This is a genomic window from Campylobacter coli (assembly GCF_009730395.1).
Taxonomy (GTDB): domain Bacteria; phylum Campylobacterota; class Campylobacteria; order Campylobacterales; family Campylobacteraceae; genus Campylobacter_D; species Campylobacter_D coli.
This window is the reverse complement of sequence record NZ_CP046317.1, coordinates 519,045-634,387: the sequence shown is the minus strand read 5'-3', so window position 1 is coordinate 634,387 and position 115,343 is coordinate 519,045. Positions and strand designations below refer to the sequence as shown.

At 30.6% G+C, this 115,343-nt stretch carries 114 protein-coding genes and 11 tRNA genes (2 of these 125 cut by a window edge); 54 read left to right on the top strand and 71 right to left on the bottom strand.

The genetic code is table 11. The features are described 5' to 3' along the window. From FOC43_RS03180 to FOC43_RS03145, 8 genes are all read left to right on the top strand, one after another. Nucleotides 1–315, top strand: the 3' portion of a protein-coding gene (locus FOC43_RS03180) for an amino acid ABC transporter permease (RefSeq protein WP_002811266.1). 471 nt of this gene lie to the left of the window's left edge; 315 of the gene's 786 nt are visible here — the last part of the coding sequence; the start codon falls outside the window, past its left edge; the stop codon is at nucleotides 313–315. A 61-nt stretch (nucleotides 316–376) separates the two neighbouring features. Further along, nucleotides 377–452: transfer RNA gene (locus FOC43_RS03175), tRNA-Lys, on the top strand. A 12-nt stretch (nucleotides 453–464) separates the two neighbouring features. Next, nucleotides 465–540, top strand: a tRNA-Val gene (locus tag FOC43_RS03170). 21 nt (nucleotides 541–561) lie between these two features. After that, nucleotides 562–638 (top strand) — tRNA-Asp (locus tag FOC43_RS03165). Nucleotides 639–641: 3 nt separating this feature from the next. Then, a tRNA-Lys gene (locus tag FOC43_RS03160) sits at nucleotides 642–717 on the top strand. Between the two features lie 13 nt (nucleotides 718–730). Then, a tRNA-Arg gene (locus FOC43_RS03155) sits at nucleotides 731–806 on the top strand. A gap of 8 nt (nucleotides 807–814) precedes the next feature. After that, a tRNA-Val gene (locus FOC43_RS03150) sits at nucleotides 815–890 on the top strand. A 21-nt stretch (nucleotides 891–911) separates the two neighbouring features. Then, nucleotides 912–988 (top strand) — tRNA-Asp (locus FOC43_RS03145). Between the two features lie 3 nt (nucleotides 989–991). On the opposite strand, the gene FOC43_RS03140 is transcribed toward FOC43_RS03145, so the two are convergent. After that, nucleotides 992–2,266, bottom strand: coding sequence for an aminotransferase class V-fold PLP-dependent enzyme (locus FOC43_RS03140; RefSeq protein ID WP_072213556.1), 1,275 nt, complete (start codon nucleotides 2,264–2,266; stop codon nucleotides 992–994). A gap of 34 nt (nucleotides 2,267–2,300) precedes the next feature. On the opposite strand from FOC43_RS03140, the gene FOC43_RS03135 reads away from it, so the two are divergent. After that, nucleotides 2,301–3,185 (top strand): DUF234 domain-containing protein, encoded by an 885-nt coding sequence (locus FOC43_RS03135; RefSeq protein ID WP_025431512.1) that lies wholly within the window; start codon nucleotides 2,301–2,303, stop codon nucleotides 3,183–3,185. Beyond that, entirely contained in the window at nucleotides 3,182–4,201 is a 1,020-nt protein-coding gene (locus tag FOC43_RS03130; protein ID WP_002784756.1) for a fla regulon two-component system sensor histidine kinase FlgS, read from the top strand. The genes FOC43_RS03135 and FOC43_RS03130 overlap by 4 nt, the downstream gene beginning before the upstream one ends. Nucleotides 4,202–4,337: 136 nt before the next feature. Here FOC43_RS03130 and FOC43_RS08970 read toward each other — a convergent pair whose 3' ends face one another. Together FOC43_RS08970 and FOC43_RS03120 are read right to left on the bottom strand one after the other, a co-directional pair. Continuing rightward, nucleotides 4,338–4,778, bottom strand: coding sequence for a hypothetical protein (locus tag FOC43_RS08970; RefSeq protein WP_002784755.1), 441 nt, complete (start codon nucleotides 4,776–4,778; stop codon nucleotides 4,338–4,340). 926 nt (nucleotides 4,779–5,704) lie between these two features. Further along, nucleotides 5,705–5,791, bottom strand: a tRNA-Leu gene (locus tag FOC43_RS03120). Nucleotides 5,792–6,041: 250 nt separating this feature from the next. Here FOC43_RS03120 and flgL point away from each other — a divergent pair. Together flgL and FOC43_RS03110 are read left to right on the top strand one after the other, a co-directional pair. After that, on the top strand, nucleotides 6,042–8,306 hold the full coding sequence (flgL, locus tag FOC43_RS03115) for a flagellar hook-associated protein FlgL (protein ID WP_004284102.1): 2,265 nt from the start codon (nucleotides 6,042–6,044) through the stop codon (nucleotides 8,304–8,306). 110 nt (nucleotides 8,307–8,416) lie between these two features. Beyond that, on the top strand, nucleotides 8,417–11,386 hold the full coding sequence (locus FOC43_RS03110; RefSeq protein WP_002784742.1) for a DNA translocase FtsK: 2,970 nt from the start codon (nucleotides 8,417–8,419) through the stop codon (nucleotides 11,384–11,386). Nucleotides 11,387–11,456: 70 nt separating this feature from the next. Here the strand turns inward: FOC43_RS03110 and rpsO are convergent, their stop codons facing one another. Then, nucleotides 11,457–11,729 carry a 30S ribosomal protein S15 gene (gene rpsO / locus FOC43_RS03105; protein WP_002781371.1) on the bottom strand — a complete coding sequence of 91 codons (273 nt, stop codon included), beginning with the start codon at nucleotides 11,727–11,729 and terminating at the stop codon, nucleotides 11,457–11,459. A gap of 165 nt (nucleotides 11,730–11,894) precedes the next feature. Between rpsO and FOC43_RS03100 the strand changes: the two genes are divergently transcribed. The 5 genes from FOC43_RS03100 to FOC43_RS03080 are packed head-to-tail and all read left to right on the top strand — an operon-like array spanning nucleotide 11,895 to nucleotide 16,382. After that, a complete protein-coding gene (locus tag FOC43_RS03100; protein WP_002776925.1) occupies nucleotides 11,895–12,305 on the top strand; it encodes an Rrf2 family transcriptional regulator in 411 nt (136 codons plus the stop codon). Beyond that, entirely contained in the window at nucleotides 12,292–14,469 is a 2,178-nt protein-coding gene (flhA, locus tag FOC43_RS03095) for a flagellar biosynthesis protein FlhA (protein ID WP_002776926.1), read from the top strand. The genes FOC43_RS03100 and flhA overlap by 14 nt, the downstream gene beginning before the upstream one ends. Nucleotides 14,470–14,477: 8 nt before the next feature. Next, nucleotides 14,478–15,530, top strand: a complete 1,053-nt coding sequence (locus FOC43_RS03090; protein ID WP_002776928.1) for a DHH family phosphoesterase — start codon at nucleotides 14,478–14,480, stop codon at nucleotides 15,528–15,530. Beyond that, nucleotides 15,511–15,753 (top strand): hypothetical protein, encoded by a 243-nt coding sequence (locus FOC43_RS03085; RefSeq protein ID WP_002776930.1) that lies wholly within the window; start codon nucleotides 15,511–15,513, stop codon nucleotides 15,751–15,753. The genes FOC43_RS03090 and FOC43_RS03085 overlap by 20 nt, the downstream gene beginning before the upstream one ends. Then, a complete protein-coding gene (locus FOC43_RS03080) occupies nucleotides 15,750–16,382 on the top strand; it encodes a hypothetical protein (RefSeq protein ID WP_002784739.1) in 633 nt (210 codons plus the stop codon). The genes FOC43_RS03085 and FOC43_RS03080 overlap by 4 nt, the downstream gene beginning before the upstream one ends. On the opposite strand, the gene FOC43_RS08850 is transcribed toward FOC43_RS03080, so the two are convergent. The 3 genes from FOC43_RS08850 to dsbI form a co-directional block, all read right to left on the bottom strand. Further along, nucleotides 16,370–16,510 carry a hypothetical protein gene (locus FOC43_RS08850; protein ID WP_002781373.1) on the bottom strand — a complete coding sequence of 47 codons (141 nt, stop codon included), beginning with the start codon at nucleotides 16,508–16,510 and terminating at the stop codon, nucleotides 16,370–16,372. The genes FOC43_RS03080 and FOC43_RS08850 overlap by 13 nt on opposite strands. A 124-nt stretch (nucleotides 16,511–16,634) precedes the next feature. Beyond that, nucleotides 16,635–17,273, bottom strand: coding sequence for a thiol:disulfide interchange protein DsbA/DsbL (locus FOC43_RS03075; protein WP_002781375.1), 639 nt, complete (start codon nucleotides 17,271–17,273; stop codon nucleotides 16,635–16,637). Between the two features lie 88 nt (nucleotides 17,274–17,361). After that, nucleotides 17,362–18,057 (bottom strand): protein-disulfide oxidoreductase DsbI, encoded by a 696-nt coding sequence (dsbI, locus tag FOC43_RS03070; protein WP_002785429.1) that lies wholly within the window; start codon nucleotides 18,055–18,057, stop codon nucleotides 17,362–17,364. A 625-nt stretch (nucleotides 18,058–18,682) separates the two neighbouring features. On the opposite strand from dsbI, the gene FOC43_RS03065 reads away from it, so the two are divergent. The 3 genes from FOC43_RS03065 to FOC43_RS03055 are packed head-to-tail and all read left to right on the top strand — an operon-like array spanning nucleotide 18,683 to nucleotide 22,090. Then, entirely contained in the window at nucleotides 18,683–19,747 is a 1,065-nt protein-coding gene (locus FOC43_RS03065) for a tyrosine-type recombinase/integrase (protein ID WP_002794337.1), read from the top strand. Then, the gene (locus tag FOC43_RS03060; RefSeq protein WP_002838648.1) at nucleotides 19,737–21,515 is read left to right on the top strand and encodes a bifunctional anthranilate synthase component I family protein/aminotransferase class IV; all 1,779 of its coding nucleotides are present in this window, start codon (nucleotides 19,737–19,739) and stop codon (nucleotides 21,513–21,515) included. The genes FOC43_RS03065 and FOC43_RS03060 overlap by 11 nt, the downstream gene beginning before the upstream one ends. Continuing rightward, the gene (locus FOC43_RS03055; protein WP_002776954.1) at nucleotides 21,512–22,090 is read left to right on the top strand and encodes an anthranilate synthase component II; all 579 of its coding nucleotides are present in this window, start codon (nucleotides 21,512–21,514) and stop codon (nucleotides 22,088–22,090) included. The genes FOC43_RS03060 and FOC43_RS03055 overlap by 4 nt, the downstream gene beginning before the upstream one ends. Here FOC43_RS03055 and FOC43_RS03050 read toward each other — a convergent pair. Continuing rightward, complete coding sequence (locus FOC43_RS03050; RefSeq protein ID WP_002794326.1) at nucleotides 22,087–22,947, bottom strand: DMT family transporter; 861 nt, start codon at nucleotides 22,945–22,947, stop codon at nucleotides 22,087–22,089. The genes FOC43_RS03055 and FOC43_RS03050 overlap by 4 nt on opposite strands. Before the next feature lie 194 nt (nucleotides 22,948–23,141). Here FOC43_RS03050 and murA point away from each other — a divergent pair, with 194 nt between their 5' ends. Both murA and FOC43_RS03040 read left to right on the top strand, forming a co-directional pair. Continuing rightward, nucleotides 23,142–24,398 (top strand): UDP-N-acetylglucosamine 1-carboxyvinyltransferase, encoded by a 1,257-nt coding sequence (gene murA, locus FOC43_RS03045; RefSeq protein WP_002776956.1) that lies wholly within the window; start codon nucleotides 23,142–23,144, stop codon nucleotides 24,396–24,398. Then, nucleotides 24,395–25,561: a molybdopterin molybdotransferase MoeA gene (locus tag FOC43_RS03040; protein WP_002803654.1), complete on the top strand. Its 1,167-nt coding sequence runs from the start codon at nucleotides 24,395–24,397 to the stop codon at nucleotides 25,559–25,561. Before murA ends, FOC43_RS03040 begins: the two co-directional genes overlap by 4 nt. A gap of 84 nt (nucleotides 25,562–25,645) precedes the next feature. On the opposite strand, the gene FOC43_RS03035 is transcribed toward FOC43_RS03040, so the two are convergent. From FOC43_RS03035 to pheS, 11 genes are all read right to left on the bottom strand, one after another. Continuing rightward, nucleotides 25,646–25,720, bottom strand: a tRNA-Gly gene (locus FOC43_RS03035). Nucleotides 25,721–25,790: 70 nt separating this feature from the next. Beyond that, entirely contained in the window at nucleotides 25,791–27,722 is a 1,932-nt protein-coding gene (gene abc-f, locus FOC43_RS03030) for a ribosomal protection-like ABC-F family protein (protein ID WP_002784331.1), read from the bottom strand. An 8-nt stretch (nucleotides 27,723–27,730) separates the two neighbouring features. Beyond that, on the bottom strand, nucleotides 27,731–29,014 hold the full coding sequence (locus tag FOC43_RS03025) for a sensor histidine kinase (protein WP_002792457.1): 1,284 nt from the start codon (nucleotides 29,012–29,014) through the stop codon (nucleotides 27,731–27,733). Further along, a complete protein-coding gene (locus FOC43_RS03020) occupies nucleotides 29,008–29,670 on the bottom strand; it encodes a response regulator transcription factor (RefSeq protein WP_002776972.1) in 663 nt (220 codons plus the stop codon). The genes FOC43_RS03025 and FOC43_RS03020 overlap by 7 nt, the downstream gene beginning before the upstream one ends. After that, nucleotides 29,657–31,240, bottom strand: a complete 1,584-nt coding sequence (gene serA / locus FOC43_RS03015; protein WP_002781748.1) for a phosphoglycerate dehydrogenase — start codon at nucleotides 31,238–31,240, stop codon at nucleotides 29,657–29,659. Before serA ends, FOC43_RS03020 begins: the two co-directional genes overlap by 14 nt. Then, a complete protein-coding gene (locus tag FOC43_RS03010; RefSeq protein ID WP_002776976.1) occupies nucleotides 31,237–31,725 on the bottom strand; it encodes a hypothetical protein in 489 nt (162 codons plus the stop codon). Before FOC43_RS03010 ends, serA begins: the two co-directional genes overlap by 4 nt. A 2-nt stretch (nucleotides 31,726–31,727) precedes the next feature. Beyond that, nucleotides 31,728–33,398, bottom strand: coding sequence for a 30S ribosomal protein S1 (locus FOC43_RS03005; RefSeq protein ID WP_002776978.1), 1,671 nt, complete (start codon nucleotides 33,396–33,398; stop codon nucleotides 31,728–31,730). Nucleotides 33,399–33,538: 140 nt separating this feature from the next. After that, nucleotides 33,539–34,369, bottom strand: coding sequence for a 4-hydroxy-3-methylbut-2-enyl diphosphate reductase (locus FOC43_RS03000; protein WP_002781744.1), 831 nt, complete (start codon nucleotides 34,367–34,369; stop codon nucleotides 33,539–33,541). Continuing rightward, a complete protein-coding gene (gene aroA / locus FOC43_RS02995) occupies nucleotides 34,359–35,639 on the bottom strand; it encodes a 3-phosphoshikimate 1-carboxyvinyltransferase (RefSeq protein WP_002776983.1) in 1,281 nt (426 codons plus the stop codon). Before aroA ends, FOC43_RS03000 begins: the two co-directional genes overlap by 11 nt. Then, complete coding sequence (gene pheT, locus FOC43_RS02990) at nucleotides 35,636–37,957, bottom strand: phenylalanine--tRNA ligase subunit beta (RefSeq protein ID WP_002790557.1); 2,322 nt, start codon at nucleotides 37,955–37,957, stop codon at nucleotides 35,636–35,638. Before pheT ends, aroA begins: the two co-directional genes overlap by 4 nt. Next, nucleotides 37,954–38,946 carry a phenylalanine--tRNA ligase subunit alpha gene (gene pheS, locus FOC43_RS02985; RefSeq protein ID WP_002776986.1) on the bottom strand — a complete coding sequence of 331 codons (993 nt, stop codon included), beginning with the start codon at nucleotides 38,944–38,946 and terminating at the stop codon, nucleotides 37,954–37,956. Before pheS ends, pheT begins: the two co-directional genes overlap by 4 nt. A gap of 120 nt (nucleotides 38,947–39,066) precedes the next feature. On the opposite strand from pheS, the gene FOC43_RS02980 reads away from it, so the two are divergent. Beyond that, nucleotides 39,067–39,432 carry a histidine triad nucleotide-binding protein gene (locus tag FOC43_RS02980; protein ID WP_002776987.1) on the top strand — a complete coding sequence of 122 codons (366 nt, stop codon included), beginning with the start codon at nucleotides 39,067–39,069 and terminating at the stop codon, nucleotides 39,430–39,432. Between the two features lie 38 nt (nucleotides 39,433–39,470). Here the strand turns inward: FOC43_RS02980 and FOC43_RS02975 are convergent, their stop codons facing one another. After that, entirely contained in the window at nucleotides 39,471–40,040 is a 570-nt protein-coding gene (locus FOC43_RS02975; RefSeq protein ID WP_002776988.1) for a DJ-1 family glyoxalase III, read from the bottom strand. Then, entirely contained in the window at nucleotides 40,037–40,174 is a 138-nt protein-coding gene (locus FOC43_RS08845; RefSeq protein WP_002776989.1) for a hypothetical protein, read from the bottom strand. Before FOC43_RS08845 ends, FOC43_RS02975 begins: the two co-directional genes overlap by 4 nt. Before the next feature lie 110 nt (nucleotides 40,175–40,284). Between FOC43_RS08845 and FOC43_RS02970 the strand changes: the two genes are divergently transcribed. Together FOC43_RS02970 and FOC43_RS02965 are read left to right on the top strand one after the other, a co-directional pair. Continuing rightward, on the top strand, nucleotides 40,285–41,028 hold the full coding sequence (locus FOC43_RS02970; protein ID WP_002776991.1) for an amino acid ABC transporter permease: 744 nt from the start codon (nucleotides 40,285–40,287) through the stop codon (nucleotides 41,026–41,028). Next, nucleotides 41,021–41,749: an amino acid ABC transporter ATP-binding protein gene (locus FOC43_RS02965; RefSeq protein ID WP_002776993.1), complete on the top strand. Its 729-nt coding sequence runs from the start codon at nucleotides 41,021–41,023 to the stop codon at nucleotides 41,747–41,749. Before FOC43_RS02970 ends, FOC43_RS02965 begins: the two co-directional genes overlap by 8 nt. 26 nt (nucleotides 41,750–41,775) lie before the next feature. On the opposite strand, the gene FOC43_RS02960 is transcribed toward FOC43_RS02965, so the two are convergent. From FOC43_RS02960 to pgp2, 4 genes are all read right to left on the bottom strand, one after another. Beyond that, nucleotides 41,776–43,164, bottom strand: a complete 1,389-nt coding sequence (locus FOC43_RS02960; RefSeq protein WP_079727732.1) for an alanine/glycine:cation symporter family protein — start codon at nucleotides 43,162–43,164, stop codon at nucleotides 41,776–41,778. Between the two features lie 201 nt (nucleotides 43,165–43,365). After that, nucleotides 43,366–43,833, bottom strand: coding sequence for a tRNA (cytidine(34)-2'-O)-methyltransferase (locus tag FOC43_RS02955; protein ID WP_002779589.1), 468 nt, complete (start codon nucleotides 43,831–43,833; stop codon nucleotides 43,366–43,368). A 2-nt stretch (nucleotides 43,834–43,835) separates the two neighbouring features. Beyond that, nucleotides 43,836–44,825 (bottom strand): alanine racemase, encoded by a 990-nt coding sequence (locus FOC43_RS02950; RefSeq protein ID WP_002779590.1) that lies wholly within the window; start codon nucleotides 44,823–44,825, stop codon nucleotides 43,836–43,838. Next, nucleotides 44,825–45,802: a cell shape-determining L,D-carboxypeptidase Pgp2 gene (gene pgp2 / locus FOC43_RS02945; RefSeq protein WP_002784342.1), complete on the bottom strand. Its 978-nt coding sequence runs from the start codon at nucleotides 45,800–45,802 to the stop codon at nucleotides 44,825–44,827. Before pgp2 ends, FOC43_RS02950 begins: the two co-directional genes overlap by 1 nt. A 332-nt stretch (nucleotides 45,803–46,134) precedes the next feature. Between pgp2 and FOC43_RS02940 the strand changes: the two genes are divergently transcribed. From FOC43_RS02940 to FOC43_RS02925, 4 genes are all read left to right on the top strand, one after another. Continuing rightward, nucleotides 46,135–46,440: a hypothetical protein gene (locus FOC43_RS02940; protein ID WP_002779592.1), complete on the top strand. Its 306-nt coding sequence runs from the start codon at nucleotides 46,135–46,137 to the stop codon at nucleotides 46,438–46,440. A 100-nt stretch (nucleotides 46,441–46,540) separates the two neighbouring features. Next, the gene (locus FOC43_RS02935; RefSeq protein ID WP_002779593.1) at nucleotides 46,541–46,957 is read left to right on the top strand and encodes a copper chaperone PCu(A)C; all 417 of its coding nucleotides are present in this window, start codon (nucleotides 46,541–46,543) and stop codon (nucleotides 46,955–46,957) included. Nucleotides 46,958–46,960: 3 nt separating this feature from the next. Continuing rightward, nucleotides 46,961–47,413, top strand: coding sequence for a hypothetical protein (locus FOC43_RS02930; protein WP_002779594.1), 453 nt, complete (start codon nucleotides 46,961–46,963; stop codon nucleotides 47,411–47,413). Beyond that, on the top strand, nucleotides 47,410–47,964 hold the full coding sequence (locus tag FOC43_RS02925; RefSeq protein WP_002779595.1) for an SCO family protein: 555 nt from the start codon (nucleotides 47,410–47,412) through the stop codon (nucleotides 47,962–47,964). Before FOC43_RS02930 ends, FOC43_RS02925 begins: the two co-directional genes overlap by 4 nt. A gap of 5 nt (nucleotides 47,965–47,969) precedes the next feature. On the opposite strand, the gene cysK is transcribed toward FOC43_RS02925, so the two are convergent. The 3 genes from cysK to ciaB form a co-directional block, all read right to left on the bottom strand. Then, nucleotides 47,970–48,869 (bottom strand): cysteine synthase A, encoded by a 900-nt coding sequence (gene cysK, locus FOC43_RS02920; RefSeq protein ID WP_002779596.1) that lies wholly within the window; start codon nucleotides 48,867–48,869, stop codon nucleotides 47,970–47,972. A gap of 127 nt (nucleotides 48,870–48,996) precedes the next feature. Continuing rightward, the gene (locus tag FOC43_RS02915; RefSeq protein WP_002779597.1) at nucleotides 48,997–49,287 is read right to left on the bottom strand and encodes an HU family DNA-binding protein; all 291 of its coding nucleotides are present in this window, start codon (nucleotides 49,285–49,287) and stop codon (nucleotides 48,997–48,999) included. Nucleotides 49,288–49,363: 76 nt separating this feature from the next. Continuing rightward, on the bottom strand, nucleotides 49,364–51,205 hold the full coding sequence (gene ciaB / locus FOC43_RS02910; RefSeq protein WP_002787848.1) for an invasion protein CiaB: 1,842 nt from the start codon (nucleotides 51,203–51,205) through the stop codon (nucleotides 49,364–49,366). A gap of 64 nt (nucleotides 51,206–51,269) precedes the next feature. Here ciaB and FOC43_RS02905 point away from each other — a divergent pair, with 64 nt between their 5' ends. Further along, a complete protein-coding gene (locus FOC43_RS02905) occupies nucleotides 51,270–51,683 on the top strand; it encodes an acyl-CoA thioesterase (protein WP_002781726.1) in 414 nt (137 codons plus the stop codon). Nucleotides 51,684–51,728: 45 nt separating this feature from the next. Here the strand turns inward: FOC43_RS02905 and kcuS are convergent, their stop codons facing one another. The 9 genes from kcuS to FOC43_RS02860 all read right to left on the bottom strand — a co-directional run bounded on the left by kcuS (nucleotide 51,729) and on the right by FOC43_RS02860 (nucleotide 59,909). Further along, on the bottom strand, nucleotides 51,729–51,926 hold the full coding sequence (gene kcuS, locus FOC43_RS02900; RefSeq protein WP_002779600.1) for a KCU-star family selenoprotein: 198 nt from the start codon (nucleotides 51,924–51,926) through the stop codon (nucleotides 51,729–51,731). Then, on the bottom strand, nucleotides 51,907–54,018 hold the full coding sequence (locus tag FOC43_RS02895) for a carbon starvation CstA family protein (protein ID WP_002787852.1): 2,112 nt from the start codon (nucleotides 54,016–54,018) through the stop codon (nucleotides 51,907–51,909). The genes kcuS and FOC43_RS02895 overlap by 20 nt, the downstream gene beginning before the upstream one ends. Nucleotides 54,019–54,404: 386 nt before the next feature. Next, complete coding sequence (locus tag FOC43_RS02890) at nucleotides 54,405–55,334, bottom strand: ribose-phosphate pyrophosphokinase (protein WP_002779602.1); 930 nt, start codon at nucleotides 55,332–55,334, stop codon at nucleotides 54,405–54,407. Nucleotides 55,335–55,434: 100 nt separating this feature from the next. Beyond that, complete coding sequence (locus tag FOC43_RS02885) at nucleotides 55,435–56,094, bottom strand: amino acid ABC transporter permease (RefSeq protein WP_002779603.1); 660 nt, start codon at nucleotides 56,092–56,094, stop codon at nucleotides 55,435–55,437. A 10-nt stretch (nucleotides 56,095–56,104) separates the two neighbouring features. Next, nucleotides 56,105–56,857 (bottom strand): amino acid ABC transporter permease, encoded by a 753-nt coding sequence (locus FOC43_RS02880; RefSeq protein WP_002779604.1) that lies wholly within the window; start codon nucleotides 56,855–56,857, stop codon nucleotides 56,105–56,107. Nucleotide 56,858: 1 nt separating this feature from the next. Beyond that, nucleotides 56,859–57,638: a bifunctional adhesin/ABC transporter aspartate/glutamate-binding protein PEB1a gene (gene peb1A, locus FOC43_RS02875; RefSeq protein ID WP_002781720.1), complete on the bottom strand. Its 780-nt coding sequence runs from the start codon at nucleotides 57,636–57,638 to the stop codon at nucleotides 56,859–56,861. Between the two features lie 24 nt (nucleotides 57,639–57,662). Beyond that, a complete protein-coding gene (locus FOC43_RS02870; RefSeq protein WP_004284066.1) occupies nucleotides 57,663–58,391 on the bottom strand; it encodes an amino acid ABC transporter ATP-binding protein in 729 nt (242 codons plus the stop codon). Nucleotides 58,392–58,553: 162 nt separating this feature from the next. Next, a complete protein-coding gene (locus FOC43_RS02865) occupies nucleotides 58,554–59,342 on the bottom strand; it encodes a CheR family methyltransferase (protein WP_002781712.1) in 789 nt (262 codons plus the stop codon). Between the two features lie 12 nt (nucleotides 59,343–59,354). After that, nucleotides 59,355–59,909 carry a CheB methylesterase domain-containing protein gene (locus FOC43_RS02860; protein WP_002779608.1) on the bottom strand — a complete coding sequence of 185 codons (555 nt, stop codon included), beginning with the start codon at nucleotides 59,907–59,909 and terminating at the stop codon, nucleotides 59,355–59,357. A 168-nt stretch (nucleotides 59,910–60,077) separates the two neighbouring features. Between FOC43_RS02860 and rpiB the strand changes: the two genes are divergently transcribed. The 6 genes from rpiB to ychF all read left to right on the top strand — a co-directional run bounded on the left by rpiB (nucleotide 60,078) and on the right by ychF (nucleotide 64,638). Next, nucleotides 60,078–60,515 carry a ribose 5-phosphate isomerase B gene (gene rpiB, locus FOC43_RS02855; RefSeq protein WP_002781710.1) on the top strand — a complete coding sequence of 146 codons (438 nt, stop codon included), beginning with the start codon at nucleotides 60,078–60,080 and terminating at the stop codon, nucleotides 60,513–60,515. Further along, nucleotides 60,515–60,847 carry a hypothetical protein gene (locus FOC43_RS02850; RefSeq protein ID WP_002779610.1) on the top strand — a complete coding sequence of 111 codons (333 nt, stop codon included), beginning with the start codon at nucleotides 60,515–60,517 and terminating at the stop codon, nucleotides 60,845–60,847. The genes rpiB and FOC43_RS02850 overlap by 1 nt, the downstream gene beginning before the upstream one ends. Next, a complete protein-coding gene (gene apt / locus FOC43_RS02845; protein WP_002779611.1) occupies nucleotides 60,844–61,392 on the top strand; it encodes an adenine phosphoribosyltransferase in 549 nt (182 codons plus the stop codon). Before FOC43_RS02850 ends, apt begins: the two co-directional genes overlap by 4 nt. A 99-nt stretch (nucleotides 61,393–61,491) precedes the next feature. Continuing rightward, the gene (locus tag FOC43_RS02840; protein ID WP_002781708.1) at nucleotides 61,492–62,097 is read left to right on the top strand and encodes a DedA family protein; all 606 of its coding nucleotides are present in this window, start codon (nucleotides 61,492–61,494) and stop codon (nucleotides 62,095–62,097) included. Beyond that, the gene (locus FOC43_RS02835) at nucleotides 62,087–63,538 is read left to right on the top strand and encodes a leucyl aminopeptidase (protein WP_002799702.1); all 1,452 of its coding nucleotides are present in this window, start codon (nucleotides 62,087–62,089) and stop codon (nucleotides 63,536–63,538) included. Before FOC43_RS02840 ends, FOC43_RS02835 begins: the two co-directional genes overlap by 11 nt. Continuing rightward, complete coding sequence (gene ychF / locus FOC43_RS02830) at nucleotides 63,535–64,638, top strand: redox-regulated ATPase YchF (protein WP_002779614.1); 1,104 nt, start codon at nucleotides 63,535–63,537, stop codon at nucleotides 64,636–64,638. Before FOC43_RS02835 ends, ychF begins: the two co-directional genes overlap by 4 nt. 6 nt (nucleotides 64,639–64,644) lie before the next feature. On the opposite strand, the gene argH is transcribed toward ychF, so the two are convergent. The 5 genes from argH to FOC43_RS02805 are packed head-to-tail and all read right to left on the bottom strand — an operon-like array spanning nucleotide 64,645 to nucleotide 72,136. Beyond that, the gene (gene argH, locus FOC43_RS02825) at nucleotides 64,645–66,030 is read right to left on the bottom strand and encodes an argininosuccinate lyase (RefSeq protein WP_002779615.1); all 1,386 of its coding nucleotides are present in this window, start codon (nucleotides 66,028–66,030) and stop codon (nucleotides 64,645–64,647) included. 9 nt (nucleotides 66,031–66,039) lie between these two features. Beyond that, nucleotides 66,040–67,614 (bottom strand): phosphoenolpyruvate carboxykinase (ATP), encoded by a 1,575-nt coding sequence (pckA, locus tag FOC43_RS02820; RefSeq protein ID WP_002779616.1) that lies wholly within the window; start codon nucleotides 67,612–67,614, stop codon nucleotides 66,040–66,042. An 8-nt stretch (nucleotides 67,615–67,622) separates the two neighbouring features. Then, nucleotides 67,623–69,416, bottom strand: coding sequence for a biotin/lipoyl-containing protein (locus FOC43_RS02815; protein ID WP_004284055.1), 1,794 nt, complete (start codon nucleotides 69,414–69,416; stop codon nucleotides 67,623–67,625). Nucleotides 69,417–69,438: 22 nt separating this feature from the next. Beyond that, complete coding sequence (locus tag FOC43_RS02810; RefSeq protein ID WP_004284053.1) at nucleotides 69,439–70,788, bottom strand: sodium-dependent transporter; 1,350 nt, start codon at nucleotides 70,786–70,788, stop codon at nucleotides 69,439–69,441. 13 nt (nucleotides 70,789–70,801) lie between these two features. Continuing rightward, on the bottom strand, nucleotides 70,802–72,136 hold the full coding sequence (locus FOC43_RS02805) for a sodium-dependent transporter (RefSeq protein WP_002785017.1): 1,335 nt from the start codon (nucleotides 72,134–72,136) through the stop codon (nucleotides 70,802–70,804). A 245-nt stretch (nucleotides 72,137–72,381) separates the two neighbouring features. Here FOC43_RS02805 and FOC43_RS02800 point away from each other — a divergent pair, with 245 nt between their 5' ends. From FOC43_RS02800 to FOC43_RS02775, 6 genes are all read left to right on the top strand, one after another. Beyond that, entirely contained in the window at nucleotides 72,382–72,720 is a 339-nt protein-coding gene (locus tag FOC43_RS02800) for a F0F1 ATP synthase subunit C (RefSeq protein ID WP_002785015.1), read from the top strand. 56 nt (nucleotides 72,721–72,776) lie between these two features. Further along, nucleotides 72,777–72,862 (top strand) — tRNA-Leu (locus FOC43_RS02795). 426 nt (nucleotides 72,863–73,288) lie between these two features. Then, nucleotides 73,289–73,705 carry a P-loop NTPase fold protein gene (locus FOC43_RS09060; RefSeq protein WP_002778951.1) on the top strand — a complete coding sequence of 139 codons (417 nt, stop codon included), beginning with the start codon at nucleotides 73,289–73,291 and terminating at the stop codon, nucleotides 73,703–73,705. 35 nt (nucleotides 73,706–73,740) lie between these two features. After that, entirely contained in the window at nucleotides 73,741–74,640 is a 900-nt protein-coding gene (locus FOC43_RS02785) for a P-loop NTPase fold protein (RefSeq protein WP_002805646.1), read from the top strand. 613 nt (nucleotides 74,641–75,253) lie between these two features. Further along, the gene (cmoB, locus tag FOC43_RS02780) at nucleotides 75,254–76,129 is read left to right on the top strand and encodes a tRNA 5-methoxyuridine(34)/uridine 5-oxyacetic acid(34) synthase CmoB (protein ID WP_002790667.1); all 876 of its coding nucleotides are present in this window, start codon (nucleotides 75,254–75,256) and stop codon (nucleotides 76,127–76,129) included. A 76-nt stretch (nucleotides 76,130–76,205) separates the two neighbouring features. Then, a complete protein-coding gene (locus tag FOC43_RS02775; RefSeq protein ID WP_002778957.1) occupies nucleotides 76,206–76,781 on the top strand; it encodes a PaaI family thioesterase in 576 nt (191 codons plus the stop codon). A gap of 4 nt (nucleotides 76,782–76,785) precedes the next feature. Here the strand turns inward: FOC43_RS02775 and FOC43_RS02770 are convergent, their stop codons facing one another. Further along, nucleotides 76,786–76,959, bottom strand: coding sequence for a hypothetical protein (locus FOC43_RS02770; RefSeq protein WP_002778960.1), 174 nt, complete (start codon nucleotides 76,957–76,959; stop codon nucleotides 76,786–76,788). A gap of 9 nt (nucleotides 76,960–76,968) precedes the next feature. Continuing rightward, the gene (locus FOC43_RS02765) at nucleotides 76,969–77,496 is read right to left on the bottom strand and encodes a thermonuclease family protein (RefSeq protein WP_004284047.1); all 528 of its coding nucleotides are present in this window, start codon (nucleotides 77,494–77,496) and stop codon (nucleotides 76,969–76,971) included. A 55-nt stretch (nucleotides 77,497–77,551) separates the two neighbouring features. Between FOC43_RS02765 and FOC43_RS02760 the strand changes: the two genes are divergently transcribed. Beyond that, nucleotides 77,552–78,820, top strand: a complete 1,269-nt coding sequence (locus tag FOC43_RS02760) for a M20/M25/M40 family metallo-hydrolase (RefSeq protein WP_002778964.1) — start codon at nucleotides 77,552–77,554, stop codon at nucleotides 78,818–78,820. Here the strand turns inward: FOC43_RS02760 and FOC43_RS02755 are convergent. Both FOC43_RS02755 and FOC43_RS02750 read right to left on the bottom strand, forming a co-directional pair. Continuing rightward, a complete protein-coding gene (locus FOC43_RS02755) occupies nucleotides 78,803–80,050 on the bottom strand; it encodes an MFS transporter (protein WP_002806349.1) in 1,248 nt (415 codons plus the stop codon). The two genes, FOC43_RS02760 and FOC43_RS02755, sit on opposite strands and share 18 nt — an antisense overlap. A 42-nt stretch (nucleotides 80,051–80,092) precedes the next feature. Beyond that, nucleotides 80,093–80,932 (bottom strand): cysteine ABC transporter substrate-binding protein, encoded by an 840-nt coding sequence (locus FOC43_RS02750; protein ID WP_004284044.1) that lies wholly within the window; start codon nucleotides 80,930–80,932, stop codon nucleotides 80,093–80,095. Nucleotides 80,933–81,129: 197 nt separating this feature from the next. Between FOC43_RS02750 and FOC43_RS02745 the strand changes: the two genes are divergently transcribed. From FOC43_RS02745 to FOC43_RS02735, 3 genes are all read left to right on the top strand, one after another. Then, on the top strand, nucleotides 81,130–82,233 hold the full coding sequence (locus FOC43_RS02745; RefSeq protein WP_002778967.1) for a JlpA family lipoprotein adhesin: 1,104 nt from the start codon (nucleotides 81,130–81,132) through the stop codon (nucleotides 82,231–82,233). Between the two features lie 109 nt (nucleotides 82,234–82,342). After that, on the top strand, nucleotides 82,343–83,083 hold the full coding sequence (locus FOC43_RS02740; protein WP_002778968.1) for a YaaA family protein: 741 nt from the start codon (nucleotides 82,343–82,345) through the stop codon (nucleotides 83,081–83,083). A gap of 198 nt (nucleotides 83,084–83,281) precedes the next feature. Next, nucleotides 83,282–83,485: a hypothetical protein gene (locus FOC43_RS02735; protein WP_002778970.1), complete on the top strand. Its 204-nt coding sequence runs from the start codon at nucleotides 83,282–83,284 to the stop codon at nucleotides 83,483–83,485. Between the two features lie 2 nt (nucleotides 83,486–83,487). On the opposite strand, the gene FOC43_RS02730 is transcribed toward FOC43_RS02735, so the two are convergent. The 6 genes from FOC43_RS02730 to hemB are packed head-to-tail and all read right to left on the bottom strand — an operon-like array spanning nucleotide 83,488 to nucleotide 89,279. After that, entirely contained in the window at nucleotides 83,488–84,228 is a 741-nt protein-coding gene (locus FOC43_RS02730; protein ID WP_002778973.1) for a DUF5416 family protein, read from the bottom strand. Then, on the bottom strand, nucleotides 84,229–85,494 hold the full coding sequence (locus FOC43_RS02725) for a (Fe-S)-binding protein (protein WP_002778975.1): 1,266 nt from the start codon (nucleotides 85,492–85,494) through the stop codon (nucleotides 84,229–84,231). A 10-nt stretch (nucleotides 85,495–85,504) separates the two neighbouring features. After that, entirely contained in the window at nucleotides 85,505–86,860 is a 1,356-nt protein-coding gene (gene hemN / locus FOC43_RS02720) for an oxygen-independent coproporphyrinogen III oxidase (protein ID WP_002778977.1), read from the bottom strand. Beyond that, nucleotides 86,847–87,338 (bottom strand): DUF2603 domain-containing protein, encoded by a 492-nt coding sequence (locus FOC43_RS02715; protein WP_002778979.1) that lies wholly within the window; start codon nucleotides 87,336–87,338, stop codon nucleotides 86,847–86,849. The genes hemN and FOC43_RS02715 overlap by 14 nt, the downstream gene beginning before the upstream one ends. Before the next feature lie 49 nt (nucleotides 87,339–87,387). After that, a complete protein-coding gene (argF, locus tag FOC43_RS02710) occupies nucleotides 87,388–88,299 on the bottom strand; it encodes an ornithine carbamoyltransferase (protein WP_002778981.1) in 912 nt (303 codons plus the stop codon). Next, nucleotides 88,296–89,279, bottom strand: a complete 984-nt coding sequence (hemB, locus tag FOC43_RS02705; RefSeq protein ID WP_002778983.1) for a porphobilinogen synthase — start codon at nucleotides 89,277–89,279, stop codon at nucleotides 88,296–88,298. The genes argF and hemB overlap by 4 nt, the downstream gene beginning before the upstream one ends. Before the next feature lie 56 nt (nucleotides 89,280–89,335). On the opposite strand from hemB, the gene ribA reads away from it, so the two are divergent. Together ribA and rsmG are read left to right on the top strand one after the other, a co-directional pair. Then, nucleotides 89,336–89,896: a GTP cyclohydrolase II gene (gene ribA, locus FOC43_RS02700; RefSeq protein ID WP_002778984.1), complete on the top strand. Its 561-nt coding sequence runs from the start codon at nucleotides 89,336–89,338 to the stop codon at nucleotides 89,894–89,896. Then, nucleotides 89,893–90,492, top strand: coding sequence for a 16S rRNA (guanine(527)-N(7))-methyltransferase RsmG (gene rsmG / locus FOC43_RS02695; RefSeq protein WP_002781929.1), 600 nt, complete (start codon nucleotides 89,893–89,895; stop codon nucleotides 90,490–90,492). Before ribA ends, rsmG begins: the two co-directional genes overlap by 4 nt. Here the strand turns inward: rsmG and FOC43_RS02690 are convergent, their stop codons facing one another. Together FOC43_RS02690 and FOC43_RS02685 are read right to left on the bottom strand one after the other, a co-directional pair. Continuing rightward, nucleotides 90,493–91,065, bottom strand: a complete 573-nt coding sequence (locus FOC43_RS02690) for a hypothetical protein (RefSeq protein WP_002784799.1) — start codon at nucleotides 91,063–91,065, stop codon at nucleotides 90,493–90,495. It abuts the gene before it with no gap. A gap of 91 nt (nucleotides 91,066–91,156) precedes the next feature. Then, nucleotides 91,157–92,251, bottom strand: coding sequence for a YeiH family protein (locus tag FOC43_RS02685; RefSeq protein WP_002781930.1), 1,095 nt, complete (start codon nucleotides 92,249–92,251; stop codon nucleotides 91,157–91,159). A gap of 143 nt (nucleotides 92,252–92,394) precedes the next feature. Between FOC43_RS02685 and FOC43_RS02680 the strand changes: the two genes are divergently transcribed. Continuing rightward, nucleotides 92,395–93,276: a LysR substrate-binding domain-containing protein gene (locus FOC43_RS02680; RefSeq protein WP_002778993.1), complete on the top strand. Its 882-nt coding sequence runs from the start codon at nucleotides 92,395–92,397 to the stop codon at nucleotides 93,274–93,276. 74 nt (nucleotides 93,277–93,350) lie between these two features. After that, nucleotides 93,351–95,216, top strand: a complete 1,866-nt coding sequence (gene rpoD, locus FOC43_RS02675) for an RNA polymerase sigma factor RpoD (RefSeq protein ID WP_002778994.1) — start codon at nucleotides 93,351–93,353, stop codon at nucleotides 95,214–95,216. On the opposite strand, the gene FOC43_RS02670 is transcribed toward rpoD, so the two are convergent. Together FOC43_RS02670 and FOC43_RS02665 are read right to left on the bottom strand one after the other, a co-directional pair. Further along, nucleotides 95,217–95,726 (bottom strand): SixA phosphatase family protein, encoded by a 510-nt coding sequence (locus tag FOC43_RS02670; RefSeq protein ID WP_002790467.1) that lies wholly within the window; start codon nucleotides 95,724–95,726, stop codon nucleotides 95,217–95,219. It lies immediately after the preceding gene. Continuing rightward, complete coding sequence (locus FOC43_RS02665) at nucleotides 95,723–96,241, bottom strand: rhomboid family intramembrane serine protease (protein WP_002778996.1); 519 nt, start codon at nucleotides 96,239–96,241, stop codon at nucleotides 95,723–95,725. The genes FOC43_RS02670 and FOC43_RS02665 overlap by 4 nt, the downstream gene beginning before the upstream one ends. Before the next feature lie 99 nt (nucleotides 96,242–96,340). Between FOC43_RS02665 and FOC43_RS02660 the strand changes: the two genes are divergently transcribed. Continuing rightward, nucleotides 96,341–96,757, top strand: a complete 417-nt coding sequence (locus FOC43_RS02660; protein WP_002778997.1) for a PepSY-like domain-containing protein — start codon at nucleotides 96,341–96,343, stop codon at nucleotides 96,755–96,757. A 54-nt stretch (nucleotides 96,758–96,811) separates the two neighbouring features. Here FOC43_RS02660 and FOC43_RS02655 read toward each other — a convergent pair whose 3' ends face one another. The 5 genes from FOC43_RS02655 to FOC43_RS02635 form a co-directional block, all read right to left on the bottom strand. Next, nucleotides 96,812–98,416 (bottom strand): AAA family ATPase, encoded by a 1,605-nt coding sequence (locus FOC43_RS02655; protein ID WP_002778998.1) that lies wholly within the window; start codon nucleotides 98,414–98,416, stop codon nucleotides 96,812–96,814. Beyond that, on the bottom strand, nucleotides 98,413–99,669 hold the full coding sequence (mtaB, locus tag FOC43_RS02650; protein ID WP_002779001.1) for a tRNA (N(6)-L-threonylcarbamoyladenosine(37)-C(2))-methylthiotransferase MtaB: 1,257 nt from the start codon (nucleotides 99,667–99,669) through the stop codon (nucleotides 98,413–98,415). Before mtaB ends, FOC43_RS02655 begins: the two co-directional genes overlap by 4 nt. After that, the gene (locus tag FOC43_RS02645) at nucleotides 99,666–101,237 is read right to left on the bottom strand and encodes a mechanosensitive ion channel family protein (RefSeq protein WP_002779003.1); all 1,572 of its coding nucleotides are present in this window, start codon (nucleotides 101,235–101,237) and stop codon (nucleotides 99,666–99,668) included. The genes mtaB and FOC43_RS02645 overlap by 4 nt, the downstream gene beginning before the upstream one ends. Continuing rightward, the gene (gene aroB / locus FOC43_RS02640) at nucleotides 101,234–102,289 is read right to left on the bottom strand and encodes a 3-dehydroquinate synthase (protein WP_004284034.1); all 1,056 of its coding nucleotides are present in this window, start codon (nucleotides 102,287–102,289) and stop codon (nucleotides 101,234–101,236) included. The genes FOC43_RS02645 and aroB overlap by 4 nt, the downstream gene beginning before the upstream one ends. A gap of 167 nt (nucleotides 102,290–102,456) precedes the next feature. Further along, nucleotides 102,457–103,857, bottom strand: a complete 1,401-nt coding sequence (locus FOC43_RS02635) for a COG3400 family protein (protein WP_002779007.1) — start codon at nucleotides 103,855–103,857, stop codon at nucleotides 102,457–102,459. A 29-nt stretch (nucleotides 103,858–103,886) separates the two neighbouring features. On the opposite strand from FOC43_RS02635, the gene tgt reads away from it, so the two are divergent. The 3 genes from tgt (at nucleotide 103,887) to FOC43_RS02620 (ending at nucleotide 105,908) form a co-directional block, all read left to right on the top strand. After that, complete coding sequence (gene tgt, locus FOC43_RS02630) at nucleotides 103,887–105,020, top strand: tRNA guanosine(34) transglycosylase Tgt (RefSeq protein ID WP_002784814.1); 1,134 nt, start codon at nucleotides 103,887–103,889, stop codon at nucleotides 105,018–105,020. Then, entirely contained in the window at nucleotides 105,007–105,777 is a 771-nt protein-coding gene (locus FOC43_RS02625; protein ID WP_002779011.1) for a CorA family divalent cation transporter, read from the top strand. The genes tgt and FOC43_RS02625 overlap by 14 nt, the downstream gene beginning before the upstream one ends. Before the next feature lie 54 nt (nucleotides 105,778–105,831). Continuing rightward, a tRNA-Arg gene (locus FOC43_RS02620) sits at nucleotides 105,832–105,908 on the top strand. 505 nt (nucleotides 105,909–106,413) lie between these two features. Here the strand turns inward: FOC43_RS02620 and FOC43_RS02615 are convergent. From FOC43_RS02615 to FOC43_RS02580, 10 genes are all read right to left on the bottom strand, one after another. After that, complete coding sequence (locus FOC43_RS02615) at nucleotides 106,414–107,094, bottom strand: autotransporter outer membrane beta-barrel domain-containing protein (protein WP_002790202.1); 681 nt, start codon at nucleotides 107,092–107,094, stop codon at nucleotides 106,414–106,416. An 11-nt stretch (nucleotides 107,095–107,105) separates the two neighbouring features. Next, complete coding sequence (locus FOC43_RS02610; RefSeq protein ID WP_002790200.1) at nucleotides 107,106–109,091, bottom strand: hypothetical protein; 1,986 nt, start codon at nucleotides 109,089–109,091, stop codon at nucleotides 107,106–107,108. Between the two features lie 94 nt (nucleotides 109,092–109,185). After that, complete coding sequence (locus FOC43_RS02605) at nucleotides 109,186–109,572, bottom strand: hypothetical protein (RefSeq protein WP_002790199.1); 387 nt, start codon at nucleotides 109,570–109,572, stop codon at nucleotides 109,186–109,188. Further along, nucleotides 109,532–109,675 carry a hypothetical protein gene (locus FOC43_RS08840; RefSeq protein WP_002779017.1) on the bottom strand — a complete coding sequence of 48 codons (144 nt, stop codon included), beginning with the start codon at nucleotides 109,673–109,675 and terminating at the stop codon, nucleotides 109,532–109,534. Before FOC43_RS08840 ends, FOC43_RS02605 begins: the two co-directional genes overlap by 41 nt. Before the next feature lie 69 nt (nucleotides 109,676–109,744). Continuing rightward, entirely contained in the window at nucleotides 109,745–109,885 is a 141-nt protein-coding gene (locus FOC43_RS08835) for a hypothetical protein (RefSeq protein WP_002779018.1), read from the bottom strand. A gap of 165 nt (nucleotides 109,886–110,050) precedes the next feature. Continuing rightward, the gene (locus tag FOC43_RS02600) at nucleotides 110,051–110,506 is read right to left on the bottom strand and encodes a hypothetical protein (RefSeq protein ID WP_002779020.1); all 456 of its coding nucleotides are present in this window, start codon (nucleotides 110,504–110,506) and stop codon (nucleotides 110,051–110,053) included. Further along, nucleotides 110,506–113,766, bottom strand: a complete 3,261-nt coding sequence (gene ccsB, locus FOC43_RS02595; protein WP_002779022.1) for a c-type cytochrome biogenesis protein CcsB — start codon at nucleotides 113,764–113,766, stop codon at nucleotides 110,506–110,508. The genes FOC43_RS02600 and ccsB overlap by 1 nt, the downstream gene beginning before the upstream one ends. A 15-nt stretch (nucleotides 113,767–113,781) precedes the next feature. Then, the gene (locus FOC43_RS02590) at nucleotides 113,782–114,477 is read right to left on the bottom strand and encodes an ABC transporter ATP-binding protein (protein WP_002782151.1); all 696 of its coding nucleotides are present in this window, start codon (nucleotides 114,475–114,477) and stop codon (nucleotides 113,782–113,784) included. Further along, nucleotides 114,464–115,234: an ABC transporter ATP-binding protein gene (locus FOC43_RS02585; protein WP_002790197.1), complete on the bottom strand. Its 771-nt coding sequence runs from the start codon at nucleotides 115,232–115,234 to the stop codon at nucleotides 114,464–114,466. The genes FOC43_RS02590 and FOC43_RS02585 overlap by 14 nt, the downstream gene beginning before the upstream one ends. Then, on the bottom strand, nucleotides 115,234–115,343 hold the 3' end of the coding sequence (locus tag FOC43_RS02580; protein ID WP_002782148.1) for a branched-chain amino acid ABC transporter permease. It continues 931 nt past the right edge of the window; only the last 110 of its 1,041 coding nucleotides appear in the window; its start codon lies beyond the right edge, outside the window; it ends in the stop codon at nucleotides 115,234–115,236. Before FOC43_RS02580 ends, FOC43_RS02585 begins: the two co-directional genes overlap by 1 nt.

Sequence of the window (115,343 nt, the reverse complement as noted above, 5' to 3'; positions counted from 1 at the left end):
AGTGTACCTATCATTCAAATAGAAAGCGCTAGGGCTTTAGGACTTAGCGAAAGGCAAATTTTTTTATACATCATTTTTCCTCAAGCTATTAAAAATATTTTAGCTCCTATTAGTGGGCAACTTGCTAACCTTATCAAAGACAGTTCTTTATTAAGCGTGATTGCACTTAATGAGCTTACCCAAAGTATACAAGAAGTGAATTCATATATCTTTGCAACCTTGGAAGGATATATCGTTTTAGCTTTTGCATATCTTATCTTAACCTTACCTATAGGTGTATTTTCACGCTATTTAGAAAGAAAATATCAAAAATAAGCTAAATTTCCTTGACAAATCGATATATATTTTGGCATAATCACATTTTCATTTAAAAAATGTCTCGTTAGCTCAGCCGGTAGAGCATCTCCCTTTTAAGGAGGGGGCCGTTGGTTCGAATCCAACACGGGACACCATTTATTTTTTAAGGTCGCTTAGCTCAGTTGGTAGAGCGCCACCCTTACAAGGTGGATGTCATAAGTTCGAGTCTTATAGTGACCACCATTAAATTATTACTTCTTAGGTGCAGCGGTAGTTCAGCTGGTTAGAATGCCGCCCTGTCACGGCGGAGGTCGCGGGTTCGAGCCCCGTCCGCTGCGCCATATGTCTCGTTAGCTCAGCCGGTAGAGCATCTCCCTTTTAAGGAGGGGGCCGTTGGTTCGAATCCAACACGGGACACCACTTATCGGGTTTAGACCCTTTCGTCTAGTGGCCCAGGACAACACTCTCTCTGTGTGGAAACAGAGGTTCAAATCCTCTAGGGGTCGCCAAAAATTAAGGTCGCTTAGCTCAGTTGGTAGAGCGCCACCCTTACAAGGTGGATGTCATAAGTTCGAGTCTTATAGCGACCACCATTAAATTATTACTTCTTAGGTGCAGCGGTAGTTCAGCTGGTTAGAATGCCGCCCTGTCACGGCGGAGGTCGCGGGTTCGAGCCCCGTCCGCTGCGCCATCTTTAAAATTTTAATTTAGCGATACTTTTTTGCAGTGCTTCAAAGAAATAATCAATATCTTCTTTTTCATGAGTATAATGCAAACTAATTCTTAGCCAACCCGGTTTAGTTTTTAATTCCTCATTGTCCTTTAAGCCCAATAAATCATGCCCATAAGGACCAGCGCAAGCACATCCCGCACGTGTTTCTATGTGGTATTTTTTACTCAGTTCATAGGCTAAGTCAAAAGGAGAAATATTTTTAATATTAAAAGCAAAGATAGGTAAGCGAGTTTTTATATTATTAGCATATAGGATTAAATGAGGTATTATTTTTAGTTTTTCAAAGAAGTATTCTTTTAAAATTTCTTCTTTTTTTTCTATTTCTTCTATGCCTATTTCATCCTTTATTTTAAAAGCTAAGCTCGCACGAATGAGTTGTAAAATTCCAGGAGTCCCTCCTTCTTCTAAAGCCTCTTCATTGCAAAGATAGCATTGAGAGGTACGCGAAACATAGCCTACAGTCCCTCCTGCGGCAAAACTAGGTTTACTTCCGCAAAGTTCTTTTTTAATTGCTAAAAGACCAGAACCTCCTATGCCGCCGATTAATTTATGAGAGCTTATAAATAAAGCATCATAATACTTGCAGGCTATATTTTTATAAGGGATAAAGCTTGACGCATCAAAAGCGACTATGCCTTTAAATTTACGCACTAACTTAGAAATGCGTTTATAATCACTTAATATACCTGTAACATTTGAAGCGAGGGAAAAACTAGCAATGATTTTTCTGTGTTGATTTTCTTTTAAAACTTTTTCTAAGATTTCAAAGTCTATATTTCCTTTTTTATCTAGGGGAATTCTTATGCATTCACACAAACCTTCGCGAAAAGAAAGCTCGTTAGAATGATGTTCGTAAGGCCCTACGATAACTAAGGGTAGGGTGTTTTTATCCACTTTATCAAAATACTTTTCTTTGATAAGTGGCGGGATGTAAATTCCAAGCAATTCTTGAAATTTTTTAATGGCGCTGCTAGAGCCTGATCCACAAGCAATAAGTGCAAATTCATCGCTTAAATCAAGGCTTGTTTTGATATCTTTGCGTGCTTGTTCATAAATTTGTTGAGTTTTAAAAGAGTTTAAAGAGCTATCAGAATGAGTATTGGCATAGCTTGGTAGTATTTTAGCAATTTCTTTTTCCACGCATTTTAGCGCTAAAGCACTAGCTGTAAAGTCAAAATGCAAGGTGCCTTTTTTTAAAATTATTTCTTTTTTTAAATCTGAAATTTGCAAGCACAATCCTTTAAAAATTTGCTAAAATTATACTATAAAAATACTTTTAAAAAGGAAAAATATAAATTTTAATCACTTTGCAAAATTTTGCAATACTTCAGCTTTAGCTAAAATTTTTGATTTTTATAGTGTTTTTGAGGGTTTTGAGAGTTTAGATAGTTTAAATTTTGAAGAAGATGTGTTTGAGAATATAGAATATCTTTTATTGAAAAATTACTTACATATTAAAGATTATTTTAAGCTTGATGAAACCGCTTCTTATGCTCTTAGCTTACTGGCTAAAAACAATCGTAAGCGTTTTTCTATCAATAGAAAAATTCAGCATTTTAAAGCTTTATCAACTTTAAAATATCTTTTAAGAGCGGGGATTATAAAACTTGAGCATAGCAAAGAAGCAAAAAGGATAAAAGATAAACGACAAAAACTTAAAAAAGAATTGAGATCTTATGTGATACAAGATAAAATTATCTTTGCCAATCACTTCACCCGTTTCTTTTTTTATTTTTTAAAGCCCAATGAAAAGTTGATTTTACAAAATCGTTATGAAGAAGTTTTGGGATTGATTAAAGAGAAATTTGAGCTTTATCAAAGTTTTTGTTTTGAACAGCTCTCTAGGGAATTACTTGAGAAAAAATTTCAAGTGAGTGGGGTGCAAAGTTATTGGGATAAAAATTTAGAACTTGATCTTTATTATAAGGATGATGAGATAAGTTTTATCGGTGAAGTTAAATTTAAAAATAAAAAAATTTGTAGAAATATTTTAAATCTTTTAGAATCAAAAGCAAAATCTTTAAAGTTAGAACCAAATAATTATATTATCATTTCAAAAAATGGTTTTAGTAAAGAATTTTATAAAATTTGCAAGCAAGATTTACTTTTGCTAGATTTAAATGATTTTAAAATTTTATTAGAGGAAGATAAATGAATGAAAATATTTTAAAAAGTCTTGATTCAAGTGAAAAAGAAACCTTACAAAAAGGCTTACAAAGCCTTATAGAGCAAACTTATATCGTAGAAAATGAATATAAAATTTTAAATGAAAATTACAATTCTTTGCGTGCTATGGTAGATGAGATTATCGAGGTTTTGCCTAGTGCGCTTTGGATTTTAGATAAAGAAAAAAATATTATTTTGCAAAATCAAGAAGCCTTGAAAAAACCTAAATTGCTTGATATTATCAGTCTTGAAAAAAATCGTGATGAGCTTGAATTTGAGAATAGATTTTATGCGGTTAAAATTATCGCTCATAATGAAAAAACCATAGTTTCAGCTACGGATATTAGCGATGAAAAGCGTAATGAAAGACTTGCTAGTATGGGAAGTGTGGCGGCGCATTTAGCACATGAGATAAGAAATCCTATAGGATCTATATCCTTGCTTGCTTCTACACTTTTTTCTCGTAGCGAACTTAAAAACAAACATATCGTACTTGAAATTCAAAAGGCTATTGCTAGGGTAGAGCGTATCGTAAATTCTACTTTACTTTTTACTAAAGGTGTGCACATCAATGCAAATGAGTTTAATCTTTTAGAATTAACAGAAGAGTGCGAAAGTGCCATAAATTCTTACAACTACTCATCTCAAATTGATTTTGAAATTAAGTTTTTAGATATGAAAATTTATGGAGATAAAGCACTTTTGTCTTTGGTTTTGCAAAATTTAATTTATAATGCCATAGATGCGATTGAAGAAAGCGAGTGTGAAAATCCTAAAATCAAAATTCAAGCAAGCTGTGATGAGCAAAATTTATACATTAGAGTTTATGATAATGGTTGTGAAATCAAAGATGAAAATGCAGTTTTTGAAGCTTTTAAGACAACTAAACTTAAAGGCAATGGATTAGGCTTATCACTTTCTAAAGAAATCATTAATACTCATAAAGGAGAATTAAAATTTGAAATTTGGCCTAAAAATTTTTATTTTGTTTTACCTTTGCATTGATAATAATTAAATCTTATAAAATTTTTAATTTTTTAATTGTTAAAATTTGAAATTAAATATCAAAGATAGCTTTAAGTATACAAAATAGCAAGTCAATAAGCCAAAACTGCATACTAAAGCTTAATTCATATCGCTTTTAGTTTGTATTTTTACTTTGTCTGACAATTCTTTCACATAATTCTTTATATCCTGGGATAACTTTTTCTTCTTTTTTGCTGATTAGGTTTGAGGTAGGATTTTTTGTTACTTTTTTGGGTTTTCCTATGGTTTGATATTCTAATTCTCTTATTTTTAGAGCTTCTTGTTTGACTCCTAAAGCATCTTGGTTTAATATAAGAAAATCTCTGATGATTGTTTTATATATATCCATCATTCCGCGTTTAAAGTGAGGGATTGCTCTTTCTAGATTGGTATATCGTGCATCATCTTTTAAAAATACTTCGCATAAATGCGACATGGCATGATGAAATTCATTTAAAACTGGTATGGGGGCACAAGAGATTTTTGCTTCTTTATATGTTATTCCTCCTCTATTTAATCCAAAAAAACCATAGTGCTCTGATGCGCGATTTAGCATTTCTATCGCTATTTTTTTCTATTTTCAAATCCTATATTTTTTCTGAAGGTATTGTATAGATCAATTGAATTATAAAATTCCACAACACACGAGCTTAATATTTGAGAAAGATCTCTATGGTGATTATCCATGCAAATTATTTTTTCTTTATAATGTATTTTCTCTGGTAATCTTTCTTGACAGCGTATAGCATTGATTATTTTTGCTACGATTTTTTGAGTATTGTTTTTATTTAATAAAGCTCTATAATAAAGTAAAAAGCAAAACACAAGTTCATAGTTTCTTCCAGAAATTAAGGATTCTCTATCTATTTTGTAAAAATTGAGAATATAAAATATAGTATTCGAAGTCTAATTTTATGCTACTTTTGCCGACTTCTCCTTTTAAAAACTGATCTTCCAATTCAGTAAAAAAAAGCATTTGTTTTTTTATTAAATGCAACATTTGCAGGAAATATCGCTATTCCTTTTGCTTCCATAACCCCCCCCCTTTTTTTTTTAGTTATTGGTAATAGATTTTTATTTGTATCATAATTTTTTTATGAAAAATAATACAAATATTTCAGTTTAAATAAATATGACTTTTTAATTTTTTATTTAAACTTTCTCTATTGCGCGAACTACATCAAATTTTAATTTAATTTAAGTTTAATCATACATTTTTAATCTTATTTAAGAATATAGGGCTATTTTTATCTTATTTTAAGAGAGTGAGCTTATTGTTTTTAAATAATTTATAATTAAATGTTTAACATAATTTAAAGCATATTTGCTTGCATAAAAATATTCTTCATATATTATAATAAATGCTTTAACTGGGAAAAACTAATATTAAATGAATTTTTCAAAACAAATGGAAACAATAAAAATACAAATGATAAATATTTTTATAATAAAATCTTTGAAGTTAGTTAAATTCAAGTGGAATGGTGCCTGAGGTCGGACTCGAACCGACACAAGGTTACCCTTACCAGATTTTGAGTCTGGCGCGTCTACCAGTTTCACCACTCAGGCTTTATAAAGGTGTAATTATATCTATTTTAGACTAAAAAAGACTTTAAAAATATATAAAATATTTTAAAATTTATTTTTTATTTGCTTAAATGGAGTTTTGTATGAAAAATATCAAAATTTTTTAAGGATAAAATATTATTAAATTTTTATTGATGCCGATATTGTAAAAATAAAATTGGAACAATTATTGCTTGTATTTACAAAGCAATGTTTGAAAAGATTTATTTAAATCAAAACTCCAAGGATGAATATGAGAATTACAAATAAACTCAACTTTACAAATTCTATAAGCACTTCTATGGGCGCTCAAAGCTCTTTGTATCAGATTTCGCAGCAACTTTCATCAGGGATTAAAATCCAAAATTCTTATGAAGATGCAAGTGTTTATATAGATAATACTCGCCTTGAATATGAACTCAAAACTTTAGAGCAAGTTAAACAAGCTACAAACTCAGCTAAAGAAATGACGCAAAATAGCATGAAAGCTTTACAAGATATGGTTAAACTTCTTGGAGATTTTAAAGTTAAAGTAACTCAAGCTGCAAGCGATAGCAATTCTCAAACCTCAAGAGAGGCTATAGCAAAAGAACTAGAACGCATAAAAGAAAGCATAGTTCAACTTGCAAATACTAGTGTTAATGGTCAGTATCTTTTTGCAGGTTCTCAAGTTGCAAACAAACCTTTTGATTCTAATGGAAATTATTATGGAGATAAAAATAATATTAATGTAGTAACTGGAGCTAGAACTGAAAGCCCATACAATATACCAGGCTGGGATTTATTTTTTAAAGCAGATGGAGACTATAAAAAACAAATAAGCACCAATGTTAGTTTTACAGATAATCGTTGGGATTTAAATAAAGACCCTGATAAAACTAAATATCTCACAGGAGATTCTAAATGGCAACAGCTTATCGGACAAGGTTATGTAAAAGATAATAGCTTAGATGCTGATAAAGACTTTGAATATGATGATAGCAAGCTAGATTTTCCTCCAACAACTCTTTATGTTCAAGGCACTAAACCTGATGGAACAAGCTTTAAAAGCGCTGTACTTGTAAAGCCTGATGATACTTTAGAAGATGTAATGGAAAATATCGGAGCTCTTTATGGTAATACTCCAAATAATAAAGTAGTCGAAGTAAGTATGAATGATAGTGGTCAAATTCAAATTACAGATCTAAAGCAAGGTAATAATAAACTCGATTTTCACGCAGTAGCTTACACTCCGCAGTTTGATAATAAAAAAGAATTTGAAGAAATTCAAGCAGAAATGAAAAAGCTTAATCCTCCTATGACTAAGGATCAATTGACAAATGAGATAATGACGGAAGCCTTAAAACGCAACCCTCCAGCCGCAGGAAATAATCCTATCACAAACCTACAATCTCCCGTTCAAGTAACGATAAATAACCAGCAGTTTAGAATCGACCTACATCAAACTGATTTTATCAAAAGTAAAATGACAGATACAGATGGAAATGCCACCAATGGAGCTGATTATGATAATGTATATTTTGAAAAAAATGGAAATACGGTTTATGGTAATGTTTCTCAAGTTATCAAAGGAAGCAATGCTTATGCAACTGATTCAACCAAACTTAGCGAGGTAATGGCAAGAGATAGCCTAAATGATACTACTTTAAATTTAAAAGTCAATTCCAAAGGTGGAAATTCTTACGATGTTGCTATAAATTTACAAACTTCAACTGTAAGCTATCTTGATAATCTAGGTCAAACCATAAGCTTTCCTATTATGCATACTAATCCTGCAACTGGAAATAGTGGGGTTGTTACAGGATCAAATGATATTACTTATGGTCAAATTAATGATATTATAGGTATGTTTGCTGCAGATAAAATTCCTACAACAACCATACAAGCCAATAATGGTCAAATTAATAATGCAGATTATACCCAAATACAACAACTCATGAAAGATTCACAAGCTACTGTTGATGTAAGTATGGATTATAAAGGTCGTATTAGTGTTACTGATAAACTTTCTTCAGGCACTAATATAGAAATTTCTCTTAGTGATTCTCAAAGTGGCCAATTTCCAGCACCTCCTTTTACCACAACTTCTACTGTACAAAATGGTCCAAATTTTAGTTTTAGCGCGAATAATTCTTTAACTATAGATGAGCCAAATGTGGATATTATTAAAGATTTAGATTCAATGATTGATGCTGTTTTAAAAGGCAATATGAGAGCAGACTCCGAAAGTGAAAACCCTAGAAATACAGGTATGCAAGGAGCTTTAGAAAGACTTGATCATTTAGCAGATCATGTTAGCAAGCTTAATACAACTATGGGAGCATATCATAATACTATCGAAGGTGTTAATACACGCACATCCTTTTTAAGCGTTAATGTCCAAAGTATAAAATCAAATGTGATTGATGTAGATTATGGTGAGGCGATGATGAATTTAATGCAAACACAGCTTGCTTATCAAGCTTCTCTTAAAGCTAGTACAACAATTTCTCAACTTAGCTTATTAAATTATATGTAAAAAAACTATGCTATAATGGCTTCTTAAAAAATTATTTTCAAGGAAAAATCATCAAAAAAGAAGCCATCTTTACAAGTTCTACTTTTGGTATCTTTTATCTGTGTCTTTGTATGCTAGCTCCAGATATGGGAGTTTGGCTTTATAAGGCAAATTTGTTTTTGTTTGGAGAATTTGCGTATTATTATCCTTTTTTCTTATTTATTTTAAATTATGTTTATTATAAAAGAAATTACAAATTAGCTAATTTTACAAGAAGAGAGCTTTTTGGTATAGGATTTGCCTTTTTCTCGAGTTTGCTTTTATTTGCAGTTTTTTATCCTAATTCAGGCTATATACTAGAGCTTGCTTATGCGATTTTTTCTGCTATTTTGGGACATACTGGGAGCGGAATTTTCGCTCTTTTACTTTTGTTTTTTTCTTTTATTTTATTGTTTCCAAAAACTACAAAAGAGCTTTTTAAAATTGAAATCAATTTTAATATTTTACTCAAAATAGAAAATGCTTTAAAAGTATTATTAATGAGAGTTTTTGGTGGAGAAAATGAAAAAGATGATTTAAGCAAGATAGAGCCTAAAGCACCTATTGTTACTTTAGAAAAGAATACAGCTTTCGTTCAAGAAAAAATTCAACATGAGAACGAAAATTTAAACTTAAATCCAACAGAAGAGCTTGTTAAATATAGCAATATAAACGCAAGCAAAAATTCCATAATCACCGCAAAAGAGAACTTTGAAAAACTCAAAAACCAAATTTTAGACGAAAAAGTAGAGATAGATAAAGAAAGCATAAAAGAAGCTAAAAGTTTCATTTATGAAAACTCGCAACAAGTAAGAAATTTTGCCCAAAAAGCGAGTAGAATGAGTATAAAACTTGATGAAGATTTTAATTTTATTTCAGAAGAAGAGGTAGATATGATCCCAGAACGATTTTTAAAACCTAAAAAGCTTGAGGATATTAAACAAATTGACACAAGCAATAAAAATTTAGATGAGCCAAGCTATAAAAGAAAAAATATTGAAATTTCTATACCTAAGCAAGAAATAAAACCAAAAATTTTTACCAAAGAATTAGAGCTTAGAGAAAATTTAATGAAAGAGGCAAAATTAGAACAAGAATACAAAGCTTATCAAAATGAAATTTTAGAAAATAAAGTTCAAGAAGAAATTAAAGAATTAGAAAAAAAGGATAGTTTAGAGCCCAATTTAAATCATATCATACAAGGAAGTAAATACAATTTTGGTACACCTTTGCAAGAAGTATCAAGCGCAAAAGAAGAAATAAAAACACAAAATGCACCAATTCCTTCTATCTTAGAAAAGACAAATGAGGTTGAAATTATAGACTTTGATGAAAGTGAAATTGAAATCAAAAAAATGGAAAGCATAAATAAAAGCATCCATGATTTTATACCCATAGTTGAAGAATTGGAACATCCTTATATAGAGCCTACTCCTATTGTAAAAATTGAAGAGCTAGAGCCTTTAAATAATCAAATAAATAAACAAATCCCAATTCAAGAGAAAGATGAAATCACAGAGCAAGACAATAGCTTTAGCAAGGAGCAAATTTCACAAGAACCAAGCCAAGAAATCACTAGGCAAAAAGCAATTTTAGCTAAAGAAATCGAGCTTAACAAAGCTTTACTTAGGGAAATAGAGCAGGGCGAAATGGAAAAACCTAAAGATTTTGAGCTTCCACCGCTTGAGTTTCTAACAAACCCTAGTCACAACAAGCAAGAGATTAATGAAAGTGAAATTGATAAAAAAATCTATAATCTACTTGAAAAATTGCGTCGTTTTAAAATAGGGGGTGATGTTATCAGCACTTACATAGGACCTGTTGTAACTACTTTTGAATTTCGTCCGAGTGCAGATGTGAAAGTCAGTCGTATTTTAAATTTGCAAGATGATTTAACCATGGCTTTAATGGCAAAGTCAATCCGTATCCAAGCGCCTATTCCTGGAAAAGATGTAGTGGGTATAGAAGTGCCAAATGATGAAATTCAAACTATTTATTTAAGAGAAATTTTAGAAAGCGAAGTCTTTAAAAACGCAAAAAGTCCTTTAACCATAGCTTTGGGTAAAGATATAGTAGGAAATGCTTTTGTAACTGATCTTAAGAAACTTCCACATTTACTCATTGCAGGAACCACAGGAAGTGGAAAGAGTGTGGGTATAAATTCTATGCTTTTAAGCCTTTTATATCGCAACTCTCCAAAAACTCTACGCTTAATGATGATAGATCCAAAAATGCTTGAATTTAGTATTTATAATGACATCCCTCATCTTTTAACACCAGTAATCACCGATCCAAAAAAAGCAGTTAATGCTCTTTCAAATATGGTTGCAGAAATGGAAAGACGCTATCGTTTAATGGCTGAAGCAAAAACTAAAAACATAGAAAATTATAATGAAAAGATGAAAGAGCTAGGGGAAGAAGAACTTCCTTTTATTGTTGTGATTATCGATGAACTGGCTGATTTGATGATGACTGCAGGTAAGGATGTGGAATTTTATATAGGTCGTTTAGCGCAAATGGCAAGAGCAAGTGGAATTCATTTGATCGTTGCGACACAACGCCCATCGGTAGATGTTGTAACAGGGCTTATCAAGGCCAATTTACCAAGTAGAATTTCTTATAAAGTAGGGCAAAAAATTGACTCTAAAGTTATCTTAGATGCTATGGGGGCTGAAAGTTTGTTAGGTAGAGGGGATTGTTTGTTTACTCCTCCTGGAACAAGCTCTATCGTTCGTTTACATGCTCCATTTGCAAGCGAATTTGAGATAGAAAAAATCGTAGACTTTTTAAAAGATCAACAAAGCGTAGAATACGATGAAAGCTTTTTAAAAGATCAACAAAGTATGGGCGTAACAAGTAGTGAAAGTATGAATAATGGCGAATATGATGAACTTTATGAAGATGCCAAACGCGTTATACTAAGCGATGGAAAAACAAGTATTTCTTATCTGCAAAGAAAGCTTAATATCGGATACAACCGCGCAGCCAATATTATTGATCAGCTTACAGAAAGCGGAGTGCTTAGCGAACCAAACTCTAAAGGACAAAGAGAAATTTTATAAATCTTTGGTAATTTAAAAGATTAAAGAATGATTTGAAGATCAAGCCCTGAAAAAAAGGGCTTGTGAAATTTTATTTATCTCTGAGATTTAATTCTGTAATTAATTTACTATAAGAATTGTAATCTTTTCTTTTTAGATAAGCTAAAAGTCTTTTTCTTTGACCTACAAGTTTTAAAAGTCCTAATCTTGAAGAAAAATCTTTTTTGTAGATTTTTAAATGTTCTGTAAGTTCTGCAATTCTTGCACTTAAAAGTGCTACTTGAACTTCTGTCGAGCCAGTATCGCCCGCTTTTCTAGCGAATTTCGCAACAATTTCTGCTTTTTTAGCCGAATCCAAAGCCATGATAGACCTCCTGATTGGTGATTTTAAAAGCTAAGATTATATCAAATAAAACAAAAAATAAGCTGAATTTTATATTTTTATTTCAATCATCATTTTTTAAGCCATTTTCTAAGGTTTTTTTATTATAATTAAAACTATTTTTTTATTAAATAAAAGGAGAAATCCGTGCTATTTACCAAAGCTAGCGAGTATGCTTTACTTTCTTTGATTTATATCGCTCATAAAGAAAATCCTCAAGATGTTGATTCTTTAGCATTAGAACTTAATATTCCTAAAAGTTTTTTAGCGAAAATTTTACAAACTCTAGCTAAAGACAATTTATTAAAATCCTTCAAAGGCGCTAAAGGTGGTTTTGCTCTTATTAAAGAGCCAAGTCAATACAGCATAAAAGAAATTGTCAATAGTGCAGAAAAGAAAGAAGTAAGTGTTTTTGAATGCAGTGGTGGAGTATGCCCTAATAACAAAGAAGAAAATTGTACTCTTATGCCAATGCTTGTAAATTTACAAAACAAAGTAGATGAATTTTTAGACTCCCTTACCCTAGCGGATATTATGAATCATAATGGCAAAAAATAAATTAGTCGATCTTGTTTTTCCTTTTTTGGGGCCTTTAATTGGTCCTGTATTAAGGGCTAAAAGCCTTACTATAGTTGGATTTATAGTATGTATTTTAGCTATTATTATCGTTCCTTTGCCAAGTCCTATTTTGGACTTTTTTTTAGCTTTAAGTATTGCTTTGTCAGTGCTTATTATTTTAATTTCTATTTATATCCCTAAACCAACGGATTTAACCACTTTTCCAACTCTTATCCTCATCATTACGCTTTTTAGACTTTCTTTAAATATAGCCACTACAAGAATGATTCTAAGCGAAGGGCAGAATGGTCCAGCAGCAGTGAGTGAGATCATCGCAGCCTTTGGAGAATTTGTTGTGGGTGGAAATATGGTCATTGGGGTGATTGTATTTTGTATTTTGGTTTTGATCAACTTTATGGTTGTAACCAAAGGTAGTACAAGGGTCTCTGAAGTACAAGCAAGATTTACCCTTGATGCGATGCCAGGAAAACAAATGGCTATCGATGCGGATTTAAATGCAGGACTTATTGATGAGCAAACTGCAAGAGCGAGGCGTCAAGAAATTATCGCTGAAGCCAATTTCTATGGTGCAATGGATGGTTCTTCTAAATTTATCAAAGGGGATGCGGTTGCAGGTATTATTATAACCATTATAAATATTATAGGCGGCTTTTTAATAGGTGCTTTTCAGCACGATATGGCCTTATCTGATGCAGCTTCCACCTATACTATACTTACCATAGGCGATGGTCTTGTATCACAAATTCCAGGACTTATCACTTCTACAGCAACAGCTATTATCATTACCCGCGCAAGTAAGGATGAGGAAAATTTTGCCGAAGGGACATTGACACAGCTTTTAAGCGAATACCGAACGCTTTTAATCGTAGGTTTTGTCCTTTTTATCTTTGCTCTTGTTCCAGGTTTGCCACATTTATCACTAGGTTTTATGGCTTTGGTATTTTTAGGACTTGGTTATCTAACCAAACAGGTAAAAGAGGGTAAAATCGAAGTTAATGCACCTAAAAAAGCAAAAGCAAGTGCGGCCAATGCTGCAAGTGGAGCGGGTGGGGCTGGCGGAGTTACTGCTCCTGCTAAAAAAAGCGAAGAAGAAATTTTAAAAGAAGAAGAGCATAAAATAAACGATATACTCAAGGTTGAAATTTTAGAGCTTGAGCTAGGTTATGGTTTGATAAAACTTGCCGAAAGCGAATTAACCGAAAGAATTCGCTCCATGAGAAGAAGTATTGCCGAAAGCTTGGGCTTTTTAATGCCAAAAATTAGAATTCGAGATAATTTACGACTTAAGCCCAATGAATACAGCTTTAAACTAAAGGGCGTATCTATAGCAAGTGCTGAAATTTATCCTGATAAATATTTGGCTATGGATAGTGGCTTTATCACAGAAGAGATTGAAGGGATTGCTACAAAAGAACCTGCTTTTAACTCTGATGCACTTTGGATAGATGCAAATTTAAAAGATGAAGCAACTTTAAATGGCTATATCGTTATAGATCCAGCAAGTGTGATCTCAACGCATATGAGCGAGCTTATCAAAGCACATGCAAGCGAACTTCTTACACGCCAAGAGGTGCAAAATCTTCTTGATAAGGTTAAAAATGATTATCCAATCATAGTAGAGGGTGCTTTAGGTGTAGCTCCTGTGAGTCTTATTCAAAAAATTCTTAAAGATTTACTCAAGCACAATATACCTATTAAAGACATGCTGACTATTTTAGAATCCATAAGCGATATTGCTGAAGTAAGCAAAAGCTTTGATATGATTATAGAGCATGTAAGGGCGTCTTTGGCTAGAATGATTACTAATATGTATCTTGACGATAAAGGAAATTTAGATATTTTCATTTTAGACTCTGCTAGTTCTGCAGTTTTAATGGAAAATGTGCAATTTAGAGATGGTAGCTACCATCTACCTTTAAGTGTAGCGCAAACAGGAACTTTGGTAGACACTTTAAGAGCTGAAGTTGCCGCAGTAGCAAATGGGCGTATCAAGCCTTTTATACTTTGTGTTGAGCCACAACTTAGAAAATTCATTGCTGATATTTGCTATAATTTTAATATCAATATAGTTGTACTCAGTTTTGCAGAAATAGCAGAAAATACAAATTTTAATACCGAAGGTATTATTAGGATAGAACTTTAAGGAAATCAATGAAAATTTATCATCTTTCACATACTGATCTTGATGGCTATGCCTGTCAATATATAGTCAATTTTTATTTTAAAAATGTAAATTTTTATAATTCTAATTATGGTAAAGAGATCAATGAAAATTTTAATGCAATTTTAGCAGATATAGAAAAAGATAATAGTTTTGGGCAGGCTATTATTTTAATCACTGACTTGAATTTAAATTTAAACCAGTGTGAAGAATTTGATAAAATTTGTAAAGAAAAAAATATCAAAATCTTTTTATTAGATCATCATCAAAGCGGTGAAGAGTGTGCTCAAAAATACGCGTGGTATCTACTGGATAATCAAAGATGTGCGACTAAAATCACTTATGATTTTTTCTCTAAAATTTGTAAGCCTGATTTAGAACTTTTAAATTTTGCTCAGGTTGTAAATGCTGTTGATATTTGGCTAAGTGAGGATGCGAATTTTGAGCTTGGAAAAGTTTTTTTGGGTTTGATTGCCAATGCAAAAGAAATCAATCGTGTGATGTTTAAAGAAGCTCAAGTTTTTTATATGTTTTTCTTGCTTGAAAGAGCAAGAAAATTTATAAACCAACCCAATTCACATATTTTACTAGATAATGCTATCCATTTTATTAAAAAAGATTTTTTTGCTAAAAATCATGATGACACTCTTTCTAATCTCATCTCTTATTTTGTAGTAGAAAAGCTTAGCGAGTTAAAAGAAGAATTCAGTATAGAATATGAGGGTCATAAGGGAATTCTTACCTCAAATATAGGCAATACCTCTATAATAGGTAATGAATTTTTAGTTAAAAATCCCGACTATGATTTTTTCATCGATGTAAGCTCTAGAAAAACCTTAAGTTTTCGTGCAAATGGTAAGATTGATGTAAGCTTGATGGCTAAAAAGCTAGTAGGTGGAGGAGGGCATAAAAATGCTAGTGGTGGGCTTTTTGCAGCTTATAAAGATGGAGCAAATTATAACTATATCAAAGCTCAAATCGTTGATTTGATAAAAAGTAAAGAACTTAAAAAAGGAAATTCAGATGCCACAAACACACAATAAAAATTTAAAAAATGAATTAGAAGATCTAAGATATGAATTAAGCATAGTTTTAGAAGCTATGCTTTTATATGCAGGTGTTAAAAGAGAGAAGCTAGAAAGTGCTATAGAAGCTTATATAGATAATATAGACAGTGTCTTGGAAAATTCAAACAAAGAAGGGGTTGATGAAGTTTTAGAAGTGGTAGAATTTTTAAAAAATCAACATTCAGAGCTTTTTCAATGAAAAAAGTATTTCCGATACTTATTAGTCTTTGTTCTTTATCGCTTGCTAATGTTTATGAAAAGCTCAATGATTTTGCATATGAAAAAAAGCCTAATAAAGATTTTAAAATTCAAGAAGTTAAATTGGTGCAATTTTTACAAGATGATAAAAATTGCCTTGAGCTTTTGATAGAAGCAGGGCAGGTAAGAATTCTTAAAAGCTATAATGAGTGTCAAAAATTAAGCAAGGATGCTGACTTTCAAAAATTTCTTAATGAAGATTTTTTAAGATTGTATAAAAACAATGGATATTCTATCAATGAAAATTTGCAAGATCTTAAAAAGGCTATGCAAGATATTATGATATATTATAAATTGCGTTTCGCTTTTAGTAAAAATATACAAGATATGAGTAAAAATAAAAATTTAAGCATTTTAAATATAGATGAAAAAGAAGGAGGCACACTTCTTTATAAAATCAACAATCAAGCTTGCGTAGCCATAGAGCTAGTAAGACACAATTCTAGAATGGCTATGAAAGTCTATGGAATGGAAAATTTAGATAAAGAATGCAAATTATTTATACAGGCTCCATCTTTTAAGAATATTTCTTTTACAAAAAATGATTTTAAATGGTATTATTTAGAATAAAAGAAAGTCTTTAATTTTAAAAGTATTTTTTTAAATAAAAGCACTAAAGCAGAGGGTTCTTTTTTACCAAGAGTTTTGAAAACACAATTATCAAGATCTTTTTTTTCTTGAACGCTTAAATTTTTCATTAAAAACAACCTTTAAAAATATTGCGAACTAATTATAACTAAAGAACTTTATTTTTGCATTAAAAGAAAAATTAATATTAAATTTCAATGCATTATCTAGTGTTAGAAAATGCATTGTTTTATTTTATGGCATATTACTAAGTTTTTTGACGATATCTTCTAAAGCTTGCATTGAACTGATGGCGCTAGGATTGATTTGATATTTACCATTTACAACAAAAGCAGGAGTGCCATAAGTCCTAGCTATATCATTTGCTCTTTTAAATTCGTTTAAAATTTCTTTGGCTTTAGGGGTGCTTAAAAAATTCAATACTTCATTTTTATCGACATTCATAGCCTTTAAGCCTATATCATAAAATTCATCCGAGCTTGAAAAATTGTCCTGCTTGTTTATAAAATAAACTACAAAATAAACATCGGCAAGTTTATGTGATAAACTATCACTATAACTAGCATCTTTGCCATTTTGCTCATCTTTAAATTGGGCAAAGGCAAAAAGCTCGTTAAGTTCATTTGCGTATTCTCCATTCATAAGGCTCACAGGATAGAGTTTAAAATGCAAATTTGGAAAAGCCTCTCTAAGTTTTTCTAAGGTGCCAAATTTATGGTGATTGTAACAATGTATACACTTATAGGAAAAAGCCTCCACAACAGAATTTTTAGAATCAGGCAAAGTTTCTGATAGGGTGATAAAATCATCTGCCATCGCAAAAGTGCAAACAAGACTCAAGCTTGTCAAAATTTTTGTCATTTTTTTAAACATGATTGTTTATCCTTAATTTGATATAAAAAGTAATTCTATTTAAAAAGGATAAACAAGTAAAAAATTTAATCTTTAAAATAAGTATTTTTTAACCCAATATCTTAAGCGCTACAACTAAGCTTATAGTAATGATAGTAAAAATAATTTTTCTTTGACTAAAAACATAGCTTACAAACATTATAAAAAGTAAAATAAAAGAGCATAAAAATGCTATAAAACAGCAAGTAGCCATATTCATAAATTTCAAACTAGGGATTAAATACCAGCCATTATTATAAATTCCATTTTTTCCTACAAAAAATTCTTGGAAAGCATTTAAATAAGCAGACTTTGGAACCATGGGAAAATCCATTCCGCATTGTCCTACGGGTTTAAACCAAGAAGGAAACCGTTCGTGTAAAGGCAGATTAAAAGGGTAGAGTGGAATATCGCGACATCCATTAACACCACTGAAAGGGTTTTCCGTGCTAATAGCTTCATGAATGCGATTTAAATTCAACGAATGTTCTAATCCAAGCCAAATTCCATAAAAAGCTAAAGTATAGGCAAGGATTTTAATAATGGTATTTTTAGGATTTATCAGCGCAATGATGCCTCCTAAAGCTATAATTAACATATCTAACCTTATATAAACACATTGTTCACAAGGTCTCATATAAAGATACTCTTGAAATAAAAAATGCGCTATTAAAACAAGGCTTATCATTATAATACTCATAATAAACCAAGGATTACGCATATCTTGCCATTTAGAAAAATAAACAAACCAATATAAATTTTTCACCTTATTTTTTACTCCTTAAATAATACTTACAGACAAGCAATCATTATAAAAGCTTAATAATAAATACATTCTTAAAAATTTTAAAATTTGTAAAATGTTTTGATGTGTAAATTCAAAAGAATAGGGTATTTATTTTTATTTTATAAATTATCATTTATTATATTATTTTGATAAAAATATATAATGATATGTCAATGCATATTATCTTGACTATTTGAAAAAAAGATAAATTATAGTTTTCAAATTACAAAATAAAATAATCATTTTTATACATTAAATTTTATGGATAAGTTATTAAAATACAAAAAGTAAATATGCTTATAATGCCTATAATATAGCTTATATATTGGCATAATACTTTATAGGATTAGAGTATAAATATAAAAGTTTGAAAATTATAGTTTTCAATACAAAATAATTAATTTTATGTATTTTTACCTTTTATTATACAATTATACAAATATTATTAAGAATTATTTAATATATTTTATATAAGGAATTTAAATTTATTTTTTAAAGTTAAAATGAGCTAGAAAAGCTTTTTTTTACTAAGTTGATACTAAAATACCTTTTTTAGTTAAAATTGATTAAAAACAAAAATTATAAGATTTTAGGAAAAGTTTTTATGAAATATCCTTTAGATTGTGAAGAAAATTTTGAAAAGTCTTTTTTATTTTGGCTTGCAAAATATGTTAAATTTAAACTCAACTCTCTTTCCAATAAAGAACTTAAAAATCCAAAAGCCCTAGCAGAGGTTAATTTTGCACTTACAAGGGGTGTTAAAAATATAGAAGAGCTTGATGCCTTGGCTAAAAAAGCAAGAAATGCGGGTTTAAATGGGGTTAATACTTATTTTAATCCCTTAAAAAAAGTTTTTGAATATCTTAATTTTTATAAATTACACTCCTTAAAGCAAATCGATGAAGAGCTTATAGTGGAGGTTTTAGCAAGTATTACTGGAGCTTTATCGGATGCGAGTAAAAAAAACTACCGTATTGCAGTGATTAATTTTTTTGATTTTTTAGATAAACAAAACGAAGAGGATGAAAAGGCGCATATTTTTAATATTGTACTTAAAAATTGGGGAGGTATTACAGGAAGCAAGGGAGCAAAACTGCCTGAATTCATGAACGAAGATGAGTTAAAAAAATTCCTTGAAGCCATAGAAAATTCAGATTTTAAAAACAATACCATACGCAACAAGCTTATTATAAAAATCATCATTTTTACAGGAATTCGTGTAAGTGAGGCTATCAATATCAAACTCAAGGATATTAGCGAAGAAAACGAACTTTACATTATAAGAATTCGCGCCAAAGGAAATAAATACCGCGTTGTGATGATAAAAAAAGAATTAATCGAGCATTTGTTAAAGGATGTAAGAGTTAATTATTTAAGTGAAGATGGCTTACTTTTTGTCAATCGCAATGGAAAAGCTTTAACACAAGCTTATGTAAGTCGTATTGTAGAGCAAATTTTATTTCGCGCAGGAATTCGCAAGCAAAAAAACGGCGCTCATATGCTTCGCCATACTTTTGCTACCCTACTCTATAAAAAACAAAAAGATTTGGTTTTGGTGCAAGAAGCTTTAGGTCATGCAAATTTAAATACTTCAAGAATTTATACACATTTTGACAATGATAAATTAAAGCTTGCTGCACAAGTAGCAAAGGAATTAAGTGAGCGCTGAAACAAAATTTGCCATTTTTGGTAAATATTTTTATTATGACTTAAAATTTGTTCTTAAAGCCTATAATAAAAAACAAAGTAAAAAATACTTTAAATTTGTGCAAAAACATAAAGATAAATATTATTTTTTAACTCTTGTGGATTATGAATTTTATAAATACTTACAAGATAAAAACTTCACTAGCAAAGAGGCTTATTTGAGCTTTTATGCTTATAAAAAAAGAAAAAAATTCACTGCGATGAGGGTTGATGAAGAAAATTTTATGCCTATTTTTAAAAATCATTTAGATTTTAAAAACTATGAAAAAAACTTTTTGCAAGTAAAATCCGCTATAGCAAAAGGACGAAGCTATCAGGTCAATCTCACTCAAAGTTTTCATTTTGATAGCTTGCTTGATGGATTTTCTTTGTTTAATCTTTTATCCAAAAGACAAGATACTGAATTTAAAGCGTATATTAAAGATGAAGGACGCGAAATTCTTTCCTTTTCTCCTGAATTATTTTTTAAAATCCATAAAAGAAAAATAATCACCCAGCCTATGAAAGGCACGAGTGCAAGATCTAAGGATTTAAATCAAGATAAGAAAAACAAACTTTTTTTGCAAAAAGATGTTAAAAATTTAAGCGAAAATGTAATGATAGTCGATCTTTTAAGAAACGATCTTTCAAAACTTATCGTTAAAAACAGCATGAAAACAAAGCTTTTTAAAATTCAAAGCTACCCTACTTTACATCAAATGACTTCCATTATAAAAGGCAAGCTTAAAAAAGATATTGATTATTTTCAAATTTTCAAAGCTTTATTTCCCTGCGGTTCGATCACAGGAGCTCCTAAACTTGAAACCATAAAACTTATAGAAGAACTTGAAGCAAGAAAACGCGGAATTTATTGCGGTGCTATAGGTTGTATCCATAAAAATAAAAGCAAATTTAGTGTTGCTATACGCACTCTTGAGAAAAAACAAGATTATCAATATAGCGTGGGAAGTGGTTTGGTGTGGGATTCTAAGCTTGAGGAAGAAATTAAAGAATTGGAGTTAAAAACTCAATTTTTAATGCCTAAAAATTTTTATCTTTTTGAAACTATGTATTATAAAAAGGGTAAAATTTTATTTTTTAAAGAACATTTGCAAAGAATTTTAAATTCTGCCTTAAAATTGAATTTTAACACACAAAAACTCATTAAAGATTTTCAAGAAGTGTTAAGCTACAAATCCAATTTAAAAGAATTTAAAAATTTCAATATCCAAGCTTTAAATGAAAAACTTTTTCATAAAAATCATAGCTTTTTTTATCCAAGCATCATTAAAAGTCATCACAAACAGGCTATTTTTAAACTTATCCTGCAAAAAGATGGCAACTATACTATCTTAGAAAATCATATCAAAACAAGTGATAATAATATCTTGCTTTTAAGTGATAAACCCTTAAATTCGCAAAGCGATTCTTTATATCATAAAAGTTCTTTAAGACAAATTTATGATCAAAAAGCTTTTTTATGGAAAGAAAATCAATGCTTTGATATAGCTTTTTTTAATGAAAAAAATGAATTATGCGAAGGTTCAAGAAGTAATATCATCATTAAAAAAGATAAAGTCCTTTATACCCCTACCCTACAAAGTGGACTTTTAAATGGAATTTATAGGCAATTTTTGCTTGATTTAGGACTTATAAAAGAAAAAAAACTTTTTAAAGAGGATTTGTTAAATGCAGATGAGATTTATTGTATCAATTCGGTTAGAGGATTGCAAAAAGTGAGTGCAAAATGAAAAAAATTTTACTCATAGATAATTATGATTCTTTCAGCTATACTATAGTTTTTTATCTTAAAGAATTGGGCTATCAATGTAAAATTATAAAAAATGATGAATTTAAAAAAGCTAAAGATTTAGCTCGCTTTGATTTTTCTCATCTTATCATCTCTCCAGGTCCAAATTCTCCTACTGAATCAAAATTAAGTTTAAAAGCAATTCAATACTTTAAAAAAGATAAAAAAATACTAGGAATTTGTTTAGGACATCAGTGCATAGGCGAGATTTTTGGTGGAAAAATCACTCCGATGCCCTACCCTATGCAAGGTAAAATTTCAAGATTGCATCTTAAGAAAAATGCTAAAAAAAGCCTGCTTTTTAAAGGTATTAAAAATAAAAGTAAAATTTGTTTGTATCATTCTTTACATATTAGCAAAATGCCAAAAAGCTGTGAAATTTTGGCTTTAAATGATAAAAATATCATCATGGCAATCAAGCATAAAAAATACGAGATTTATGGGGTGCAATTTCACCCCGAAGCAATTTTAAGCCAAAATGGCAAAAAATTACTTAAAAATTTTATGAAAATTTAACTTTTTTTAGCATTTAAAATCACGCTTAAGATAATTAAAGCAAAGGCAAAAAGATCTAAAAAGCTGTATCTTGTTCCTAAAAATAAAAAGCTCATAAAAGCAGCTGCTACAGGCTCGATACATGCTATCATGCTTGCTCTTAAAGCTCCTATGTATTCAACCCCTTTAAGATATAGACAAAAAGCCCCTATAGTTCCTATAAATATTATACCTGTTTGGGCTAAATACAAATTAAGAGCAAAATCATAATGCACTAAACCTTCTTTAAATTCAAGTATCCCAAAAAGTATAAAAGAAGCGATTAAACTAGACCAACCCATAACAAAGAAAATTCCATATTTTGCAATGATTTTTCTTGCACCTAAAGAATAAAAAGCAACCCCAAAAGCTCCTAAAATGGCCCAAAAAATTCCCCATAAATTTAGGTTTAAATTGCTTATATCTCCACCACTTGCAAGCAAAAATAGAGCTAGAATTATAAAAATTAAAGCCATACTTTCAAAAATTTTAGGCATTTTTTTATCTTTTAAACATACATAAATCATGATAAGTAAAGGAGCACAGTATTGTATCATAGTAGCAGTACCCGCATCGGTATAAAAAATAGCTTTAAAATATCCATATTGAGTCATCAATAAACCAAAGAAAGCAAAAATCAAAAAGGATAAAAGCTCATCTTTTTTAAATTGAAATATTTTTATTTTCCTTAAGCTATATAAAATAAGCACTATACCTGTACAAAACAATCTATAAAAACTTACCCAATCTACCCCATAATTATTTTTAAACAAATACTCAGCCAAAACTCCGCTTATAGCCCAAAAAATTCCACCCAGCAAAACCAAAAAAACACCCATGATATCACCTTGAAAAATAAAATATTTATCATTACTTTTTAAATTTAAAATAATACAATAAAAATCATCAAACTTGGAAAAATTTAAGCTTCAAATAAATCACAAATTTCAAAACGAAAAGCCCAAGCAATAAACTTTTACAAAGTTTAAAAAGGTATAATTAAGCTTTGAAATTTAAAATAAGGTTTATCATAATGACTTATTTAGAAATACAAGGCTCCCAAAAACTTCAAGGTGAAGTTATAATAAGTGGTGCAAAAAATGCCGCTTTACCCCTAATCGCTTCTAGCATACTTGCAAAAAATGAAGTTAAAATAAATAATGTTCCTAATGTTGCAGACATTAAAACACTCATTTCTTTGCTTGAAAATTTAGGCGCAAAAACTGACTTTAAAGAAAATACAGCATATTTAGATACATCAACACTTGATAAAACCGTGGCTAAATATGATATCGTGCGTAAAATGCGCGCTTCTATCCTTACTTTAGGACCCTTGCTTGCTCGTTTTAATCATTGTGAAGTTTCATTGCCTGGAGGATGTGCTATAGGACAAAGACCTATCGATTTACACCTAAGTGCTTTAGAAAAAATGGGTGCAAATATAGAAATAAAACAAGGTTATGTCGTAGCAAGTGGAAATTTAAAAGGAGCTCAAATTCTTTTTGATAAAATTACCGTTACAGGCAGCGAAAATATCATTATGGCAGCAGCTTTAGCTAAGGGAAAAACTAAGCTTGTAAATGTTGCCAAAGAGCCTGAAGTCGTGCAGCTTTGTGAAGTTTTAGCCAAGGCTGGGCTTGATATAAAAGGCATAGGCACAGATGAGCTTGAAATTTATGGCACAGATAAAGAACTTTTGGATTTTAAAGAATTTAGTGTGATTCCTGATAGGATTGAAGCGGGAACTTATTTGTGTGCAGGAGCTATTACAAATTCTAAAATCACACTTAAAAAAGTAAATGCCGAGCATTTAGGAGCGGTTTTAGCAAAACTCCATCAAATGGGTTTTGAAACTTTGGTAGACAATGATAATATCACCTTATTTCCTGCAAAAGAAATCAAAGCTACGGAGATCATGACTAGTGAATATCCTGGTTTTCCAACCGATATGCAAGCACAATTTATGGCTTTAGCCCTAATGGCAAAGGGTACAAGCATCATCGATGAAAGACTTTTTGAAAATCGCTTTATGCATGTAAGCGAGCTTTTAAGAATGGGTGCGGATATTAAATTAAATGGGCATATTGCTACTATAGTGGGTGGTAAAGAATTAAATGCTGCAGATGTTATGGCTACGGATTTGCGTGCTTCTTCGGCTTTGATTTTAGCAGCACTTGTGGCTAAGGGCACAAGTAGAATACATAGAATTTATCATCTTGATCGTGGTTATGAAAAATTAGAAGAAAAATTTAAAGCCTTAGGCGCTAAAATCACAAGGCTTGAAGAATGAAAAACATTTTTCAAACTTTAGCGCATTTACAAGATCAAATTAAGGCTCTTAATGAGTTTGAATTAATCAGTCTTGAAGAAGCTAAAGATAGGGTTTTGGCTAAAGATCTCTATGCTGTAAAAAATTTACCTAGCTTTGATAATGCTGCGCTTGATGGCTATGCTTTTAATTATGCGGATGTAAATCAAGCTTTAGATATAAAAGGTACGATTTTAGCTGGAGATAAAAACACTTATGAGATCTATAAAAATGAGTGTTTTAAGATCATGACAGGTGCAAAAATGCCCAAAAATGCCGATACTATTTTAATGATAGAAGATGAGTGTATAGAAGAAGGCAAGCTTGTCATCAAAAAGCCACCTAAACAATACAACGCTTATCGTTATAAGGGCGAAGAATTAAAAAAAGATGAGCTTTTGCTAAAAAAAGGCACAAGGCTTAATGCTAGACATATCGCTCTGCTCTCTTCTCAAGGGCTTTATAAAATAGAAGTTGTAAGAAAAATTCGTATTGGAATTTTTTCAAGTGGAGATGAGTTAAAAGAACCTTGGCAAGATTGTGATGAGGAAAATATCTATAATGCTAATGCTTTGCCTTTGCTTGCTTTATTTAAAGATTGCGCTACAAGTTATCTTGGTATTATTAAAGATGATTTTAATGCAACTAAAAAAGCTTTAGAAAATGCTAATTTTGATCTTTTAATCACTTCAGGTGGTGCGAGTGTAGGAGAAGCTGATTTTATGGAAAAGGCTTTAAATGAATTAGGCTTTACTCCACTTTTTAAGGGTTTAAAAGCACGCCCTGCAAGACCAACTAAGCTTTACCAAAAAGATAAAACTTTAGTATTGATTTTACCAGGAAATCCTATGGCAGCTTATCTTTCTGCTTTTATCTTTGCTAGAAAAATCATCGCTTTACTTTACGGGAATTTAGAAAATCCTTTACAAATTCAAGCTTTTATGGGGAGTGATTTAAAAGTAAAAAGTGGAAGAAATAATCTTATCTTAGGGTATTTAGAAAAGGGTATTTTTTATCCTTTTAATGATAATAAATTTGGTTCAGGGATGATACTGCCTCTGATTCAAAGCGAATTTTTACTCATCAGTGAAGAAGAAAAAGTAGATTTTCAAAAAGATGAAAGAATCATGCTTTTTAAACTTTAATATATTAAGATGGTTATTTTAAAAAGTGGATTTATTTTAAAAGATATTTTAGATAAATGAAAAGAAAAATAAATTTGTGAAGTATGGAGCGGGAAACGAGATTCGAACTCGCGACCCCAACCTTGGCAAGGTTGTGCTCTACCCCTGAGCTATTCCCGCAATTTGAAGTCAAATTATAATAAATTTTAATAATTTTTGTCAATAAATTTCATATTTTATTGATAAAAATTTATAGATTTTCACTTTTTTCCAAAACTTCAAAATATTCGCTTTCTACTTTTTCTAATTCTTTTTGTGCTTGTTCTAGCTCTTCATAAAGAGTGTTTATACCTATTTCTTGATATACGCTTGGGTTTGAAAGATCGCTATTGAGTTTAGAAATTTGTTTTTCAAGCATTTCGATTTTTTCGGGATGATTTTTTAAAATTTCATTTTCTTTATAGCTTAGTTTTTTGCTACTTTTTTCTTTTTGCATACGAGTTTGCTCTTGCAAATCAAGACTTGAAACATAATCATCAAATTCTTGCATTTCTTTTTCATTTTCAAGATATTCAGTATAAAGCGTATGCAAAATATTGATCTTAGCGCCGTTCTCAAAAGCATAAAGTTTGGTAGCAATTTTATCTACAAAATATCTATCATGAGATACTAGCAAAATGGCTCCTTCAAAGCTAAGCAAGTACTCTTCTAAAATATTAATAGTCGCTATATCAAGATCATTTGTAGGCTCATCTAGGATTAAAACATCATATTCTTCTGTAAAAAGTAAAGCCAAAGCAACGCGATTTTTTTCTCCGCCACTTAAAATGGAAACGCTTTTATCTAAAAATTCTTTAGGAAATAAGAAATTTTTTAAATACCCATAAACATGCATATTTTTTCCGCGTACTTCAACCCTGTCGCCTCCATTAGGGCAAAAAATTTCAAGCAAGGTTTTATCTGAATTTACAAGACTTCTAGCTTGATCAAAATACCCTATTTTAATCTCTCCACGCTTGATCTCTCCACTATCTTGCTTTAATTCTCCTAAAAGCATTTTTAAAAAAGTAGACTTTCCACAACCATTTTTGCCTACTATAGCAATGCGTTCACCTTGTAAAATACGACTTGAAAAATCTGCAAAAAGAGCTTTTTCTCCTAAATTTTTACTTACATTTTTAAGCTCAAAAAGCATTTTTTTACGATTAGGAATTTTTTCTCCTGTAAAATTTAAAGCTGCCCTTGAAATTTCAAGCTTTAAACGCTTGATGGCACCAGGATTTTTTTTAGCTTCTTCACGCATTTTAAAAATACGCTCCTTGCGCCCTTCATTTCTTTTAAGTCTTGCTTTAACACCTCTTCTAAGCCATTCTTCCTCGCTTTTTAAATGCTTTAAAAGTGTTTCATGGCTTTTAGCTAAACTTTCTAAAATTTGAGTTTTTTTCTCTAGGTAATTCGTATAACCACCCTTAAACACACTAAGTTTACCTTGATCAACTTCTACACATTTATGCGCAATTGCATCGATGAAATATCTATCATGCGAGATAAAAATCACACACATTTTTGAATTTTTTAACAAATCCTCCAAAAAGCTTGTCATATAAACATCAAGGTGGTTTGTAGGCTCATCAAGCAATAAAATATCAGGATTTTTAAGTAAAAGTATACAAAGACCTACTCTGCGAATTTCACCACCGCTTAAAGTGCAAACCAAACGATCAGAGTAATCCAATAGGCTGAATTCTTTTAAAACACGCGTGATTTTAGCTTCGATATTCCAAGCATCTTTGCTATCGATTAAAGCAATTAAATCATCCATCTGTTTTAAATACTCTTTGTTTGTAGGCTCTTTTTCGAGTTTGCTTTGCGATGCTTCATATTCTTTTAAAGTATTATAAATTTCTTCAAGTTCGATTTTTATGGCTTCTTTAACGCTTAAATTTGCGTTAAAATCAACGGTTTGCGAAAGCATGGCTATACTTTTTCCATTTTGCCTTACCGCTCTGCCGCTATCTAGAGCTAGAGTGCCTAAAAGCGCTTTTAAAAGACTTGATTTTCCTTCTCCATTTTTTCCTATGATGGCTATTTTTTCGCCTTCATTAGCGCTAAAATTTGCCTCATTTAAAACAATTTTTTCCCCAAATTTTTTTGAAGCGTCAATTAAATCAATAAGTGCCATTTTTTTCCTTAATGAAGTTTAAAACTGAATTTAGAACCCTGCGATACAGTGCTAGAAATTTCTAAATAGCTTTTATGTATGCTTAAAATTTTTTTTACCAAAAAAAGCCCAAGTCCAAAAGAATTATTGCTCTTAGTGTCAATTTTATAAAATTTTTTCGTAATAAATTTTAATTGATTCTTTTCTATACCCTTGCCAAAATCCAAAACACTAATCTTTTGATCTTGCGCAATCAAAATAACCTCTTTTTGGCTGTATTTTAGAGCATTAGAAAGTAAGTTAATAATCACTTGCTCGATTAAAAACTCATCCGCTTTTACTCTAGTGCTTTTTCCGCGTAAAATCACTCTTTCAAAACCTGGGTTTTTAACAATTTTTTCACACAAAGTAAAAAGATCAAATTCTTGCATTTGCAAGGCTTCGTGGTTGAGATTAAAAACAAAATTAAGCTTATGTGTTAAAGCATTCAACTTTAGGCTTTGGCGTGAAATTTTTTCTAGTAATTCGTTTTTGAGTTTTTCATCTTTTAAATTCTCATCCTTAAGCATTTCTAAGCTAAGATCAATCACACTTAAAGGATTTTTAAGCTCATGAGAGATAGCAGAAATAACACTTGCTAATTGAGTATTTTTAAGAGAAATCTTATCACTTTGTTTTTTGTTTTTTTGAGTATTTTTTAAGATTTTTTCCTTTGTTTTTAAAAGTTTTTTGTTTAGTAAATTTAGCTCTTTAAAAATACTCTTTTCTAAAATAATGGGTTTTGAATCGTTGATAAAATTTAAAAATTCTAAAATTTTTTTAAAACTTTTTGCTAGTTTTCTTCCCATAAAAAATACTAAAATAAAAACAAGCATGAAATAAATCCCAAAACTTATGCTGATTTTTAGCCAAAAAATTTGCAAATTTAAAAATCTTGGATAAACAATGATCATATATTTATAGTCTTTATAGGTAAATTTTTTTACAAGAACTCTTTTTGAATTTAAATCATAAATTTTGTTTTCTTCTAAATTTAAAAATAAATCCGCATTTAAAACCGAAGAAATCTCAAAATCATCTTTCAAAATAATAAAATCCGCCCTTGTATCTTGTGCAAATTCTTTGATATTGTTAGAATTTAAATCTTCTAAAAGAGAAAATTTTAAAACATCATCAAGGCTTTTGATTTTTTGTTCGTATTGTTTTAAGAGTAAAAAATTCAAATAAGAATTTGTAAGCGTATAAAATATCACACCAAAACACAAAATCAACAAAACAAAAAAAGTTATAAAAATATTTTTAGTTTTCAACATATCTTATAACCAATGCCCCTAACGCTTATAATATGCTCTTTAAGCTTTGGAAATTTGTTTCTTAGTCTTGTTAATGCTATATTGATCGTCTTGTCACTTGTGGTATCATCTTTCCATACATTTTCACTTAAAAATTGTCGTGTCAATAAAGTATTGGGATTTTCAAAAAAACATTTTAAAAGCTCATATTCCAAATTTGAAACATCTAATTTCTCATTCTTGTAGAAAAATTCATAATTGATCAAATCCAAAGAAAAATCTTTAAAAACTAGCTTTTCTTCTTCTCTTTTGTGGCGTTTTAAAATAGCTTTAATACGAAGTAACAATTCATTAAAATCAAAAGGTTTGCACATATAATCATCGCAGCCACTCTCAAAACCTTCAAGTAAATCTTGATGCAAGGTTTTAGCGGTTAGAAAAATCACCGCTTCTTTATAACCTTGCTTTCTTAGCTCTTTAATCCTATCTAAAGAATCCCCGCTTGGAAGATTTCTATCAACTATCAAAAGATCGATTTGCTCACTATCTAGCAAATCTTCAACTCCTTTAAAATCTAACAAGGAAAAAATTTGATAATCGCAAGCCTTAAGTCTTAAACTAAGCAAATCATTTAAATCTATATCATCTTCTATGATAAGAATTTTAGATTTCGACATATTGTACAAATATACACGCCTCTAGTTGTCTTAATTCTTCTAAAACTTCTTTTTGCACTTTTTCGTCGATCAATACCACTGCTAAAGCATATCCAAAACCATCTCTACCCAATCTAAAATCAGCGATATTGATATTTTTAGATGCTAAGACAGAGCTGATTTTAGCAATAACCCCTGGGATATCTTTATTTTTGAAAATAATCATTTTTCCTTTTGGCTTGAAATCAGTTTGAAAGCCATTTAATCCAACTATGCGTTGTTCATTTTCATTAAATACAGTTCCTGAAACATTAATATTTGAATTCTCTGTGATGATTTTAACACTAAGTTTGTTGTTATAACCGCTATTTGGAAGGGTTTCGCAAGATAAATCTACACCTTTTTCTTTGGCAACAAATTCAGCATTAACATAATTTATTTTTTCACCTAAAATTCCACTTAAAGCTCCTACAGCAGCAAATGTAAGCATTGAAGTAGCATATTCGCCTATCACCCCTTCTGCTTCTAATTTAATACTTTTTATAGGATTTTTATCAATTTGAACTGCTAAAAATGCCATCTTAGAAACAAGCTCGATGTAAGGTGCTACAAAAGGTGGTAAATCCTCAGTTTTAATAGGTAAATTAAGAGCATTAGGATATGCCACACCTCTAGCCGCATTTAGGGCTTGTTCACAAGCTTCTCTTGCAATATTGTCTTGACTTTCTAGAGTATTAGCTCCAAGATGAGAGGTTACTGAAACATTTTCAAAATCTAAAAGAGGATGGTTGGTAGCAGGTTCTTTTTTGAAAACATCGATACCAAGCCAAGCTATTTTACCACTTTTTAAGCCTTCGCATAGAGCTTCTTCTGTATATAAGCCCCCGCGAGCACAATTAATAAGTCTTATACCATCTTTCATTTTTGCGATTTCATTAGCACCAATCATACCATCAGTTTCTTTAGTTTTTGGCGTATGGATGGTGATAAAATCGCTTTGAGTAAGAATTTCATCCAAACTTTTTGCTTGCTCCATATCTAAGTCTGTGATTTTAGAAGCTGAAATATATGGATCGTAGGCTAGAATTTTCATACCAAAAGCTTTGGCACGGATGGCTACACGCGAACCTATATTTCCAAAACCGATAACACCCAAGGTTTTACCCATGAGCTCTACGCCATACCACTTTTCTCTTTCCCATTTTCTTTCATTCTTTAAAAAATTATGTGCATTAACAAAACTTCTAGCAGAACTTAGAAGATGAGCCATAGTAAGCTCTACTGCAGCAATGGTATTAGCAGTTGGGACATTCATTACTATAACACCGCGTTTGGAACATTCAGGGATATCAACATTATCCACCCCTACTCCTGCGCGTATAAGAGCTTTGAGTTTTTTAGCATGATTTAAAAAATTGACATCTACATCAGTAGAACTTCTAGTAATAGCGACTTCTACATCTGCAAGCATATCCATTAACTCATTCTTTGGAACTTTAGCAGCTTCTATAAGCTCAATATCCTCAGCTTTTCTTAAAAGCTCTACACCCTTATCTAAAATTGCATCACAAACAATAATCTTTTTTTTCATAACCAAATCTCCTTCGCTTCTGTGTTAATTTTATATTTTTTAAGTTCTTTGATAATATCATCAATTAAATTTTTATTGCCCGTATCTAAAAAGATTTCAGGACTTTCGCCGGATTTTAATAAAAAATACTTCACGTTAAAAGAATTTAAAGTCTGTCTTAAACAAAACATGGAGTAAATATCATGCTTATTAACAACAAGTTGATAGTATTTGTTTTTTTCTTTAAGCTCACTAGTATCTGCATCAAAATGTAGAGTAAATTGCTCTACGGCTGGAGTAAAATCTTTACTAGGCCATTTGGCTAATTCTTCTCGCCAAGTGAGTTCTTGGGTTTGCCTTTCTTCAATCTGATGCGTATTTGTATCTTTAGCAAATTCGGGAATAAAGTTAGAATTTGCTTTAAATTTCCAAAGCAGTACAAAAACGACAATAAGCAAGATGAGTAATAAAATACTCAAAATGCTTATAGTTGCATATTTTTTCATCATTAAGCTAACTGATCTTTAATGATATCACCTAAAGTTACTTTATCGTCGCTATTGATTTCATTTAATACTTCTCGCTCTTTAATTCTAACCAAATTCTTAACACTTAGGCGAATTCTGTTTTTCTTTTCATCGATAAATGCAATTGCAGCTTCAATTTCATCACCAATTTTTAAATTCTCAAGAGTTGAAGCACTAATATCTTCTTTATGAATAAGCGCATCTACATTTTTATTGAGTTCTACAAATACTCCAAAATCTTTGATATCTCTAATTTTTCCTTTAACGATATCGCCTACTTTATGATTTTTAGCATATTCTTGAACAGGTGATTCGCTAAGTTCTTTAATGCTTAAAGAAATTTTTTGACCCTCTTCGTCGATTTTGATAATCTTAACTTTGATAATATCACCATTGTTAAATTTATCTTTACATTTTTCATTTCTGTCCCAAGATGCATCTTCATTATGCAAAAGACCCTCTACAGAACCAATTTTTACAAAAGCACCAAAAGAAGTCGTTGAAGTAACTTCTCCTTCTATCACATCACCAATTTTGTGATTTTTCATAAATTCGTCAAAAGGTTTAGAAAGTAAATTTCTTAAAGATACTCTTAAGCGTCTTTCATCTGAATTGATTTCAATAACTTCAACATCGATTTCTTGACCCTTGCTAATATAATCTTTTGGATTTTTTATATTTTTATCCCAAGAAATTTCGCTAATATGCAAAAATCCTTCTATATCGTTACCCAAATCAACAAAAGCACCATATGGCTCTATATTTGAAACAATAACCTTAATGGTATCACCCACTTCTAAGCTGTCTTTAATTTCTCCCCAAGGATCAGGTAAAGCCGCTTTGATAGAAAGGGATAAATGTTTGCGATCTTTGTCATATTTTACTACTTTGACAGGAACTTTATCTCCTTCTTTGTATAAAATACTAGGATTTACAGGTCCTTTATATGAAATTTCACTATAGTGAACAAGTCCATCAACACCACCCACATCAACAAACATACCATAAGTTGTAATTTTTTTTACAACACCTTCGATAAGCCCTTCTTGCTGAGCGATATTATTAATAAGTTCTTTGCGTTTTTTTCTTTCATCATCTAAAGTTTTCTTTCTAGATACAATAATGCTTTGCTCTTCTTTATCAACTTTGATGATTTTAACCTTAAAAGTTTTACCTATAAGATTGTTATTTTCTTTGAAGCCGTATTGTGATTTTGGTAAGAAAAATTCTACATCATCATCATTTACAACAACAAGTCCGCCTTTATTCTTTCCTACTACTTTTACTTCAAAAATATACTCATCATCTTCTTTATAATTTTGAATAAAATCGATAACTTTTTCTTTTCTTAAAGCTTTTTTGTGAGAAAGTAAAGATCTACCACCACGAGAGCCTACAACAGCAACTTTAATGCTATCACCTACTTTAAATAACAAATTAGCATTTTCATCTTGAATTTCATTTAATGCTAAAATACCTTCTGATTTTCTGCCTATATCTACATAGACTTCATCATTTTTAATCTCTACGATTACACCTTCAGTTATAGTTTCTTCTCTTGACTTGTCAAAAGCTTCTAAAAGCTGCCCAAAGTCTTCATCTTCAAGATAGTCCTCTAAATTGTTTTGAACTTTTTTGTTCACCTCGCTCATCATGGTCCTTTTGAAAAAAAATTAAAATTTGACTGATTTTACCTTATTTTTCTTTAATTAGTGTTAAGAATTTTAATTTTTATTAATTTTTTTTAAATTGTAGTTTTATTTACTTTTTGAAAAAATAAAATATCACAATTTTAGCACTTAAACGATTCTATTTTGGCTATAACTTTTTTAATAATCCAATCAGGCGTACTAGCTCCAGCGCTAATTCCGCAATGTGTTTTATTTAAAAACCATTCTTTTTGCAATTCTTCTTCGGTTTCGATCAAATAGCTATCTTCGCAGTTTGCCTTAGCTATTAAAAAAAGTTGTTTGGTATTGGCTGAATTTTTACCTCCGACAACTACCATCACATCACTTTTGACAGAAAGTTCTTTAATAGCATCTTGATTTTTAAAAGTTGCGTCACAAATTGTATTAAAAACTCTTACTTCTTTAACCCTAAGAATTAAAAAATTAACTATTTCCATAAAATGTTCAGGTTTTTTAGTCGTTTGACTTACAACTGCTATTTTATTAGGTAATTTAATATTTTCAAGATCTTTTTTATCTAAAACTACATAAGCTTTTGTGGCTACATAGCTTCTTACACCCTTAACTTCAGGATGATTTTCATCGCCAAAAATTACCACATCGTAGCCTTCTGCACTCATTTGTTCACAAATTTGCTGTGGTTTGGTTACAAAAGGACAAGTTGCATCAAAAATTTCAATATCTTTCTTTTTAAGCTCTTCTAAATCTTGCTTAGTAATTCCATGTGTTCTTATAATGGCTTTTTTTTCATCACTTAAAGCTCTTATGTTCTCTAAGGTTTTAACATTGAAATTCTTTTGCAAGCGAGCAATTTCTTCATTATTATGGATAAGCGGCCCTATGGTTGCCGCATCTTTAATTTGTTCAGCTTTTTTAATTGCTCTTTTTACACCAAAACAAAAGCCATAATTTTTAGCTAATTCAATAATCAATCCTAGCTCCTATTTTTGTAAGAATATCCATAAAGTTAGGAAAAGAAGTTTTAATACACTCACTTTCATCAATCTCCATTCCGCAAAGTAAGCCTAAAATCGCAAAACTCATGGCAATACGGTGATCCCCATAGCTTTTTATTTTAGCTTTTTTGATTTGAGAGCCTTCGATTTCAAAACCATCTTCAAGTTCTTTAGCATTTACTCCACAAAGTTTTAAATTTTCAACCGTAGCAGCAATTCTATCGCTTTCTTTTACCCGAAGTTCTTTAGCATTGATGAGTTTAGATTTACCCTTTGCTAAAGCAAATGCTATAGCTAAAGCGGGTGCTTCATCTATAAGCCAAGCTATATTTTCTTTAACTTCTACTGCTTTTAACTCGCTTGAGCTTGCATGAATTTCGCCTATGGTTTCAAAATCATTTTGTGTAATTTTTATTTCAAGTTTTGCACCCATTTTTTGCAAAATTTTGTAAGCCTCAATACGTGTAGGATTGAGTAAAATATTTTTTAAAACTACTTTAGAATTAGGTAAAATAATCGCAGCTAAAGCAAAATAAAAAGCCGAAGAAGGATCGTTAGGTATAAGAATATCTTGAGCTTTTAAAGCTTGATTTAAAGGAGAAATTTCAAGGCTTAAATAATCATCACTGATTTTTAAAGGTGCATTCATAGCTTTTAGCATGTTTTCACTATGATTTCTACTTAAAGATATCTCGCTAAATTTGGAAGTTTTATCCGCTCTAAAAGCAGATAAAATCATAGCTGTTTTAACTTGAGCTGAAGAAATTTCACTTTTATAATCAAAAGCTTTTAGTTTTTGTCCTTCTATACAAAGTGGAGCTAAATTTGCTTGTTCTCTGCCGTAAATTTTTGCACCAATTTCACTTAAAGGTTTACAAATTCTTTTCATGGGGCGATTGTTAAGATATTTATCGCCACTTAAAACAAAAAAGCCTGAAACACCCGCTAAAAATCCTATCATCAAACGCATTGCAGTGCCTGAATTTCCGCATTCTAAAACACAATTAGGAGAAAGTATCTCACTAGGCGGCATAATACTTACACTAGAACCTTCTCGCTTTACTTTAGCTCCTAAATTTTCTATTATTTTCAGAGTATTTAAAGTATCTTCAGCTAAAAGATAATTTTTAGCCCTATTTTCACTTTGGGTTAAAAGTGAAAAAATAGCAAAACGATGAGATATGCTTTTATCTGCTGCTATATCAGAAATTTCAGTATTAAAAGATTCTAAGGCATTTATTTTCATCTTAATTCAAGCCCCATTTCTTTAAAGCTTTGTAAAATTTTATCCATATGTTCTGCAACTTGAGCCTCTTCTAAGGTTTTATTCATATCTCTAAAAACAAATTTAAGAGTTAAACTATAAGAATTTTCAAGGTTTGCGTCGCTATACAAATCAACCAAGCGGAAATTTTCTAAATTTTCTAAATCTAATTCTTCTATGCAATTTTTAATTTTTTCATATTCAAAACCCTTAGGTATAAGTATGCTAAGATCTCTGCTAATGCTTGGGAATTTAGAATAAGGTTTAGCCAATTTAAAATGATGTTTAATCAAATTTAAATCAAGTTCGCAAATATATGTTTTTAGCAAATCTCTTTCGTTTTCTATTTTTAAATGCAAGCGACCTGCAAAACCTATTTTTAAATCTTTTAAGTAAATATCAGCTTGCTCGTAAGGACTTAAAATATCATGCTTTGAAGCTTTTAATTTAAAATCTCCTATGATATTTTTAAGATCTAAAAGAAAATCATAAAAATTTACCAATTCAGGCTTTGCTTTATTCGAAATTTTAGGCTCTTCCTGATAGCCTGAATGTACAAAAGCTATATGATTGAGTTCTTCATTATTAGTTCCAAAAACTACTCCAAGTTCAAAAAGCTTAATAATCTTTTTAGAATTTTTCGCATTTAAACTTGCTGCGTTTAAAAGATGGTTTAAAAGCGTTGTTCTTAGAGTGTTTAACTCTGCAGTAATTGGATTGATAAGTTTTAATTTTATAGGATTAAAACCAAGAGATTTTAGCTCCTCTTCATTATCTAAAACATAATGCAAACTTTCAAAATATCCGTTAGCTACCGCTTTTTTTCTAAGTTCTACTAGCTCTTTATAATTTTTATAAGTGGAATTTAAACGATTTTTTTCTACAAATTCCAAACCTTTTGAAGCGATATTATCAATACCTATAATACGCACTACTTCTTCACAAATATCAGCTAGATTTTTTATATCAGGGCGATGCATAGGGGCTTTAACATTAACAAGTCCATCAGCGGAAATTATAAGTTCAAAACCTAGTTTTTTAAGAATTTTTAAAACTTCATCCTTATCGATTTCTTGACCTATAGTCTTATTAATGCTTTCAATACTGATTGCTATGTTAGACAATTCCTTATTTGTTATAATTTGTTGTGAGGAGCTATAAATAATCAAATTTGGATTTTTTTCTAAAACGCTCAATAAAAAATCCATACCTAAATTCAATTTAGGCTCACTTCCTCTAAAACTTCTATAAATAGTTTGCTCATCTTGCTTTTTATAAGCCATTTTTGCATCTGCAATAATCATTGGATCAGTATAATTTGCCTCGATGATGATTATCTTAGAATCTTCTTTGCATTTAAATTTTTCTTCTTGGTAAATTCCGCTTACACTAAGAAGTTCATCTTGGTAAGAAATTTTAGTCTCACCCCGTGTTTCTTTGACTAAGCTAAAAGTAAATTCTTCATTTTCCTTATAAAAAGAATTGAGATCATAAGCATTAAAGAGTACACCCGTAGAGTGTGTTGCGTAATTTAATAAATTTTCTATAGGGTTTTTTCCAAAATTTTCTATTTGTGCCAATCTTAAACTAATGAGTAGATTGGTTTGAATTTTTTCTTTTAATTCTATAGCTCTGTAATTATAAAGACTGTTTAATTCTTTTTCAGCACTCAAGCGTAAAATACGACCTATGCCTAAAACATTTTCCCCTTCTTTAAAAGGTGGTTTTTCTTTTAAGTTTAAATTCAAAGCCACTGCTAAATCGCGTGCTATACCATAAATACTAAGACAATCTCCCCTATTTGGAGTTAATTCAACTTCGATCAAACCATCATTAAAAATTTCATAGGAATTTAAAGCTTTTCCAAGCTCTAATTTGCCTATACTATCGTCTAAAAGCATAATGCCATCATTGATTTTTTCAAAGCCTAATTCTGTGCTAGAACAAAGCATACCGCAAGAATCTACTCCTCGTAATTTAGCCTCTTTGATCTCCATACCATTTGGCATTAAAGCACCTTTTAAGGCCACTGCGACAAATTGCCCTTGTGCGACATTTTGGGCTCCGCAAACTATTTGCAAGATTTCATTTCCAACATCAACTTGACAAATGCTTAATTTGTCAGAATTTTCATGCTTTACTTTTTCTTTGACAAAACCCACTACGATTTTATCCGGCACTTTTAAGGTGCAAATTTTATCTACTTCTATACCTATAGAATTTAATGTATGCGCTATATCATCTAAACTTTTATCTTCAAAATCTAACCAATCATTTAACCAACTTTTAGTAATTATCATCTAAATTGCTCCAATAGTCTTAAATCACCTTCAAATAAAGATCTTAGATCAGGAATTTGATGTAAAAGCATTGCAAAGCGTTCTACACCAAGACCAAAAGCATAGCCACTTACATCTTTATAACCTACAAAATTAAATACATTAGGATCTACAACCCCGCATCCTAAAACCTCAAGCCAACCCGTTTGCTTACAAACCCTACATCCACAACCCTTGCAAAATACACACGAAATATCAACTTCTGCTGATGGTTCTGTAAATGGGAAAAAACTAGGACGAAAACGCACTTTTACATCTCCAAACATATAACGCAAAAAGTCCTCTAAAATACTTTTTAAATTTGCAAAACTTACTCTTTGCCCTTCTTCTACTACAAGCCCTTCTACTTGATGAAACATAGGAGTATGGGTGATATCAAAATCTCTTCTAAAAACTGCTCCTGGAGCTATCATTCTAATGGGTGGTTTTTGTGCAAGCATGGTTCGAATCTGCACAGGAGAAGTTTGAGTTCTTAAAAGTCTTTTATCGTCAAAATAAAAAGTATCTTGCATATCTCTTGCCGGATGAGATTTTGGTAAATTTAAAGCTTCAAAATTATGAAAATCATCTTCTATTAAAGGGCCTTTTTCTATGCTAAAATTTAAATTTACAAAATACTCTATAATTCTATCCATAGTACTCATAACAGGATGTAAAGCACCATTTGTAGGACTTTCATCAAAATAGTTAAAATCAAGAGCATCTTGCTTCATTTTTTCTTCTAAAGCAAGATTTTCCAAAATTTTAAATTTTGATAAATAAGCCTCATTAAAAGCATCTTTTTGAGAATTTAATTTAGCTGCAAATTCTTTCTTTTCTTCGCCCGCTAAATCTTTTAGTTTTGCAAAACTCTCTGTTAAGATACCTTTTTTTCCAAGGACAGCAACTCGAAGAGCCTCTAAGTCATTTAAATTTTTACATTCTTGAATTTGTTCGATAAAATTTTGCAATTTTCTACCTTAATAAGTTATTTTTAGTTTTAATTTTATTAAAAACTATTTTAAATTCAGCATAAAAACTAAAGTTTAAAGATATAATTGTATAAAATTAACACTAAAGAAGGATAAATAATGAAAGAAAAAACTGTTTTTGAACTCATTGTTGAAGGAAAAATTCCTTGCAATAAAGTACTTGAAAATAATGATTTTTTAGCTTTTCATGATATAGCTCCTAAGGCGCCCATTCATATACTTATTATCCCGAAAAAACATTTTAAAGATTTTCAAGAATTTGATCCTAAGCTTATGGAAAAAATGACAAGTTTTATACAAGAATTGGCTGTACTTTTAGGAGTGGATAAAAGTGGATATCGCTTGGTAACAAATTGTGGCAAAAACAGCGGTCAAGAAGTTTTTCATCTACATTTTCATATGTTGGGTGGCTTTAGACTTCCTAAAGAAAAAGATGAGAATGAAAATCCTCAAGCTTTATTTTAATTTATGATAGTGTTTTTTACACTATCATAACAAAATGCTTATTTTGTTAAAGGAATAAGCAAACCTTCATATAATGAATTATAAATTTCATCACCGCATAGTTGCTTTGCAAGCTCTAATCCAAATAAAATAGCCGTTGCAGGACCTGCACTTGTAATAACATTTTTATTTACAACTACAGCTTTATTCACTCTATTTCCTTGAAGACCTGTTTCGCAACTTGGATAGCAAGTAAATTCACCCTCTAAAACTCCAGCAGCATTTAATACTATAGGAGAAGCACAAATTGCAGAAACAATCTTGCCTTCACTGTGTAGTTTTTTAATAATACTTAAAATTTCATTTGAATTTTTAAGATTATTCATACCATCAAAACCACCCGCCAAGGCTATTGCATCGAGATTTTTAGTGTCTACAGCTTCTAAAGAACAATCCGCTTTTATGCTGATCCCATTTGCACCTTTTACCAAAAGTTCATTATCCAAAGAAGCGATAATAACTTCCAAATTCCCACTTAATTCCGCAGCTCTTTTTAATACATCTGCTATACCTATAAACTCAGCTTCTTCAAATCCTTGAGCCAAAGGAATCAATACTTTTTTACTCATTTTTTTCTCTCCTTATTTTTAAATTTTTCTTCCCGAATTTTAGCTTTTTCATTCATTTGATAGTTAAATCCCACTATCAAAAATATCATAAAAAGCACAAAAGCTACGATTAAAATAAAATCTAAAACTATCATATCGCAAAACCTTTTTTAAAATTCTATCATATTATTACAAATCTTTAAAGAAAAATCAAACGATAATTTTATAGAATTTAAGTTAAAAATTTTTGAATAAAGGTTAAGATTTGAATCAAAAAAATATAAGAATATTTGTATTTTTCGCCATCATTCTTTTTTGGGGATATTTTTCTTTTCCTATTGAAATTTTACAAATTAAAGAAGCGGATGGGGCTATAAATTACGGATACACTCCAAATGCGCAAGCTTACATAAAAAGTTATTTTATCACTCTTTTACTTACTGCTTGCTCGGCAATTATTGGTGTAGTTGTTGGTTTTAGTCTTGCTATCTTGCGCTTTTCTAAAATTAAAGTCTTAAATTTTATCATAGATGAATATATTGATATTATAAGAGGAACCCCTGTAATATTACAACTTATGATTTTTGCTTTTGTAATTTTTACTTTTATTGATAATCTTTATGCAGCAATATTTGCCCTAGGGCTTAATAGCTCTGCTTATATAGCAGAAATCGTAAGAAGCGGGATTAATAGTGTCGATAAAGGACAAATGGAAGCAGCGCGTGCTATGGGGCTTGATTATAAAACTTCAATGAAAGAAATTATATTACCACAAGCGACCAAAAACATTTTACCCGCTTTGGCTAATGAATTTATTTCTTTGTTTAAAGAAACTTCCGTGGTTGGATTTATAAGCGTTATTGATATTACTATGCAAAGCCAAAGCCTTCAAGCGGTATTATACAATCCAAAACCTCTTATTTTTACAGGACTTGTGTATTATGTAAGTGTAAAAATTTTTAGTTATTTTGCTAAAAAACTTGAGTTAAGGATGAGCAAAAATGATTGAGATTAAAAATTTAAATAAAAAATATGGAAATTTAGAAGTTATTAAAAATATCAGCACCAAAATTTCCAAAGGCGATATTATATCCATCATAGGTCCAAGTGGGGGTGGAAAAAGTACTTTTTTGCGTTGTATTAACCGCTTGGAACTTGCAGACAGTGGAGAAATTCTTATCAAAGGACGCAATATCTTAGATGAACAAACTGATATTAATAAAATTCGTCAAAAAGTCAGCATGGTATTTCAACATTTTAATCTTTTTGCCAATAAAAATGTATTGCAAAACTTATGCTTAGCCCCAGTAAAAACAGGAATCTTAAGCGAAGATGAAGCTATAAATAAAGCTGAAATTTTACTTAAAAAAGTAGGATTATCCGATAAAAAAGAGGTAATACCGCACAAACTTTCAGGCGGACAAAAGCAACGCATTGCCATAGCAAGAAGTTTGATGATGAATCCTGATGTAATTTTATTTGATGAGCCTACTTCAGCACTTGATCCTGAAATGATAGGAGAAGTTTTAAGTATCATGAAGGATTTGGCCGCTGAAGGGCTTACTATGATAGTAGTTACTCATGAAATGGGTTTTGCCAGAAATGTCGCTAATCGCATTTTTTTCATGAATAAAGGAGAACTTGCAGTGGATGCAAGCCCTAAAGAAGTATTTGAAAATCCAAAAAATGAAAGATTGAAAGAATTTTTAAATAAGGTTTTAAATCACTAAAAAGCCTTAAAATTAAGGCTTTTTAATCAGTCCCAGCATTCAGCATTTTTAATACCTAGTTTTGAAGCGCTGAATTTTGGATTTATTTTAGAGTCTTGTTGGGTGTTGAAATCTTTCAATACTTTATTGACTATACCCCCTAAAAGAAGTAAAGAAACAATATTTGTAACTGCCATAAACGCCATAGTTAAATCCGCTAAACTCCAAGCAAGTTTTAAATTCATTTGAGAACCTATAAAAATCATTGCTACAGCAGTAATTCTAAACAAATTCATGACTAATTTGGAATTTGTAAGATATTTTACATTAGCTTGGGCATAATAGTAATTCCCTATCAAAGAAGTGATAGCAAATAAAACAATAGCTATAGTAATAAAATGGACTCCAAAACCGCCATAATATTCACGCATTGCTTCTTGTACTAAAGGCATTGCGGTTAAAAGAGGTTTTCCATCGGCTCCAACATTAAAATATGCCATAGAAAAAAGAACCAAAAATCCTGAACTTGTACAAACAATAACATCAATCAAAACCGAAAACGCTTGTATAATACCTTGTTTTGCAGGGTGACTTGTAAGAGCAGCAGCGGCAGCATTTGGAGCAGAACCCATGCCCGCCTCATTTGAAAAGAGTCCTCTTTTAATTCCTATAACCAAAGCAGAACCAGCAAATCCACCCAAAATCGCTTTAAAATCAAAAGCACTTTCAAATATAAGCACTATTACAGAAGGAATTTTTTCAAAATTAATCAAAACAGCTATAAAGGCAAGTAAGATATAAGCTAATGCCATAAAAGGGACGATTAAAGAGCTTACTTTACCTATTTTTGTATGATGTGAAAAAAACATCCAAATTCCAAAAAGGGTTAAAATAATACCAATAATCATAGGCCAAGAACTTGAAGCAAAATCTGTTGTAGCATTAGGATTAAACATATCATAATAAACTTTAAAAGCCGAAGTCATAGTTTGACTTTGAAGTCCGTTAAATCCATAAGCATAAGTAATAATAAGAATAAAAGCAAAAAAAGCTCCAAAAAAATGAGAACCTAAAGCTTTTTTTATATAATAAGCAGGACCACCTTTAAATCCTCCTGTATTATCTTTAGACTTGTAAATTTGTGCTAAAGTGCTTTCTGCAAAAGCTGAAGCACCACCAAAAAACGCCATAAACCACATCCAAAATAAAGCACCCGCTCCTCCTGCAGCGATCGCGATAGAGATGCCTGCAATATTTCCTATACCTACCCTAGAAGCTGTTGATATCATCAAAGCTTGAAAAGGAGATATGTGCTCTTTGGTATGGTTTTCATTTCTTTCAGTTAGAATTTTAAAAACGGATTTTAACATGCGAAATTGTACAAATCTAGTTAAGAAACTATAGTAAATTCCGCAGATTATAAGTAAAACTACCATTATAGTATCAGTATATGGCAGAACATATTCGAGAATTTTTAATATCTTTTCATCGAATGGAACTGAGGGGTTTAAAGTTAAATTTTGCTCACCCATATTTCTCCTTTAAAAAAGTAAAATTCGCTACAACTTTAGCATATTTTTTATGAAAAAATATTGATAATTTACAAAATATTTAAAAAAATATAAAGTTAAGTAAGATTATAAACTAAAACGATCAAAATTTTGACGCAAGGCTTCATAAGAAACAATGCCGACACTTGTGGCCAAATTTAAACTTCTACCACAAGCTTTCATAGGGATTGTAATGGCATTATCCCAGTTAAGCTGCATTAATTCCATCGGTAAACCATAGCTCTCGCTACCAAAAAATAAAAAATCATTTTCTTGAAATTTGGCTTGAAAATAAAATTTATTACTTTTTGTTGTCGCAAAGAAAAAACGATCTTTGTAAATGAGATTGTGTTCAAGAAAGATATCTAAACTTTCCCAAATTACAGGCTCAAGCTTTTCCCAATAATCAAGCCCTGCTCTACGCACTGCTTTTTGAGAAATATCAAAAACTATGGGTTTGACAATATGCAATTTAAAACCCGCATTAAAACACATTCTACCTATACTGCCAGTATTTTGAGGAATTCTAGGATGAATTAAAACAATATTAAACATATTTACACCAATACTCTTGGGATATCAGGATGGAGTTTTACTAAAATTTCATAATTGATAGTATTGAAAAAATCTGCCCAAACATCTGCATTATCAAACACACATATTTCCTTTCCAAAATCTTGACAAGAAAAACTATCCATTGAAATTTTACCTAAAATTTTTTGTTTATTGGCTAGCAATAAATCTCCCTTGCCATCATAACGAAACAAACCATCTGCATAACCCAAATCATAGGTAGCTATTTTGATTTTTTCTGTCGCACTAAAAGCTCCACCATAACCTACACTTTGACCTATTTGTAATTCTCTATGACTTAATCTATGAGCATATAAACTTAAAACTTTTTTTAGACTTTCATCACCATAACCAAATTGCGCTAAGCCTGTTCTACAAAGCTCATCTTCGGGTATTTTTACAGCTCTAAATAAAGCCGGGGAATTATGCGAGTGAAATATCAAATTTTTATAAATTTGTTTAGCAATATCTTTAGCTTTAGAAAATTTTTCCCTTTGAATAAAAAAACTTGCATCCATTTCATCTGCACCTGCAAAATGTGTAAATATACCCTCTAGCTTCAATGCAGAACATTTGATTTTCAACAAAGCTTCATTTAAATCCTCAACGCAAACTCCATTGCGATGCATTCCTGTGTCTATTTTAAGATGTATTCTTGTATCGTTTTGATAAGCATTGATTTTATCTATATCATTTAGAGCATAAATAAATTTAGAATTTTCTTTGCCATGTGGATGGTGAGAAAGAATTAAAATATTATCAAAAAAATCTTCGAGCTCATAAGCTTCTTTTTCATTTTTAACTGCTACAAAATTAACGCCCAAAGTACTAGCAATCGGAGCTAAAATTTTTGCTCCATGCCCATAAGCATTATCTTTAAAAACGCAAATCAATCTTGAAAAGCTACCTATTTTTTCAGCTATAATTTTTAAATTGCTTTCATAAGCTTTTTGATTGATTTTAATTAAAGACATTATTGTTCTGCTAAGATTTTCATTTTTCCCTTGCTATCAATTTTAACATATAAGATTTTATCCCCTTTAAATTGATAGTTTTTAGTATAATAATCCTCATAAAATGAAATTCTATACATAGTCTCATTTTCTACATTCGGATAAGGGCTGATATTTATATCCGAAAATTTAATCTTTTTGTCTTCTTTTCTAGAAAAAATAGACTTTTTCATAGAAGCAAATTGTTCAAATTTCATTTTATCAAAACGCTTAAATTGTTTCTCATCGTAGAAATTTAAATAAGTATTTATATCGCTATCTGTCCAAGCTAGCTTCCAAGCAAAAAGATCTGCAAGTAAAGCAGCTATATCTTCTTTTTTGGCTCTTACTTTTTCTTTTTCCTCTGTCATAGCAAATACTTTTTTATCTTGTACTACTTTTGCAAATTCTTCAAGATTTTCATTAAATAAGGCTATGCAACCACGCGTTTTAAATTCATCCAATCTTGTTCCATCTAAAGGATAGCCATGTATCCAAATCCCTCCGCCTGTTTTGCCTTGAACTTTATCAAGTAAATTAGGATAAGTTGTTGCAAACGCAAAAGGACCATAATAAGGATCCCCTGGATTAAATTTGCGTCCAAGTTCATAAAAGCCTACTGGAGTTTTTAAATCCCCCTCAACTTGTTTATCCCCCATAAGTCCTGTAATGATAGCTTTTTGTTCAAAGTCTTGTTTAATCTTCCCATCACTATAAGAATAAACACGGAGAATTTTATCTGTCTTATTTGTAAGCACAATAGCAACATCATCATTGTAATATCCTAAAGAGATATTTCTATCGCCTATTTCATCTAACCAAAAATCTTTATTTGTTAATTCTTTTTCAATTGCTACACCTACAGCATCTAAACCCTGATTTAAATAAATTTTTACCAAATCAGAAGCCCCAAGAGCTGAAATGCATATAAAGTAAAATGCTAAAATCTTTTTAAGCAATGCTTTTCCTTAAAACTGTATTTATAATATTTTTTGACAAAAATGTCTGTGATTATATTATTTTTTTTCTTAAAAAATATTAATTATATTAAATTTTATTATGCTATAATTGTAGAATATCCCAAATCACGAAAAAATCAATTTTAAAGGCATTGTTTTATTATCATGAAAAATTTTTTATAGCAGCAATATTTCTGATTATATTTTCATTAACCTTTTATATTTTATATGATAAAAAAAAGGATAATGTGTTTAAACTCAATACCTGCCTTCCATTAAAATGTGATTTAAATTCTCAAGATTGCACCTTTTTGTTTAAAGGAAAATAAATTTTGGTATCTGCTTATCCTAAACCTATAAAAATCTTTAAAAATACCGCCATTAAAGTAAGTAATTTTCCCTTTGATCCAAATTTAAAAATTAAAATTTATAGTTTAAACTCATATATAGGAAACATTATCCCACAATTTACAAACACAAAGGATTCAATTATTATAAATTTTACAGGAAAAAGTGTTACAGATGATTCTCGCTTTAGGGTTGAGTTTTTAAACAATGATAAACCCATAGGCTTTTTCTTTGATTTTGATGTTACTTTGCAAAAAATATACAATAGTGCAATCTTGCCTCAAAATTAAATTTAATAAAAAATTTCATTTTTTAAAAAAATAATTGATTATTTTCTTTTGTTTTGATATAATTAATAATTATTTAATACTAAAATAATAAGGATAAAATATGAAAAAAATTATCACTTTAAGCGCTTTGCTTGCATTAAGTCTTTATGCTAAAGATATAGAAATCAAAGATGCATTTATTAAACAAACTCCACCTAATGCTGTTAATAGTGCTATATTTCTTACCATTGTTAACAATACCGATAAGGACATCTCTTTAATAGATGCAAAAACTGATATCAATCAAGTGAGCGAATTACACACTCATGAACATAAACATGGTATGAAAGCTATGATACAAATTCCTGAGATACCTGTTAAAGCACATTCTAGTACCGAGTTAAAACCTGGAAGTTATCATATTATGCTTTTTAAGCTTAATCAAGCTATTGATGAAAATACTAAAGCGAATTTGACTTTAACTTTTGACAATAATCAAAGTTTAGAAGTTCGTGACATAGGATCAAAAAAGTTATAGATAATGAAAAAAATATTTTTTATTTTGGCCTCAGGCCTATCTCTTTTAATTCTTTATATCATATTTGATTTTTATGTTTTAAAAGATAGAACGACTTTAAGTCAAACTGAGGTTTTATCACCTCTAAGCTGTGATTTAAATATCGAAAATTGCACTTATAGTTTTAAGGATAGAGAGGTTTTGATTTCTATGGATCCAAAACCTCTCCAATCCTTAGAAATCACCAATTTAAAAATTAAAAATTTAGGAAATTATAAAAATTTAAAAATTAAAATTTATGGCTTAAATATGTTTATGGGAGATATAATGCCTAGAGTTACTAAAATAAATGAAACAGATTATGAGTCAAGATTGGTTTTAGCTGCATGTGTTCTTGAAGTTATGCGTTTTAGAGCTGAAGTTTTTGAAGATGATAAACCTATAGGTTTTCATTTTGATTTTGATCTAAAAAGATGAAAAAGGTTTTTTTATTTGCAGTCGCCTTTGTTGCGATGGGTATACTAGCTTTTTGTTTGATAAATAAAAACCAATACGACTTTAATCTAAGATCTGCCTTTAAAGAGCAAACTACTTTAGAGGATTTTAAAGGCAAGAAACTTATAGTTTATTTTGGTTATACTTTTTGTCCTGATATTTGCCCCTCTACTCTTTCTTTAATCGGTAAAAATTTAAAAGCCCTTAAAGATCCAAAAGCTCATGTTCTTTTTATTTCTTTAGATATTTCTAGAGATGGTAATTTAACTTCAACTAACGAATGGTTAAGATATTTTTATCCCAATGCGGACGCTCTTATTGCAAAAAATGATAGCGTTTTAAAGAAAGTGGCTAAAAATTATGGAGTTCAATATCAAAAAATAGATATCAATGATTCTGTGATGAAATATTCCGTTGCGCATAGTAGCGAAATTTTTCTCATCGATGAAAACGGAAAGCTACAAAAGATCATTAGAGATTTGAATCCTGAAGAAGTTGCAAAAGAGCTTAAAAATTTTCTAAGCTCTAAATAAAATTTTTAAGCAAAAAGATCGGTTGAAAGATATCTTTCAGCTGTATCATTTAGCATAGTAAGAATTTTTTTATCTGGAAATTTTTTAGCCAAAACACTTGCTGCAAACACATTTGCACCACTTGAAATTCCTACCATAAGACCGTTTTTAGCAAGCTCTTTAGCTGTATTTATAGCATCTTCATTGCTAACTGTGATGATTTCATCTATAACATCTTTATTTAAGATAGCAGGGATAAAATTTGCACCTATACCTTGTATCTTATGACTTCCAGCTTCACCCTTACTAAGTAGCGGAGAGGCTAAAGGTTCTACAGCAACGACATGAATTTTTCCTAATTTTTCTTTTAAAATTTCACCAACTCCACTGATAGTTCCACCTGTTCCAAAACCCGCTACAAAAATATCAAGATCATTATCCAAATCTTTTAATATTTCTAAGGCAGTAGTTTTGCGGTGTGCATTTTTATTGGCCAAATTGTCAAACTGCGATGGCATAAAAGAATTTGGGGTATTTTTTAAAATTTCATTAGCTTTATCCACTGCACCTTTCATACCTAAACTTGCAGGAGTTAGTTCAAGTTGTGCTCCAAAAAGAGTTATCATTTTGCGTCTTTCTATACTCATAGATTCTGGCATAGTGGCAACAAATTGAAGTCCTAAATCTGCACAAATCATTGCTAATGCAATACCTGTATTTCCGCTTGTAGCTTCGACTATAACAGTCTTAGAATCGATTTTGCCTTCATTTAAAGCGCTTTGGATCATTGCAAAAGCTGCTCTGTCTTTAATTGAATGACTTGGATTTAAAAATTCGCATTTAGCAAAAAGATTTGCACCAAATTTCTCTAATTGTATTATAGGAGTATTGCCTATAAGTTCATTTACTTTTTTATAAACTCTCATAAAACCAACCTTTCAAAAATTTAGCTTCAAGTAAGTTTATAAAAATAAAGTAAATAAAGGATATAAATTGTCGGATTAATTTAAATTTTTTATTTAAGCAGGGCTAGAAAAATTTCTAGCCTTAATATTATTTTTTCTTTTTAGCTTTTGCAACAGCGTCTTTAAGGTTTTTACCCACTTTAAATTTAGCAACTCTTGTTGCAGGAACCTTAATGGTTTTACCAGTACTTGGCACTCTTGCTTCTCTTGCGGCTCTTTCGGCTGTTGAGAAAGTACCAAAACCTATAAAGCTAACGCTATCACCTTTAGCCAATACATCAGTGATAGTAGAAATAACTGCATCAGTAGCAGCAGTAGCATCTTTTTTTGTTAGCCCAGCAGTTTGAGCAACTTGCGAAATGAAATCTGCTTTAGTCATAAAAGCTCCTTTGTTTTATATTGAAACGCCTAATTCTAGCATATTTAGAAAACAATATCAAGTAAAAACATGTTTTTTAGGATTTTTTTTGCATTTTATAGCGCTCAAATTCCCCACTATTGTCAATTTCATTGCCTATTTTTTCATATAGATCATAGTAGAATTGAACAAATTCTTTGCATTCTGGATGAAGAGGCATAAAAATATCGTTTTTTAAAGCACAAAAACGATTTAAAAATTCTTTAGCATCAAGCTTTAAAGCATAATGTTTAGCTAAATCATGATAATTTTTTAAAGTTGCATCTTTAAAATTTTCATAATATTCCAGATTAAAATTAACATTTAATCTATTGTTTTCAAATTTCAAAACTCCACTTTGAAATAATAGTGATAAATGAATAAGTCCTTCTGTATAATAAGGCTTAACCTCTTCAACTCTTTGCCAAGCTATCAAAGATACAGCTCTTTTAATAAGTTCATGAAAAACAGGTAATTTCAAATCCTCTTGTTCATGATAAAAGAAATTAACAAGTCCGCCACTTGTTGCCTTATATTCTTCGATATTTTTAAAAAAACCACTTTGATTCATAAGTTTTTCACTGTCTTTAGCGATAAAAAATATATGACCAAATTCATGTCCTATAGTAGAAACCTCATAAACTCTTTTCCAAATTTTTTCTTTGAAAAATAAAATATCTCTTCCATAATCCAAAAAATCTTTATTAAAAATTTCACTAGCAATTCTCATAAAAGGTTTTGTTTTAGCATTTTCATAGACAAAATTTAAAAAAGCAAAGATTTTTTTGCCTGCAATAGAACTTACAAATTCATCATTAGGAACAACTTGCGCAGAAAACAAACCCTTAAGCTCAGCTCCATAATAAATCATTGGCGCACAAACATAAAGCTGTGTTTTATCAATATTATGCAAAACTTCATTTTTAAGTTGCTCATCTTGAATTCCGATATTTTCATATACGCGCATAAAGCTTTGCTTGATATCTTTTGAAAATTTCAAGGCATCAAAATCACTCTCATCTTCTATTCTTATATCCCACTCTAAAGCTACAGCATGAGTGTAATTATCTTCATAGTATTCTAAAGGATGACCTACTTGTAATGGAGATTTGACTTTCATCCATGCAAATTCAGCCTCTTGCCACGCTCCTATAACCTTTTCTTCTTCCTTTTCACAAAAAGCTAGTTTTAGCTTTTGAAAATACTCTATATAAGCTAACTCATCTTCATTTTTAGCTATTTGTTTTAATTTATCAATCATATCATCAAAAGCAAATTCAAGTTTTAAAATTTCATCTTCAAAAAATCTTGCATAAGGAACAAATTTCCACATATTTCCTATTCTTACCAAAACACCATAGCTTCTTTCGCAAATATCACCCTTTGGAGTTGTTTGATAGAGTTGATTTTTTCGTAAAAATTCCATCGCATCGTTTAAATTTGGAAATTGAGTTGCTAAAATTTTATTGTTTTTTTCTATAATCTCTTTAGTCCAAGAAACTTCAAAAGCATTGATAACTAAGCCTATATTATGCACTCCTTGGATAAGAACTTGATAAAAATCATTTACGATTTTTCTTTCTTTGATCTCATAGATTAGCTCTTGATGCTCTTTTTCATAAAATTTTCTTATCTCTTCATAGAATTTATGCTTAAGCTTGGTAATTTTTTCTTCTTTGAAATTATTTTTTTTCCACTCCTGTATCAAATTTTCCTCTTTAAGATCTACTAAGCGTCTTAATATAGCCAAAAGAGTTGTTTTATCTCTTTTCAACTCACTAAGAGTTAAAAGTCTCTCAAAATACTCGCCCCATTGCTCAGAATCTAAAAGATCATAAAAAAGATTGATATTTTCTTTACGATTTTTTACAAGTTTTGCTAATTCTTTGAAATTATTCATACTTTTATTCTCCTTTTTTAACTTTATTGAATTATAATTCATTTTTTAAAATAAGGAGTAAAAAATGAGAGATATGGGAGAACCAAAATTAAAAATTGTTGCAATGCCAAGTGATACCAATCCCGCAGGTAATATTTTTGGTGGATGGATACTTTCACAAATTGATTTAGCAGGCGCAATAGCAGCTAGAGAACTTTCTCCTGAACGCGTCGTAACTATATCTATGGATAAGGTAGTTTTTAAAGAGCCTGTTTTTATAGGTGATATAATTTCTTGCTATTCTAAGATTGTTAGCGTAGGAAAGACTTCTATAGGTGTAGAAGTAGAAGTTAGTGCTCAAAGAGTGGATTCACAAGGCTGTACTTCTTGCATAAACGTAACCTCTGCCTTAGTTACTTATGTTAGCGTTACAAGAGAAGGAAAGAAAAAGCCTATTAGTGAAGAATTAAAGAAAATTCATGGATTTACAAATACTTAAAGCTTAATTTTTTGTATGATAAAAACTTTATCCTTGTTAAGCTTATCAGCATTTATTTAAACCGCCGCTGTTATATTTTTTATCTAAACATTCCTTGAAAAATTCTCCTCTAGTTTTTGGGGTTTTTTCAGGATGTTTGTGTTTCATGTGTTCTAAATACTTATCATAACTCGAAAGTCCCACTAAGGGATGAAAAAACCTTTCGGCTTTTTCATAGTAGTGTTTAAACTTTTTGAAATTCATCAAGTTTAATATATTTGGTTTCTTTTAGTGGAATTTTAATCTTACCTAGGCAAATTCCTATGCAAGAGAGTATGACAAGCAATGTGGCCAACATGAAAAACACACAAAGAATGGCATTGATTAAATTTCCGATCTTACTTTGAGTAGCTACGGAAATTTCTTTTTCAATTGCTGCAATTTCATTTTCATCTTTGGCATTGTTTAATTTCAATTCTAAATCTTGAATTTTTTGACTTTGTATAGTAACTGCTGCCACATGGCTTACAGCATTTCCTACTTTATTTCCTTCTTCGTAAGGCATAACTTTTTGTATTCCTCCATATAGGGTTGCTACCAAAACAAATGTAGCAGGAATTAAAGTTACCCAAGTGTATTTTGCCTTGCCCATTTTTACAAGTATGGCTGTAGCAAGAAGTAAAGCCATACCTGCAAGCATTTGATTGCTTACACCAAAGAGAGGCCAAAGGGTATAAATACCACCTTTAGGATCAATCGCACCTTGATAAAGAAAATATCCCCATCCTGCAACACTCAATGCGGTTGCTAAAAGTCCAGCTGGATAATTATGAATATTTCCCAAAGGTTTATAGACATTACCTAAGATATCTTGCACCATAAAACGGCAAGCTCTAGTTCCAGCATCCACAGCTGTTAAGATAAATAAAGCTTCAAACAATATAGCAAAATGATACCAAAAAGCCATTAGATCAATACCACCAAAAAGCTCATGTAAAATTAAAGCTACGCCTATAGCAAAAGTTGGAGCCCCACCTGTTCTAGAAAGTATAGTGTATTCTCCTATATTTGCAGTTAAAGTAGAAATTTCTTCAGGAGTGATACTAAATCCCCAACTTGAAATAGCTTGCGCCGCACTTGCAACATCAGATCCTATTAAAGCAGAACTTGAATTTATAGCAAAATAAAGTCCAGGATGTAAAATACAAGCACAAATTAAAGCCATAATTGCTACAGCACTTTCTGCAAGCATAGAGCCATATCCAACAGGCAAAGCATGAGTTTCATTTTCAAGCATTTTTGGAGTAGTTCCACTTGAAATAAGAGCATGAAAACCACTAATAGCACCACAAGCAATGGTTATAAACAAAAATGGAAAAATAGCACCCGCAAATACAGGACCTGTTCCATCAAAATACTGAGTATTTGCTTTTGGCATTTGCAAATCAGGTGCAACGATAATAATAGCTACAGCCATTACAACAATAACACCAATCTTTAAGAAAGTAGAAAGATAATCTCTTGGAGCCAATAAAAACCATACAGGTAAAACAGCTGCGATAAAGCCATAAGCCATCATAATAATTGCCAAAGTTGGAGCTTCTAATGTGAATATTTTCGCCCAATAAGGATCAGCAGCTATAACACTACCATAATGAATCGCTAGAATCAAAAGTATAAAACCTATAACTGAAGCCTCACCTACTCTACCTGGACGAATAAAGCGCATATATACTCCCATAAAAATTGCTATAGGAATAGTCATTGCAATGGTAAATAATCCCCAAGGTGACTCTGCGAGAGCTTTTACAACTACCATAGCTAAAATAGCGATGATAATGAGCATGATACCAAAAATTGCTACCATTGCAACACCACCGGTAAATTTACCCATTTCATCTTTGATAATTTCGCCTAAACTTCTACCTCTTCTACGAGTGGATATAAAAAGCACAACAAAGTCATGAACCGCACCTGCTAAAACACCTCCCACTAAAATCCAAAGCATAGAAGGTAAATATCCCATCTGAGCAGCCAAAATAGGACCCACTAAAGGACCAGCACCTGCAATAGCAGCAAAATGATGTCCAAACAAAACTGTTCTATTTGTAGGAACAAAATCGCGTCCATCATTTTCTAAAACTGCAGGTGTAGCACGATTTTTGTCAAGTTCTAAAACCTTATACGCTACAAAGCGTCCATAAAATCTATATCCTATCATATAGATACACACAGCAGCAACTACTAGATAAATTGCTGATACACTCTCGCCATTTTGTAAAGCTAAATGAGCAAAACAAATAGCACCTAAAGCTGCGACAAACAACCATAAAATTTTAGTTCCAAAACGAGCCATAGTTCTCCTAAAATAATAAAAATATTTCAAAGGATACCAAATTTATAAATAAATTTAATAAAATGTTTGTTTAGTTTTTTTACATCGTATAAAAAAATATTCTTTTTGTTTCTTTAAGTGACATTTTCAAAAAAAATAAACATGCAATCTTGTATTATTTTTTATGACTATTTTTAAGACAAGTTTTATTAAAGTTAAAAATATTTATAGAATGTTGCTTTATTTTGTTAAAAGTTTGCTTTTATTTTTTAAGTCGTTATTATATTTAAAGATGCACTATCAAATATTTTTTGTCATTAGTAAAAGTAAAAAAATCATAGAACTATCAAAGAGATAGTTCTGATTTATTTTATATTAATATAAGATATTTAAAAAAATATAGAAAATTAAATAAAAAGAGAATTTACACTTTCATTGTGGTAAACGCGGCGTATTACTTCAGCAAATACAGGAGCTACGCTTAAAACTTTTATATTAGGCAATTGCTCTCTTAAAGGAATGGTATCAGTAACTACAAGCTCATCGAGCGCCCCTGAAGCAATTCTTTCATAAGCTTTACCACTTAAAACCGCGTGAGTACAACAAGCCATAACGGATTTTGCACCTTTGTTTTTTAAAGCTTCAGCAGCCTTTACAATAGTACCTGCAGTATCAATAATATCATCGACTAAAATCACCTCTTTATCTTTAACATCTCCGATAATATTCATAACTTCGCTCTCATTAGCTTTTTCGCGTCTTTTATCTACTATCACTATATCAAGTCCTAAATTTTTAGCCACACTTCTAGCTCTTGCTACACCCCCTATATCAGGACTTCCAACAATTGCATTTTTAAAATGCTTGGTTTTGATATAATCATTAAATACTATACTTCCATAAAGATTATCAACAGGTATATCAAAAAAACCTTGAATTTGCCCCGCGTGTAGATCGATAGTAGCCACACGATCAATCCCTGCTGCTTCGATTAAATTGGCAACAAGTTTAGCAGTAATAGGTACCCTTGGATTTGCTTTTCTATCTTGTCTTGCATAACCAAAATAAGGAATAATAGCTGTAATAGAATTTGCACTTGAGCGTCGCAAAGCATCTGTTAAGATTAAAAGCTCCATTAAATTATCATTGGTAGGTACACAGGTGCTTTGGATAATGAAAACATCTTTACCACGTACGCTTTCATCAATTTGAACGCTAATTTCTCCATCGCTAAAACGCTTTACTCCAGCATCACTTAAAGGCAAAGAAAGATATTTAGAAATCTGTTTTGCAAATTCTACATTAGCCGAACCTGAAAAAATTTTATAACCGCGCATAAAAGACCTTTTACTAAATAATATTAAAATAAGATTTTAATAAAATAAAATTTAAAAAATGCTGTAAATTCCATTCTCTTTTAATTAAAATACATATTTTCTAAGAAACATAAGCGGTTTTTTTAGCATAATATCTTACAAGCATGGATAATGAAAAGCATATAGCAAAATAAATCACAGCAACAAAACCTATAGTAGCTAAAATTTCATCAAAACTCGTAAGTCTAGCCAAAATATTTTTAGAATTATAAGTCAGTTCTGCTATTTGTAAACCCGCCAAATAGGCCGTATCTTTTACAGTGGTAACAATTTGAGAAAGCAAAGACGGAACAACCTTTCTAAAAGTTTGAGGTAAAATAATATAAAAAAGAGTAAAAAATTTACTAAATCCTTGAGAATAAGCTGCTTCAAATTGTCCTTTTGGAATAGAATTTAAACCACCACGTATAATCTCAGCCATAACTGAACTTGTGTATAGCGAAAATCCTATAGTTCCCCAAAAAGCTTGTGGCATTTGTGGAAAAAATGATGGCAAAACAAAACAAGCAGCAAGCATCCATAAAAGCAATGGAGTATTTCTAAATATATCAATGTAACAAGTTGCTAATAACCTGCTGAATCTATCTCCATAATTTTTAGTAATAGCTAAAAAAGTTCCAAAAATGATAGATATAATACAAGTCGCCAAGGCAATTTTAAGGGTAAGGACTAGACCTTGCATTAAAAATTCAATATTTTGAGCATTAAAAACATTTTCCATACCAAACCCCTTATCTTGTTAAATGAGCTTTCTTAAGCTTGTCTTCGTAAACTTTTGCAAAATATGCCAAAGGATAACAAATGATAAAATATAAAATCGCCGCAAAAATATATGCAGGTGCGTAATTTCCATAGTCAGCAGCATAACTATCTGCAGAATGCATAAGCTCTGCTCCACCTATAATCAATAATACAGAAGTATTTTTAATCAAATTTACCATTTGATTTGTCATAGGCGGCAGGATAATTTTTATAGTTTGTGGAACTATAATATAACGCATTTGCTGTACATAGGTAAAACCTTGAGAGGCTGAAGCTTCGAATTGTCCCCTAGGAACAGATAAAATTCCACTTCTAACTACCTCACTTACATAAGCACCATGATAAGCACCTATACCCAAAACACCGATGGTAAAAATATCAAGATGAATTCCTAAGCCAGGCAAAGCAAAATATAAAAAGAAAATTTGTATTACCAAGGGAATATTTTGAAAAAGCTCAACATACACTCGAGTGTAGGCTCTTAGGATTTTAATTTTACTTGTGGCCATCACACCACCTATAGTTCCAAAAACAATCGCTATAAGTAATGCAAGAATGCTCACTTCTAAAGTATAAATAAAACCGCTAATAAAAGCATCTCCATTGTCCAAAGCGTCTAGAAATTTCCAAATTGCAAAAGGATTTGTACTACTTTCATCATACAAACCCCAAGAACTAAGGAGTTGCCTTAATTTATCCACAAAGCCTACACTCTCATTCATTTTATAAACCCCATTTTTTAGCTAAAGCGTCGATTTCAGTTTTGTTTTGTTTTACAAAATCATTGACATAATTTGAAAAATTTGCATCATCTTTTTTTGTAACTATGCCATAACTTTGAGGATCGAAACTATCAGGTAAAATTTCATTATTCTCATCTTTATAACCTAGTAAAATAGATTTATCAACTGAAAACGCATCAATTCTTTTTGCATCTAAAGCTGCTTTTATGCTAGGATAATCAGGAAATTCGCTGAATTTTACTTTAACACCTATTTTTTTAGCCGCAGTATTGATAACTTTTTTAGTAGTTGCTGCTTGAGCTACCCCTATAGTAGCACCATTCATATCTGCTAAAGATTTATAATTTTTCTCTTTTAAAACTAAAAGCCCTACAGCATCTTGATAATACGGCTCTGAAAAATTATACACTCTTTTTCTCTCTGGAGTGATAGTAAAAGTTGCTATAACCGCATCAACGCTACCATTATCAAGTAATGGACCTCTTGTTTTAGCATTTACTGCTATAAGTTTAACTTTATTTTCATCTCCTAAAATACTCTTAGCAAGCATTTTAGCAACATCAACTTCAAAGCCTTTAATTTCGCCTGTAGCTTGATCAAGTAAAGCATAGTGTGGTACATCATTTTTTACACCTATAACCAACTCTCCTTTAGCCTTGATAGCTTCAAGTTTTCCTTCAGCTGCATTTGCACTAGTAAAAGCCATACAAGCTCCTAAAGCAAGTGCTGCTAATTTTAATAAAGAATTTCTAAAAACCATTGTTCTCTCCTTTTAAAATTTGGTTTAATTTTTAAGAATTTTTCCTAAAAAGAGTCTTGCTCTTTCAGTTTTAGGATTGGAAAAAAACTTACTAGGAACATTTTCTTCCACAATAGCACCATCTTCCATGAAAATAATTCTATCGGCAACTTCTTTAGCAAAACCCATTTCATGAGTTACCACAACCATAGTTGTATTTCTTTGTGTAGAAATTTCTTTCATTACATCTAAAACTTCTTGTATAGTCTCAGGATCAAGTGCTGAAGTAGGTTCATCAAACAAGATATAAGGTTTTTTAGTACATAGCGCTCTTGCGATAGCAACACGTTGTTGCTGACCACCTGAAAGCGTGGCTGGATAAACATTTGCCTTGTCTACAAGTCCAACCACCTTAAGATATTGATAGGCTGTTTCTTCGGCTTCTTGGCGTAATTTTTTTTGAAGTTTCATAGGAGCTAAAGTTAAATTTTGCAAAACAGTCATATGAGGATAAAGATTGAAATGTTGAAAAACCATAGCACAATATTTCCTACAAATTTCAATCTTATTTTTATGATTTAAAACAAGATTATTTACAACAACTTCACCCGAACTCACCTCTTCAAGTCCATTCATGCAGCGAATAGTAGTACTTTTTCCACTTCCGCTAGGGCCTATGATAACAAGTTTTTCACCTTCTTTAACACAAAGGTTAATATTTTTAAGAACATGATGGGTTCCATAATATTTATTTACATTTCTTAACTCTATCAAAATCTTTCCTTTTTTGATTAAACTTAAAAATTAATAATAACAAGGGTTTATTATATTGACAATATTATAGCACCAAAATCAAAATTTAAGCTAAAAATAGTAACTTTATTTTAGCGAAGATATAAAAAAGTGTAACTTTTTGTAAAATTTAAGAAAATATAATCAAATTTTTTCATAGTACACACCTCGAGGTGAAAAAACTTTCTTAAAAAATGTGGTTTCAGGAATCAAATCGGCATTGCCCACATACAACCTACCGTTATCAGCTAAAATTTGATAAAAACGCTCCATTAATTTAATTCTAGAATCATAGTCAAAATAAATCATCATGTTCCTAGAGACAATAATATCAAATTTACCCAGTCTTAAAAATTTATCTTCAAAAACATTACATAATTCAAATCTACATGTGCAAAGCTCGCTTTTATTAATGCTAAATGTTTGCTCTCCAATATCTGTGAAAAATCTTCTTTTTTCACTTTCGCTTAAACGCTGTAAAGTTCTACCTTGATATTTACCCACCTTTGCTTTTTCGATGACATTTGAATTTATATCAATTCCTAAGATCATCATATCCTTAAGGAAATTTTGAGCTCCCAAAATCGCCATAGAATACACCTCTTCGCCACTAGAACAAGGAGCACTTAAAATATTTACTGTTTTTTCAAGACTTTTAGCATAAAAAATAATTTCTTTTAATTGCGACAATTCTCTTAAAAAGTATGTTTCCCCTATAGTAACAAAATCTAAAGTGTCTTGTCTAAGCTGTCTATTTATTTGAAGTTTGCTTAAAAATTCAGCAAAGGTTTTTACACCCGTACTTGAAACAAATTTTGATAATTTTAAAACTAAAATATTTCTTTTTTCATTTAAATCTATACCGCTGATTTCATTAATAATCTTAATAAATTCATTAAGCTCTAATTCGCTAGGATTAATTTTTTCTTCCATAAATTTAAACCCTCATTCTTCATTTATAAAATTTAAAATTTCTTGTTTAATTTCTTTTAAACTCATAGGCCTTAGTTTTGGATTTATATCTTTTGCTTTTTTTGGCATACCATATACAATACTATCAGCCTCATTTTCACACAAACATTTAACTCCTACTTTATACAATTCAAACAATCCCTTAGCCCCATCATCTCCCATGCCTGTTAGTATTACAGCTAAAATTTTGTTTGTCTTTACCAAAGGTACAGCTGAGTGAAACAACAAATCTACATTTGGTTTAAAGCTTGTGACAACTTCTTTCCAGTTTGCCATAAGATTTAAATTTCCTGATAAAATAGTATTTTTTTGACAAATATAAATTTTATTTGCCAAAACCTCTTTGTCGTTTAAAAGACTTACTTCGCTTAAGGCTTCTTTATTAAACTGATTTACAAAAGAAGGTATAAAACTTGCACTCATATGTTGAGCTATAACTACGCAAGTATTTTTTATATCCACATCTTTTAATAAAAACTTCAGCTGATTAGGGCCTCCGGTAGATGATCCTATCAATAGGAGTTTCATTTAATTTTCCTTCTATTTGTTAAAATGGATTAAAATTCTTAAAATGTATATTGTAACATATATACAAAAAATAAAGCTTAGTTTTAAATTTATTTTGAAAACAAAAAGCTTTTTTTATGATTTGTTATGTTAATATAGATGCTTTAATTTTTAAATTTTGGATTTTTTATGCTTAGAAAAAAAATTTATATTGCTAGCGATCATGCGGGTTTTATGCTTAAAGAAAAAATTTGTACCTTTCTTAAAGAAAAGCAAATTCCTTTTGATGATCTTGGGACAAATGATCCTACTAGTTGTGATTATCCAGATTATGCACATTTGTTAGCTTCTAAAATAGATGAACAAAGCTTTGGAATTTTAATTTGTGGTTCAGGGATAGGAATTTCCATCGCTGCTAATCGTCATAAAAACATTCGCTGTGCCTTATGTAATGAAAGCCTTAGTGCTAAACTTGCTAGAAAACACAATGATGCAAATGTTTTAGCTTTTGGAGGTAGATTAATAGGCATTGATGCAGCTATCGATATGATAGAAAATTTTATTCAAACCCCTTTTGATCAAGGTAGACATGTAAAAAGAATTCAAAAAATTGAGGTAGATTGTTAATGTTTGCAAATTGGTTTATTTTAACTGCACTTATTTGTGCTACTATTTATCTAGTTGTTATGTTGTTTTATTATAAAACCCTGCTTAATAAAGAAAAAACTTCAAAAGATTTTATAAAAAACAATCTTGATGATACTGAAATAGTCATTAGAAAACTACAAATTCAACTTCAACGCAGTCTTGGGAATATCGATATTTTAACCGAAGAGCTCAATAAAATAAAAGCGGATTTAACTTCTCTAAGAACAAGAAATTCTCAATACCGTTTAGAAAATGATAAACTAAGACAAAGAATTAAAGAGCTAGAAGCAAAAATCGAGGCATTATTATGACAAAACTTACACAAAACGAACAGCAATTTTTATCAGAAAGCATACGCGTTATTCCAAATTTTCCAAAAGAAGGTATTATCTTTCGAGATATTACAACTCTACTTAACAATCAAAAAGCCTTATCTTTTTTACTGGATCATTTAAGTAAGCGTTATCAAACTATGAATTTAGATTTTATAGCAGGAACTGAAAGCAGAGGTTTTATTTTTGCGGCAATGATTTGTGCTAAGCTAAATTTACCTTTTGTTCCTATACGCAAACCCAATAAACTTCCATCAAATACCTATTCTTGCGAGTATGAACTTGAGTATGGGACAGATAGAGTAGAAATTCATCAAGATGCATTTAGAAATATAAAAAATGCAAAAATTTTGCTTGTAGATGATCTTATAGCTACAGGTGGGACAGCACTTGCCTCTTTTGAGCTTATTAAAAAAGCAGGAGGAGAATGTATCGAGGCTTGTTTTTTAATGAATTTGAAAAACTTAGGCGGTGAAGAAAAATTACAAAAGCATTGTTCTGTATATAGTGTTTTAGAATTTTAGGAGGGTGCGATGAGAAAATGGTTTAAATTTTTTATCTTTATCGTTTTAATTGCTCTAATAATTTATGTGATTCATGGTTTGGTTAAAAATGATTTCTCCTTGGAAGAATTTATTATAAGAATTTGGAATGAACATGTTGAAACTTGGGGCTACTTGATACTTTTTTGCTGGAGTATTTTAGAGGGTGAGCTTGGACTTATTTTTGCTGGACTTGCAGCCCATGATGGAAAAATGCATGTAGTATTAGCTATATTTATAGCTGGCTTGGGTGGCTTTGTTGGGGATCAAATTTATTTTTATATAGGAAGATATAACAAACGCTATATTCAAAAGAAACTCCGTTCGCAAAGGCGTAAATTCGCCGTAGCGCACTTACTTTTACAGCGTTTTGGTTGGCCTATTATTTTTATACAACGCTATATGTATGGTTTTAGAACTGTAATCCCTATGAGCATAGGTATTACGCGTTATAGTGCTAAAAAATTTGCCATTATCAATCTTCTTAGCGCTTGGGTTTGGGCTGCTATTACCATACTTTTAGCTTGGCATTTTGGTAATTTAATCCAGAATTTTTTAACCTGGGCTAAAAATCATTGGTATTTAGCTGCTATTATGATAATATGTTTTTTATCTTTACTTGTTTTCACCTTTAAACAAATTGAAAAAGCTATACTTAAAGAAAAAAGGAAAAAAAATGATATTTGAATTAAGTGATAAAAAAATTCATGGTATAAAAGCAGATTTTGAACTTGTTTTTATACAAGATAAAAATCTAAAACCATTCACAAATGAAAAAGATTTTTTTAAATTAAATAACTATACAGGCGAGGGAATTTTACTCGATTTAAACAATAAAAGATTATTTATAGAACTTAAAAGTTTAAATTATGAGGATATAAGATTAGCACTTTACACTGCTTATAAAAATTTAGAAAAATTAAACATTAAAAGCGTAAAACTTCCTAGCATATTAGGTGATTGCGTTGTGAGAAGTTTTACTTCTTTGGTTGAAGGTGTGCTTTTTGGAGCTTATAATTTTGATAAATACAAAAGCGAAAAAAAAGAAAGCACTTTAGAAAAATTTATAATTTCTGCCGAAGAACTAAATGCTAAAAAATTTAATCTCGATGAAGCAAAAATAGGTCTTTTACGCGGTGAAATTCTAGCCAATGCGACAAATTTTGCCAAAGATATAGTTAATGAAATTCCTGAAATTTATACTCCTTTAAAAATGGCGGAAGATGCTCAAAATTTAGCTAAAAAAAATAAAAATATCACATGCAAAATTTGCGATGAAAAATTTCTTGCTAAAGAAAAAATGAATGCATTCTTAGCTGTCAATCGTGCTTCTGCTCATCCGCCGCGTCTGATCCACCTTAGCTATAAAGCTAAAAATGCTAAAAAGCGTATAGTATTTGTAGGCAAAGGCTTAACTTACGATAGTGGTGGCTTGAGCCTAAAACCTGCTGATTATATGCTTACTATGAAAGCGGATAAAAGCGGAGCTGCAGCTGCGATGGGAATTATTAAAGCGGTTGCCGAGCTCGCTTTAGAATTAGAAGTACATTGTATCTTAGGTGCAACTGAAAATATGATAGGTGGAAACGCTTATAAACCAGATGATGTTTTAATTTCGCGCGAAGGCGTGAGTATAGAAGTAAGAAATACCGATGCTGAAGGGCGTTTGGTTTTAGCTGATTGTTTATCTTATGCTCAGGATTTAAAACCTGATTTACTCATTGATATGGCGACTCTTACAGGAGCTTGCGTTGTGGGGCTTGGGGAATTTACAAGTGGTATTATGGGAAATAATGAAGAATTGCAAAATGAATTTTATTTAAGCTCTAAAAAAAGTGGAGAATATACAACCATACTACACTTTAACCCGCATTTAAAAGAACTTATAAAGTCAAATATTGCTGATGTTAGTAATTCTGCTTCTAGTCGTTATGGTGGTGCAATTACAGCTGGGTTGTTTTTAGATAAATTCATACGCAAAGAATATAAAGATAAATGGCTCCACCTTGACATAGCAGGACCTGCTTATATAGAAAAATCTTGGGGCTATAATAGCTTTGGTGCGGGTGGAACAGGAGTTAGAATGTGTGTTAATTTTTTAATTCATCTTTTAAGGAAAAATAAATGAGTTTAAGCGTCGGTATAGTAGGTCTTCCAAATGTTGGAAAATCAACTACTTTTAATGCCTTAACCAAGGCACAAAATGCACAAAGTGCAAATTATCCCTTTTGTACCATAGAACCTAATAAGGCTATGGTTGAAGTTCCTGATCTAAGATTAAATGAACTTGCCAAAATTGTAAAACCTGAAAGAATTATGCATTCATTGATAGAATTTGTAGATATTGCAGGGCTTGTAAAAGGTGCGAGCAAGGGCGAGGGATTGGGAAATAAGTTTCTCTCCAATATACGTGAAACAGAAGTAATTTTACACATTGTGCGATGTTTTGATGAAGAAAACATCACCCATGTTGAAGGAGGCGTTGATCCTTTAAGGGATGTTGAGATCATTAATACAGAGCTTATTTTAGCAGATATAGAACAGCTTGGTAAAAAAATAGAAAAACTCAATAAAGAAGCTAGAGCAAATACCAAAGGTGCAAAAGAAAGTCTAGAAATGGCAAATTCTTTGCTTGAACATTTAAATAAAGGTCTTCCAGCTAGCACCTATTTGCAAAAAGAAGATGAGATTTTTCAAGCTTTAAATAAAGAGCTAAGACTTCTTTCTGCCAAAGAAGTGATTTATGGGGCAAATGTTGATGAAAATGGTATTAGCGAAGATAACGAGTATGTAAAAATTTTAAAAGACTATGCTAATAAGAACAATCACGAAGTTATCAAGCTTTGTGCTAAGATAGAAGAAGAATTAGTTGGCTTAAGTAATGAGGAAAGTGCTGAATTTCTAAGCTCTTTAGGTGTAAATGAAAGTGGGCTTGATCAAATCATACGCACTGCTTTTTCTAAACTTGGACTCATAAGCTATTTTACAGCAGGAGTTTTAGAAGTGCGTTCTTGGACTATTAAAAAAGGCTGGAAAGCTCCAAAAGCTGCTAGCGTGATTCATAATGATTTTGAAAAAGGTTTTATCAAAGCAGAAGTGATTTCTTATGAAGATTTTATCACCTACAAAGGAGAAAATGGCGCTAAAGAGGCGGGAAAATTGCGTCTTGAAGGAAAAGATTATATCGTCTTAGATGGCGATGTGATGCACTTTAGATTTAATGTTTAGGCAAAATTAGCCTAAACATTCAAGAAATTTTTCTAAAATTTGAATTTGTTTTTCTACACTAGCAACTGAGCTTGAACCTTCACTTTGTTTAGAATTTAAAGAATTTTCAAAATCAAGCAATTTCATCGCTTTTTCATCAAAGATAGGATCTATTTTTGAAAGATCTTCGATATCACTTATATCAATCCCTTGTTTTTCAGCTTGTGCGACCACATTACCGACTATAAAATGCGCTTTTCTAAAAGGAATATTTTTTTCTCGCACTAAATAATCTGCCAAATCTGTAGCCAACAAATGCCCTTTTTTGCAAGATTTTAACATATTTTCTTCATTGATTTTTACTTCTTTTAACATAGCATTTAAAATAATCAAACTATCTTTTGCTGTTTTAACACTATCAAAAAGTCCTTCTTTATCTTCTTGCATGTCTTTATTGTAAGCTAAAGGAAGTGCCTTCATAATCGTTAAAAGAGAAATCAAATTTCCATAAACACGCCCTGTTTTTCCGCGTATAAGTTCGCAAACATCGGGATTTTTTTTCTGTGGCATGATAGAACTTCCTGTTGAAAAACTATCGCTTATGGTTAAAAATCCAAATTCTGAAGCAGAAAATAAAATCATCTCTTCGCAAAGTCTTGAAGTGTGTGTAAAAATCACTGCTATATCATAAAGTAAATCAAGCGCAAAATCCCTATCACTCACTCCATCCATGGCATTTGGCATAATGTCTTTAAAGCCTAAAATTTGAGCGCTAAGATTGCGATTTGTTGCATAGCTAGTTCCCGCACAAGCACAAGAACCTAGCGGGGAAAAATCCGCAAGCTCTAAACTATTTTGCAAACGCTTGATATCACGCATAAACATAAAAGCATAGCTTAAGATATAAAAAGAAAAACTTATAGGTTGTGCATGTTGCAAATGCGTAAAGCTTGGCATAATAGTTCTTTTATGCGCTCTAGCATGAGAAAGTAGAGTTTGGATAAGTTCTTTTAAAAGCATTATAAGTTCTAAATGGGACTTTTTGGTAAATAATTTAAAATCAGTTGCAACCTGATCATTGCGACTGCGAGCTGTGTGAAGTCTTCCGCCTATTTCACTTCCTATAAGCTCACTTAAACGCTTTTCTATAGCCATATGAATGTCTTCATCTTCTATATTGAAAACAAAGCGATTTTGCTCTATCTCGACTCTAACCTGCTCTAAACCTTTTACAATAGCCTCTAGCTCATCTTTTTTTAAGATTCCGCAATTTTCAAGCATAGTAGCATGAGCAATAGAACCCTGTATGTCTTCCACATACAAAGCTCTATCTATATTTAAACTTGCATTAAATTCTTTTAAGAGTTCGTTACTTGCTTCGCTAAAGCGTCCTGACCACATCTCATTTTTCATCAATGCGCCTTAAATTTTAGGTCCAAACTGACTGTATTCTACACCCTCTTTGACATCTTCATAGCGTTTGAAATTATCGCTGAACATTTTTGCTAATTTATTTCTAGTGGCGATAAATTCATCCTTATCTTTCCAAGTATTGATAGGATTTAAAAGAGAGCTTTCCACACCAGCTAAAGTTTTAGGAATAGCTAAATTAAATACATCAAAATTTTCAAATTCACACTGTGTAATACTTCCATCTAAAATAGCATTAATGCAAGCTCTAGTAGCCTTTATACTCATTCTTTTGCCCACGCCATAGCTTCCACCGCTCCAGCCTGTATTAACAAGATAAACATTTACTTCATGTTTGTCAATTTTTTCTCCAAGCAATCTTGCATAAACTGTTGGATGCAAAGGCATAAAAGGCTCGCCAAAGCAAGCTGAAAAAGTAGCTTGAGGCTCTGTAATCCCTCTTTCTGTTCCAGCTACTTTTGCTGTATAACCACTTAAAAAATAATACATAGCCTGCTCTTTGCTAAGTTTGCTTACAGGAGGTAAAATTCCAAAAGCATCTGCACTTAGAAAAATAATATTTTTTGGATGACCTGCTTTTAAGCTTGGTTCATGATTTTCTATATGTTCTATAGGATAAGAAACTCTAGTATTTTCAGTCTTTGAAGCATCGCTATAATCTACGCTCTTATCACTTCTTAAAACCACATTTTCCAAAAGTGCATTTCTCTTAATCGCTCCATAAATTTCAGGTTCACTCTCAGGATCAAGATTGATAGTTTTTGCATAACATCCACCCTCGAAGTTAAACACTCCTTCATCATCCCATCCATGCTCGTCATCGCCTATAAGCTTTCTTTTTGGATCGGTAGAAAGAGTTGTTTTTCCAGTGCCACTCAGGCCAAAGAAAAGTGCAACATCGCCTTTTTCACCAACATTTGCACTACAATGCATAGAAAGCTTATTTTCAAGAGGTAGCCAATAATTCATCATGGAAAAAATTCCTTTTTTCATCTCGCCGCCATACCAAGTTCCGCCAATAACTGCAATATTTTCTTCTATGTTAAAAATCACAAAAACTTCAGAATTTAAACCATTCTTTTCATAGTCTTTATTGACACATTTGCATGCATTATAAACGATAAAATCGGCTTTAAATTCATCAAGCTCTTTATCATTAGGACGAATGAACATATTTTTTACAAAATGTGCTTGCCATGCAATTTCAGTTACAAATCTTATAGCCTTACGACTTTTCAAAGAAGCGCCGCAAAAAACATCTTGCACATAAATTTCTTTATTGCTTAATTCTTTTCTAGCCTTCATTAAAAGCTCATCAAAAAGTTCTTTAGTGATTGCTTGATTGACTTTACCCCAAGCTATATACTTGCTAGAAGGGTCTTGTTTTACAAAATATTTATCCTTTGGACTTCTTCCTGTAAAAATTCCCGTATCTACAGTAAAAGTTCCATTATCCGTGCATTGCCCCTCTTCATTCTTTTTCTCATGTTCATAGAGTTCATCAAAACTTAAATTATGATAAACTTTTTTTATATTTTCCAAACCTAAATTTTCAAATTTCTTCATTTAAAACCTCAATTATTTTTATATATTGCGACTAAATTATTTTCGCTAACACTATCACCCGTCTTGACACAAATTTTTTCTATTATGCCATCTTTTGGTGCACTAACCTCTATCTCCATTTTCATAGCTTCTAAAATCATAACAACTTGACCCGATTTTACCTCTTCACCTTCATTAATATAAATTTTAAATACATTACCCGAAATTCCAGCTTGTATACCTTCGCTTGAATCCGCATCTTGCATTATATCTTCTTGAGTATCTGCTTTGTGAATACTTTTAATATTTACATCTTTATCAAAGCCTGCACTTATTTCTACATGATATTTGTTTCCATTAACTGAAACTGTAAATTTATTCTCATCAATACCAGTAGAATTTTGTTTTGGCGCAGACACATTCTTGCGCACATTAACTTTAGCTTCACCTTTTAAATACGCTATACCTTTTTCTTTACAAGCTGCTGCAATGAAAATATTTTCCTCGCTTACCGCTATGCCCTCTTTTTCAAGTAAACTCTTAACATAGGCTATACTTTTGGTTTCATCCTTATCCGCTATATCGATAGCAAGTTCTGTAGTGGGCTCTAAATTTAGCTGTTTAGCTGCAAGTTTTTTAACTTCAGCATCAGGCTCGACAGGAGTTTTACCAAAATATCCCAATACCATTTTTCCATAACCTTCAGCAATTTTTTCCCAAGGTCCAAACATGACATTGTTAAAAGCTTGTTGAAAATAAAATTGAGAAACAGGAGTTACAGAAGTTCCAAAACCACCTTTTTCCACAACTTCACGCATAGCATGAATAACTTCTGGGAATTTATCGAGTATATTATTATCCCTCATCATTTGAGTATTGGCAGTTAAAGCTCCTCCTGGCATAGGAGAGAATGGGATTAAAGGACTTACCATTGTAGCTTCAGGCGGTAAAAAATACTCTTTTAAAGAATCTTTTAAAACTGCTTCGTATTTTAAAATCTTTTCTTCTTCTAATCCACCCAAATCATAATTTTTACCTTTTAAAGCATGCATCATAGTTAAAATATCAGGCTGTGAAGTACCCCCACTCACAGGAGCTGCTGCTAAATCTATACCATCAACCCCAGCTTCCAATGCTGCTAAATAACAAGCTATACTCACTCCTGCAGTTTCATGCGTATGAAGTCTTATATGCACATCTTGTGGTAAATTTTTTCTAGCCATTTTAATGGTTTCATAAATTTTATTTGGATTTGAAGTTCCGCTAGCATCCTTAAAACAAATACTATCAAAAGGAATTTCAGCAGCTAAAATTTCTTTTAATATTCTTTCATAAAATGGTACATCGTGGGCACCTTGACAATTTGGTGGTAAATCCATTAAAGTAATTGTGATTTCATGTTTTAAGCTGTATTTTTTAATACATTCTCCACTGAATTTAAGATTATTTACATCGTTTAAAGCATCGAAATTTCTAATTGTTGTAGTGCCATGCTTAGCAAAAAGTTTGGCATGTAAATCAATAAGCTCTTTACTTCCTGTATCCAAAGTAACAGTATTTACACCTCTTGCTAAAGTTTGCAAATTCGCATCTTTTCCAACAATCGAACGGAATTTATCCATCATTTCAAAAGCATCTTCATTAAGGTAAAAATAAAGGCTTTGAAACCTTGCTCCACCTCCAAATTCAAAATGAGTTATCCCTGCTTCTTTGGCTGCTTCTACTGCTGGAAAAAAATCTTGCATTAAGACTCTAGCCCCGTAAACAGATTGAAAACCATCTCTAAAACTTGTATCCATAACATCTATAAATTTTTTAGCCATTTATTTTCCTTATATGAAATAATTAAGAAATTTTAACAAAAATTTGATAACACATTATGCAAATAATTGCTATAGGTGATATAAAACGAATAAAAAATAGCCAAATTGTAAATATTTGACGATTTACAAATTTGGAAAATATTTTATAAATTCGCTTTTTATCCACAAAAAAACCTACAAATATAGAACTTACAATCGCCCCTAGGGGAAGTAATATATTAGAAGTCACCTTATCTAAAAGAGTAAAAAAATCTTTTCCAAAAATACTAAATAAACTAGAAAAATGAGTATTTAAAGATAAAATACAACAAATTCCCAATACAAAAACGATAAAACCTATAAATGATAAAGCTTTAATACGAGAAATTTTATAATTATTAACCACATAGAAAGTCAGAGGCTCTATCATTGAAACCGCAGAAGTAACACCTGCGAAAAAAAGTGCCAAGAAAAAACAAAAGGCTAAAACATAACCTAAAATTCCAAGCTCATTAAATAAACTCATCAAAGATACAAATACTATTCCTGGACCTTGTATATTTGGATTTGCCTCAAATTCAAATATAAAAGTAAAAACTATAAGCCCCATGATAAATGAGATAAGAAGATTAATCAAAACTATAAAAATAGAACTTTTGATAAAATTTATTTTTTTGCTTAAAGCCGCAGAATAAGTCACTATACAGCCTATTCCTAAACATAATGTAAAAAAAGCAAGCCCTAAAGCTTCAGCAATAGAACTTAATTTAAAATTTGAAAAATCAGGATAAAAAAGATAAGAAAAAGCTTGCTTAAAACCATTTTGAAAACTCATACAATAAAGTAGCATAAAAATAAGCATGATAAAAAGACTTGGCATTATAACCACATTCAGTCTTTCAATGCCTTTTATTAAACCCTTAGACACAATCAATAAAGTAAGAAAAAAAGATAAAGAAAAAAATAAAATAGAATTGCTTAAATCAGCACTGATTAAAGTAGAAAAATCACTTCCTGCTTGCTCTAAATTTTTAGGTAAATAATAAAGACTAGTCAAGGCATATTTTAAAACCCAACCCATAATTACCAAATAAAAAGAAAGAACAAAAATTCCACCTAAGGTGAAAATTCCACCATAACGCCATCTTCTGGCATGACTTTTTGCAAGAGTATAGTAAGCATTTGCTAAATCACTTCTACTTAAACGCCCCATTGATACTTCAGCTAAAAAGATACTAAACCCTATACTAAGAGTAAAAAATAAATACAAAAGAACAAAAACAAAACCGCCATTTTCAGCGCTTAGGGTTGGAAATTTCCAAGCATTTCCCAAACCTACAGCCCCGCCTGCAACAGCTAAAATGAAACCTATTTTTGAAAAATATGTTCTCATTTTTAATCCGATTTTACTTTAAAAAAGCACTAATCATAACAACAATAACCGCCAAAGGCGAAATAAATCTTAAAAAGATATACCAAAGTTCAAAAAATATACCCTTCATATAAGGACCAAATAAAATTTGCAAAGCTTCTTTTTTGATCACAAAACCCACAAAAATAGCAGCTAAAATTCCACCCAAAGGCATAATAATTTTACTTGATAAAGTGTCTAAAAGATCAAAAACACTAAGACCAAAAATTTTAAATGCAGTTGAATCCAAAGAAGACAAAATACACAAAATTCCTAAAGTATAAACTATAATTCCTATCAAAATTAAAGCTTTTTTACGGCTCATTCCAAAGCTATTAATTAAGTAAAAAGCAAAAGGCTCTATCATTGAAACTGCTGAAGTAATACCTGCAAAAATCAAAGATATAAAAAAAGCTGCTCCTAAAATATGTCCTATAGCTCCAAGTTTTTGAAATAAAGTCGCTAAAGAAACGAAAATCAGACCTGGACCCTCTTTGCTTGCATCAAAACCAAACTCAAAGATAAAGGTAAAAACGACTAAACCCATTAAAAGTCCGATTAAAAGATTGATAAAAATGATATTTAGAGTGCTGGTAATAAAATTTGTACGCTCAGGTAAACTTGCTGAATAAGTGATAATAGTCCCTACCCCCAAAGATAAACTAAAAAAAGCAAGTCCTAAAGCCTCAAGCACATTAGAAGTACTAATCTTAGAAAAATCAGGCACGAAAAGAAATTCAACCGCCATCATAAAACCATCTTTAGTCATTGCATAAATAAGCATCAAAACAAGTAAGATAAATAAAGCTGGCATCATCCAAACATTTAGTTTTTCAATGCCATTTTTTACACCCTTAGATACTGTGTAAAAAACAATTAAAAAAATCAAGGTAAAACATACAAATTGACTTACAAAATCACTTGAAATTAATTTTCCAAATTCAGCAGAACTTGTATTAAGATCAGGATATAAATTTCCGCTAATACTTAAATATGCATATTTAAGTATCCAGCCAATTACTAAAGTATAAAAAGAAACGATTAAAATTGCTCCTATCATAGTAAAACCTGCATAAGACCAAGCTTTTTTATTTGAAGGAGCAAGTTTTTCATAAGCATTAACAGGATCTTTTTCACTAATCTTTCCTATACTAAGCTCGGCTAGAAAAATAACAAAACCTACACCCAAAGTTAAAATAATATAAAGCAATATAAAAGCAGAACCGCCGCTTTGTCCTACCAAAGTAGGAAATTTCCAAGCATTTCCTAAGCCCACAGCTGAACCGGCAACTGCTAAAATAAAACCTATTTTCGAAAATTTAGAGTTCAAAATTTACAACCTTGTATTAAAAAATTATTTTTAAAGTATTATTAAAGCAAAAAAAGTTTTAATCTTTAATGAAAGTAATAAAAATACTTTAAAAATGTGAAATTTAGTAAATTTCAATAAAATTAAAGATAATTTTTGATATATTTTCAACTTAGTTTTAAATCTTAAGTAGGGATACGCAAGCCGAACTGATTTAAAATTAAAACATTAAAACTCTCTATAAATTTTAAAGAAAGGTTACAAAAATGAAAAAAATCTTTTTTCTATTTTTAGCTCTTGCAGCAACTGCTTTCGCAGCTGAAGCTAATGCACCTGTTGAACAAGAAGCTATCAATGTATGGATCAAAGCGTTTTCTGTTTTAGCGGCAGGTTTAGGACTTGGCGTTGCTGCACTAGGTGGTGCTATCGGTATGGGTAATACTGCAGCGGCTACTATAGCAGGAACAGCTAGAAACCCGGGACTTGGGCCAAAATTAATGACAACAATGTTTATTGCATTGGCAATGATAGAAGCGCAAGTTATTTACGCTCTTGTAATTGCTCTTATAGCACTTTATGCAAATCCTTTTATAGTTTTTGCTTAATCTTAAAAAAGCTCTATTTTAAGTAGGGCTTTTTATTTCTTTGAATTCTAAAATTTGCGGTTATGGTGGAATTGGTAGACACGCCATCTTGAGGGGGTGGTGCGCTCCGCGTGTGCGAGTTCAAATCTCGCTAACCGCACCATTTGTACCATAAGCTACTATAAATATCAGACTTATAAAATATAGATAAAATAGGCATTTGTAGCTATATAAAGCCTAAATTAAAGTTTTTTCCATTAAAATCCATTTTGAAACTTTTTTCCTAACTTTTCTCCTAACTTTTTATTTTTTATTCCAAAAAGTTAGGAAAAATCGATACAAAGAACCTATTTTAAACTACAAATGATATTTTTCAAAAAACATCCAACTATCTCTAGATGATTTTAGTAAAAACCTAAACAATAGATCTTAAAAAATTATAGATAGCTTTTTATCTTTCCTTATTTAAAGCAAAAAACCAAAAATATTTTTTACCCTCTCAAGAGTGATTAGAATACCTTTGGTTCTTTTTATCATAAAACATAGTTAAAATTATATATAATCTCAAAAACCAAAAGGAGCTTATTTTATGGAAAATAATCAAAACAAACAAGAAAAATTAGAAAGCGTTAATATAGACAAACCTATAGAGAAAAAAGAGGAGGATTTGTTCAGTAGAAATTCAGTAGCAGAACAACTAAATACAATTATTAAAAATTATAAAGAAGAAGATAGTATTACTTTTGGAATTATAGGTGATTGGGGTAGTGGAAAGACCTCTTTCGTTAATATGACTTTGGAGGATTTTAAAGATGATGAAAATTTCATTATAGTGAAATTTAATCCTTGGAATATCTCTACTAGAAAAAAACTTATCAGCGATTTTTTTACAACGCTTGCCAAAGAAATTCGTAAAGCTTCATTTCCAAAATTTAAAATTAAAAATTTAAAAAAATATATTCTCATGCAAAATTTAAATTTTTATCTGAAGTACCTAATAAACTAGAAGATTTATCATTGTTATTTAAAATGTCATCTTATATGATTGCAGATCCAGTTGCTTCAGTGGCAATGTCTCGAGCTTCAAGTATTATTAATAATTTTAACAAACTATTAAGTGCAGAGAAAAAGGGTTTAGATGAAATCAAAAATGAAATTAACACCGCTTTATTAAATATAGACATAAAAATAATCGTAGTCATTGATGATCTTGATAGATTGGCCGATACAGATATACAAGAAATTTTTCAACTTGTAAGATCTATAGCTGATTTTAAAAATACCATATATATTCTTTCTTATGATGAAGAGATTGTTTCTAAAGCTTTAGATAAAATTCAAAAAGATAAAGGTGGTAAATATATAGAAAAAATAGTTCAAGTTCCTATTAAATTGTCTAAAGTTAGTCAAGAAAACTTAAAAGATATATTTATAAAAAAACTAAAAACAATTCATATAAAACATGAAGCATTGGATAAAGATGAGTTTATTAAAAAAATAAAAGAAAATAATTTTGCAGATGCTTTTAAAAGTATTAGAGATATGGAGAGGTTTTTAAATGCTTTTAAAATTGAAGTCAATGCTATAAATCAAGAATTATATTTATATGATTTTGCTGTGATCACATTATTAAAAATATTTAAACCTAGACTTTATGATTATATATATGACAATAGAATGTTATTTATTGAACAATATAATCCTTATGATCACATAAGTAGTGAAATAAAAATCCCTGAAAACATTGAACAAGAAATAAAAAAAATTACTAAATCAAATAAGGATTTTGCTTTTAATCTAATTGGGTCTATTTTTCCAAAAATAAATAACCAACCGCAAGATTATAGTCAGCTAATTCAAAACAATACAGACAACCAAAAGAAAAGAATAACTTATCCTTCATCTTTTAAATATTATTTTTTATTAAATTTTCCTAAATAAATATTTTTAAAATAGAAAAATTTTATAAAGTAGCTTTGCAAATCGAAGTTTCATTTTTTGACTTTGATTTGTAGTACAAATTTTATATCCATATTTTACCTTTCAAATTAAAAGCTTTTCATTACTTTTTATATTTTTATATTTAAATTTCTTAAAATTAAAATCAAAGGATTTAACATGCAAATGCAAGAAATAATTGAAAAGTTAAAAAGTTATAGGCAAAGAATTAGGTATCAATCCTGATACTTTTAACCTCATGAATTACCTATCTATAAATTCTACTTAAGTAAAAGTAGAGATAAATAACTCGATCGATTATTTTAAAATTTATCGCTTGCTGTGAAAAGAGTATAGAATTTATTATAAAGATAAATCTATCTACACAATAGTAAAACCAAGTTTAAATTACGAAAAATAAAATTTATCAATTATAAGCAACTAAACTATGCTTTTTAACTAGTTGTAAATTTTTATAAAATATTTTATCACATAAAAAATCTATTCTTCAATGATTTTACTGATAAAAACATATTATATGTATAATTTTACATATTTTAACCTATAATCAAATTGTTTTTGTTATTATTCTAAAATTAGATTATCAAGGAAAAATATGCAAGAAAATCCACTTGAAAAACAATTTTTAAATCATCCCCTATTTTCTAAAATTCAGAATTTGAAAGAAGTCGAACTGGATTCTAAGCTTTATTTAGAAGATAGTGTTACCCTAAAAACAAACTCTCAAGCAAAAAAAGAAATTTTAGAACTCACAAAAGAATTAAAACCATGGAGAAAAGGTCCTTTTAAAATAGATGAACTTTTTATCGATACGGAATGGCAAAGCTTTATTAAATTCAATATCTTAAAACCCTTTATGAGTGAAATTTCTCAAAAATGTGTTGCTGATATTGGTTGCAATAATGGCTATTATATGTTTAAAATGCTTGAATTTAATCCAAAAAAACTTATAGGCTTTGATCCTTCAATCAAATATCGCTTACAATTTGAACTCATAAATACTCTTGCTAAAACTCCTATAAAATATGAGCTTTTAGGCGTAGAAGATTTGCCAAAATATGGGTTGAAATTTGATGTGATTTTCTGTCTTGGAGTGATTTACCACAGAAGCGATCCCATAAAAATGCTAAAAGATTTAAAGGCGGGATTAAATAAAAATGGAACTGTATTTTTAGATACCATGTATATAGAAGATCCAAGAGAAATTGCCCTAGTTCCTAATAAAACCTATTCTAAAATCCCTAATATTTATTTTGTTCCTAGCATTAGCGCTTTAAAAAATTGGTGTGAAAGAGCAGGATTTAAATATTTTGAAGTCCTAGCTACAAAAACAACAGATGAAAATGAACAAAGAAAAACAGAATGGATTGATTCTTTTTCTTTGGAAAATTTTTTAGATCCAAACGATAAAAACCTCACTATTGAGGGCTATGAGGCACCTAAAAGAGTCTATGTTCGCATAAAGGTATAAATTTTTTAATTACTAAGCCGATATAGCATCAAGAAATGTTTTGAAGTAGATAATATAGAACACCAAAGGCGCAAAAATGGCAAAAAAAGATATTTTTGAAGAATATGCACAACTTGAAGAATATGCATCCGCTGAGGATATCTCTCGTGTAAGAGCTGAACTTTTAACTTGTCCAGAACTCAATACCTCCTTAGCAGGAACTATTATCGAGCTTGATAAAAATTTTGCAAAGTCGATACTCATCACTACAAGCGATATGGTTGTAGATGAACAAGGGTTAGTTTTTGATGCTTTTATTTTTGCTGCTGCAAACTATGTCGCACAAGCTTCAATCAATAAAGAATTCTCTGTTGTTATCGGTTCAAAATGTTTCTTTTATGCTCCACTTAAATTAGGCGATGTTTTAGAACTTGAAGCTCATGCTTTATTTGATGAAACTTCTAAAAAGCGAGATGTAAAAGTTGTAGGACATGTAAAAGAGATTAAAATGTTTGAAGCAACCATACAAGTTGTTAGTATAGATGAGCATATATTTAAACTCAAGCGACCTCCTCTTAATACAGCCAAAGCAGCAGAAAATCCTGATTCCCCAACAAGCACAGTAAATCCTGAAGCGATAGGATCAGCATTATCAGCATCTTTACGCAAATAAATCATCAAGGAGTCATTTTAATATCTACCCAATTTTTAGGGCAGTCCTTATGATAAGTTCCACTTGCATCATAATATTCATGGCAATCATCATAAAACCGATTTGAAATGCCTCTTTCATTTACAAAACATCCTGATATTCCAAAAAGCAAAGCTAGCATTAAAATATATTTTTTCATTACCTGCCTTTAAAATCTATTTTGTTTGCGCCATTTATAAGGCTCTATTGGATTATCATCTTTCCAAAGACCCAGTTTATTTTTTTGAGCTTTTTCTTGCTCTTTAATATAAGCATTGGTGTAATATGTATCCGCCCAAGCATATCCTTGACTCACTAAAAACTGATTAATTTCCACATCTTTAAGCTTTACAATAGCGACAATTCTACCATAATTATCTTTGTTTTTAGAAAAAATATAAACTTCCTTATCTTTTAAAATTTTCTCAAGTGCTGCTTTTGATTTTTTGCCAAAATTTTGCTTTAACTCAGGCGCATCTATGCCAAAAAATCGTATTTTACTGGTTTTATTGTTGGTACTAATTTCTATGGTATCACCATCAATCACCCTAATCACTTGAGCTTTAAAACTAGGATTTTGTACTATATAATTTTGTACAAAAGCGATCATTAAAGCAAAAATCAAAAATGCTAAAAGTTTCTTAGGATCGCTTGCAATTTTTCTTAAATTGAATAATTTTTTATAATTTATTCTCATTATTTCCTTAAATTTTTAAAAATATGCCATAATTTTAACAAAAAAAGGAGATGGAATGCAAAATGTTATAGAAAATTTTAAAAATTTGTGCAAGATTCCACATTGTAGCTATCAAACAGAACAAATGAAAGAATTTTTAAGCTCCTATGCTAAAGATAAAGGCTTTAAAGTAAGCATAGATAAAGCAGGAAATATTCACGCTATTAAAGGAAATCCTAAAATTTGCCTCCAAAGTCATTATGATATGGTTTGCATGGGAGAAGCTCCAAAAGTAGAAGTATATGAAGAAAATGGCTTTTTAAGAGCTAAAAATTCAAGTCTTGGAGCGGATAATGGCATAGGAATAGCCATTATGATGAGCGCTATGGCTGAATTTGAAAATCTAGAATGCCTTTTTACAAATGATGAGGAAGTCGGACTCATGGGAGTAAATTCACTCGAGCACACTTTAAGTTCCAAAATGCTTTTAAATTTAGACCATGAAAGCGATGATGAGATCATGATAGGTTGTGCAGGTGGAGTAGATATAGAAGCTGAGCTAAGCTTTAGCACTCTTAAAGCAAGAGGTAAAATTTATGAACTTCAAGCACAAAATTTTAAAGGGGGGCATTCAGGGATCAATATCGTGCGCAATGAAAAAAGTTCTATCAAGGAAATGGCTCAATTTATCAAAGAAAATAAAGGAAAAATCATCTCTTTTGAAGGTGGAGAAAGGATAAATTCTATCCCTAAGCATGCTAAAGCCTTGGTGCATTTTGAAAATGAAGTAAAAGGCAATGGGTGGATAAAATGCGAATTTAAAGAAGAAGGTGAATTTGAAATTTGCGATCAAAATGAAAAGCTTTTAAATACCATCAATGCTTTCGCACATGGAGTTAGAGCTTATGATGAACATTTGAGCATAGTGCAAACTAGCATCAACCTAGCCACTTTAAAAATGGAAAATCAACAAATCAAATTTACACTTTTTGCAAGATCTAATATATTAGATGGTTTAAAACAGATAGAATTTGAAACCATGGAATTTTTTAAAGCTTTTGGCTATAAAGTAAGAAGTTTTAATTTTTATCCCCCTTGGGAAGGCAAAGCTAATGCACTGAGCGATAAAGTACTAAAAGCTCTTAAAAAAGTATCGCCCAAAGCTAGAGTTTCGGCTATCCATGCAGGATTAGAATGCGGCATCATAGAAAAAAAACAAGAACTTTTATGTGCTTCTATAGGGCCAAATATCCACAATCCCCACTCAACTGATGAGCACTGCGAAATCACTTCGGTAGAAAAAATATCTAGAGTTGTTTTTGAAGTTTTAAAAGACAATGCTTAGTTCTTTTGCCTCGCTCCTTGCAAAAATACGCTTAAGTAAAAATACGCTAAATAAGGAGCAGCATCCTACCACCATAAGATAGACACCCATATATTCTTTATAAAAAGCATTGACTATAAAAGGGGTTAAAAAGCCTAAAAGTGCATAAGAAATATTATAAGCAAAGCTAAGTCCACTGAATTTAAGTTCACTTTTGAAAATTTGAGTCATAAAAACAGGAGCAAAAGTAATAATTCCTTGAGCAAAACAAGCAAGTAAAAAATAAAATAAGAAATTTGCATCATAAAAACTAAAAAGCATGCCAAAAAACATAAAAGTTATGCTAAAAATAGAACAAATTCTATAACTTCCCCACTTGCTAGCCAAAATTCCTTGAATCAATGCCCCTAAAATAACAGCCAAAATAGCGAAATTTTGTATCCATAAAGCCGAGGTTTTATTTATAGACAATAACTCTTCAAGATATTTTGGAAGTATCATCAAAGTCGCTACACCGCTGGTTAAAACAACGGTCATTAAAAAGCATACTAACATGCTTGTTTTATAAGTTTTAAGTGCGTCCTTTAAAGGAAAATTTAAAAGTCTATTTTCTTTTTTTATTCTTTCAAATTCAGGAGTTTCGCTAAGTTTTGTTCTTAAAAATAAGGCAAAAAATCCAAAAAATCCTCCTACAATAAAAGGAATTCTCCAAGCATACTCTTCAACCTCTTGCGCGCTAAAATAAGATCTTATCCCTAAAGTGGCAAGATTTCCTAGCAATAAACCTATAGTCAAAGTTGCTGAAATAAAACCTAAAGCTAAAGGAACTTGACGCCCTTTAACAAATTCACTTACATATACCCAAGCTCCACTTACTTCTGTCCCTACAGCTAAGCCTTGTAAAATGCGAATTAAAAATAAAATCAATGTAGCAAGTATACCTATACTCTCATAGCTTGGCAAAAACACCAAAGCAAAACTAGGCAAAACCATAAAAAGCATAGATATGTAAAAAATATTTTTACGCCCGTATCTATCGCCAAAATGCGCCATAACAATAGATCCAAAAGGACGCGCCAAATAAGCAGCACCAAAGGCTATATAAGCATTTATTTGCATCCAAAAAGTATCATTTTGAGGAAAGAAAACCTTAGCAAAAATATCCAAAAAAAAGGCAAAGAGCACAAAATCATAAAATTCTAAAATTCCGCCCAAAGAAGCATAAATTATATTTTTGTATTTTTTTTGCATATTTTATCCTAAATCAACTAAAGGGCAAAAGCCCTTTTTTTGTTAAATTTTACCGCCTTCAATAACTACATCATCGGCTTTTACATCATCTCCAAAATGACTTTTTAAAGTTTCACCATAAGCTTTATGGAAGAATTGTTCTTCTCCTAATTTTGTGATTAGATTATCAATAAATTCTTTAAGCTCTTTATCACCTTTTTTAACAGCAGGAGCAATTACATCTTTATTGCCCAATTCTTTAATGGCCATTTTAAATTCAGGATGTTCTTTTACCCACGCAAAAAGCAAAGTATTGTCATGACTTAAAGCATCACCTCTTTGATCTATTAAAGCGGCAAAAGTTTCGGTATTTTGATCGTATTTTAATGTTTTAATATCAGGATATTCTTTTGTAAAATACGCATCAGCAGTAGTTCCTTTGTTTAAAAGTAAAGTTTTATCTTTTAAATCTTCTATGCTACTGATATTGCTATCTTGAGGCACAGCCACACCTAAAGCTACCTTCATATAAGGTAAGCAAAAATCCACTTGCTCTGCTCTTTCAGGTGTTTGAGTAAAATTAGCTAAAATAATATCAACTTTATTTGATTTTAAAAATTCCACCCTATTTGCAGCTTCAACTAATACAAACTGCACCTTATTTTCATCTCCTAAGAGTTCTTTTGCTATACGTTTCGCCAAGACTATATCATAACCTTGATTTACGCCTTTTTCATCTACATAACCAAAAGGCGGTTTATCTCCAAAAACTCCTATTCTTACTACTCCATCTTGCTTGATTCTTTCAAGAGAATTTGAAGCACCAGAATCTGAATTTCCTCCACAAGCAGCCAAAAATACTGCAACAAAGGTTGTAAAAATACTTAAGAGCATTTTTTTCATACTTTTCCTTTCTTGGTATAAACCCTAATTTATTTTGCAAAAAATGCAAAAGCATTATACTTTAAAAAAAAGCATATTTCAATTTTTTAAGATAAAATTATTTCTTCTTGTGTAAAAAAGTAATATCAATATCAAAGCATAAAAATTTAAGTATAAGATTGTTATAATTTATAAAACTATATTAAGGAGAAGATTTTATGAAAAAAAGTATTGCTCTAACCCTAGGTACTATATTTTTCTTTTCAGCGTGCAGCAACTCGCTTGATAAAACAACAGTTGCAAAATATGAGGAGCGTCTTAACACTCAAATAAATGAAACCCTTAAGGATTTTCAACAAGATATGGGTGTAAGAATAGAAATTTCTAATTTTTCTTGTAAAGGCGATGGAATGTTTCTTAGATGTTCAAGCCCTAATTTTAATGTTTTTGCAAAAGACAATACCCAAACAGAGCAAAAACTCATCGAAGCAAAAAATTTAGAAATTTATTCTAATGAAATTTACACAGGAGAGGAGCAAGGCTTAATCTCTTTAAAAGATTATTACGATAATCTATTGAGTAAAAATAAAAATTTAAAAACAAGTTTTACCCTAGAAGGATTTAAACTTGGAGAAAAAGTAATCAGCGATATCAATGCAAGCTTATCTCAAAGCGATCCAAAGATTCAAGATTATCTCGCTAAACTTAGTTCGGGTGTCTTTACACTTTCATTTGAAAATTCACTTTTTGTAAAAAATAGCGATTATAATAACAATTTCAACATGAAAATAAACAATCAAGACTTAAATTTCGATATGAATTTAAATTTTGACTACAAACAAAGCTTGCTTGATTTCTTCGAAAAAGCAGGAATTAAATACAATACACAAACCTATGCAATAGATGAAAAAGCCGTAGAAGAACTTCTAGATCAGCAAGGATTTGCTCAACCTATACAAGAAAGCGTTATCTTAAATAATTTTAAAATTAACTCTTCTTTAGATACCCAGGGTGTTTTTGAAAATTATATAACAATCGCTAAAGGTGGCCTAGAAGCTCTTAAAATTCAAAGTCAAAATGAAGAACAAACCTTGCTTATAGATAAAGCTTTGTTGGCTCTAAATGAAATCACAAAAGATGAAGTCTATAAACTTGATTTAGAAGCTAAATTTAAACCTATTGCATTAAGTGATTATCCTAAAGAAGGTATTAACGCAGTAGAAAAGCTAACTGTTAACAATCAAGACTTTACAGAAACACTTAGAATACTTTTTGGCTTTATGATGATACCTATAATGCTTGGAGGTGCAACAGGCTTTTAAGTAATATGGAGAGAAATCTCCATATACTCTTTTACCTTTTTTAAGCCTAGTTTTATATATTTTTCGATACTTTTTAGTCTTTAATTTTAAAGATTTAAAAAGGACAAAATTGAAAATTTTATTCTCTCCTAGCGAAAGCAAAAACGATACTTGCAAAGAAAAACCTATAGATAAAAGCTCTTTTATATTTGAAAATTTATTTGATTTTAGAATGCAAGCTGTAAAAAAATATGAAGAATATATCAATAACGCTGATTTGAAAGCCTTGCAAGAACTTTTTGGTATAAAAAATGAAAATGAAATTTCTAATTTTCAAAGAGATTTAAAAAATTCTCCTACCCAACAAGCTATAACGCTTTATAGCGGGGTGAGTTATGAGTATTTAAATTTTGATATTTTAGATAAAGAAAGTCAAAAATACATCCTTGAAAACACTCTTATTTTTTCAAATCTTTTCGGGGTAGTTAAAGCAAGCGATCATTTGCCTTTTTATAAATTCAAACAAGGCGCGAAAATAAATAATTTTGCTTTAGAAAAATTTTACAAAGAACATTTTAGTAAAGCTTTAGATGAATATTTAAAAAATGAAGAACTGCTTGATTTAAGAGCGGGTTTTTATGATAAATTTTACACCCCAAAGCGTAAATTTAGTACTTATAAATTTATAAAAAAGGGTAAGGTAGTTAGCCATTTTGCTAAAGCTTATAGGGGGATTTTACTTGCTCTTTGCGCAAGAATTAAAGCTAAAAACAATGCTGAGATTTTAAATCATCTTCCATCTAATTTAAGTCTTAAAGAAATTCAAAACAAGGGTTTAAAAGAAGAAATTGTGCTTGAAATTTTAGATTAATTTCCAAACACAATTTATCTCTCGCCATACCCTCTTATTTAATAATCAATTTTAAAAATATTGTTTCAATATAGATATAATTTTAAAAAATATTTGTTTTATTTTGTTTAATTTTATGAAATTAAAAATTAATACCTAAAATCATCTCTTTTTAAGAAAATTATTTATAGTATTATAGGTGAGAATAAAGGAGAACAAGTGCAGTATTTTTTTGTATTTTTAATTATTATATTTTTATTTATTGTATTTATGCTCATCATGCGCTATGAGAAAAAACTTGAGCTTTTAAATCAAAGCATACAAAATATAAAAGAAGAAGTGAATGAACTTAAAAACACTACTCAAAACAATCGCTCTTTGATTGAAAAAAATCGCTCTGATATTGAAAGTATCAACAAATAATTTCAAGTAAAAAAAGCCTTAAGCTCATAAACTAACTTGTGATTTAACATTAAAACAAATGTTTTCTCACAAGCTAGCTCTTTTTTGTTTTTATAAACAAAACTTTTTAAAAAATCAAGAAGTAAAAGGCTTGGCATTTTTCCTTGTAAAATTATATACATGGTGTTTTGAGAAATTCCATACTTATAACTTGCTCCGCTAGGAAAGGCATCAAGGTCAAAATTCACACTGTCATTACTAGCATCATAATCTAAAATTTCAATCTTTACAAAACTAGCATCTAAATCTTCAATTTTCAATGATTCAAAAATATTCAATTTTTGATTTTTTTCTACCTTCACACTTTCTTTTTGCTCACAATTATCGGATGTAAAAATAAAGCAATCCTTGTTAAAGATTCTTGAAAAAGTATTAAAAGGAGTAAATCTTGTATTATTTTTAGGAGCTTCATCAATCTTTATTTCTAAAGGTGGATTGCGTGGCTCTTCATCTTGTTTTATTTGACTTGTTATAAAAATTTCCTCTACTATGATGGTATTTTCTTCATTTTCATCATACAAGCATTTTAAAATTTCATCAAATTCAAAGCTATGATCACTAAATTCCAAAAGCCTTACACTATCAGTTATAAAGTCGATCTTATCTCTATTGGGAATTTTATCCTTAACTATAAATGCCCTATTGTAAAAATATGATTTTTCTATCTCATATTCATCACTTTTACCTTGAAAAGTTATTTTCATCTATAAGGCTTTCGCTATAAGTTCCAAAGGACTTGCAAAAATTGCTTTACTAGAATTTTGCTCCAAAGCATTTGAAATTTGCATTCTACATGCCGAACATTCGGCACTAACTACACAAGCTTTGCTTTCATCAATCATACTTGCTTTTTTAAGTCCTACGCTCAAAGCCCTATCATAATAATCCGTTTGCATACTTACCCCACCAAAACCACAGCATGCATTAGGATTACTCATTTCAACGAAATGATAATTTGCTTTTAAAAGCTCTCTAGGCTCTTTAAAAACCCCTTGCATCTTTCTCGCATGACAAGGATCATGATAAGTAATGCTATAATTAAGCTTTTTCTTACTTTCTAAAAGCTCTTTTAAATTTGTAAATTTATAAAAATACTCACTAGCCATATAGATGCGAGAGGAAATCTTTTGAGCTCTTTTGGCCCACTCTGGCTCATTTTGCATATTAAAAAAATGTTCTAAATCTATTTTCAACATTGCCGAGCAAGTTGCCTCAGGAATGATAATAGCATCAAGCTTTTCTAATTTTTTTTCAAAATATTCTATATTTTTCTTAGCCAAAATTTCAACACTTTTAAAATCACCTGTAAAAAATTGCGGTGCACCACAACAAACTTGCTCTTTCATTAAATCCACATTGATTTTTACTTCTTTGGCGATTTTAAGTACAGCATTAGCTGTGTCTATGTAAAAATAATTTGCCAAACAACCCACAAAAAAACCTACAGTTTTTTCTCCTCCATTGTCGATAAAATCAGGGTTTGAATTTAAAAAACTTTTTTTATTAAAACTCGTAAGCAATCTTCCTTTTTTAACAAAAGGCATGGAAAATTTAGCCTTCATACCTACATTTTGATCCTGACTTTGAATTTTAAAAGCACAGCTTTGAAACACATAGCCTAATTTCGCGACCAAATCTAAAATTTTACGCCTTCTTAAGAAAAAAAAGATAATTTTTTTATACCATGCTATACCAAATTTTTTAGCTATATCATAGCGCACTTCTTCGATGGCATTATCTACTCTTAATTTACTCGGACAAACCTCGACGCAATTTGTACACAAAAAACAGGATTCAAAAATCTTTTTAGCCTCTTTATCTAGCTCTAATTTTTCTTCCTTATAAGCTGCTAAAAGATCTAAAAAACCCCTAGGGCTTGTAGTTTCATCGCGATTTACTTCATGAATAGTACAAACCGGAATACATTTTCCACATTTAACGCAAGCATCACTTATTTGACTAAAATTCATCACCATCCCATCAAACCGTTTTAGAAAAGACTTTTTTATCTTCACTTATATTTTTCATATAAGCATCAAAACACATAGCTATATTTCGTATCAACAAAACGCCTGTTTCATTTACTAAAATAAAATTTTCACTCAAATCAATAAATTCTTTATATTCCTCCAAAGCTTTTAAATCTTCTTTAAAATACTCTTTAAAATTGATTTTAAATTCTTTCTCTATAGCTTTAATATCTAGTCTAAAATTTGCCATCAAATCCATAATCACAGCTTTTCTAAGCTCATCATCATAGCTTAGCTTAATCCCTCTTTCAAAAGGCAATCTTCCCTCGCTAATCGCAGCTTCATAGCTTGGCATATCTTTAAAATTTTGTGCATAATGACTTTGTCCTTCTCCTATACTAGTAAGTCCTATACCGATCAAATCTGCGCCGTCCTTAGTAGTATAGCCTTGGAAATTCCTATGTAAAGTCCCATTTTCCAAAGCTTTAAAAAGCTCGTCTTCTTCTTTGGCAAAATGATCCATACCTATCATTTTATAACCATTTTGAGTCAAAAATTTCTCACAAAATTCCAAAATTTCAAGCTTAACATCAGGGCTTGGCAAAGTATTTTCATCAAATTTTCTCATATTTTTCTTAAGCCAAGGTACATGAGCGTAATTAAAAATAGCCAAACGATCCGGATTTAAAAGCATAGCTTTTTCCAAGGTTTTAGCAAAGCTTTGCAAACTTTGAAAAGGCAAACCATAAATCAAATCCATATTGACAGATTTTATCCCCCTATCTCTTACCAATTTTAAAGCATTTTGCGTTAGCTCAAAGGGTTGAATTCTATGAATTTCTTTTTGCACTCTTTCATCAAAATCTTGCACGCCAAAACTGATGCGATTAAAACCATTTTTGGTTAAAACATCAGCTTGCTCTTCATTTAAAAAACGCGGATCAATTTCACAGCTAATTTCAGCATCTTTGGTAAAATTTCCAAAAACAGATTTAATTTTTAAAATTAAACTTTCTAGCTGTTTAGCACTAAAAAAAGTAGGCGTCCCACCACCAAAGTGCATTTGCACCACTTCTCTTTTAGTATCTATAATAGTGCTTAAAATATCAAGTTCTTGAAAAAGATATTTTAAATATCTCTCCTTACTTTCTTCTTTGGCGGTATAAATAACATTACAGCCACAGAAATAACAAGCACTTCTGCAAAAAGGCAAATGAAAATAAAGCGATAAAGCTTTGTTTTGCTTTTTTAAAATTTCTATATATTCTTCATATTTGAAATTTGTGTTAAATTCCACTGCAGTAGGATAAGAAGTATAACGCGGTCCTGCCTTAGAATATTTCACAAAAGCCTTATAATCTCTCATTATTTTTTACCCTTTCTACCATAGCTTGCATATCTACAAATAAATTTGGATGTTCTTTTTTAATATCTGCAAGCAATTTTTCAAGATCAATACTGATCTCCATAACACCCTCTTGCGCCTTGCGTTTTATCTCATCCATTGCCACTATCCACACATCACTAAAATCAATAGGAATTTGCTGATAAATCGCTTTTTCAAGGCGAAGTTCAAAATTCTCTTTTTGAGTTTGTTTTAAATTTTCTAAAATATTTTTAAGACTATTTAAAGAAATAAGTGTATGAATTTGATCATTTTCATCCATTATAAACCAAGGTTCAGGAGAATCAAAACTACCATTTTTAAGTATCAAGCATTTTTCGTTTTCATTCTCACTTTGCTTCATTTCAAATATAGCTCTATCCTCTTTTTTCATGCCTAAATTTTGGCTAAATTCATCAATGCGTTTTAAGCAATTGCTATATTTTTCAAGTTCTTTCACTAAAAACTCCTTATCCTATCTTCTCCAACTTATGAAATTATATAAAATCTTATTTTTCCTTATTTAAAAAGCAAAGCAAGGCTTTTACCACATAAAGGCGATTTTTTGCTTCTTCAAAAATCACTTTTGAATGCTTTTCAAAGCTCTCTTCGCTTACTTCATAACCCCTATAAGCAGGTAAGCAGTGCAATAAAATCGCATCTTGATTTGCCGCATTCATAGCCTCTTCATCAATAATAAAGCCGTCAAAATCTTTAATTTTCTTTTCTTTTTCACTCTCTTCACCCATAGAAACCCAAGTATCGGTAATGACTACATCTTTACCTTTTATGGCCTCAAATTTATCATGAGTCAAAAAGATTTTTGCTCCCGAAATTTTTGCTTTTTCTTTGGCAAATTCTAAAATTTCACTATTGATTTCATAATTTTTTGGCAATGCAACACTAAAATCAAATCCCAAAATCGCAGCTGCAATAAGCCAAGAATTACACATATTATTGCTATCGCCCACAAAGGCTACCTTAGCTATATCATCTTTCATTTTGCCACATTCTTTTATAGTGAGTAAATCCCCTAAAACTTGCGTTGGATGATAAAGCTCGCTTAGAGCATTGATAACTGGTGCTTTAGAATATTTTGCAAATTCTACTAAACTTTCATGCTTGTTTACCCTCATCATTACAAAATCAACCATCGCCCCAATAACTCTAGCTGTGTCTTTTATAGACTCACCTCGGCTTAATTGCAAATCATTACTGCTTAAAAATAAAGCCTTTCCACCAAGCTCTGTGATAGCAAGCTCAAAAGCCATTCTAGTTCTTGTGGAGTTTTTTTCAAAAATCATTGCTAAAGTTTTATCTTGCAAAAGCTTTTTGGGATTTTTTTTAAGCTCGCTTGCATGCTCTACAAGACTTAAAATTTCATATTTAGAAAAGTCTCTTAGTGTTAAAAAATGTCTCATTTTTCTCCTTTTAACATTTTAGCTAATTCTTTAGCGTGATAAGTGATAATTAGCTTTGCACCCGCTCTTTTAAAAGCTATCATTGTCTCATATAAAACTTTTTCATAATTAATCACTCCTGCACGACCCGCTGCTTTTAGCATGGCATACTCACCACTTACATTATAAACACACAAAGGCAAATTAGAATGAAGTGAAATTTCTTTCACTACATCAAGATAAGCTAAAGCGGGTTTTACCATTAAAATATCCGCTCCTTGTGCTTCATCTTCCAAGCTTTCTTCTAAGGCTTCTTTTCCATTTGCAAAATCCATTTGATAGCTTTTTCTATCTCCATAACTTGGCGTTGAATCCGCTACATCACGAAACGGCCCATAATAACTTGAAGCAAATTTAGTAGAATATGCCATTATAGGCAAATTTTCAAAACCTTCCTCATCTAAGGCTTTGCGTAAAGTTTCTATAATACCATCCATCATCCCGCTAGGTGCTATCATATCAACCCCCGCTCTTGCATGGACTAAGGCTTGCTTGGCTGAAATTTCTAAAGTTGCGTCATTATCTACACTTTTGGTTTTAGGATCAATTATCCCACAATGCCCATGATCAGTATATTCACAAAAGCAAAGATCGCTGATAACAAAAAGATTTGGAAATTCTTTTTTTATCTCTCTTATACTTCTTGCAATAAGTCCCTCATCGTCCATCGCATCACTTCCGCAGCTATCTTTTTTATCATTTTCAAGAACACCAAAAAGAATAATCGCTTTTATACCCAGCTCGCTTATGATTTTACATTCTTTTAAAATTTCATCTAAACTCATTTGAAATACATCAGGCATAGATGAAATTTCTTTTTTAATTCCTTTACCATTTACAACAAAAAGAGGATAAATAAAATCATTAATACTAAGAGTGTGTTCTCTTACCATAGCCCTTAAACTCTCATTAAGTCTAAGTCTGCGGAATCTTTTAAACATTTTTTGTCCTTTTTTTGCTACAATGTTATCATAATTTTGATTATAAAGAGTAGCAAATGGATATAAAAATTTCAGAAATTGCAAATCTACCTAGCAAATGGGGTAGTTTTCAAATTCAAAGCTTCAAAGAAGGAGAAAAAGAACATTTATGTATATTTAAAAACACTCCACAAGATATCCTAAATTTAAGAATTCATTCAGAATGTTTAACAGGGGATGCCTTAGGAAGCTTAAAATGCGATTGCGGAGAACAACTTGAATTTTCATTAAAATATATAGAAAAACATGGTGGAATGGTGATTTACCTAAGGCAAGAAGGACGTGGAATTGGACTTTTTAATAAAGTCAATGCTTATGCTTTGCAAGATAAGGGTTTTGATACCATAAAAGCTAATCACCAACTAGGCTTTAAGGCTGATGAGAGAACTTATGAAATAGTAGAATTTATACTAAAACATTATAAAATTTCTAAGGTTAATTTACTTACTAACAATCCACAAAAAATTCACTCTATACAAGATAAAATCATGGCGCGCGTTCCTATACTTATAAATCCTAACCGCTTCAATGCAAATTATTTAGAGGTAAAACAAAATCAAATGGGGCATTTACTTTGAATTTGGATTTTTTAAATTTAATTTTATCTGATTTTAATGAAGAAGATTTTAGGGCTAAGCTTAAAATCTATAAAGAAATTCTAAATAAATTTAACCGCATTCATAATCTCACTCAATTAAAAAATATAGATGAAAATATTTTAGATAGCATTGAAATTCTTAAATATTTTGATTTTTCAAAGGCAAAAAATATAGTCGATATCGGTAGCGGTGCTGGCTTTCCTGCTATTTTTTTAGCCTTTATTTTACCAAGCAATTTTCATCTTTTTGAACCCAATCCAAAAAAAGCTGCATTTTTAAGAAGTATCAAAATAGAATGTAACTTAACAAATTTAACCGTATACAAAGAAAAAGTTGAAAATTATAAAAGCTCATTTAAAGCCGATATTATCACTTCAAGAGCTCTTATGGATGTAAAACCCTTAATAAAACTTTGTTTAAATATAAGTGATCAAAAAACAATTTTTATACTTTGGAAAGGAAGTGAAATTTTTGATGAAGTAGAAGGGTTGAAAGATTATGATATTTTTGAAAATGGCTTAAGAAGGTATTGCGTTTTAAAAAATACTCAAAGTGGTATGAATACCACTTTGTAATTATTGTACTACATCAGCGCTAAAAACGATATCTACTAAAGGCCATGAAATTCCGCCATGTCCTGGTGCAACATCACTCAAAGCTTTTAGAGCTTGAGAGCTATTTTTAAAAGCATGTAAATCAAGCTGTCCTTTGGCTACAAATTTATTGTTTTCTATAGTATAGCTTAAAGGCACAAGCGTGCTCTTTTTATCTATAGTTACTCTAGCTGAGATCACGCCTTTATTCTCACCTGTAACTACATCTTTAAAAACCACTTTAATATCTGAATTTCCAAGCAAACTAGGGAAAAATACTTTAGCAAGATTATCTGTAATGATTTCATTGCCCTCACCCATAAAAACGCTGCTTGGATTTACCACTGCTCTAGCACCTTTTAAATAGCTTGCCAAAGTACTAGTATTTTTAGAAAATTTATATTTAACATCTTTAAATTCTCCACCCACTCCTACCATATCTTCGGTCTTATATCCTTCAAAACTAACTTTCAAGCTATCTTGATTGAAAGAAACAGCACTCAAACTTGTTGCAAGTATCAAAGAGGCTGCGATGCCATAAAACATTTTTTTCATTTTTTTATCCTTTTTTAATAAAATTTTGATTTGCGTGAGAATTATAGCATATTTTTATAAAAAAATAATTTTTTCTAAATAGTAATTTTTATTACCAAAGTATACCTCGAAAAAATAGGGTCAGAAAATATCCTCCAAAAACCAAAACCAATCCCAAAACAAAAGCTAAACCAAAAACTCTTGAGCCACTTTTTAAGAATTTTTTAAAGTCGATTTGAAGTCCTAAAGCAGCCATAGCAAAAACAATACAAAGAGTACAAAGTAATTTTCCAAAAGATATAATATCACTTGTAGAAATTCCAAGAAAATTTTCCCTACTTGCCAAATAAGTATTTATAACAATCACTCCTAAAAAAATAAATGCAAAATAAGGAATACTTATATTTTTTTCTGTTTTTTCCTTACTTGAATGCTGATTTTTAGCAAAAAAATAAGTTATAATCAATAAAAATGGCACAAGCAAAATCACTCTCATCATCTTTATAATAATGGCAATATTTGAAGCACTTTGATCAAAATTTGCCATATCTTTCGCCATTTCAGCAGCTCCTACAACATTGGCTACCTCATGTAAAGTTGCACCCATAAATATACCCATAGCATGTTGATTAAAATAAGGAAAAAGATCTAAAGAAAAAACTATGGGATATAAAAACATAAAAACAAGCCCAAAAATCACCACTGTACCAACGGCTAGAATTCCTTTAAAGGGATCACTTTTTAAGCTTGATTCTAAGGCTAAAACAGCTGCTGCTCCACAAATAGCACTTCCAGCACCTACTAGCATGGAAGTTTCTTTATCTAGTTTAAAAACCTTTACACCCACAATCAAAGCTAAAATAAAAATAAAAAATATAACTATCATAGAAAGTATAAAGCCTTTTAATCCCACACTTAAAAGTTCGGTTAGAGTAATATTAAAACCATATAAGATAATACCCAATCTTAAAAGTTTTTTAGCACTAAAGTGCACTCCTGCTTGTAAATGATGTTGGTATTTAAAAAACCAAGGTGAAAGTAATGCTCCTATAATAATAGCAAAAGCAGCTGCTGCTAAATGGGTTGTATCTTTAATACTTTGAACACTTGAAAGATACATTGCAAAAAACACTATAGAGGCTGTAAAAATCAAACCTTTAAAATTTGAAATCAGTATATTTTTATAATGCTCTATTTTTTTTATCATATGTTTTCTCCTTTAATTTGCAATTATAAAATTACAATTAAATATTTTCTTGCCATTATAGTCATTTTTATATTATAATAAAAATATATTATTTTAATTTTTATAATAAATTTTTTTAATCAAAAAAGATAGAAAGAACTTCAATGAAAATCAAAGATATGGAAATTTTTTTAGATCTTTTAAATACTCAAAGTCCTACAAATACCGCCAATAATTTTTCCATCACACAACCTAATGTTTCCATCATTATTAAAAATTTAGAGCAGGACTTAGGCGGAGCATTGTTTGAAAGACTAGGAAAAAAGCTTTTACCTACTCCAAAAGCTTTATATTTGGGTAAAATTTGGCTAAAACTTGTGCAAGATTATTACAAAAGCTTAGAAGAACTTAATGATGAAAATACCCTCTTAGGAGAAATCAAGATCGCTGCTACTCAAAGCATAGCTGAACACTTTCTTGCTCCTATTTTATTTGATTTTAAATCTAAATTTAGCAATGTTAAAATACATTTTCAAACTCAAAATTCAAAAGAATGTTTAAATTTATTAAAAAATGGAGATATAGAATTTGCCATTGTTGAAGCAGAACTTAATCCTACTTTAATCGATCACGAAGGGTTAAAAATGGAATTTTGGCAAAAAGATGAACTTGTAGTTGCTAGTAGTAATAAAAATTTAAGCCAAAAAGAATTTTATATCGATGAATTACTTAAACAAAAATGGATTTTGCGTGAAACAGGCTCAGGGCTTAGAGATAAATTTCTAAACGAAATAGGCGATGTTTCCAAAAAACTTAAATTCTTTTTAGAGCTCGATAGAATGTCTGCTATTAAAGAACTCGTTATCCAAAAAAATGCTATTTCTATTTTTTCTAAAAAAAGTATAGAAAAAGAATTAAAAAATTCAATTTTATATGAGGTAAAATTAAAAAATATTAATCTTTGGCGTAATTTTTATATCTTAAAAAGAAAAAATTATAATTTTAACAGGGCTTTGGAAAAATTTGAAAAAATATTTAAACAATAAGAACTAAATTTTATACAAATATTAAGCAAAATTTAGATAAAATCTAAAGCTTATATAAAAGTTAAGGAAGTTCAATGAATGCCAAAACCCAAGATATGGAACTTGAAGAGCTCTTTAAAGAAAACGAAAAAGATTATATCACTTACGAAAAATTAGTAAAATACTTCAGCAAGCAACCTAATTCAGCCACTGCCAAAAAAGTCCAAACTTTAATGAAAAAGTATAAAGTACAGTTATTTTCGGCTGCTGAAATTGCACAAATGAAAAATATAGAAGATGCAAAAAGATTGCAAGAAGAAAAACAAAAATTGCAAGATACTAGTCTTGAGAATGAATTTGATTTAGCCAATGAAAATGATTTGCTAGAATGGAGCAGATCGGATTCTCCTGTGCGTATGTATCTAAGAGAAATGGGGCAAATTGCACTTTTAAATAAAGATGAAGAAATCGAAATTTCCAAAAAAATTGAACTTGGTGAAGATATTATCATAGATGCTTTTTGTTCCGTGCCTTATTTGATTGACTTTATTTTAGATTATCGTGAACCACTGATCAATAGAGAAAGAAGAGTAAAAGAACTTTTCAAAAGCTTTGATGATGAAGAAAAAAATGATGATAAGCTTGATGAACTAGAGGACGAGGATGAAGAAAACGATGAAGAATTAGAAAATGAAGAAGAAACTCCTAAAAAAACAAGCAAAAAAGAAGATGAAAGAACTTTAAAAGTCATAGAAAAATTTAAAGCTTTAGAGAAGGCAAAAAAAGATTGGCTAAAAGTTTCTAAAGATAAAGAAAGTGGAGATGAAATTTTAGACAAACTTGGAATTGCTTTTAAGAAAAATATTCTAAAAGAAAAGCTGATGGATCTAGGTCCAACTTCTAAACTCATCAGTGAAATTGTAAAATCAATGGAAACTGCCTTAAAAAGCGATGAAGAATTCGATAAAGAATTAAAACGCCTAGAATACCGTTTGCCAATGTTTTCTGAAGAATTAAAAAATCGTCATGCTAATATCTTAAAAGATATTACAAAATTAAGCAAGGAAGAAATTACCGAAAGAGCGCTTGAAACGACTATGGTAAGCACTTACATGGAGATAAAAAAACTTTTTCAAACTAAAGAAGCGAGCGAGAAAAGCTTTGACTTAGAAAAAGAGCGCTTGAAAGAAATTTTAGAGCAAATCAAACGAGGTAAAAAAATTTCTGATGAAGCTAAAACTAGAATGGCTAAATCAAATTTGCGTCTTGTTGTAAGTATTGCTAAGCGTTATACAAACCGTGGTTTACCTTTTTTAGATCTTATCCAAGAAGGCAATATAGGTCTTATGAAAGCAGTGGATAAATTTGAGTACAAAAGAGGATATAAATTTTCAACCTATGCAACTTGGTGGATAAGACAAGCTATTTCAAGAGCGATCGCAGACCAAGCTAGAACTATAAGAATACCTATTCATATGATAGAAACCATCAATCAAATCAATAAAATTATACGCGAGCATTTGCAAAAAGACGGAAAAGAGCCTGATGTAAGTGTTATAGCCAAAGAAGTAGGACTTAGTGTGGATAAGGTTAAGCAAGTGATTAAAATCACAAAAGAGCCTATTTCACTTGAGGCGCCTATTGGCAGTGAAGATGATGGCAAATTTGGGGATTTTGTAGAAGATAGAAATTCACTCTCGCCTATGGATCACATTTTAAAAGATGATTTAAAAGAGCAAATTGATGAAGTTCTTGATCAACTAAACGATAGAGAAAAAGCAGTTATTCGTATGCGTTTTGGTCTAATGGACGATGAAAGCGATAGAACTTTAGAAGAAATAGGTAAAGAATTAAATGTTACACGCGAAAGAGTAAGACAAATAGAAAGCTCTGCAATTAAAAAACTCAAACATCCAAAAGTGGGTAGAAAACTCAAAAACTATATCGAGGGTTGGAAGTAATTAATCCAACTCCTTTTCCTCTTTTAATTTTCTCACATGTTCAAAAAATATCACTTTTCCGCTATGCGCTTTTAAATCCTTAAAGTCTTCTATGTCAAATTCTAAGCAAAGCATAGATGAAGTAGGAAAAGAAGTCAAACATAAAGAGCCTAAAAATTCTCCAAGTTCCATTAAAGTAGGATTATGCCCTACTAATAAAACTTCATTATATTTTTTATCGATAGTTTGTAAAATTTGATATATTTTAGACAAATTAGCAAGATAAAGCTCATCTATAAATTGAATTTTTTCCTTGTCAAAATTATAAAATTCGGCTATTTTTTTAGCTGTCTTAGCAGTGCGTTTAGATGGACTTGAAAGTATAAAATCAAATTTTATCGCATGGGTTTTTAAATTATAAAAAAGCTTTTCTAAGTCTTCTTTACCTCTTTTATTTAACTTCCTATCAAAATCTTGCACTTCCTCATCCTTAACAGCCTTTGCATGTCTTAATATATATATTTTTTTCAAATTTTTCTCCTTAACTTCCCTAAAAAATATCCACAAATAAAACCAAAAATATGCCCATACCATGCGACATTTACACCCATAAGCAATGGAGCAAAACTCATTAGTAAAATAGCGACTATAAGACCCTTTGTACTACTTTTATCAAGAAAAGCATAATACCCCATCAAAACACAAATTGCTCCACTTGCTCCTACAAGATTTATCATCCCACCAAAATAATAAAAAGAAAAATATACATAAAAAGCACTCAAAAGCGAACACATCAATCCGCCAATTATATACAATAAAAAGAAACGCAAAGCACCTAAATAAGACTCTAAAATACGACCAAATTGAAATAAAACTATCATATTAAGGATGAGATGAGTTAAATTTCCATGCATAAACATTGAACTTAAAATTTGCCAATAAGCTCCTTTGAAAAACAAAATATTTAACCCAAGCAAATTATAATACCCATAAGGAATTGTAAAATAGAATAAGATATTTAAGAGAATCAGTAAAATTACAACCAAAAACAACCTTTAAAATATTTATGTTATTGTCTTGAAATTCACATAAAATTCACATAAATTCACTAAAATTTAGTGCAAAATAATAAATAGGAAAAACTTTTGAAAATAAAATTTTACGGCATTATAGCTATCTTATCCACTTTTTTAAACGCTGATATTATAATATCTCCCGATGAGCTTCCAAGTATTTCTAAAGAATTTTTAAAAAATAATTTTCAAGCTCCCATAGGTATAGTACAAAGAGATAAGCACGCTTATGAGGTTTATTTGAGCGATGGGACAGAATTAGAATTTGAAAGCGATGGTTCATGGAAAGAGATAGAAAGTAAGGTCTTTCCTTTTGATTTAAATTTTTTACCTCCAAATTTAACAAATATCATTCAAAACAAATTTCCCAACACAAAAGCTAGAGAAATCGAAAGAAAAATCAATTATTACAAAATCAAGCTTACTAACAATATAGAAGTACATATTGATTTTAATGGTACGATTTTATATACAGAATATGACGACTAAAACAATTTATTAAAGTCTAAGATAGATGACAAAATCTAAAGCCATATAGATACTTTAAACCTGAACTACTTCTTTAACATCGTTATACTCTATCTTTTCTTTTTCAAGTAAAATTTTAGCAAGCGTTGAAATTTTTTCTTTTAAAGGGAATAAAAACTCATCTAGCTCCCTTTTAATTTCGTTTAAATTTGGTTCTTCAAGCATACCAAAGCTTATCATATAATCAAGCAATTCTTTAACTTTTAAAAAATCATTCTGTGAGTTTGTATAGCTTTCATTATAAATCAAACTCATAGCTCTAGAGCCTGCTAAATAAACCTTAATGCGATTGATAAGTTCTGATTTTGAGCGAATGGCATGCTCGTATTCCTTAAAACGATCTTCAATAAGAGTAATTTTCTCAAATCCTATATCAAAATAATACGCACTCAAAGCTTTTGCGGCCTGATAAGTCGCTTGTATACCCTTTTCTTCATCATTAAAACTTAGAATTTTTTTCTTTCCTAAAAGCACCTTATTTAGTACAGCATAAAAATCGCTTTCTTCCACCAAAGAACTATTTCTTCTTAAAGCATTGATAGCCGCTTCATTAACTAAGGTTTCAAGTCCAGCACCGCTAAAACCTACACTTGCTTTTGCAATTTTATTTAAATCAATATTGTTATTTTTACCCTTCATGTAAATTTCTAAAATTTTAAGCCTATCTTTAAAATCTGGCAAAGATAAGAAAATGCGTCTATCAAAACGCCCTGAACGAAGTAAAGCAGGATCCATTAGCTCGATTTTATTAGTCGCGGCGATTACGATAACACCACTATTATCTTCAAAACCATCCATTTGGGTTAAGAGTTGATTTAAGGTGCTATCTCTTTCGACATTAGACATTTCACCCCTTGCTTTACCCACCGCATCAATTTCATCAATAAAAATAATACTTGGAGCCATCATTTTAGCTCTAGAAAAAAGCTCCCTTACTCTTTTAGCTCCCATTCCTACATAAATTTCAACAAAACTTGATCCGCTTTGATAAAAAAAAGGTACCCCTGCTTCGCCTGCAACCGCCTTAGCAATCAAAGTTTTCCCTACCCCTGGAGGACCTACCATTAAAACACCCTTTGGCATTTTTACACCAAATTCTTTGTATTTTTTAGGATTTTGCAAAAAATCCACAAGTTCACTAAGCTCCATTTTTACTTCACTCACGCCTGCTACATCATTAAAGGTGATATTAGAAATCACAGGTTTTATATTGGAACTTTCTAAATTTGTGGTAGAAGTTTGGGTTTGAGTTTTACTAGATATAGGATACTTAGCTAATTCTTTTTTTCGTGCAAAATAAACAAAACTTAATAAAAGCGCGATAAGAAATACAAATATAACAAAAAATACCCACAAAGTACTGTCTTTTTTGATTTCCACAGGAACTTTTGATAAAAGGGTTTTAATATCTACACCATCTTTTACGATCACATAGCTCTCACCCTTAGCTTTAAGCCAAATTTCATCCTTATCAATCACTGCTTTTTCGATTAAATTTTGACTTAATAAACTTTGGTAAAGATTTTCATCTATGTATTTAGGTTCATTTTTAAAATACAAAATTCCAAAAAGCAAACACAAGATAAGAAAAGATATCAATATAATTTTTTTGTTTTTCATTTTTTACCCTCTAAGTCTGCGAAATTATGCTTTTCTTGCACTTCATATCGCTCTAATTTTAGCCATTCTTTTGCTATATCTTTACTGCTTTTGATTTTTATTTTATTAAAAAACTGATCATAACCTTCAAAAAAACCATCTTTTTGATTTTCAACTAAAATTTCAAGTGGAGTTTTAACTCTTTTTCTAAATTCATAGTTATTATTTTCTATAATAACTTTTAAAGTATTTAATCTTTCTTTAGCCACAGCACCATTTATAGTATCTTTCATGGTGGCTGAATGCGTGTTGTTTCTAGGGCTAAAAATAAAAGCATGGATATGAGTAAGTGGAAATTCTTGAAAATGCTTTAAAGCCTCATGCCAAAGCTCCTCGGTTTCCCCTGGATGCCCTACGATAAAATCAGTCCCCAAAGCATATCCTTTACTGGCTATGGTATTAAAAAGCTTCAAGTCATTATCTGTATGCGATCTTCTTCTCATGATGCGAAGCATTTTTTCACTTGTATGTTGCAAAGCGATATGTAAATGTCGCTCCATCCATCTTTCATCTAAAATTTCTAAAAAACTTTCATCAATTTGAGCAGGCTCTAAACTACCAAGTCTTATGCGTTTTATACCTGAAATTTGACCCATTTTTTGCAAAAGCTTACCTAGTGTTGTTCCATTTTTAAGTCCGTAAGAACCTATGTTTGTACCTGTTAAAACCACTTCGCTATAGCCATTTGCTCCTAAAATTTCAACCTGCCTTAACAAAGCCTGCTCATCAACACTTCTTGATTTCCCACGCACGCTAGGGATAATGCAATAAGAACAAGCAAAATCGCAACCTTCTTGAATTTTAACAAAGGCTTTGGTGTGATTTTCGTACTCACAAACTATATCTTTATCAATAAAATTTAAATTTCCAAGCTCGTAAAAACTTGTTTTTAAACCCAAAAATTCATTGATTTTATCTTTATTTGATGCTCCAAGCACCCCAAAAACTTGTTTTTTATCCAAAAGTTCTTTGCCTTTACTCACTGCACCGCAACCCGTAAGTATAACTCTAACACCCTTTTTTTGCATGGAATTAATATAAGACTTTATTCCGCTGTCTGCACCATTGGTAACAGTGCAAGAATTAACTACGATAATCTGTGCTTTTTCTTCATCATTTACGATTTCATAATCTTTTACATAGCTTTTCAAAAGCTCTGTATCGTATATATTGGTGCGACATCCAAAGGTTTTAAAAAAAACTTTTTCTTTCAATTGTTATCCTTTGTATGAAAATGCATAGAATTATAATGAGTCTCAAAAGGAGCTTGATTTAAATTTCCTAAATATAAATTTTGAGATGGATAAGCTATTTTAATATCCTCATGCTTGTTAAATTCTTTAATAATCTCTTTACTGATAGCGCTTCGAAGTATCAATGCTGCGTATGAATTTGTCATATACCAAGCAGATATTCTCATCCCCCAATGTTCAAAAAAGACAAAAAATCTAGGCTCTACTTTGGGATTTCTTATGCTGTATTCATTTTGCAGTCTTTTCATTGTTTTTTTGGCTAGTTCTGTATAGCCCTTTGCTAGGCGGTTGACAACTTCTTCAACTATAGCTTGAGCTTTTTCTATGTTAGAATCAAAAGTAACGCTAATATCTATACCATCTAAAATCGTTTTCATTCCATGATGAGTATAATTAGAAATAAGATTTGTAAAAACATAATTATTGGGTATGAAAACAATACGCCCTGCTCTACGATTTTTACTATAAGTTTCAAGTGTAATATCTTCATATAAAGTGATACGCAAAAAAGAAATATCTATAATATCCCCCACATAAGTAGTATCATTTTGAAAAACTTTTACACGATCCCCTACTCTAAAGCTTCCACCAAAAACGATCACACACCATCCAAGCATAGACATAAACATATCTTTCATAGCAATAGCTAAGCCTGCTGATGCAAAACCAAGTATAGTAACAAGATAGGTTATATTTTCTATATAAGCAAAAAGCAAAATAAGAAAAATGATATTAAGGTTAATAAAATTGATAATCTTTGTTGCTGTGTAGTATCTTTCATTATCCTTTATGTATTTTTTAGCAACAAGTTTTAACATAAAAGCAATAGCTACAACAATAACAATAGCTATGACTATATTAATCGCTCTTAAACCCTGCGCTTTGATTTCAGCACTTACTCTTGCAATTTCATCATCAATCTTTTTTTCATAAACAGAATAAGAAACACTAGCAAATTTTAAGGCTTGATCAAATTCTTCAAGTTTTTTATCTGATGCTTTTAATGCTTCTATATTTTCGATATTTGATTCTAGATTGACTAATTCTTTGAGTTCTAAATTCTTTTCTCTGATTTTTTCTACCAAATTCTTAAAATCATTAAATTTAAAGGCATATTCTTCTTTTTCTCCTCTTAATTTTTTAATATGAGAAAAAGCCCCAATAATCGCAAAAGGATTGGTGAGCTTAGATAAAGTTTCTATATCTTCAGGTGCACTAAGACTATGGGCAAAGTTTAATTCTTTATACTCTTTAAGGACATTAAGCTGTTCTTCTAAAGTTGCTATTTTTCGTTTTAATTCATCTTGTAAATGCACATCTTCTATTTTTTTTAATTCTAAATTTAAGATAATAAGTTCATCATTTATATCTTGATATTTGATAAAATTTTCATAGCGTACATCCCAAATACTAGCTCCAATGACAGTGTCTAAATTGCTTATTTTTTCATTGATATTATTAATAATAGTGCGATTTATATCGCCAAAAGCAAAAAGACTAAAGCAAAGTAAAAGAAGGATTTTTCTCATTGAAATTCTTCCAAGGTTTCCAATATCATTTCTTTGGCAATATCACCTTTTATGAGTCCCTTGCCCAAAGAATTTGCAAGAATGAAATTTAATTTTTGATTAGCACTTTTTTTATCCATGAAAAAAGCCTCATAAAACTCGTTGATGTTTTCGATTTTATAATGCGTTGGCAAATTAAATTGAAGTAAAATTTTTTCTATTCTCTCGCATTCTTCTTTACTTAATAATCCTAATTTTAAAGCCAAGCGATTTGCCATATTCATCCCTATAGCCACTGCTTCACCATGTAAATATTGTTTATAATCTGTAAAATTTTCTATCACATGAGCAAAGGTATGACCATAATTTAAAAGCATTCTTAAGCCTGATTCCTTCTCATCACACTCCACAACTCTTGCCTTAAGCTCTACGCTTTTAGAAATAATTTGAGTACAAATTTCGTTTTCGCAAGTCGCATTTAAAAAACTTTCCTTATCAATCGCTTCTATAAATTCAAGCAAATCCCTATCAAACATTGCTGCCATTTTGATAAATTCAGCCATCCCTGCGGCCAATTCTCTTCTACCTAAGGTTCTTAAAAATTCACTTTCGCAATACACAGCTTTAGGCTGATAAAAAGTGCCTATTAAATTTTTTCCAAAAGCATTATTAACTCCTGTTTTGCCACCTACTGCAGCATCCACACAAGCTAAAAGCGTAGTAGGGATATTGATAAAATCAATCCCCCTTTGATAAATACTTGCCGCAAATCCACCCATATCGCTAATTACTCCACCTCCAAAGCTTATCAATATACTTTTTCGGTTAAGTTTGGAATTAAACATTTGATTTAAAATTTTTTCCAAAGTGAGTAAATTTTTGTATTCTTCACCATCTTCTATCGTCGCTATAAAAAGCTCTTTAGCCTTAATTTTAGACAATAGTGTTTTTAAATGGAGTCCTGAAATTTTAGGATTTGAAAGTATAAAAACCTTAGTATCTAATTCTAAATTATCCAACTCGTCTATATAAACCTTGTAAGCGTTTTCTTTTAAATCTACATTTATTTGCATTGTTCTACTTTTATTTTGAAATTAAATCTATTCTAGCAAATTAGGGCTAATCATTTTCTTAGTTCTAAGCCATAAAGCTAAGAAAATTTAAAATAAAAATCTTTTTTGAAACACTAAAAAACAAGCTCCTAAAAAAATAATACTTTATCATAAGCCTTAAATGATTCTCATTCTACAGGTATGAAAAGTTGATAATTTTGCCTCATTTTAGAATAATGTCTATTGAGATTAGTGCTTAAACTTTTGCTAAATTCTCCCTCCAAAAGCTCTTTTTCAAAACTCACAAATTGCAACAAATCTGCACGGTAAGATAAAGATAAAATAGGATTTTCATCATTTTTGCTTATAATTTGGATATTCTTATCGTAAAGCTTAGATAAACTTCCAAAATACTCCTCCATATCTGTAGTATTTTGCAAATTAGGATTATAATAATACAAAGTAATATCAAAATCAAGTTGCTTACTAAGATCTGTGATCACATTTGCATTATTTTCAAGTTCGGTTTCATTAGTACTTAAAATAACAGCATTTTGAATATTTTCGAATTTACCCTCACCTATTTTCAAAATAGGAATTTTCAATTCAAAAAAAGTTTTTTTCTCTTGCTCAAAATGTTTAAAATCTGTAAGAATAATACCTATATCATTATTTTCCAAGAAAGAATTTAAATTTGCAAAATCTGTATTAAAAAAATCAAAAAATATACTTTCTTGCTCATCTGAAAGTTGCTTCATTTTATCATATAAAGCACCCAATTTAGGATTAAGCACCCTTATAAAAAATTTCTTAGCATTGCTTTTTTTAACCAATTGCAAAGTGGTATCTAGTAATCTTTCTTGTGTATCTTCACTCATTTTTTTCATATCAATAAGAGTGAAGATATTGCTCCCAAAAGGAAGTGGAAATTGTCCTGCTTTACCTCTGATATTGTGAAAAATACTTTGAAGAACAGCGGGATCGCCTACGATTAAAATGCTGTCGTTAGGCTGTAAAACAAAAGATGGCTTAACAAAATAAATTTTAGAATTTCTATAAATGAGTACTATACGCCATCTTTTTTGCTGTATGGAGCTAATATGCCTGTATGCAAAAATCGACCCTGCAGGAATTTTAACTTCCATAACCTCCCCAACACCCAATCCAACACAATAAGCCGTTAAAGCAATATCAGGCAAAAAATCCATAAATCTTCGGCTCAAAGTCATTCTAGCATCGGCTAAATTTGTATGAACATCATTAATATTCAAACCCCAAAAATCCATGATCTCAATCTCTAAATTTGCATCTAAAGAACGCAAAGCTTCGTAGGTTTTTTTAGTTTCAAATTCATCTTGCATATAGATAAAAGCTTGTTTGAAAGATTTATTCATAAGAGTTTCAAGGCGGGCTGTGCTAGTGGGATCAAAATGATGAAATTCAATATATTCGCTATTTGCACCTAAATTTATATTTTCTTCATTTTGGCAAACTATGGTAAAAAAATATCCCAAGCCTTTTTCAAAACAAAGCCTTTCTAAGAAATGCTTTGCTAAAATACCATCAATTATTATTAAAATATGATTCATTTTGCACTCCAAAAAGGAAATTATAACAAATGGAATTTAAATTAAAGCATAAAGACAACCTAGCTAGAGTATGTGAGATAACAACAGCTCATAGCACTTTTGAAACCCCTATTTTTATGCCAGTAGGCACAGTAGGTGCTGTAAAAAGCCTTGATGCAATTGATCTTAAAGAACAACTTAATGCAAAAATCATCCTAGCAAACACTTATCATATGTATTTAAGGCCTGGTTCTAAAATCGTAAAACATTTTGGTGGTTTGCACGGCTTTACAAAATTTGATAGAAGTTTTCTTACTGATAGTGGTGGCTTTCAAGCTTTTTCACTTTCTGCTAATTCTAAACATTTTCAAGAGGGTATAGAATTTAAAAGCCATATAGATGGTTCTAAGCATTTATTTACTCCTAAAAGCGTATTAGATACTCAATATGATTTAAATAGTGATATCATGATGATACTAGATGATCTTATCGCCCTTCCTGCTACAAAAGAACGCATTAAAGTTTCAGTAGATAGAACTATAAAATGGGCAAAAGAAGCGATTGATTATCACAAACAAATGCAAATTCAAGGACTAGGTCTAAAACAAAATATTTTTGGAATCATACAAGGGGGAACCGATTATGAAGAACGCAAACGCTGTGCTTTAGCCCTTAATGAAATGGATTTTGATGGACTTGCTATAGGAGGACTTAGCGTAGGTGAAGAAAATGCTCTTATGTATGAAACTGTGGAAAATTTAAACCCTTTTTTAGATGAAAATCGCCCCCGCTACCTTATGGGGGTTGGAACTCCTGAGGATTTGGTTGAAAACATAGAGCGAGGGGTGGATATGTTTGATTGTGTTATGCCTACTAGAAATGCTAGAAATGGAACTTTTTTCACCAATTTTGGCAAATTTAATATCAAAAGAGCTGAATTTATCAACGATCATGAAAGCATTGATAATGAATGCTTATGCTATACCTGTCGTAATTTCTCACGCGGATATTTAAACCATCTTTTTAAAGCTAAAGAATTAACCTTTTTTCGCTTGGCTAGTTTGCATAATTTACATTATTATTTAACCTTAGTAGCGCAAGCACGAGAGGCGATAAAAAAGTCTGAATTTAAAAAATTCAAATACGAATTTTACGCCAAAAGGCTAACCAATGGTATGCGATGAGAATTTAAGCAAATTTCTTGCAAATAAAAATTTAAATACTTTATATATGGATTTTTTAGGGCAAAAAATTTTGATTTTAAATTCTTACAGCTCAAAAACAAAAAAGGCGAATTTCAGTGTTTTTGGATTTGAGGATGATACAATTTTCAAACTTGAAAATGCTCAATTTAAACCTTTTTCTTTAAATGATTTTTTAAGCACCATTCGGGCTATTTTAGAGGATTGTAAAAATGAAAATGCTTACTTTGAACGCATTTTAGAACGCAAAGAAAATATACTTTTAAAAGGCAATTTGATCAAAAATTTCTTTAAAAAAAGTTTTATCCTAAAACAAAAAATCAATAAAAATTTAAAAAACCTTTCCTTGCTTGATGAGGCATTGAATTTATTAGCAGGGACAAGCCCGCATAAAAAAGCTTTAAAGCCTATTATCTTTGCTGTCGGGGTTACATTAAAAAACAACAAAGAAATTATCACTAGATTAAACGAGCTTCATTTATTAATGAGTGCAATTAAAAATGAAAAAATGAATCAAAGCTTATATTTTTTAAGCATATTATCTGCAATATTTTTACCTCTTAATCTGATAGTAGGTTTTTTCGGTATGAATACTAATGATTTGTTTTTAAGCAATGTTAAACATGCAACTTGGTATGTTTTTGCTCTTATATGTTTTATTTTATTAAGTGGCTTAATCGTTTATCGCAAAAAAAGAAAGAAAGAATTAGAATTTGAAGATAAAATCTTAAACAAATAACCTAATTTTAAGAAAATTTTTTATACAATTACATCTTTAAAAATACAAAAAGATGCGCTCATAGCTCAGCTGGATAGAGCATTTGATTGCGGTTCAAAAGGTCAGAGGTTCGAATCCTCTTGAGCGCACCATTACTTCTTATATCAATTTATCTCACTTAACAAATAAAAGCCAATAAATCAAAACTTTGTAAGAATGGTAATTAATATCTTTTGATCAATTCAAAAATATGTGCAAAAAATTTCTTCTAAGAATTTACATATATTTTATATGCTTATAAAAAGATGAAAGATTATCAACGATAAACAATTAAAAATTAAGCTGTATTTAAAAAATTTTCATTCTCTTTTATACTTTTCTACATCACTTTGCAAGTCTAAATAAATGATTTTATCTTTTCTTGTATTATAAATATAATCTTTAAGTAGCTTTTATAGCTTTTATTGCTTTAAAATCCTTACTTTTATATATAGCAATTTGCAAAAACTAAAACTCTTTAAACATTAGCAAAGATTACTTGAAAATTTAAAAAGGATAAATATAAAACAAAGATCAACAAAAAACAATTTAAGTTTAAAAGTATAAAATAAAGCCTAATAATATCATAATCACAAGGCTTTATTTTTTTGTGTTTTACTAAAACTTAGCTCCTACTTCAAGTTTGGTGCTAAAGTCTATATTATCTTTAATATCACTTGAAAGCATTAATCTTGTAAAGAAAGATTGATTATGAGTAAAATCAATTTCTCCTTGTAGGTATAAAGAATCTTGATTGCTTAGTTTGCTTTTGGTATAGAATTTATTTAAACTTGCATCTTTAAAGCTGGCATTGTTTTTTAAAGAGTCTAAGAAATAATGATTCCATCCACCCAAGAAATAAAAATTCACAATAGCTTTGTCACTCATACCTTTTTCATAATTTACATTAAATCCCATAAAAGAATTTAAAGCATGGAAATTTTTAGAATCAATATTTAAAGCTGTAGAGTTCTGATTTTCTTCATTGATAGCGAAGTGATGTAAGAAGCTGTGTTCTATATAAGCTAAAGGTCCATAGCTTACCCCATAGTGATTAAAGCTTTTACCTATACCTACCATTTCACTAATAAGATAAGAATTAAACTTAGAATTATAATTTGCACTAAAAGCTCCTATGTTTACATTTCTATTAAGCTTGGTATGCTCATAACCCATTCTAAAACTTCCTAAAAGATAAAAATCTTCTAAATCATATTTAGAAAAAATGCCTGCATATGCCCCTGTGGTTTTTGTATTAGCTAAGGTATCATCTATATCTATATTATTAGTATTTAACACCAAATTAAATCCTAAATTGAAACTATCAAATCCCTTAATAGCTTTGCCTTTACTCCACCTCCATAGCCTTTATAAGCATCAAAATCTCCATTAGCTCTTGAGCTTTGATAAGTTCCAAATGGGGTTACGAAGCTTTGCCATTCATTGGCATATTCGCTTAGGGCTTCTTTATTGAGCTCCTCTTGGAAATCTAAAGAAATTTTAGCACTGTCTAAATAAGCTTTAGCATTAAGCTCGTTTAAACCCTGAGCTATGGTTTGTGCATCTGTAGCAAAGTCCAATTCTTTAAAAAGCAAAGCAATATCTTCATATTTTCCATTCTGAGCTAAAGAATTTAAAGCATAAGCTAAAGAAATATCGCTTGAATTTTTAATATAAGGAGTATAATCACGAACAACTCCTAATTCTTTTGTATTTGCATCATAGATAAAATTTAAAGTAGGAGAAAAATCAAGACTACTATCATAAACAATAGAATTAAAAGCACCTTGAATTTGATTTGCGCTAATTAAATCAGGATCTAACACTACTTTATCTTTATAAAAGTCTTTTAACATGTAAAAATTAAAAGCTCCTACTAAATTAGCATTACCTCCTACATATACTAGACTTTGTCCATTAGCATTAATACCTGCAGTTAGGATAGCATTTGAATCCTGAGTGAAATTGTTTTTAATATATAATAAAGAAGGGTTGATGCCATCTGCACCGAGTAGGCTAAAATGGGCTTTATTGTTTAAATCATAAACAAAAGCACTACCTTGTAGATTAAGATTCTCATTAACATTCATTTTAAAATTATCATAACCTAATACATTAGCTTTAACACTCCAAGTATTATCTAAAGCATTGAAAGCAGCTCTTGATAAGCTAGAGTCAGAACCAAAATTAAGATCTGTATAAAAGCTATCTTTGTATTGATTTGCTAATTTTTCATTATTAGGATCCCAATTAGAAATAATATCTCCTTCTACCTTAGCCCATTGTGCTATGTTGATAGTGTTTACATAAGCATTATCAGCTATATAAATGGAAGCTAAAGAACCTATAGTAGAGCTAGCAGCATTAAGATTTAAGCTTTTAACCAAGGCTCCATCTAGGTTATACTCCGCAAGATCGTCTTGATTATTACCAGACATTTGATGTATATAAGAGCCACGGTATTCTTCAGCATTGCCTAGAGTGTTATCCCCAAAATCTATATTGATGGCTATACCCTCTTTACCTGTAGCTTTTAATTCTCCATTATGTTCAATAACATGATCTTTTCCATAAGCGATTAATAAAGCATTAGAATAATCCCCTAAGGTATAAACCTTAGTATCATTGGCTATAATCAATTGGTTATTCGATCCATCTATACGAATACCACTTGCAGCTACGCCACTTGATAAAATATCATGGCTTTGAGTGGCTATATTATTTTTACCATAGATATGCAAACCCACTCCGTATTCTGTAGGATTGTATTCTCCTATAAGCCATTTGCCATCTTTTCTAGCATAATAACCATGATCGCTTTGCCAGTTTAAAAGATTGCTTTCGTAAATAGAATCTCCATAATAAAGTTTTCTATCAAAATTATAACCTATATCCTGAAGCAAGGCTAATTCTGCTTCCATATAGAAGTTATAATTACGCCAACTTTGATGACTCATTAAAGAATTATCAAGCTCAATATGAGACATATCTAATATAATCCCTTCCCAAGCATTGATAGGAATACCATTAACCCCATCATAACCTAGTTTAGCATTTTTAATAACTTCTGCGACATTTTCTCCTTTAAAATAAACATTGCCCGAAGCATTGCTAAAACTGCCATTAATATAAACACCATCGTCCTTAACTAAGAAAACCGTCTCTCCTTTTAACTTAGCTTCTTCTACCTCTGCTTGGGTTTTAACTATTCTCATTCCTATTTGAGCTTTTACTCCATTAAGATCATATAAATGATCACTAAAACTGTTTAAAAAACCGTTAAAACATTGTCCCAAATTTCCTCCACAACTACCAGCTAAAGATAACACGCCTAAAGCATGAAAAAGCTCATGGGTGAAGGTAGAAAAAGTATCAAACTGATTCCCATTTTTAGGTAGGGTAGTAGGATGAGAAAGCTATATACCAATCAAGCTTTCCCATATTAATATGCCCTAAGTATTCTACACTTGCTTTAGTAAAAAAATCTTCTGATACACCTATAAGTTCTTGTCTAATAGTATCTATACTTTCTCCTTGCAATACCCTATTAAATATAGGATTAGAAAAGAAATCATAAGATAATGCATTGGCATTTGGAATATCAAAGGTACTTACACTGATAGGAATGGGAGAAGAATTGATTGCACTAGCTCCTATAATATTAGCCCGAAATTGAGTCGCACGAATGATTTCATTTCTTTGGATCTCATTTAAAGTATAGGAAGAGGCAACAGTTTCACCAAAAAACCGTATTTTCTCCTTTATTGTAAAAATCAAGTTTAAAAATAGGTTTATCTTCATTATAAATAATAGTAGTATCATAAGCATTGGCTAAATTTGTACTTAAGATTAAAGCCAGAAGCATTTTATAAAAACGCATACTTACTCCTTGATAGGCATATTTTTGTCCGCGTAATTATTAGATGTGATAATAAAATTTTGTTTTAACTTATCCACCATCAACACCTTTGTGTCCTACGCTTGTAAAGCTACCCACCTCTCTTTCATCTCCAAATAATCCATAGCTTTCTACACTATAATTTATCATGGTATGTAAAACAACAAGATATTTTCTGCTTGCATCTTGCAACCAATCTCAAATATCATCACCCAAACTCTCGTCCTTTAGCGCCTTTAAAATATGCTTTCTCTCTGTAATATCTCTTCTCTTATCTCTTTATCAAAATATAAACTCCACCATAATTGCTTGTAATTTCTTTAAAAACACATACGCTTAAAAAATTTAAATCTGGTTTTATTTCTCTTCTTTGATTTTTCTTTTTGCTAAACCCATCTGCTCATAGGCATCGATTTCTTTTTTGTAAGAAGCAGAAATTTTTTTAAGCTCTTGATTTAAAAAACTTACAGTTTGAGGGCTAGCTTTTGGGTTAGCAGCTAAAGCGGATACAAATTCTAATTTATTTTTTGTTTTTTCATCTAATTCTTTAGAAGTTTTAGAGCCTAGCTTATGTGTTTGAACAAAGAGCTTTACCAACTCCTTTAAATCACGATCGCTATATTTTAAATCACTCGCCGCTGCTATCATCTTATTTAAATCATTATCAAATTTGCGGGCTTTAGCTGTATTCTCAGTATTTTTTTGTTTTTTATTTTTCTTTTTATTATCACTGAGAATCAAATAAGCTATCAAACTCAAAAAGAGGAGCAAAGCTCCAGAGGTGCAAATAATCACCCAAAAAATATGGCTCATTAAAGTTTGCCTACAAACTCACGCTTTCTTCTTGCAAGTAATGCTAAAACAATCATAATCACAACTCCCCAATAAACATAACTAGGAATTTGAGCAGCTTCTCCTGCAGCATAAGAATGCAAACCTACTAAGAAATAATTTACTCCAAAATAAGTCATAATAACAACCCAATAAGCAAACATACTCCATAATGCAAAGGTAAATTGATTAGAATATTTTGGAATCATTCTAATATGCAAAATAGCCGCATAAACCAAAATACTTACCAAAGCCCAAGTTTCTTTTGGATCCCAACTCCAATATCTACCCCAACTCTCATTGGCCCAAATTGCACCTAAGAAATTTCCAACAGTAAGCAAACAAAGTCCAAAAATCATTGACATTTCATTAATTCGAGTTGCTTCTGTGATATTTCTTAAAATACTTTGATTGTATTGATTGTTTTCTTTTAAAAAACACATTAACAATAAAGTAAAAATTCCAAGCAAAGAACAAAGTCCTAAAAATCCATAGCTAGCAGTAATAACTGACACATGGATACTAAGCCAATACGAATTAAGCACTGGCATAAGATTTGTAATTTGTGGATTCATCTCACTTAAGTGAGCCACAGCTAAAACAATACCCGCAAGTATAGAAGTCAAAGATAAAGCAATCGGACTTTTTCTAGAAAAGAAAATTCCTGAAAGAGATAAAGCCCAAGCTATATAAACCATACTCTCATATCCATTACTCCAAGGAGCATGATCTGCTAAGTAAGCACGCAATCCAAGTCCTACAGTATGGACTATAAAGGCTAAAATATTTAAAATATAAATGACTTTAAATATAAGAGAAATTTTAAGTTTTGGCGCAACCATTTTAATCAAAAGAACAATCAACAATAAAAATCCCGCGATTAAATATACAGGAGCAAGTTTGACAAAAATTTCAGCTTTATTTGAAAAAATTTCCATCTCTACTTTTGTTTTATTAGGCATAACCTCATGCCCTATTTTCTCTTGATATTGTTTGATAAAACCTAAAGCTTCATTAGCTCTTGTCCAATTTCCATCATGAAAAGCTGAGTCCACAGAAGAAAAATAATTTTTTATAAGTGTAAAAACAAACTGACCCTCTTCATCCTTAAGTGTTGTAATAGCAGAAAAAGGAGCCAACCATGCATTATTGTCATGATTTTGTATAGGAATAAATTTAAAAAGTTCTCCACTAAAAACCAAATTTACAACATTTGCTCTTTCATCTAAATAAATGATTTCTTTATCAAATACCCCTCTAGCATTTGGGTTTTTGCGGTTAGCATTTTCCACATATTTTTGAAGTTTGTAACGATTATTAGCATCAAAGAAATCCTTATATTTGACATATTTTAATTCTGGAGAAATTTCTAAAATTTCAGCGATAGCCTCACGAACATTTTTATTGCTTGGCATTAAAATAAAGGCTTCATTTTGCCATAAATCTACATTGATAAGCATTGAAAGCATTATAGCGCTTGCTTCTTGTCCTTTATAGTCTGCACTCTTATGAATTTTTTCCAAAATTTCTCTAGCTAAAGTATCAAAAGGTATCATTCTACCATCTACAGATTTTTGCACGATAAGGGCTTTAAGCTCTTTAACATGTGCTTTATCCACTATAGGTATATTTTGCTCTAAGCTTATATTTAAATCTTGAGCAAGCATTTTATCTGCTCCAAATAAAGCTACAAATAAAGCCAAAACACTAGCAGTATGCTTCAGAGCGTCTTTGTTGATAAGTCTTGCTAGAGTTCTAAATCTTGAATGTGGGTTTAAGAAATTTAAAAACATACCTAAACAAAGCAAGAAATAACCTATATATGTAGGAATTTTACCCGGGTCTTTATTGACTGATAATATCGTCCCTTTTTCATCCTGATCGTAAGAACTTTGATAAAATCTATAACCCTTATAATCTAACACATTATTCATGAAAATCCTATAATCGAAATTATCTTCATTATTTTTAACCGTAATTTCACTTGCATAAGAAGCAGGAGACATAGATCCAGGATAACGATCTATAACAAAATCTCTTAAATAAATTTCAAAAGGCAATTGCTCATATGCAAGCGCCCAAGAAATAAAGAATTTTTGCCCAGCAAGTTCTACTACGGTAGGTTTATTGTATTCAAATACATAAAATTCTTTACTTTCATTCTTATAATCTAATTGAAGTTTTAGCGCATGTGCTCCTTTTAATTCCAAAGCTTGATAATCCTTACTCATAGCAAAATCTTTAAAATTCGTAAGCCATGAAGCTTTCCAGTTTTGTGGCTCCCCAAAGCTTGATATCATTATAGTTCTTGCAAATTCTAACCAAGCTGATTTAAACCATAGCCAAAAGCTTTCATCTTGCGGCCTGTTAACACCTTGAATTTCTTGAGCTCCATGTAAAGAAGCAAATTTCACTACAAAATTTAAATTATCCAAACTATATAATCTAAGATCTTTAGCATCTGCCTTTTCGCCAATTTTAAGAGTTGAATTCTCGCCTTTTTTCATGTTAAAAACGCTTAAATTTTCACTTGAGCTTAATTTTAAATTTTTATCTATTTTGATATAAGGTTTAGCCACATCATCATTCATAAAGGCAAAATTAATTCCGTTGATATTTTGTACCTCTCCTGATCTAAATTCCAAATTCGCACCTTGGGATTTTTTTTCAGAAATAGTCAAAACAAGCAAGGGTGAAGAAACATTATCTTCTTTATAAGTATAATCTGCATCTAAAATTAAATTTTCATATTTTAAAACAGCTTTTTCATCTCCCATATTTAAATTTAATTTAAAAGAATTTGCAAAAGGTAAATTTCCTATGTAACGATCATTTACGGAAGTATAACGCTCGCCATCTTTAATAGTAGAAATTCTTAAAGAGGTTTTAGAGCTTTCAACTAAAGCATTTTGAGTGTGCTCTCGAATCGCTAATAAACCTTCAAAACCACCATAACGAGTCATAGCAGAGCCAAGCAAGATAAAAAGAAAAGAAAAATGAAAAATCATCAAAGGCATTTTTTTTAGAGCAAACATCTTATAACGAAACATTCCAAATAATAAATTTATGCCTAACAAAAGCTGTATATACTCAAACCAAAAACTATCATATACCATTGCCCATGCAGTAGGTGTACCATAAGCACTCTCTATAAAGGTTGCCAAGCCACAAGATAAAGCAAAAAGCAAAAATAAAACTATAGAAATTCTTAAATCACCCACACTTTTAATAATATTTTTCATATCCTAACCTCTGTATCATAATCCTAAATATTTTTTTCTAATATTGTCATCGCCTATGAGTTTTTTAGCCTCACCTTGCATTGCAATAAGTCCATTTTCTAAAACATAAGCATAATCACTTATCTTTAACGCAGAGTAAGCATTTTGTTCCACTAAAAGTATAGTAATGCCCTCTTCCTTTAAACGCACTATGATATCAAAAACCTCTCCAACTATCTTAGGAGCAAGTCCAAGCGAGGGCTCATCAAGCATTAAAAGCTTAGGTTCGCTCATCAAAGCTCTTGAAATAGCAAGCATTTGAGCTTCCCCTCCACTTAAATTTCCTGCCATAGCATGTTTTTTGCTCGCAAGTCTTGGAAATAACTTATACATTTGCTCTCTTAAGTGCTCATAGTTTTCACTATTATTATAAGCACCTATTTTTAAATTTTCTTCGACACTAAGATTGATAAAAACGCGCCTTCCTTCAGGCACTAAAGCTATACCTTTTTGCACCAAAGTATGAGTTAGATGCCTTTTTGTATCATAACCTAAAAAATTTATTTCTCCAGTTCGTTTTACTGCATTTAAAAGCGCATTGAGAGTAGAAGTCTTTCCTGCTCCATTAGAGCCAATAAGAGAAACTATATGACCTGTTTCTACTTTAAAATCTATACCCTTAACTGCTTCAATCAAGCCATAATAAACATGCAAATTTTTAACTACTAGCATCAAAATCTCCCAAATAAGCAGCAATTACCTCTTTATGATTTACAGCATCACTTATTTTTCCTTCAAAAATAGTCTTACCGTAATCAAGCACCAAAACTTTATCACAAAGCTTATTAACAAATTTCATATCGTGCTCTATAAGCAAAACGCTGATCTTATAGTCTTTTCTAAGCTTTAAAATAAGCTCTGCTAATTCATCGCTTTCGCTAGAATTCATACCTGCAGCAGGTTCATCAAGTAAAAGAAGTTTTGGGTTTGTAGCCATAGCTCTTGCAATTTCAACTTTTCTTTGCTGACCATAACTTAAACTCGTAGCTTTCTCATCTGCAAATTCACTAATACCGAGTTCTTCTAAAAGCTTATAAGCTTTATTTTTAAATTCTTGCTCAACCCTATGGAAACGACCTAAATGCAAAAAAGCTTCCAAAACGCTATATTTCATTTGTTTATCAAAACCTATCATAACATTTTCAAGCACACTCATACTTGAAAATAATCTAATGTTTTGAAAGGTTCTTGCTATGCCTAAATGCACAATTTTATGAGGCTTTAAATCATTAATTTTCTTATTTTGAAAAAATACTTCTCCGCTTGTTGGTTTATAATTGCCTGTAATAATATTAAAAAGTGTTGTTTTGCCCGCACCATTAGGACCAATTAGAGCAAAAATTTCACCCTCTTTAATATGAAAAGAAGTTTCATTAATAGCTCTCACTTCCCCAAATTTTTTAGTAATATTCTTAAGCTCCAAAATCATTATTTAAGTCCTTTTTTAGAAGGTCTTTTAAAGAAGGAATTAAGCTCTCTATCGCCAAAAATTCCGCGTCGTGCAAAAAGCATAACTAAAATAAGAATTAAAGAAAAAA

Excerpts from the sequence above, each read along its gene's own strand:
- FOC43_RS02835 (WP_002799702.1), top strand. The coding sequence starts at position 62,087 with ATGATATTTGAATTAAGTGATAAAAAAATTCATGGTATAAAAGCAGAT.
- FOC43_RS02635 (WP_002779007.1), bottom strand. The coding sequence starts at position 103,857 with ATGAATCATATTTTAATAATAATTGATGGTATTTTAGCAAAGCATTTC.
- FOC43_RS02950 (WP_002779590.1), bottom strand. The coding sequence starts at position 44,825 with ATGTCTTTAATTAAAATCAATCAAAAAGCTTATGAAAGCAATTTAAAA.
- FOC43_RS02755 (WP_002806349.1), bottom strand. The coding sequence starts at position 80,050 with ATGCAAAAAAAATACAAAAATATAATTTATGCTTCTTTGGGCGGAATT.
- FOC43_RS02730 (WP_002778973.1), bottom strand. The coding sequence starts at position 84,228 with ATGAAAATAACTTTTCAAGGTAAAAGTGATGAATATGAGATAGAAAAA.
- ychF (WP_002779614.1), top strand. The coding sequence starts at position 63,535 with ATGAGTTTAAGCGTCGGTATAGTAGGTCTTCCAAATGTTGGAAAATCA.
- FOC43_RS02860 (WP_002779608.1), bottom strand. The coding sequence starts at position 59,909 with ATGAAACTCCTATTGATAGGATCATCTACCGGAGGCCCTAATCAGCTG.
- FOC43_RS03080 (WP_002784739.1), top strand. The coding sequence starts at position 15,750 with ATGAAAAAAGTATTTCCGATACTTATTAGTCTTTGTTCTTTATCGCTT.
- FOC43_RS03055 (WP_002776954.1), top strand. The coding sequence starts at position 21,512 with ATGAAAAAAATTTTACTCATAGATAATTATGATTCTTTCAGCTATACT.
- FOC43_RS02885 (WP_002779603.1), bottom strand. The coding sequence starts at position 56,094 with ATGGAAAATGTTTTTAATGCTCAAAATATTGAATTTTTAATGCAAGGT.
- aroA (WP_002776983.1), bottom strand. The coding sequence starts at position 35,639 with ATGAAAATAAATGCCTTAGAATCTTTTAATACTGAAATTTCTGATATA.
- FOC43_RS08970 (WP_002784755.1), bottom strand. The coding sequence starts at position 4,778 with ATGCTAAATCGCGCATCAGAGCACTATGGTTTTTTTGGATTAAATAGA.
- FOC43_RS03130 (WP_002784756.1), top strand. The coding sequence starts at position 3,182 with ATGAATGAAAATATTTTAAAAAGTCTTGATTCAAGTGAAAAAGAAACC.
- FOC43_RS08850 (WP_002781373.1), bottom strand. The coding sequence starts at position 16,510 with ATGAAAAATTTAAGCGTTCAAGAAAAAAAAGATCTTGATAATTGTGTT.
- FOC43_RS02965 (WP_002776993.1), top strand. The coding sequence starts at position 41,021 with ATGATTGAGATTAAAAATTTAAATAAAAAATATGGAAATTTAGAAGTT.
- FOC43_RS02725 (WP_002778975.1), bottom strand. The coding sequence starts at position 85,494 with ATGAATTTTAGTCAAATAAGTGATGCTTGCGTTAAATGTGGAAAATGT.
- FOC43_RS02880 (WP_002779604.1), bottom strand. The coding sequence starts at position 56,857 with ATGAATGAGAGTGTAGGCTTTGTGGATAAATTAAGGCAACTCCTTAGT.
- kcuS (WP_002779600.1), bottom strand. The coding sequence starts at position 51,926 with ATGAATTTCAAAAAGTTTAAACACTACTATGAAAAAGCCGAAAGGTTT.
- FOC43_RS02690 (WP_002784799.1), bottom strand. The coding sequence starts at position 91,065 with ATGAAAAAAATGTTTTATGGCATCGCAGCCTCTTTGATACTTGCAACA.
- FOC43_RS08840 (WP_002779017.1), bottom strand. The coding sequence starts at position 109,675 with ATGCGTTTTTATAAAATGCTTCTGGCTTTAATCTTAAGTACAAATTTA.
- FOC43_RS02960 (WP_079727732.1), bottom strand. The coding sequence starts at position 43,164 with ATGGTAGTTTTACTTATAATCTGCGGAATTTACTATAGTTTCTTAACT.
- FOC43_RS02590 (WP_002782151.1), bottom strand. The coding sequence starts at position 114,477 with ATGCTAGTAGTTAAAAATTTGCATGTTTATTATGGCTTGATTGAAGCA.
- FOC43_RS02850 (WP_002779610.1), top strand. The coding sequence starts at position 60,515 with ATGTTTGCAAATTGGTTTATTTTAACTGCACTTATTTGTGCTACTATT.
- serA (WP_002781748.1), bottom strand. The coding sequence starts at position 31,240 with ATGAAAAAAAAGATTATTGTTTGTGATGCAATTTTAGATAAGGGTGTA.
- ciaB (WP_002787848.1), bottom strand. The coding sequence starts at position 51,205 with ATGAATAATTTCAAAGAATTAGCAAAACTTGTAAAAAATCGTAAAGAA.
- FOC43_RS02915 (WP_002779597.1), bottom strand. The coding sequence starts at position 49,287 with ATGACTAAAGCAGATTTCATTTCGCAAGTTGCTCAAACTGCTGGGCTA.
- FOC43_RS03005 (WP_002776978.1), bottom strand. The coding sequence starts at position 33,398 with ATGAGCGAGGTGAACAAAAAAGTTCAAAACAATTTAGAGGACTATCTT.
- FOC43_RS02775 (WP_002778957.1), top strand. The coding sequence starts at position 76,206 with ATGGCAAAAAAAGATATTTTTGAAGAATATGCACAACTTGAAGAATAT.
- FOC43_RS02810 (WP_004284053.1), bottom strand. The coding sequence starts at position 70,788 with ATGAGAACATATTTTTCAAAAATAGGTTTCATTTTAGCTGTTGCAGGC.
- FOC43_RS02585 (WP_002790197.1), bottom strand. The coding sequence starts at position 115,234 with ATGATTTTGGAGCTTAAGAATATTACTAAAAAATTTGGGGAAGTGAGA.
- aroB (WP_004284034.1), bottom strand. The coding sequence starts at position 102,289 with ATGCAAATAAATGTAGATTTAAAAGAAAACGCTTACAAGGTTTATATA.
- FOC43_RS02895 (WP_002787852.1), bottom strand. The coding sequence starts at position 54,018 with ATGGCTCGTTTTGGAACTAAAATTTTATGGTTGTTTGTCGCAGCTTTA.
- FOC43_RS02600 (WP_002779020.1), bottom strand. The coding sequence starts at position 110,506 with ATGAGCCATATTTTTTGGGTGATTATTTGCACCTCTGGAGCTTTGCTC.
- FOC43_RS03065 (WP_002794337.1), top strand. The coding sequence starts at position 18,683 with ATGAAATATCCTTTAGATTGTGAAGAAAATTTTGAAAAGTCTTTTTTA.
- FOC43_RS02625 (WP_002779011.1), top strand. The coding sequence starts at position 105,007 with ATGGTATGCGATGAGAATTTAAGCAAATTTCTTGCAAATAAAAATTTA.
- FOC43_RS03110 (WP_002784742.1), top strand. The coding sequence starts at position 8,417 with ATGCTAGCTCCAGATATGGGAGTTTGGCTTTATAAGGCAAATTTGTTT.
- FOC43_RS03040 (WP_002803654.1), top strand. The coding sequence starts at position 24,395 with ATGAAAAACATTTTTCAAACTTTAGCGCATTTACAAGATCAAATTAAG.
- FOC43_RS02930 (WP_002779594.1), top strand. The coding sequence starts at position 46,961 with ATGAAAAAAATATTTTTTATTTTGGCCTCAGGCCTATCTCTTTTAATT.
- argF (WP_002778981.1), bottom strand. The coding sequence starts at position 88,299 with ATGAGACATTTTTTAACACTAAGAGACTTTTCTAAATATGAAATTTTA.
- ribA (WP_002778984.1), top strand. The coding sequence starts at position 89,336 with ATGGATATAAAAATTTCAGAAATTGCAAATCTACCTAGCAAATGGGGT.
- FOC43_RS02865 (WP_002781712.1), bottom strand. The coding sequence starts at position 59,342 with ATGGAAGAAAAAATTAATCCTAGCGAATTAGAGCTTAATGAATTTATT.
- FOC43_RS03075 (WP_002781375.1), bottom strand. The coding sequence starts at position 17,273 with ATGTTTAAAAAAATGACAAAAATTTTGACAAGCTTGAGTCTTGTTTGC.
- rpiB (WP_002781710.1), top strand. The coding sequence starts at position 60,078 with ATGCTTAGAAAAAAAATTTATATTGCTAGCGATCATGCGGGTTTTATG.
- FOC43_RS09060 (WP_002778951.1), top strand. The coding sequence starts at position 73,289 with ATGGAAAATAATCAAAACAAACAAGAAAAATTAGAAAGCGTTAATATA.
- FOC43_RS02750 (WP_004284044.1), bottom strand. The coding sequence starts at position 80,932 with ATGAAAAAAATGCTCTTAAGTATTTTTACAACCTTTGTTGCAGTATTT.
- FOC43_RS02935 (WP_002779593.1), top strand. The coding sequence starts at position 46,541 with ATGAAAAAAATTATCACTTTAAGCGCTTTGCTTGCATTAAGTCTTTAT.
- FOC43_RS02925 (WP_002779595.1), top strand. The coding sequence starts at position 47,410 with ATGAAAAAGGTTTTTTTATTTGCAGTCGCCTTTGTTGCGATGGGTATA.
- FOC43_RS02980 (WP_002776987.1), top strand. The coding sequence starts at position 39,067 with ATGAAAGAAAAAACTGTTTTTGAACTCATTGTTGAAGGAAAAATTCCT.
- FOC43_RS02800 (WP_002785015.1), top strand. The coding sequence starts at position 72,382 with ATGAAAAAAATCTTTTTTCTATTTTTAGCTCTTGCAGCAACTGCTTTC.
- FOC43_RS02745 (WP_002778967.1), top strand. The coding sequence starts at position 81,130 with ATGAAAAAAAGTATTGCTCTAACCCTAGGTACTATATTTTTCTTTTCA.
- hemN (WP_002778977.1), bottom strand. The coding sequence starts at position 86,860 with ATGAGAGATTATAAGGCTTTTGTGAAATATTCTAAGGCAGGACCGCGT.
- pheT (WP_002790557.1), bottom strand. The coding sequence starts at position 37,957 with ATGATAATTACTAAAAGTTGGTTAAATGATTGGTTAGATTTTGAAGAT.
- FOC43_RS03090 (WP_002776928.1), top strand. The coding sequence starts at position 14,478 with ATGAAAATTTATCATCTTTCACATACTGATCTTGATGGCTATGCCTGT.
- FOC43_RS02770 (WP_002778960.1), bottom strand. The coding sequence starts at position 76,959 with ATGAAAAAATATATTTTAATGCTAGCTTTGCTTTTTGGAATATCAGGA.
- murA (WP_002776956.1), top strand. The coding sequence starts at position 23,142 with ATGACTTATTTAGAAATACAAGGCTCCCAAAAACTTCAAGGTGAAGTT.
- FOC43_RS03020 (WP_002776972.1), bottom strand. The coding sequence starts at position 29,670 with ATGTCGAAATCTAAAATTCTTATCATAGAAGATGATATAGATTTAAAT.
- FOC43_RS02760 (WP_002778964.1), top strand. The coding sequence starts at position 77,552 with ATGCAAAATGTTATAGAAAATTTTAAAAATTTGTGCAAGATTCCACAT.
- rpoD (WP_002778994.1), top strand. The coding sequence starts at position 93,351 with ATGAATGCCAAAACCCAAGATATGGAACTTGAAGAGCTCTTTAAAGAA.
- FOC43_RS02785 (WP_002805646.1), top strand. The coding sequence starts at position 73,741 with ATGATTGCAGATCCAGTTGCTTCAGTGGCAATGTCTCGAGCTTCAAGT.
- FOC43_RS03025 (WP_002792457.1), bottom strand. The coding sequence starts at position 29,014 with ATGTTGAAAACTAAAAATATTTTTATAACTTTTTTTGTTTTGTTGATT.
- tgt (WP_002784814.1), top strand. The coding sequence starts at position 103,887 with ATGGAATTTAAATTAAAGCATAAAGACAACCTAGCTAGAGTATGTGAG.
- rpsO (WP_002781371.1), bottom strand. The coding sequence starts at position 11,729 with ATGGCTTTGGATTCGGCTAAAAAAGCAGAAATTGTTGCGAAATTCGCT.
- hemB (WP_002778983.1), bottom strand. The coding sequence starts at position 89,279 with ATGTTTAAAAGATTCCGCAGACTTAGACTTAATGAGAGTTTAAGGGCT.
- FOC43_RS03050 (WP_002794326.1), bottom strand. The coding sequence starts at position 22,947 with ATGGGTGTTTTTTTGGTTTTGCTGGGTGGAATTTTTTGGGCTATAAGC.
- FOC43_RS02685 (WP_002781930.1), bottom strand. The coding sequence starts at position 92,251 with ATGATAAAAAAAATAGAGCATTATAAAAATATACTGATTTCAAATTTT.
- FOC43_RS03085 (WP_002776930.1), top strand. The coding sequence starts at position 15,511 with ATGCCACAAACACACAATAAAAATTTAAAAAATGAATTAGAAGATCTA.
- apt (WP_002779611.1), top strand. The coding sequence starts at position 60,844 with ATGACAAAACTTACACAAAACGAACAGCAATTTTTATCAGAAAGCATA.
- cmoB (WP_002790667.1), top strand. The coding sequence starts at position 75,254 with ATGCAAGAAAATCCACTTGAAAAACAATTTTTAAATCATCCCCTATTT.
- flgL (WP_004284102.1), top strand. The coding sequence starts at position 6,042 with ATGAGAATTACAAATAAACTCAACTTTACAAATTCTATAAGCACTTCT.
- FOC43_RS02975 (WP_002776988.1), bottom strand. The coding sequence starts at position 40,040 with ATGAGTAAAAAAGTATTGATTCCTTTGGCTCAAGGATTTGAAGAAGCT.
- cysK (WP_002779596.1), bottom strand. The coding sequence starts at position 48,869 with ATGAGAGTTTATAAAAAAGTAAATGAACTTATAGGCAATACTCCTATA.
- FOC43_RS02815 (WP_004284055.1), bottom strand. The coding sequence starts at position 69,416 with ATGGCTAAAAAATTTATAGATGTTATGGATACAAGTTTTAGAGATGGT.
- FOC43_RS02765 (WP_004284047.1), bottom strand. The coding sequence starts at position 77,496 with ATGAGAATAAATTATAAAAAATTATTCAATTTAAGAAAAATTGCAAGC.
- FOC43_RS02905 (WP_002781726.1), top strand. The coding sequence starts at position 51,270 with ATGAGAGATATGGGAGAACCAAAATTAAAAATTGTTGCAATGCCAAGT.
- FOC43_RS03010 (WP_002776976.1), bottom strand. The coding sequence starts at position 31,725 with ATGAAAAAATATGCAACTATAAGCATTTTGAGTATTTTATTACTCATC.
- FOC43_RS02890 (WP_002779602.1), bottom strand. The coding sequence starts at position 55,334 with ATGCGCGGTTATAAAATTTTTTCAGGTTCGGCTAATGTAGAATTTGCA.
- FOC43_RS02645 (WP_002779003.1), bottom strand. The coding sequence starts at position 101,237 with ATGAGAAAAATCCTTCTTTTACTTTGCTTTAGTCTTTTTGCTTTTGGC.
- FOC43_RS02655 (WP_002778998.1), bottom strand. The coding sequence starts at position 98,416 with ATGAAAAACAAAAAAATTATATTGATATCTTTTCTTATCTTGTGTTTG.
- FOC43_RS02680 (WP_002778993.1), top strand. The coding sequence starts at position 92,395 with ATGAAAATCAAAGATATGGAAATTTTTTTAGATCTTTTAAATACTCAA.
- peb1A (WP_002781720.1), bottom strand. The coding sequence starts at position 57,638 with ATGGTTTTTAGAAATTCTTTATTAAAATTAGCAGCACTTGCTTTAGGA.
- pckA (WP_002779616.1), bottom strand. The coding sequence starts at position 67,614 with ATGAAGAAATTTGAAAATTTAGGTTTGGAAAATATAAAAAAAGTTTAT.
- FOC43_RS08845 (WP_002776989.1), bottom strand. The coding sequence starts at position 40,174 with ATGATAGTTTTAGATTTTATTTTAATCGTAGCTTTTGTGCTTTTTATG.
- flhA (WP_002776926.1), top strand. The coding sequence starts at position 12,292 with ATGGCAAAAAATAAATTAGTCGATCTTGTTTTTCCTTTTTTGGGGCCT.
- abc-f (WP_002784331.1), bottom strand. The coding sequence starts at position 27,722 with ATGGCACTTATTGATTTAATTGACGCTTCAAAAAAATTTGGGGAAAAA.
- argH (WP_002779615.1), bottom strand. The coding sequence starts at position 66,030 with ATGAAAAATGAGATGTGGTCAGGACGCTTTAGCGAAGCAAGTAACGAA.
- ccsB (WP_002779022.1), bottom strand. The coding sequence starts at position 113,766 with ATGAAAAATATTATTAAAAGTGTGGGTGATTTAAGAATTTCTATAGTT.
- FOC43_RS02955 (WP_002779589.1), bottom strand. The coding sequence starts at position 43,833 with ATGTTTAATATTGTTTTAATTCATCCTAGAATTCCTCAAAATACTGGC.